Source organism: Shimia biformata, from assembly GCF_016888515.1.
Lineage (GTDB): Bacteria > Pseudomonadota > Alphaproteobacteria > Rhodobacterales > Rhodobacteraceae > Shimia_A > Shimia_A biformata.
This window is the reverse complement of the sequence record NZ_JAFEJK010000001.1, coordinates 2,491,909-2,605,973: the sequence shown is the minus strand read 5'-3', so window position 1 is coordinate 2,605,973 and position 114,065 is coordinate 2,491,909. Positions and strand designations below refer to the sequence as shown.

108 protein-coding genes, 2 tRNA genes and 3 pseudogenes (2 of these 113 only partly in view) are annotated in these 114,065 nt (G+C 60.6%); 66 read left to right on the top strand and 47 right to left on the bottom strand.

The window, feature by feature from the left end; translation table 11 throughout:
- A protein-coding gene (locus JQ863_RS12735) for an acyl-CoA dehydrogenase family protein (protein WP_204114565.1) crosses the window boundary here: on the bottom strand, positions 1-713 show its 5' portion. Its footprint begins 487 nt before the window's first position; 713 of the gene's 1,200 nt are visible here — the first part of the coding sequence; its start codon is at positions 711-713; its stop codon lies off the left edge, out of view.
- Between the two features lie 13 nt (positions 714-726).
- The gene (locus JQ863_RS12730; protein ID WP_204114564.1) at positions 727-1,941 is read right to left on the bottom strand and encodes an acyl-CoA dehydrogenase family protein; all 1,215 of its coding nucleotides are present in this window, start codon (positions 1,939-1,941) and stop codon (positions 727-729) included.
- A gap of 134 nt (positions 1,942-2,075) precedes the next feature.
- On the opposite strand from JQ863_RS12730, the gene JQ863_RS12725 reads away from it, so the two are divergent.
- From JQ863_RS12725 to JQ863_RS12705, 5 genes are read left to right on the top strand one after another with little or no spacing between them, the layout of a single operon-like run.
- Positions 2,076-2,861: an enoyl-CoA hydratase-related protein gene (locus JQ863_RS12725; protein ID WP_204114563.1), complete on the top strand. Its 786-nt coding sequence runs from the start codon at positions 2,076-2,078 to the stop codon at positions 2,859-2,861.
- A gap of 21 nt (positions 2,862-2,882) precedes the next feature.
- A complete protein-coding gene (locus tag JQ863_RS12720) occupies positions 2,883-4,682 on the top strand; it encodes an acyclic terpene utilization AtuA family protein (RefSeq protein WP_043753627.1) in 1,800 nt (599 codons plus the stop codon).
- 12 nt (positions 4,683-4,694) lie between these two features.
- Complete coding sequence (locus JQ863_RS12715; protein ID WP_043753624.1) at positions 4,695-6,164, top strand: acetyl-CoA carboxylase biotin carboxylase subunit; 1,470 nt, start codon at positions 4,695-4,697, stop codon at positions 6,162-6,164.
- On the top strand, positions 6,164-6,667 hold the full coding sequence (locus tag JQ863_RS12710; protein ID WP_233145717.1) for an acyl-CoA carboxylase biotin carboxyl carrier protein subunit: 504 nt from the start codon (positions 6,164-6,166) through the stop codon (positions 6,665-6,667). The genes JQ863_RS12715 and JQ863_RS12710 overlap by 1 nt, the downstream gene beginning before the upstream one ends.
- 2 nt (positions 6,668-6,669) lie before the next feature.
- Complete coding sequence (locus JQ863_RS12705) at positions 6,670-8,277, top strand: acyl-CoA carboxylase subunit beta (protein ID WP_138424259.1); 1,608 nt, start codon at positions 6,670-6,672, stop codon at positions 8,275-8,277.
- Between the two features lie 111 nt (positions 8,278-8,388).
- Here JQ863_RS12705 and JQ863_RS12700 read toward each other — a convergent pair whose 3' ends face one another.
- Positions 8,389-9,000 carry an acyltransferase gene (locus JQ863_RS12700; RefSeq protein ID WP_204114562.1) on the bottom strand — a complete coding sequence of 204 codons (612 nt, stop codon included), beginning with the start codon at positions 8,998-9,000 and terminating at the stop codon, positions 8,389-8,391.
- Between the two features lie 253 nt (positions 9,001-9,253).
- Between JQ863_RS12700 and JQ863_RS12695 the strand changes: the two genes are divergently transcribed.
- From JQ863_RS12695 to JQ863_RS12645, 11 genes are all read left to right on the top strand, one after another.
- Positions 9,254-10,438: a lipid-transfer protein gene (locus JQ863_RS12695; protein WP_204114561.1), complete on the top strand. Its 1,185-nt coding sequence runs from the start codon at positions 9,254-9,256 to the stop codon at positions 10,436-10,438.
- 24 nt (positions 10,439-10,462) lie between these two features.
- Complete coding sequence (locus JQ863_RS12690; protein ID WP_204114560.1) at positions 10,463-11,293, top strand: SDR family NAD(P)-dependent oxidoreductase; 831 nt, start codon at positions 10,463-10,465, stop codon at positions 11,291-11,293.
- Positions 11,294-11,472: 179 nt separating this feature from the next.
- Positions 11,473-12,102, top strand: coding sequence for a TetR/AcrR family transcriptional regulator (locus tag JQ863_RS12685; protein WP_057817049.1), 630 nt, complete (start codon positions 11,473-11,475; stop codon positions 12,100-12,102).
- Between the two features lie 4 nt (positions 12,103-12,106).
- On the top strand, positions 12,107-13,705 hold the full coding sequence (locus JQ863_RS12680) for an acyl-CoA carboxylase subunit beta (RefSeq protein ID WP_204114559.1): 1,599 nt from the start codon (positions 12,107-12,109) through the stop codon (positions 13,703-13,705).
- Between the two features lie 9 nt (positions 13,706-13,714).
- Positions 13,715-14,509 carry a crotonase/enoyl-CoA hydratase family protein gene (locus tag JQ863_RS12675; RefSeq protein WP_138424255.1) on the top strand — a complete coding sequence of 265 codons (795 nt, stop codon included), beginning with the start codon at positions 13,715-13,717 and terminating at the stop codon, positions 14,507-14,509.
- The gene (locus JQ863_RS12670) at positions 14,494-16,509 is read left to right on the top strand and encodes an acetyl/propionyl/methylcrotonyl-CoA carboxylase subunit alpha (RefSeq protein WP_204114558.1); all 2,016 of its coding nucleotides are present in this window, start codon (positions 14,494-14,496) and stop codon (positions 16,507-16,509) included. Before JQ863_RS12675 ends, JQ863_RS12670 begins: the two co-directional genes overlap by 16 nt.
- Positions 16,506-17,672 (top strand): acyl-CoA dehydrogenase family protein, encoded by a 1,167-nt coding sequence (locus tag JQ863_RS12665; RefSeq protein WP_036540250.1) that lies wholly within the window; start codon positions 16,506-16,508, stop codon positions 17,670-17,672. The genes JQ863_RS12670 and JQ863_RS12665 overlap by 4 nt, the downstream gene beginning before the upstream one ends.
- 48 nt (positions 17,673-17,720) lie before the next feature.
- Positions 17,721-18,287, top strand: coding sequence for a biotin transporter BioY (locus JQ863_RS12660; RefSeq protein WP_043753595.1), 567 nt, complete (start codon positions 17,721-17,723; stop codon positions 18,285-18,287).
- 201 nt (positions 18,288-18,488) lie between these two features.
- Positions 18,489-19,307: an MBL fold metallo-hydrolase gene (locus JQ863_RS12655; protein ID WP_028288548.1), complete on the top strand. Its 819-nt coding sequence runs from the start codon at positions 18,489-18,491 to the stop codon at positions 19,305-19,307.
- 208 nt (positions 19,308-19,515) lie between these two features.
- Complete coding sequence (locus tag JQ863_RS12650) at positions 19,516-19,770, top strand: hypothetical protein (RefSeq protein ID WP_141102078.1); 255 nt, start codon at positions 19,516-19,518, stop codon at positions 19,768-19,770.
- A gap of 107 nt (positions 19,771-19,877) precedes the next feature.
- Positions 19,878-20,624: a hypothetical protein gene (locus JQ863_RS12645; protein WP_088626515.1), complete on the top strand. Its 747-nt coding sequence runs from the start codon at positions 19,878-19,880 to the stop codon at positions 20,622-20,624.
- 140 nt (positions 20,625-20,764) lie between these two features.
- Here the strand turns inward: JQ863_RS12645 and JQ863_RS12640 are convergent, their stop codons facing one another.
- Together JQ863_RS12640 and JQ863_RS12635 are read right to left on the bottom strand one after the other, a co-directional pair.
- Positions 20,765-21,022: a helix-turn-helix domain-containing protein gene (locus JQ863_RS12640; RefSeq protein WP_043753586.1), complete on the bottom strand. Its 258-nt coding sequence runs from the start codon at positions 21,020-21,022 to the stop codon at positions 20,765-20,767.
- A gap of 156 nt (positions 21,023-21,178) precedes the next feature.
- Entirely contained in the window at positions 21,179-21,499 is a 321-nt protein-coding gene (locus JQ863_RS12635) for a hypothetical protein (protein ID WP_239113282.1), read from the bottom strand.
- A 144-nt stretch (positions 21,500-21,643) separates the two neighbouring features.
- On the opposite strand from JQ863_RS12635, the gene JQ863_RS12630 reads away from it, so the two are divergent.
- The 16 genes from JQ863_RS12630 (at position 21,644) to JQ863_RS12555 (ending at position 34,382) form a co-directional block, all read left to right on the top strand.
- Positions 21,644-22,000, top strand: coding sequence for a hypothetical protein (locus tag JQ863_RS12630; protein ID WP_028093938.1), 357 nt, complete (start codon positions 21,644-21,646; stop codon positions 21,998-22,000).
- A gap of 43 nt (positions 22,001-22,043) precedes the next feature.
- Entirely contained in the window at positions 22,044-22,664 is a 621-nt protein-coding gene (locus JQ863_RS12625; RefSeq protein ID WP_204114557.1) for a lytic transglycosylase domain-containing protein, read from the top strand.
- Positions 22,661-22,951, top strand: a complete 291-nt coding sequence (locus tag JQ863_RS12620) for a TrbC/VirB2 family type IV secretion system protein (protein WP_009803468.1) — start codon at positions 22,661-22,663, stop codon at positions 22,949-22,951. The genes JQ863_RS12625 and JQ863_RS12620 overlap by 4 nt, the downstream gene beginning before the upstream one ends.
- Positions 22,952-22,963: 12 nt before the next feature.
- The gene (locus JQ863_RS12615) at positions 22,964-23,242 is read left to right on the top strand and encodes a VirB3 family type IV secretion system protein (RefSeq protein WP_204114556.1); all 279 of its coding nucleotides are present in this window, start codon (positions 22,964-22,966) and stop codon (positions 23,240-23,242) included.
- The gene (locus tag JQ863_RS12610; RefSeq protein WP_204114555.1) at positions 23,232-25,607 is read left to right on the top strand and encodes a VirB4 family type IV secretion/conjugal transfer ATPase; all 2,376 of its coding nucleotides are present in this window, start codon (positions 23,232-23,234) and stop codon (positions 25,605-25,607) included. Before JQ863_RS12615 ends, JQ863_RS12610 begins: the two co-directional genes overlap by 11 nt.
- Entirely contained in the window at positions 25,604-25,771 is a 168-nt protein-coding gene (locus JQ863_RS12605) for a hypothetical protein (protein WP_204114554.1), read from the top strand. Before JQ863_RS12610 ends, JQ863_RS12605 begins: the two co-directional genes overlap by 4 nt.
- A 10-nt stretch (positions 25,772-25,781) precedes the next feature.
- A complete protein-coding gene (locus JQ863_RS12600; RefSeq protein WP_420826279.1) occupies positions 25,782-26,915 on the top strand; it encodes a transglycosylase SLT domain-containing protein in 1,134 nt (377 codons plus the stop codon).
- Positions 26,915-27,742: a type IV secretion system protein gene (locus tag JQ863_RS12595; protein WP_239113281.1), complete on the top strand. Its 828-nt coding sequence runs from the start codon at positions 26,915-26,917 to the stop codon at positions 27,740-27,742. The genes JQ863_RS12600 and JQ863_RS12595 overlap by 1 nt, the downstream gene beginning before the upstream one ends.
- Positions 27,743-27,753: 11 nt before the next feature.
- Complete coding sequence (locus JQ863_RS12590; RefSeq protein ID WP_088652949.1) at positions 27,754-28,410, top strand: VirB8 family type IV secretion system protein; 657 nt, start codon at positions 27,754-27,756, stop codon at positions 28,408-28,410.
- Between the two features lie 123 nt (positions 28,411-28,533).
- The gene (locus JQ863_RS12585; protein WP_204115153.1) at positions 28,534-29,202 is read left to right on the top strand and encodes a TrbG/VirB9 family P-type conjugative transfer protein; all 669 of its coding nucleotides are present in this window, start codon (positions 28,534-28,536) and stop codon (positions 29,200-29,202) included.
- Complete coding sequence (locus JQ863_RS12580) at positions 29,199-30,581, top strand: TrbI/VirB10 family protein (protein ID WP_204114552.1); 1,383 nt, start codon at positions 29,199-29,201, stop codon at positions 30,579-30,581. The genes JQ863_RS12585 and JQ863_RS12580 overlap by 4 nt, the downstream gene beginning before the upstream one ends.
- A 1-nt stretch (position 30,582) precedes the next feature.
- Positions 30,583-31,581, top strand: coding sequence for an ATPase, T2SS/T4P/T4SS family (locus JQ863_RS12575; RefSeq protein WP_204114551.1), 999 nt, complete (start codon positions 30,583-30,585; stop codon positions 31,579-31,581).
- Positions 31,568-31,762, top strand: coding sequence for a DUF4177 domain-containing protein (locus JQ863_RS12570; RefSeq protein ID WP_028093948.1), 195 nt, complete (start codon positions 31,568-31,570; stop codon positions 31,760-31,762). The genes JQ863_RS12575 and JQ863_RS12570 overlap by 14 nt, the downstream gene beginning before the upstream one ends.
- Complete coding sequence (locus JQ863_RS12565) at positions 31,759-32,157, top strand: hypothetical protein (protein WP_028093949.1); 399 nt, start codon at positions 31,759-31,761, stop codon at positions 32,155-32,157. Before JQ863_RS12570 ends, JQ863_RS12565 begins: the two co-directional genes overlap by 4 nt.
- A gap of 6 nt (positions 32,158-32,163) precedes the next feature.
- Entirely contained in the window at positions 32,164-33,243 is a 1,080-nt protein-coding gene (locus JQ863_RS12560; protein ID WP_028093950.1) for a TrbL/VirB6 family protein, read from the top strand.
- Between the two features lie 575 nt (positions 33,244-33,818).
- Positions 33,819-34,382 carry a hypothetical protein gene (locus JQ863_RS12555; RefSeq protein ID WP_048534205.1) on the top strand — a complete coding sequence of 188 codons (564 nt, stop codon included), beginning with the start codon at positions 33,819-33,821 and terminating at the stop codon, positions 34,380-34,382.
- A 70-nt stretch (positions 34,383-34,452) separates the two neighbouring features.
- Here JQ863_RS12555 and JQ863_RS12550 read toward each other — a convergent pair whose 3' ends face one another.
- The 6 genes from JQ863_RS12550 to JQ863_RS12525 form a co-directional block, all read right to left on the bottom strand.
- The gene (locus JQ863_RS12550) at positions 34,453-36,468 is read right to left on the bottom strand and encodes a type IV secretory system conjugative DNA transfer family protein (protein ID WP_204115152.1); all 2,016 of its coding nucleotides are present in this window, start codon (positions 36,466-36,468) and stop codon (positions 34,453-34,455) included.
- An 8-nt stretch (positions 36,469-36,476) separates the two neighbouring features.
- Positions 36,477-38,804: a relaxase/mobilization nuclease domain-containing protein gene (locus JQ863_RS12545; protein WP_204114550.1), complete on the bottom strand. Its 2,328-nt coding sequence runs from the start codon at positions 38,802-38,804 to the stop codon at positions 36,477-36,479.
- The gene (locus JQ863_RS12540; protein ID WP_043753561.1) at positions 38,791-39,384 is read right to left on the bottom strand and encodes a hypothetical protein; all 594 of its coding nucleotides are present in this window, start codon (positions 39,382-39,384) and stop codon (positions 38,791-38,793) included. Before JQ863_RS12540 ends, JQ863_RS12545 begins: the two co-directional genes overlap by 14 nt.
- Positions 39,385-39,951: 567 nt before the next feature.
- Positions 39,952-40,158, bottom strand: coding sequence for a hypothetical protein (locus JQ863_RS12535; RefSeq protein ID WP_028093953.1), 207 nt, complete (start codon positions 40,156-40,158; stop codon positions 39,952-39,954).
- Between the two features lie 662 nt (positions 40,159-40,820).
- The gene (locus JQ863_RS12530; protein ID WP_188479606.1) at positions 40,821-41,633 is read right to left on the bottom strand and encodes a hypothetical protein; all 813 of its coding nucleotides are present in this window, start codon (positions 41,631-41,633) and stop codon (positions 40,821-40,823) included.
- A 179-nt stretch (positions 41,634-41,812) separates the two neighbouring features.
- Positions 41,813-42,742 (bottom strand): DUF2493 domain-containing protein, encoded by a 930-nt coding sequence (locus JQ863_RS12525; RefSeq protein ID WP_043755221.1) that lies wholly within the window; start codon positions 42,740-42,742, stop codon positions 41,813-41,815.
- Between the two features lie 624 nt (positions 42,743-43,366).
- Between JQ863_RS12525 and JQ863_RS12520 the strand changes: the two genes are divergently transcribed.
- Positions 43,367-43,756: a thermonuclease family protein gene (locus JQ863_RS12520; RefSeq protein ID WP_043755224.1), complete on the top strand. Its 390-nt coding sequence runs from the start codon at positions 43,367-43,369 to the stop codon at positions 43,754-43,756.
- Between the two features lie 43 nt (positions 43,757-43,799).
- On the opposite strand, the gene JQ863_RS12515 is transcribed toward JQ863_RS12520, so the two are convergent.
- The 13 genes from JQ863_RS12515 to JQ863_RS12455 all read right to left on the bottom strand — a co-directional run bounded on the left by JQ863_RS12515 (position 43,800) and on the right by JQ863_RS12455 (position 56,448).
- The gene (locus JQ863_RS12515) at positions 43,800-44,306 is read right to left on the bottom strand and encodes a JAB domain-containing protein (RefSeq protein WP_081979737.1); all 507 of its coding nucleotides are present in this window, start codon (positions 44,304-44,306) and stop codon (positions 43,800-43,802) included.
- A gap of 40 nt (positions 44,307-44,346) precedes the next feature.
- Positions 44,347-44,577 carry a hypothetical protein gene (locus JQ863_RS12510; protein WP_043755226.1) on the bottom strand — a complete coding sequence of 77 codons (231 nt, stop codon included), beginning with the start codon at positions 44,575-44,577 and terminating at the stop codon, positions 44,347-44,349.
- Between the two features lie 215 nt (positions 44,578-44,792).
- A complete protein-coding gene (locus JQ863_RS12505) occupies positions 44,793-45,521 on the bottom strand; it encodes a DUF736 family protein (protein WP_048534142.1) in 729 nt (242 codons plus the stop codon).
- A 117-nt stretch (positions 45,522-45,638) separates the two neighbouring features.
- Entirely contained in the window at positions 45,639-45,917 is a 279-nt protein-coding gene (locus tag JQ863_RS12500) for a hypothetical protein (protein WP_048534140.1), read from the bottom strand.
- Between the two features lie 81 nt (positions 45,918-45,998).
- Entirely contained in the window at positions 45,999-46,178 is a 180-nt protein-coding gene (locus tag JQ863_RS12495) for a DUF5983 family protein (protein WP_043754053.1), read from the bottom strand.
- 98 nt (positions 46,179-46,276) lie between these two features.
- The gene (locus JQ863_RS12490; protein WP_043754051.1) at positions 46,277-46,717 is read right to left on the bottom strand and encodes a DUF6915 family protein; all 441 of its coding nucleotides are present in this window, start codon (positions 46,715-46,717) and stop codon (positions 46,277-46,279) included.
- A 1-nt stretch (position 46,718) separates the two neighbouring features.
- Positions 46,719-47,105: a DUF6878 family protein gene (locus JQ863_RS12485; RefSeq protein ID WP_009803668.1), complete on the bottom strand. Its 387-nt coding sequence runs from the start codon at positions 47,103-47,105 to the stop codon at positions 46,719-46,721.
- Positions 47,106-47,230: 125 nt separating this feature from the next.
- Positions 47,231-51,490 (bottom strand): strawberry notch-like NTP hydrolase domain-containing protein, encoded by a 4,260-nt coding sequence (locus JQ863_RS12480; protein ID WP_204114549.1) that lies wholly within the window; start codon positions 51,488-51,490, stop codon positions 47,231-47,233.
- A gap of 112 nt (positions 51,491-51,602) precedes the next feature.
- Positions 51,603-52,259, bottom strand: coding sequence for a DUF6927 domain-containing protein (locus JQ863_RS12475; RefSeq protein ID WP_043754045.1), 657 nt, complete (start codon positions 52,257-52,259; stop codon positions 51,603-51,605).
- On the bottom strand, positions 52,259-52,852 hold the full coding sequence (locus tag JQ863_RS12470; RefSeq protein WP_043754043.1) for a hypothetical protein: 594 nt from the start codon (positions 52,850-52,852) through the stop codon (positions 52,259-52,261). Before JQ863_RS12470 ends, JQ863_RS12475 begins: the two co-directional genes overlap by 1 nt.
- Before the next feature lie 70 nt (positions 52,853-52,922).
- Positions 52,923-54,896: a ParB/RepB/Spo0J family partition protein gene (locus tag JQ863_RS12465; protein ID WP_043754041.1), complete on the bottom strand. Its 1,974-nt coding sequence runs from the start codon at positions 54,894-54,896 to the stop codon at positions 52,923-52,925.
- A gap of 148 nt (positions 54,897-55,044) precedes the next feature.
- Complete coding sequence (locus JQ863_RS12460) at positions 55,045-55,434, bottom strand: DUF3768 domain-containing protein (RefSeq protein ID WP_204114548.1); 390 nt, start codon at positions 55,432-55,434, stop codon at positions 55,045-55,047.
- Positions 55,435-55,524: 90 nt separating this feature from the next.
- Complete coding sequence (locus JQ863_RS12455) at positions 55,525-56,448, bottom strand: ArdC family protein (protein WP_204114547.1); 924 nt, start codon at positions 56,446-56,448, stop codon at positions 55,525-55,527.
- 272 nt (positions 56,449-56,720) lie between these two features.
- On the opposite strand from JQ863_RS12455, the gene JQ863_RS12450 reads away from it, so the two are divergent.
- Positions 56,721-56,796: transfer RNA gene (locus JQ863_RS12450), tRNA-Ile, on the top strand.
- Between the two features lies 1 nt (position 56,797).
- Positions 56,798-56,883, top strand: a tRNA-Leu gene (locus tag JQ863_RS12445).
- Between the two features lie 163 nt (positions 56,884-57,046).
- Here the strand turns inward: JQ863_RS12445 and JQ863_RS12440 are convergent.
- From JQ863_RS12440 to JQ863_RS12420, 5 genes are all read right to left on the bottom strand, one after another.
- Positions 57,047-58,555 carry an argonaute/piwi family protein gene (locus JQ863_RS12440; protein WP_204114546.1) on the bottom strand — a complete coding sequence of 503 codons (1,509 nt, stop codon included), beginning with the start codon at positions 58,553-58,555 and terminating at the stop codon, positions 57,047-57,049.
- Positions 58,552-61,341 carry an SIR2 family protein gene (locus JQ863_RS12435; protein ID WP_204114545.1) on the bottom strand — a complete coding sequence of 930 codons (2,790 nt, stop codon included), beginning with the start codon at positions 61,339-61,341 and terminating at the stop codon, positions 58,552-58,554. Before JQ863_RS12435 ends, JQ863_RS12440 begins: the two co-directional genes overlap by 4 nt.
- 174 nt (positions 61,342-61,515) lie before the next feature.
- The gene (locus tag JQ863_RS12430) at positions 61,516-62,064 is read right to left on the bottom strand and encodes a GNAT family protein (protein WP_142494277.1); all 549 of its coding nucleotides are present in this window, start codon (positions 62,062-62,064) and stop codon (positions 61,516-61,518) included.
- Positions 62,054-62,368 (bottom strand): type II toxin-antitoxin system TacA family antitoxin, encoded by a 315-nt coding sequence (locus JQ863_RS12425; protein WP_142494278.1) that lies wholly within the window; start codon positions 62,366-62,368, stop codon positions 62,054-62,056. Before JQ863_RS12425 ends, JQ863_RS12430 begins: the two co-directional genes overlap by 11 nt.
- 152 nt (positions 62,369-62,520) lie before the next feature.
- Positions 62,521-62,736: a hypothetical protein gene (locus tag JQ863_RS12420; protein ID WP_142494279.1), complete on the bottom strand. Its 216-nt coding sequence runs from the start codon at positions 62,734-62,736 to the stop codon at positions 62,521-62,523.
- A gap of 1,018 nt (positions 62,737-63,754) precedes the next feature.
- Here JQ863_RS12420 and JQ863_RS19630 point away from each other — a divergent pair.
- Positions 63,755-64,111 (top strand): helix-turn-helix domain-containing protein, encoded by a 357-nt coding sequence (locus JQ863_RS19630; RefSeq protein WP_133357971.1) that lies wholly within the window; start codon positions 63,755-63,757, stop codon positions 64,109-64,111.
- Positions 64,111-64,674, top strand: a complete 564-nt coding sequence (locus tag JQ863_RS12410; protein ID WP_204114544.1) for an ImmA/IrrE family metallo-endopeptidase — start codon at positions 64,111-64,113, stop codon at positions 64,672-64,674. Before JQ863_RS19630 ends, JQ863_RS12410 begins: the two co-directional genes overlap by 1 nt.
- Before the next feature lie 31 nt (positions 64,675-64,705).
- On the opposite strand, the gene JQ863_RS12405 is transcribed toward JQ863_RS12410, so the two are convergent.
- The 9 genes from JQ863_RS12405 to JQ863_RS12365 form a co-directional block, all read right to left on the bottom strand.
- Entirely contained in the window at positions 64,706-65,647 is a 942-nt protein-coding gene (locus JQ863_RS12405) for a DUF2971 domain-containing protein (protein WP_204114543.1), read from the bottom strand.
- Complete coding sequence (scpB, locus tag JQ863_RS12400; RefSeq protein ID WP_204114542.1) at positions 65,644-66,249, bottom strand: SMC-Scp complex subunit ScpB; 606 nt, start codon at positions 66,247-66,249, stop codon at positions 65,644-65,646. The genes JQ863_RS12405 and scpB overlap by 4 nt, the downstream gene beginning before the upstream one ends.
- Positions 66,246-67,199, bottom strand: coding sequence for a DUF1403 family protein (locus JQ863_RS12395; RefSeq protein WP_204114541.1), 954 nt, complete (start codon positions 67,197-67,199; stop codon positions 66,246-66,248). The genes scpB and JQ863_RS12395 overlap by 4 nt, the downstream gene beginning before the upstream one ends.
- Positions 67,200-67,403: 204 nt before the next feature.
- On the bottom strand, positions 67,404-68,348 hold the full coding sequence (locus JQ863_RS12390; RefSeq protein ID WP_239113280.1) for a TniQ family protein: 945 nt from the start codon (positions 68,346-68,348) through the stop codon (positions 67,404-67,406).
- Between the two features lie 71 nt (positions 68,349-68,419).
- Positions 68,420-69,298 carry a TniB family NTP-binding protein gene (locus JQ863_RS12385; protein ID WP_204114539.1) on the bottom strand — a complete coding sequence of 293 codons (879 nt, stop codon included), beginning with the start codon at positions 69,296-69,298 and terminating at the stop codon, positions 68,420-68,422.
- A complete protein-coding gene (locus JQ863_RS12380) occupies positions 69,291-70,937 on the bottom strand; it encodes a Mu transposase C-terminal domain-containing protein (protein ID WP_204114538.1) in 1,647 nt (548 codons plus the stop codon). Before JQ863_RS12380 ends, JQ863_RS12385 begins: the two co-directional genes overlap by 8 nt.
- 157 nt (positions 70,938-71,094) lie before the next feature.
- A complete protein-coding gene (locus tag JQ863_RS12375; RefSeq protein ID WP_204115151.1) occupies positions 71,095-72,150 on the bottom strand; it encodes a TniQ family protein in 1,056 nt (351 codons plus the stop codon).
- On the bottom strand, positions 72,150-73,088 hold the full coding sequence (locus JQ863_RS12370; protein WP_204114537.1) for a TniB family NTP-binding protein: 939 nt from the start codon (positions 73,086-73,088) through the stop codon (positions 72,150-72,152). The genes JQ863_RS12375 and JQ863_RS12370 overlap by 1 nt, the downstream gene beginning before the upstream one ends.
- On the bottom strand, positions 73,079-74,722 hold the full coding sequence (locus JQ863_RS12365) for a Mu transposase C-terminal domain-containing protein (RefSeq protein WP_204114536.1): 1,644 nt from the start codon (positions 74,720-74,722) through the stop codon (positions 73,079-73,081). The genes JQ863_RS12370 and JQ863_RS12365 overlap by 10 nt, the downstream gene beginning before the upstream one ends.
- A gap of 123 nt (positions 74,723-74,845) precedes the next feature.
- Here JQ863_RS12365 and JQ863_RS12360 point away from each other — a divergent pair, with 123 nt between their 5' ends.
- Positions 74,846-75,985 (top strand): tyrosine-type recombinase/integrase, encoded by a 1,140-nt coding sequence (locus JQ863_RS12360; RefSeq protein ID WP_185959054.1) that lies wholly within the window; start codon positions 74,846-74,848, stop codon positions 75,983-75,985.
- A 12-nt stretch (positions 75,986-75,997) separates the two neighbouring features.
- Here the strand turns inward: JQ863_RS12360 and repC are convergent, their stop codons facing one another.
- From repC to JQ863_RS12335, 5 genes are all read right to left on the bottom strand, one after another.
- Positions 75,998-77,278, bottom strand: coding sequence for a plasmid replication protein RepC (repC, locus tag JQ863_RS12355; RefSeq protein WP_204114535.1), 1,281 nt, complete (start codon positions 77,276-77,278; stop codon positions 75,998-76,000).
- Between the two features lie 160 nt (positions 77,279-77,438).
- Positions 77,439-78,434 (bottom strand): plasmid partitioning protein RepB, encoded by a 996-nt coding sequence (gene repB / locus JQ863_RS12350; protein WP_043755191.1) that lies wholly within the window; start codon positions 78,432-78,434, stop codon positions 77,439-77,441.
- Positions 78,435-78,537: 103 nt separating this feature from the next.
- Entirely contained in the window at positions 78,538-79,749 is a 1,212-nt protein-coding gene (gene repA / locus JQ863_RS12345; RefSeq protein ID WP_142494387.1) for a plasmid partitioning protein RepA, read from the bottom strand.
- 493 nt (positions 79,750-80,242) lie between these two features.
- Entirely contained in the window at positions 80,243-80,581 is a 339-nt protein-coding gene (locus tag JQ863_RS12340; protein ID WP_142494386.1) for a DUF736 domain-containing protein, read from the bottom strand.
- A 592-nt stretch (positions 80,582-81,173) separates the two neighbouring features.
- Positions 81,174-82,559, bottom strand: coding sequence for a transposase (locus tag JQ863_RS12335; RefSeq protein WP_204114534.1), 1,386 nt, complete (start codon positions 82,557-82,559; stop codon positions 81,174-81,176).
- Positions 82,560-82,656: 97 nt separating this feature from the next.
- On the opposite strand from JQ863_RS12335, the gene JQ863_RS12330 reads away from it, so the two are divergent.
- Positions 82,657-83,825 (top strand): IS3 family transposase gene (locus JQ863_RS12330; RefSeq protein WP_204114533.1). Its coding sequence is split into 2 segments (ribosomal slippage): positions 82,657-82,921 and positions 82,921-83,825, totalling 1,170 coding nucleotides; the frame shifts between segments, so codons are not numbered across the junction.
- Between the two features lie 35 nt (positions 83,826-83,860).
- On the opposite strand, the pseudogene JQ863_RS12325 reads toward JQ863_RS12330, so the two are convergent.
- Positions 83,861-84,358: pseudogene (locus JQ863_RS12325) on the bottom strand (IS21 family transposase); the annotation flags it as partial.
- Between the two features lie 113 nt (positions 84,359-84,471).
- Here JQ863_RS12325 and JQ863_RS12320 point away from each other — a divergent pair.
- The 17 genes and pseudogenes from JQ863_RS12320 to JQ863_RS12240 all read left to right on the top strand — a co-directional run.
- A pseudogene (locus tag JQ863_RS12320) lies at positions 84,472-84,867 on the top strand (efflux RND transporter permease subunit); the annotation flags it as partial.
- 202 nt (positions 84,868-85,069) lie between these two features.
- Positions 85,070-85,492 (top strand): annotated as a pseudogene (locus JQ863_RS19460) (IS66 family transposase); the annotation flags it as partial.
- A 123-nt stretch (positions 85,493-85,615) separates the two neighbouring features.
- A complete protein-coding gene (locus tag JQ863_RS12310) occupies positions 85,616-86,827 on the top strand; it encodes a CaiB/BaiF CoA transferase family protein (protein ID WP_142494384.1) in 1,212 nt (403 codons plus the stop codon).
- Positions 86,824-87,990: an acyl-CoA dehydrogenase family protein gene (locus tag JQ863_RS12305; RefSeq protein ID WP_185959053.1), complete on the top strand. Its 1,167-nt coding sequence runs from the start codon at positions 86,824-86,826 to the stop codon at positions 87,988-87,990. The genes JQ863_RS12310 and JQ863_RS12305 overlap by 4 nt, the downstream gene beginning before the upstream one ends.
- A 104-nt stretch (positions 87,991-88,094) precedes the next feature.
- Positions 88,095-88,949 carry an SDR family oxidoreductase gene (locus JQ863_RS12300; RefSeq protein ID WP_028284935.1) on the top strand — a complete coding sequence of 285 codons (855 nt, stop codon included), beginning with the start codon at positions 88,095-88,097 and terminating at the stop codon, positions 88,947-88,949.
- 37 nt (positions 88,950-88,986) lie between these two features.
- On the top strand, positions 88,987-89,793 hold the full coding sequence (locus JQ863_RS12295; RefSeq protein ID WP_036538081.1) for an ABC transporter ATP-binding protein: 807 nt from the start codon (positions 88,987-88,989) through the stop codon (positions 89,791-89,793).
- Positions 89,786-91,705, top strand: a complete 1,920-nt coding sequence (locus JQ863_RS12290; RefSeq protein WP_204114532.1) for an AMP-dependent synthetase/ligase — start codon at positions 89,786-89,788, stop codon at positions 91,703-91,705. The genes JQ863_RS12295 and JQ863_RS12290 overlap by 8 nt, the downstream gene beginning before the upstream one ends.
- The gene (locus tag JQ863_RS12285) at positions 91,706-92,593 is read left to right on the top strand and encodes a branched-chain amino acid ABC transporter permease (protein WP_142494382.1); all 888 of its coding nucleotides are present in this window, start codon (positions 91,706-91,708) and stop codon (positions 92,591-92,593) included.
- 3 nt (positions 92,594-92,596) lie between these two features.
- Positions 92,597-93,670, top strand: coding sequence for a branched-chain amino acid ABC transporter permease (locus JQ863_RS12280; protein ID WP_028095207.1), 1,074 nt, complete (start codon positions 92,597-92,599; stop codon positions 93,668-93,670).
- Positions 93,671-93,680: 10 nt separating this feature from the next.
- Positions 93,681-94,490: an ABC transporter ATP-binding protein gene (locus tag JQ863_RS12275; protein WP_043753147.1), complete on the top strand. Its 810-nt coding sequence runs from the start codon at positions 93,681-93,683 to the stop codon at positions 94,488-94,490.
- A 33-nt stretch (positions 94,491-94,523) separates the two neighbouring features.
- Positions 94,524-95,762 (top strand): ABC transporter substrate-binding protein, encoded by a 1,239-nt coding sequence (locus tag JQ863_RS12270; protein ID WP_407496257.1) that lies wholly within the window; start codon positions 94,524-94,526, stop codon positions 95,760-95,762.
- A gap of 97 nt (positions 95,763-95,859) precedes the next feature.
- Positions 95,860-97,110 carry an ABC transporter substrate-binding protein gene (locus JQ863_RS12265; RefSeq protein ID WP_043753095.1) on the top strand — a complete coding sequence of 417 codons (1,251 nt, stop codon included), beginning with the start codon at positions 95,860-95,862 and terminating at the stop codon, positions 97,108-97,110.
- A 79-nt stretch (positions 97,111-97,189) separates the two neighbouring features.
- Positions 97,190-97,966 (top strand): enoyl-CoA hydratase/isomerase family protein, encoded by a 777-nt coding sequence (locus JQ863_RS12260; RefSeq protein ID WP_028284927.1) that lies wholly within the window; start codon positions 97,190-97,192, stop codon positions 97,964-97,966.
- An 11-nt stretch (positions 97,967-97,977) separates the two neighbouring features.
- Positions 97,978-98,760, top strand: coding sequence for an enoyl-CoA hydratase/isomerase family protein (locus tag JQ863_RS12255; RefSeq protein ID WP_142494381.1), 783 nt, complete (start codon positions 97,978-97,980; stop codon positions 98,758-98,760).
- Between the two features lie 42 nt (positions 98,761-98,802).
- Positions 98,803-99,561 (top strand): electron transfer flavoprotein subunit beta/FixA family protein, encoded by a 759-nt coding sequence (locus JQ863_RS12250; protein WP_028284925.1) that lies wholly within the window; start codon positions 98,803-98,805, stop codon positions 99,559-99,561.
- A complete protein-coding gene (locus JQ863_RS12245; RefSeq protein WP_142494380.1) occupies positions 99,561-100,487 on the top strand; it encodes an electron transfer flavoprotein subunit alpha/FixB family protein in 927 nt (308 codons plus the stop codon). Before JQ863_RS12250 ends, JQ863_RS12245 begins: the two co-directional genes overlap by 1 nt.
- 207 nt (positions 100,488-100,694) lie before the next feature.
- Positions 100,695-101,852 carry an acyl-CoA dehydrogenase family protein gene (locus tag JQ863_RS12240; RefSeq protein WP_081979662.1) on the top strand — a complete coding sequence of 386 codons (1,158 nt, stop codon included), beginning with the start codon at positions 100,695-100,697 and terminating at the stop codon, positions 101,850-101,852.
- A gap of 21 nt (positions 101,853-101,873) precedes the next feature.
- Here the strand turns inward: JQ863_RS12240 and JQ863_RS12235 are convergent, their stop codons facing one another.
- Entirely contained in the window at positions 101,874-103,040 is a 1,167-nt protein-coding gene (locus tag JQ863_RS12235; protein ID WP_142494379.1) for a CaiB/BaiF CoA transferase family protein, read from the bottom strand.
- Between the two features lie 30 nt (positions 103,041-103,070).
- Positions 103,071-104,216, bottom strand: coding sequence for a CaiB/BaiF CoA transferase family protein (locus JQ863_RS12230; RefSeq protein WP_142494378.1), 1,146 nt, complete (start codon positions 104,214-104,216; stop codon positions 103,071-103,073).
- Positions 104,217-104,320: 104 nt separating this feature from the next.
- Between JQ863_RS12230 and JQ863_RS12225 the strand changes: the two genes are divergently transcribed.
- From JQ863_RS12225 to JQ863_RS12180, 10 genes are all read left to right on the top strand, one after another.
- Complete coding sequence (locus JQ863_RS12225; protein WP_057796766.1) at positions 104,321-104,698, top strand: Zn-ribbon domain-containing OB-fold protein; 378 nt, start codon at positions 104,321-104,323, stop codon at positions 104,696-104,698.
- A 3-nt stretch (positions 104,699-104,701) separates the two neighbouring features.
- Entirely contained in the window at positions 104,702-105,853 is a 1,152-nt protein-coding gene (locus JQ863_RS12220) for a thiolase (RefSeq protein WP_142494377.1), read from the top strand.
- Positions 105,854-105,876: 23 nt separating this feature from the next.
- The gene (locus JQ863_RS12215; protein WP_185959052.1) at positions 105,877-106,734 is read left to right on the top strand and encodes a MaoC/PaaZ C-terminal domain-containing protein; all 858 of its coding nucleotides are present in this window, start codon (positions 105,877-105,879) and stop codon (positions 106,732-106,734) included.
- A gap of 10 nt (positions 106,735-106,744) precedes the next feature.
- On the top strand, positions 106,745-107,881 hold the full coding sequence (locus JQ863_RS12210; protein ID WP_142494376.1) for a CaiB/BaiF CoA transferase family protein: 1,137 nt from the start codon (positions 106,745-106,747) through the stop codon (positions 107,879-107,881).
- A 63-nt stretch (positions 107,882-107,944) separates the two neighbouring features.
- Positions 107,945-108,664 carry a transglutaminase-like domain-containing protein gene (locus JQ863_RS12205; RefSeq protein ID WP_028284916.1) on the top strand — a complete coding sequence of 240 codons (720 nt, stop codon included), beginning with the start codon at positions 107,945-107,947 and terminating at the stop codon, positions 108,662-108,664.
- Positions 108,661-109,110: a MaoC family dehydratase gene (locus tag JQ863_RS12200; protein WP_027264320.1), complete on the top strand. Its 450-nt coding sequence runs from the start codon at positions 108,661-108,663 to the stop codon at positions 109,108-109,110. The genes JQ863_RS12205 and JQ863_RS12200 overlap by 4 nt, the downstream gene beginning before the upstream one ends.
- Positions 109,097-110,221 (top strand): acyl-CoA dehydrogenase family protein, encoded by a 1,125-nt coding sequence (locus JQ863_RS12195; RefSeq protein WP_142494375.1) that lies wholly within the window; start codon positions 109,097-109,099, stop codon positions 110,219-110,221. The genes JQ863_RS12200 and JQ863_RS12195 overlap by 14 nt, the downstream gene beginning before the upstream one ends.
- The gene (locus JQ863_RS12190; protein ID WP_204114531.1) at positions 110,218-111,369 is read left to right on the top strand and encodes an acyl-CoA dehydrogenase family protein; all 1,152 of its coding nucleotides are present in this window, start codon (positions 110,218-110,220) and stop codon (positions 111,367-111,369) included. Before JQ863_RS12195 ends, JQ863_RS12190 begins: the two co-directional genes overlap by 4 nt.
- A 28-nt stretch (positions 111,370-111,397) precedes the next feature.
- Complete coding sequence (locus tag JQ863_RS12185; protein WP_028095226.1) at positions 111,398-112,207, top strand: enoyl-CoA hydratase/isomerase family protein; 810 nt, start codon at positions 111,398-111,400, stop codon at positions 112,205-112,207.
- Positions 112,208-112,234: 27 nt separating this feature from the next.
- Entirely contained in the window at positions 112,235-113,431 is a 1,197-nt protein-coding gene (locus tag JQ863_RS12180) for a phenylacetate--CoA ligase family protein (RefSeq protein WP_229669281.1), read from the top strand.
- 225 nt (positions 113,432-113,656) lie between these two features.
- Here JQ863_RS12180 and JQ863_RS12175 read toward each other — a convergent pair whose 3' ends face one another.
- Positions 113,657-114,065: the end of an FAD-binding oxidoreductase gene (locus JQ863_RS12175; protein ID WP_204114530.1), read on the bottom strand. It continues 569 nt past the right edge of the window; the window shows 409 of its 978 coding nt (coding positions 570-978); its start codon lies beyond the right edge, outside the window — the gene reads right to left on this strand; the stop codon is at positions 113,657-113,659.

The following is a 114,065-nucleotide window of genomic DNA, read 5'->3' as shown; positions in this document are numbered from 1 at the left end:
CCGACCATGTTTCTGGCCGGAACACGGCAATCTTCGAATACCAGTTCGCCCGTCGGCGAGCCGCGGAATCCCATCTTGTTGAGCTTCTGCGCCACCTTGAAACCGGGCGTGTCGGTTTCCACGATAAAGGCGGAAATGCCCTTGGCCCCTTTTTCGGGCGATGTCTTGGCATAGACCAGCACCAGATCGGCAATCGGCCCATTGGTGATGTAGATCTTGGCGCCGTTCAGGATGTAGTCGTCGGCATCCTTTTTGGCCGTGGTCCGCATCGAGCCAAGCGCATCAGACCCCGCGCCGGGTTCGGTCAGACCCAGGGCGCCGATCAGCGTTCCGTTGCACAGACCTGGCAGGTATTTTCGGCGCAGATCGTCATTGGCGTTGCGATAGATGTTGTTGACGCACAAATTGTCATGCGCCACATGAGTCAGCCCAATCGCGGCAGAGGCCCGCGACAGCTGTTCGGTGATGATGCAGGCCGAGGTGAAATCCAAACCAGCGCCGCCGAATTCCGGCGGCACGTTCAGTCCCAGATAGCCCATTTCGCCCAGCTTGGGGAAAACCGAAGACGGCAGGTCATCAGTATCGTCCATTTCCGCATTCAGATGGTGGAATTCGGACATGAAGAACTTGCCGGCCTGATCGGCCAGGGCCTGCTGTTCGTCCGTCATGAAATGTGTTGGCAGAGCGGTGTCGTTGCGCAGTTGCTTGTTCATTGTCTCGTCCCCCTCAGGCGCGCAAAAGTTCTTCGGCAATGATGATCTTGCGGACTTCGCTTGTTCCCGCGCCGATCTCCAACAATTTGTTGGCGCGGAACAGCCGGTTGATCTCGGTGTCCTGCATGTAGCCAGAGCCACCATGAATATGACAGGCTTCGGTCACCGCCTTGTTGAATGCCTCGCCTGCGTAAAGACAGGCCGCCGCGGTCAGTTTGTGGATTTCGCCACGGCCCCCGGCCCCTTTTGGTAGGCCCGTACAGGCGGCCAGTGCCCGATAACCGAATGCGCGCGCGGTTTCGACCTCGGTGTAGATCTCGGCCAGTTTCGACTGCATCATCTGGAAACTTGCAATCGGTTTGCCGAATTGTTCGCGAATCTTGGCGTATTCCAGCCCTAGTTCCAGGGCGCGTTCGGCCATGCCAACGCAGACTGAGGCAACCATAGCACGCTCCAGATCCAACCCGCTCATTACCACCGAAACGCCGGTGTTTTCCGGTCCAACCATGGCGGATGCGGGTACGCGGCAATCCTCAAACACCAGTTCTCCGGTTGGCGAGCCGCGAAAGCCCATTTTGTCAAGCTTTTGCGCCACCTTGAAACCGGGATTGTCCGTCTCGATGATGAAAGCAGAAATGCCCTTGGCGCCCTTCGACTTGTCGGTTTTGGCATAAAGCAGGATCACATCGGCAATGGGGCCGTTGGTGATGTAAATCTTCGAGCCGTTGATGACATAATCATCACCGTCGCGGCGGGCAGTGGTGGCCATGGATCCGAGCGCATCGGATCCCGCACCCGGTTCGGTCAGGCCCAAAGCACCGACGAGCTCGCCCGAGCAAAGGCCCGGCACGTATTTCTTCACCTGCTCTTCGGAGCCGTTGCGCAGCAGGTTATTCAGGCACAGGTTGTCATGCGCCCCGTGCGAGAGGCCCACAGCCGGGTTCCACTTCGAAATCACCTCGGACACCAGCGCCTGGGTGAACTCGTTCTGCCCCGATCCGCCCAGCTCCTCCGGCGCGGTAATCCCCAGCAGGCCCAGCTCGCCCATCTGCTTGAACAGATCATCGGGCCACCATTCCTCGTCATCCATGCGCGCCTGCAGCGGGTGCAGCACCTCGCGCGATACCCGATCCACGTGATCGACGATCTGGCTTTGCTCATCAGTCAAAGAATAGTTCGCCCTGATGGCTTCCAGATCAGCCGCGATAGCCTCACTTTGAGTGGTCATATCATCCTCCCGAAAAATGTCGTCCGCAGTGTTGACCAAAATCAAACATATGTTAGAAAATAGATCAAGCCAAGCTTTTGACGACCTGACGTAAGAAAGCGCGGTGTCCTGAATACAGGGGGGGAGCTTCGGAAATGACTGAGAGCGTTGTTCAATCGCAGGCGCTCGGCAAAGAAGTGCGTATCACGATTCGACGTCCTGACAATCGAAATGCCCTCAACCGTGAGGTCGCAGACGGGATCATGGCCGCCATATGTGCTGCCGAGACGGACAGCGATTGCCGCGTGATCGTTCTGACCGGCGAGGGCGAGCGCGCCTTCTGTGCCGGGGGCGACATCAAGGCGGGGGCGGATGGCGGCCCGTTTGTTCAGGATCCGGCGGACCCGGATCATTTTGCCGGAAGGTTGTTCGAGACGATACAGGCGTGCCGAAAGCCAACGATCGCGCGCATCAATGGCGTCGCGATGGGGGCGGGAGCGGGCATCATCTGTGCCTGCGATCTGGCTGTGATGGCGGATCATGCCCGCATCGGAACGCCGGAAGTGAAGGTAGGTCTGTTTCCCATGACGATCGTGCCACCCATGATGCGCGTGCTGCCCCGGCGGAGGCTGATGGAGATGTTCATCACCGGCGTTCCTCTGACGGCCGAGGAAGCCCTGCAGTTCAATCTGGTCAACTATGTGACCGATGCCGCGGGGCTGGACGACAAGGTTGCAGAACTGGTTGCCCAGATCGCCGCGCAGTCGCCGAGCGCGATCCGGCTGGGAAAATACGCCTGTCACGCGATGGAGGACATGACCTATCCGCAGCAGATGCGGTTTGCAGAAACACTGTTACCGCGTGTGGCGCAGACCGAAGACGCGCGCGAAGGCTTTGATGCCTTTATTGAGAAGCGCAAACCCGAATGGACGGGCCGCTGATCAAACGGGGAGGAGAGGAATATGTCGGAACGAAAGCTGCGCATCGGATGCGCGTCGGGCTTCTGGGGCGATACGCCGGAAGCGATCGGTCAACTGGTCTCAAAGGGCGAGATCGACTATCTGGTGTTTGACTATCTGGCAGAGGTGACAATGTCGCTGATGGCGCGGGCCCGCGCCAAAGCGCCCGAGTCGGGCTATGCGCCGGACTTCGTCAAGGCGCTGGCACCCTGGTTGTCGGATATCAAGGCAAAAGGGATCAAGGTCGTTGCCAATGCAGGGGGCGTGAACCCGCGTGGCTGCAGCGATGCGCTTGCCAAAGCCGCCGCCCAGGCCGGGATCGATCTGTCCATCGGAGTCGTGCTAGGCGATGACCTGTTGCCTAGGGCCGATGAAATTCGCAAAAACGGTCAGACGGAAATGTTCTCGGGTGTCGCATTTCCAGATGATATCTGGAGCATGAATGCCTATCTGGGTGCCCGCCCCATCGCTGCCGCGCTGGATGCCGGGGCCGACATCGTGATCACCGGACGCTGCGCCGACAGCGCGGTCGCGCTTGGTCCCCTGATGCATGAATACGGTTGGGGCGACGATGACTGGGACAAGCTCAGCCAGGGATCGCTGGCCGGCCACCTGATCGAATGCGGCCCCCAGGGAACCGGCGGCAACTTCACCGACTGGCAGGACGTGCCGGGTTGGGACAATATGGGCATGCCCATCGTCGAGGTGTCCGAAGACGGCAGTTTCATCATGACCAAGACGCCTGACACCGGCGGGCTGGTCGTGCCCGGGTCAGTCGGAGAGCAGATGCTCTATGAAATCGGGGACCCGCGCGCCTACCTGTTGCCCGACGTGATCTGCGACTGGTCCGGGGTCACCCTGGAACAGGTCGGACCCGACCGGGTGCTGGTCAAGGGCGGCAGGGGGCTTGGGCGCACCGACAGCTACAAGGTGTCGGCGACCCATGCCGATGGCTGGCGCGCGGTCTCTACCCTGACACTGGCCGCGATTGACGCACCCGCCAAGGCCGAACGTGTGGCCGAGGCGATCCTGACCCGCTGTCGCCGGATTTTCCGCGACCGCAACATGGGAGATTTCCGGCAGGTCAGCGTCGAGGTGCTGGGGGCCGAGGCGGCCTATGGCGCAAATGCGCGCGCCCGGACCCGCGAGGTGGTGCTCAAGATCGGCGCGGTCCATGACGATCGCGCCGCGCTGAACATCTTTGCCGGCGAAATCGCACCGATGGCGATTTCGACCGCGCAGGGTCTGACCGGGTTCTTCGCCGGACGGCCAAAGGTGCAGCCGGTGGTCCGTCTATTTTCCTTCCTTCAGAGCAAGGCCGAGACCCCCGTCGCGGTCGAGGTCGACGGCAAGGATGTGCCCGTGAGCGTGGCCGCCACGCCAGTCCACCTTGATCCGCCTGCCGCACCGCCCGCAGATAGCCGCGAGCCCGGTCCGGACGTTGTCAAGGTCCGCCTCGTCGATCTGGCCTGGGGCCGCTCGGGCGACAAGGGGGACATCGCCAATATCGGCATCCTCGCGCGCAAGCCGGACTACCTGCCATATATCCGCTCGGCTCTCAGCGAAGAGGTGGTGAAGGACTATTTCGCCCATGTCTGCGACGGCAGGGTAGAACGGTTCGACCTGCCCGGAAGCCATTCGCTGAATTTCCTGCTGCATGACTCGCTGGGCGGGGGGGGCATCGCTTCGGTCCGCATAGACCCGCAGGGCAAAGGGTTCGCGCAGATGCTGCTTGATATCGAAATTCCCGTGCCAGCCGATCTGGCCGCACGTGACGGACTGAATGCCGCGGCCCGGAACTAAGAGGACGACACCATGACCATTTCGAAACTCCTGGTCGCCAATCGGGGCGAGATCGCGGCGCGCGTGTTGCGCACCGCTAAGGCCCGCGGGCTTGCGACTGCCGTGTTGCGTCATGTCGCCGAGCAAGAGGGGCCGGCGCATCTGATTGCAGATGAGGTCGTGATGATCGACGGCCCGACGCCCGTGGCCGCCTATCTCGATATTCCTCAGATCGTCGAAGCCGCCAAAGGGATCGGCGCGGACGCGGTTCATCCCGGCTATGGCTTTCTGTCAGAGAATGCCGGTTTTGTCGCGGCGCTGGAAAAAGCCGGAGTGACCTTTGTCGGCCCGACGTCCGAGGTCATCGACCTGATGGGGGACAAGGTCCGCGCCCGCGCCTTCGTCGAGGAACGCGGGTTTCCCGTCGCCCCCTCGGCCATCGAGGATGATGATCCGGCGAGCTTTGTCGAACGCGCCCGCGCCGTTGGCTATCCGCTGCTCATCAAGCCCTCGGCCGGCGGTGGCGGCAAGGGCATGCGCGTCGTACGCGAGGACAGCACGCTGGAGACCGAAATCGAAACCGCGCGCCGCGAAGGCGAACGATATTTCGGCGACGGGCGGCTTTTCGTCGAACGCTATATCGAACGCCCGCGCCATATCGAGGTGCAGGTGATGGGCGACGGACAGGGCAACGTGGTCCATTTCTGGGAACGTGAATGTTCGATCCAGCGCCGGTTCCAGAAGATTATCGAGGAAACGCCGTCACCGGCGCTGACCCCCGAGCAACGGGATGAGATCTGCGAGACCGCTGCCGGAATTGCCCGCGCCGTCAAATACCGCGGGGCAGGGACTGTCGAATTCATCTATGCACAGGATGGGGCCTTTTATTTCCTGGAAATGAACACCCGCCTTCAGGTCGAACATCCGGTGACCGAGATGGTAACCGGCTTTGATCTGGTTGCCGAGCAGCTGCGTGTCGCGGCGGGCGACGGGCTGAGCGCCGTGCAGGCGGATATTCCCCAAACCGGACACTCGATCGAACTGCGCATCTGTGCCGAGGATGCGACCGCCGATTTTCGCCCCGCGATCGGCAATATCCTGCTGCTGGACGAACCCCAGGGCGAGGGGATCCGCGTAGACAGCGGCATTCTGGATGGCGGCAAGGTAACGACCGACTTCGACCCGATGTTGTCCAAGCTGATCGTGCATGGCCCGGATCGCGCGCAGGCCATCGCCCGTGCCCGGAGCGCGGTGCAAAGCTATGTGATTCTCGGGGTAACGACCAACACTGGTTACCTGGATGCAATCCTTGCACATCCGGATTTCGCCTCTGGTGACGTTTCAACTGGCTTCCTGGCTGAACAATCCGAAACGCTGACCGCGCCGGGCGAAGATGTCTCTGACTTGCTGATGGCGGCGGCGGCCCTATCGGACGAGCGCCTGGTGAGTGACGTAATGCAGATACCGGAAATGTACCGCAAGATGGGTGGGTGGAGAAACTGATGCAACGGATTTTTCAGATGGACGGAGAAGAGACTGATTGCTGGCTGGGTCATGATGGCAGCCGGTTCGTGCTCAATACCCCCACTGGCGCTGTTGCCTGCCAATTGGACCCGACGGGTCTGCCGGGCGGTTACAAGCTGAGGGCCAAGGGTGTTGTGCGCGAATTGCGACTGGCCGTGGGGCCGGAAGCAACTTTTGTGCACATGGACGGGCGAACCTACGAAGTCGGGCGGGTTGATCCCGCCGAACGCCTGGCCGGAAGCGACGGTGGCGCGAGCGACGACCGATTGGTGGCGCCCATGCCGGGTGTCGTGGTGTCGGTTGCGGTTAAACCCGGCGATGCGGTTGAAGAAGGCCAGCCGCTTCTGGTGATCGAAAGCATGAAGTTGGAAACCACACTGACGGCCCCGCGCGACGGGGTCGTTGCCGAAATGCCATTCGCCGAAGGCGACAGTTTTGGTCTGAAAGACATCCTGGCCCAATTGGCCCCGGAGGAGGAGTGACAATGCGCAGGATTGAAAGTCTGATCGACACCAATGCCGCCGACTACAAGGCAAACTATGCCGCCATGTCTGAACGGCTGAAGGAATTCCACGCCCGCCAGCACGCGGCGCGTTTCGAACGCCCGCAACGCGATATCGACCGCCTTGCCCGCCAGAACAAACTGGGCGTGCGCGAGCGGTTGAAACTGCTGCTGGACCCCGGCACTCCGTTTTTGGAGTTTTCCACACTTGCCGCCTGTCGCGAATACGATGGAACCGTGCCTGGCGCCGCTGTGGTGACGGGCATCGGTATTGTGCAGGGTCGCGAGGTCGCCATCCACGCCAACGACGCTAGCGTCAAGGGCGGGGCTTGGTATCCACATACGGTCAAAAAGGTCGTGCGTCTTCTGGATGTCGCGCTGGAAAACCGCCTGCCGGTCATCCATATCTGTGACAGCGCGGGCGGTTTCCTGCCGCTGCAGCACGGGGTGTTTCCCGACCGGTATCTGGGCGGGCGGGTGTTCCGCAACCAGGTCAAGCTGAGCCAGGCCAATATCCCGCAGATTGCCGTGGTCGGCGGTCACTGCACGGCTGGCGGCGCCTATGTGCCGACGCTGAGCGACTACAACATCATCATCGAAGGCACAGGGGCGATTTTCCTTGGCGGTCCCCCGCTGGTCAAGGCGGCTACCGGCGAAGAGGTCGGTGTTCAGGAGCTTGGCGGCGCGGTCATGCACACCTCGGTATCGGGCACCGGCGACTATCGCGCCGCGACCGAAAAACACGCCTTTTCACTGGCCCGCGAGATTGTCGGCCAGTGGAAGCGCACGCCGAAAACGATCATCGAAACCGCGGCCTATGAAGAGCCTTACTATGACCCCAAAGAACTCTACGGGATCATTCCAAAAGACCGGAAAACCCAGTTCGACATGCGCGAGGTTCTGGCCCGGATCGTGGACGGCTCACGCTTTCACGAATACCAGCCGGACTATGGCACCACGATGGTGTGCGGCTTTGCCCATATCTGGGGTTACAAGGTCGGCATCCTTGCCAACAACGGGGTGCTGTTCAACGACAGTTCGCTCAAGGCAGCGCATTTCATGCAGTTGTGCAACCAGAACCGCACGCCTCTGGTCTTTTTCCAGAACATCACCGGCTATATGGTGGGCCGCGAATACGAAGAACGAGGCATCGCCAAGGATGGCGCCAAGATGCTGATGGCGCAGGGCGGCTCGGTCGTGCCGAAGTTCACAGTAATCGCCAATGCGTCTTACGGGGCCGGCAACTACGGGATGTGCGGACGGGCCTGGGACGCGCGCACGCTGTTCATGTGGCCCCAGGCCGAGATCGGCGTGATGGGGGCGGATCAGGCCGCAAATACCATGGCGGACGTCAAGATTCGGCAGCTTCAGCGCGAAGGCAAAGAGCTGACCGAAGAAGAAATCGCCGCGATCCGCGAACCGGTGCTGGAAAAATACAAGCGCGATGTCGAGGCTTATACCTCGACCTCGGAATTGTGGGACGACGGCATCCTCGACCCGGCGGACACACGCAACGCGCTTGGCATGTCGATTTCTGCCTCGCTCAATGCACCGATCGACGATCCGCACTACGGGATCTTCCGTCTGTAAAGGCTTGAGGGACGGCACACCGGGTCGGGGGGTGCCGTTCCGCGTCAAGGCGCTTGCATCTGGCGCTTTCGGAATCTGAAGTAGTCCTGACCGGTCCGGTTCCCGGACAGGTCAGGACGATGTCCGCCGCGCCTCCTGAATGGAGACGACGTCAGAGGCCGCCATGCCGGGCCGGTCTGCCTCGACCGCCTTCAGCGGCTCGACCGGCCTCAATCCGGCCAGACAATCGCGCGCAAGTTGCTGGTATTCCGCGGTGCCGCGCGTTTTCCACGCGATTTCTTTCTCGCTGACCTCGCGGATCACCTTTGCCGGCGATCCCACCACCATCGAACGCGCCGGAATCACGGTTTCGCCACGCACAAACGCCTGCGCGCCGACAATCGATTCCGCCCCAAGCTCTACACCATCCATAATGACGGAATTCATTCCGACCAGAGCGTTCCGGCCCACTGTGCAACCGTGCAGGATCGCGCCATGGCCGATGTGGCCGTCGCTTTCCACCACGGCGTCGCGGCCGGGAAAGGAATGGATGATGCAATTGTCCTGAACATTGGCTCCATCCCCGATCACGATCCTGCCGAAATCGCCCCGCAAGCTTGCTCCGGGGCCGATGTAGCATCCATGACCCAAGATGACATTTCCGATCAGAACGGCCTGGGGGTGGACATATGTATCCTCGGGCACGACGGGTATAAAACCCTTGAACTCATAACAGTATGCCATTCCGACCACCTTTCGTAAGCTGAGTGCTAAACGCTTGTCAGCGGTTGCGCCGGGACCAGAATCCCTCAATTGTGCCGCCGATCAGGGCGTGTGGCCCGAAAACAAACACAAGTTAGAAAATAGCGCAAGCTCCCTACGTCACAGCTTGGCGATATTGACACTTCCCAAGGTTGGGATTTAAAATCTAACAAATGGTAGAAAATAGGCTGGCGGACCGATTAGGGTGGCCTGACCGAACTAGGGAGAGAGAGAAATGACAGACAAAGCCTATGTTGCAGGCGTTGGGATGGTCCCGTTCCAGAAGCCGGGAAAATCCGAAAGCTACGATGTGATGGCGACCGCTGCGACCCGGTCCGCTCTGGCAGACGCGGGGTTGGATTATGATAAAGTCCAACAGGCCTATGTGGGCTATGTCTATGGCGACAGCACCTGCGGTCAGCGCGCCTTGTACCATGTCGGAATGACAGGCATCCCGGTTCTGAATGTGAACAACAACTGCTCGACCGGATCGTCCGCCCTGTTCCTGGCCAGGCAGGCAGTTGAAAGCGGCGCGGTCGAATGTGCTCTGGCACTTGGGTTCGAACAGATGCAGCCTGGCGCAATCGGTGCGATGTTCCATGACCGGGTCAGCCCGTTTGCGGCATTCGACAATGAAACCGACGAACTGGTTGGCAGTGCCGAGATCCCGCTGGCGCTGCGGTACTTCGGCGGTGCCGGCAAGGCGCATATGGACGAGTTCGGCACCCCCCTAGAAACCTTCGCAAAAATCCGCGCCAAGGCCAGCCGACATGCTGCGAAGAATCCGGTTGCCCTGTTCCGGCAGAAGGTGACGGCGGAAGACGTCATGGCCGCCCAGGTCGTCTGGCCCGGCGTCATGACCAAGCTCATGGCCTGTCCGCCAACCTGTGGCGCGGCCGCCGCGATCATTTGTTCCAAGGAATTCGCCGACAAGCACGGACTGGACAGTTCGGTTCGGATCGCGGCGCAGGCCATGACGACCGACGGCCCGGAAACTTTCGAAGCCCATGACATGCGCGAAGTGGTCGGCTTTTCGATGGCCAAGCGCGCCGCCGATCAGGTTTACGAGGACGCGGGCATCGGGCCCGAGGACGTGGATGTGGTCGAACTGCACGACTGTTTCGCCCACAACGAGCTTATCACCTATGAGGCGCTTGGCCTTTGCGGTCGCGGCGAAGCGGCGAAATTCGTTGATGATGGCGACAACACCTACGGCGGAAAATACGTGACCAACCCGTCGGGCGGTCTTTTGTCCAAAGGCCATCCGCTTGGGGCGACCGGCCTAGCGCAATGTACCGAGCTCGTTCAGCAGCTTCGCGGCCAGGCAGATGCGCGCCAGGTTGATGGCGCACGTCTGGCGCTTCAGCACAATCTGGGCCTCGGCGGGGCCTGCGTCACCACGCTTTATGAAAAAGCCTGATAGCGCCTTTCGGGAGGAATCAATATGACTGGAAAACTCGACGGGCGCGTGGCGCTGGTCTCGGGCTCGGGCCGGGGCATTGGCCGCGAAATCGCTCTCAAACTGGCCTCGGAAGGGGCCCGGCTGGTGATCAACGATCTGGACGCCGGTCCGGCCAATGAAACCGCCGAGGCGGTGCGCGCAATGGGAGCTGAGGCCGTGGTCTGTGCCGGCAGCGTTACCGAAGTCGGTTTTGCCGAACGGTTCATCAAGACCGGCGTGGACAGCTTTGGCGGGTTAGACATCATCGTGAACAACGCAGGCTACACTTGGGATAGCGTCGTTCAGAAGATGTCCGACGAACAGTGGCAGGCGATCATCGACGTCCACCTGACGGCACCTTTCAAGATCCTGCGCGCTGCCCAGCCGGTGATCAGCGCCAAGGCCAAGGAAGAGGCCGCCGCCGGGCAAGAGGTGTTCCGCAAGGTAGTCAACATCTCGTCCATCGCAGGGACCGGCGGCAATGCTGGCCAGATCAACTATTCCGCCGCTAAGGCCGGTATCCTAGGGGTCACCCGGACGATGGCCAAGGAATGGGGCCGCTATAAGGTCAACGTCAACGCCGTCGCCTTCGGCCCGATTCGCACCCGCTTGACCGAAGGCAGCGCGGATGGCGACAGCACGATCAAGGTCGAAGAAAAAGAGATCAAGGTCGGCGTGAATCCCGATCTCCTGTCCCAGATGGAGCGCATGATCCCGCTGGGCCGGGTCGGCACTCCGGAAGAAGCTGCCGGTGCCGTCTATCTGTTCTGTGCGCCGGAATCGAACTTCATTTCAGGCCAGCACGTCATCTGCGGTGGCGGTTTCGTGATCTAAGGCAGTTGCCCGGACCCGATGACGTGGTCCGGGCAAGCACATTAATGTCTGGGCGGCCTCTTGGCGGTCGCCAATGCGGAATTTTCCGCAAACTCTAGTCTGGCACGATCACGACGATTGACTCACTTGAGTTATTAACCTAACAGGCGTTAGTTAGGCGTTGGGGGATACGAAAGTCTATGGCACAAAACACGGCAATCAAAGTCAACGAGACATCGCGCAGCGCGGTTGGACGGGACGGGGTGCTGGACATTGCCGCGCGGCTTTTCCGCGAACAAGGCTACGGGTCCGTTTCGCTCCGAAAAATTGCCGAGGCCGCCGGGATCAAGGCGGGTAGCATATACTATCATTTCGGTTCCAAGGACGAGATCGTCGCGGCCGTTCTTGATGCAGGGATTCGAGTCGTTCACGCGAGCATGAGAGACGCCATCACCGACCTGCGGGCCGATACCGACGGCGAAACGGTACTGCGCGCCGCGATCCGGGCGCATCTGCGCGCACTTCTTGATGTGAGCGATTATACATCGGCGAATGTGCGTATTTTCGGGCAGGTGCCGCAATCCGTCCGGGATGCCAACTTGCCTACGCGAAGGGCCTATGAGGCAGAGTGGGACAGTCTTCTGTCCCAGCTTAAGAAAGACGGCACGCTGAAGCAAGACGTCGATATCCGTCGCCTGCGCCTGATGCTGATCGGTACATTGAACGCCACGCTCGATTGGTTCGACCCGGACCGCGGTAGCGCCGATGCGTTGTCACGCACCTATGCCGATGTGTTCCTCAACGGGATACTCCAAAGACAGGATACCTGACTTCATGGCACGTCTTGAAACAGCGGTGCTGACCGCATCAGAGACCTACACCCGCAACCACGCCGCACTAAGCGAGCGCGTCGAAACGCTGCGCGCGCGGATCGCCGAAGCAACGGCTGGCGGCCGCCCCGATATGGTCGCGCGGCATCGCAAGCGCAGCAAGCTGTTGGTCCGCGAACGGATCGACCTGCTGGTGGATCCGGGCACTGCGTTTCTTGAGCTGTCGTCGCTTGCCGCCTACGGTCAATACGGGGGCGAGGTGCCCGGTGCGGGGATCGTGACCGGTATCGGGATCGTCCACGGGCTGCCCTGCGTTGTGATCGCCAACGATGCGACAGTGAAGGGTGGGTCTTTCTATCACGAAACCGTGCAGAAACACATCCGCGCCCAGGAAATCGCAGCCGAGAACCGGCTGCCCTGCCTCTATCTGGTGGATTGCGGCGGTGCCTATCTGCCAGAGCAGGACCGGGTTTTCCCCGATGCCCGCCATTTCGGCAATTCCTTTTATCGTCAAACCAACATGTCCGCGAGCGGCCTGCCGCAGATCTCGGCGGTCTTTGGAGGCTGCACGGCCGGTGGGGCCTATATCCCGGCCCTGTCGGACGAAGTCATCATGGTACGCGGCAACGCACGCATCCATCTGGGCGGCCCCTCGATCGTCAAGGTGGCGATCAACGAAGAGGTTGATGGAGAAACATTGGGGGGGGCCGAGATGCATTCGCGCTTCTCCGGTGTGTCTGACCATCTGGCCGAGGACGAGTATCATGCGCTTGCTCTGATGCGCGACATCGTATCCGAACTGGGCCTGTCGCGCCCGATGGGTCCCGATGCAACCTGCGCGCCGCCGGCGCGCAACCCAGAGGAACTGCTTGGCGTCATCAGCGCCGATCGCAAACAGCCCTATGACATGCGCGAGGTTCTGCTGCGCATGATCGACGCCGGCGAATTCCGCGAATTCAAGCCCGGATGGGGTGAGACGCTGGTCTGTGGCACCGCGCGGATTCACGGCTATCGAGTGGGCATTCTCGCAAATAATGGGGCGCTTGTGTCCGACAGTTCGCTCAAGGGCGCGCAATTCGTGTCGATGTGCGATCAACGCAACATCCCGCTTTTGTTCCTCCACAACATCTCGGGCTTCATGGTCGGCACCGAAGCCGAGCGCGGCGGCATTGCCAAAGACAGCGCCAAGCTGGTCTATGCCATGTCGGTTGCCAAGGTGCCGCGCCTGTCGGTCCTCTTGGGCGGCTCATACGGGGCAGGCAACTACGGCATGTGCGGACGTGGTTTCGCCCCGAATTTTCTCTTCGCCTGGCCCACGGCGGAACTGGCCACCATGTCTGCCGACATCGCCACAAATGTGATGCTGGAACTGCGCCGCCAGAAAGGGGGCGACCCGGGCAAGATGGAGGCCGACATGAAGCTAATCGAGGAGCAGGTTCGGGCCCAGTACGGTGAACAGTCCGATCCCTATTATGCCACCTCGCGGCTTTGGGATGACGGGCTGATCGAACCCGCGCAAACCCGCGATATCCTTGGCCTGTGTCTGGCCATCGTGACATCGGTGCCCGAAGCCGGTCGCCATACGCCTGTATTCAGAATGTGAGGCTTCAAGTTGACCAATACCTACAACACCATCCTTATCGAAACCGATGCGCGTGGCGTCGCCAGGCTGACGCTCAACCGCCCCGACAAACACAATGCGCTGAATGGCGAATTGATCGCAGAGCTATACGATGCCGCCGAAAAGCTGGCTGCAGATGACGATGTGCGTATTGTGGTCCTGACCGGCGCGGGCAAGAGCTTCTGCGCGGGCGGCGATTTCAACTGGTTCGCCTCTAATGTCGAGAAAACCCGTAGTGAAAGGGTCGCACAAAGCGCCACGCTGGCGCGGCTGTTGCGCCGCCTTGACACGCTGCCCAAGCCCTTGATCGGGCGGATCAACGGCCCGGCCTACGGTGGCGGTGTCGGCATGATCTCCGTCTGCGACTACACCATCGGCGCCGAAGGCGCGCGCTTCGGTCTGACCGAGGTCAAACTGGGCCTTCTGCCCGCGAATATATCGCCTTATGTGGTGGCCCGCATCGGCAAGGTGCATTCGCGTGAAACCATGCTGTCGGGGGCGTTGTTCGACACGGCCCGCGCCGAGCGGATCGGTCTGTTGACCGAGGTTGTCGCGCCGGGCGACTTGGACGCCACGGTGAACCGGGTGGTGCATGATCACCTTCAGGCCGCGCCGGGTGCCGTGGCCGATACCAAGGCGCTGATCGCCTATGTCGCGTCCCACGATCTGGAGACCAACATGATCTACACCGCCGACCGGCTGGCCGATGCGTGGGAGACGGAGGAAGGTATCGAAGGCATCAACAGCTTCATCAACAAGGGCGTTCCGTCATGGCGGGTGAAATGAGCTTCACCCGCGTTCTGATCGCCAACCGGGGCGAGATTGCCCGGCGCATCCAGCGCGGGTGCCGCAAACTGGGGCTGGAAAGCGTAGCGGTGTTTTCGGACGCGGACCGCGACGCGCCCTTCGTGGCCGAGGCCGATCATGCCGTCTGCATCGGTGGGGCCGCCCCGTCAGACAGTTATTTGAACGTCGAGGCCATCCTTGAGGCCGCGCGGGCGACGGGCGCGGGTGCGGTGCACCCGGGATATGGTTTTCTGTCTGAGAATGCCGGTTTCGCGGCGGCGGTCGAGGCGGCGGGCCTTGTGTTCATCGGGCCGGAACCCGACGCTATCGCGCGGATGGGCTCCAAGATCGAGGCCAAGGCTGCCGCCGAAGCCGCAGGCGTGCCCGTCCTGCCCGGCTATCGCGGCGAGGATCAGTCCGATGCGCGCCTGCTACAAGAGGCCGAGGCGCTTGGCACCCCCTTTCTGGTCAAGGCCAGCGCCGGCGGCGGCGGACGCGGGATGCGGCTTGTCTCCGATCTGGGCGACGCACCCGAAGCGATTGCATCTGCCCGGGCCGAAGCGCAGAGCGCCTTCGGCGATCCGGCGGTGTTCCTCGAACGCTATGCGCCCCGTGCCCGCCACGTCGAAGTGCAGGTTCTGGGCGACACTCACGGCACCGTGCTGCATCTGGGCGACCGCGATTGTTCGCTGCAACGCAACCACCAAAAGCTGATCGAAGAAGCCCCCGCCGCCGATCTTCCCGAGGCTGTGCGCGACCGCATGCGTGCGGCAGCGGTGCGGTTGGCGCAGGCGATCGGCTATCGCTCCGCCGGAACGGTGGAATACCTCTATGACCCCGGGCGCGGTGAATACTACTTTCTGGAAATGAATACCCGGTTGCAGGTGGAACACCCCGTGACCGAGGCGATCACCGGCATCGATCTGGTCGAATGGCAGTTGCGCATCGCGCGGGGCGAGCCGCTGGCGCTGACGCAAGGCGATGTGCAGTTTGACGGGCACGCCATTGAAATCCGCATCGCCGCCGAAAACCCGGCCGAGAATTTTCACCCCGAAACGGGCGAGATCACCCTTTGGGCGCCGCCTGCGGATGTGCGGCTGGACACTGGGGTAGAGTGCGGTTCGGTCGTCGGCCACCACTACGATTCCATGATTGCCAAGCTGATCGTCCACGCGCCGGATCGGACCGGGGCGATCCGCCGGGCGATCACCGCGATCGATGCTTTTGCCGTCGGCGGCGTCGGCCTGAACCTGGCCTATCAACGCGCGTTACTGGCACACCCGGATTTTGCGGCGTTCCGTCACCATACCTCGGGCCTGCCCGAGATGTTTCCAGGCGGCTGGACTGAACCGTCCGCTGATCCCCGGGACATGGCCTTTGCCGCGATGGCGCTGCATCTGCGTCTCGTGCCGGCGGGCGCGTCGCCCTGGGAAAGCCTAGGGTCATGGCGACTCACAGCCCCTGCGGGACAGTCCGGCGCGGCCTTCTATTGGGACACAACCAAAGACGAACCGATCCGCATGTACGGCTCCGGGTCGGGGTTGACTGCCATTCAACCGGACGGCCAGACCATCACGGTCGAGAGTGCCGTTTTAACAGGATGCCGTCTGAGCGGACGCATCGACGGGGTTCCGTTTTCGCGCATCGCTTACGTCGTGCGCGCGCCGAGTCACTGGCGAGTGCACCTGCAAACCCCTGCTGGAATGACCGCGACAGACCTGCGTACGCTGGAAGACCAGCATCTGCAACGTGCCACCGGCGGGTCTGGCGTCGCTGACCTGTTGTCCGCACCCATGCCCGGCGCCGTGGCCGAGGTGCGCGTCGCACTCGGCGACCGCGTCAAAGCCGGTGACACGCTGGTGGTGCTTGAGGCCATGAAGCTGTTGCAAAGCCTGCCCGCGCCGGTCGCGGGCGTGGTGACTGAAATCTATTGTGCACCCGGCGATACGGTCGCCGGGCACGCCCCACTTATCAAACTCGATCCAGAGGAAAACACATGACCAGACAAGACAGCATTACTCAGGTCACCGGCCCGTTCAACGAAGACCTCGAGATGATCCGCAACCAGTTGCGCCGGTTCATTGAAGCCGAGGTGACCGCCAAGGCCGAGCCTTGGGAGGAGGAGGGCAAGGTACCCCGCGACGTGCTGCGCCGGATGGGTGATCTCGGCGTGCTGGGGATGCGCTATGACGAACAGTATGGCGGCGCGGGGCTGGACGTGATGTCCAGCGTGGTTTTGGCCGAAGAGGTCGGGCGATCCACTTTCGGCGGGTTCTCGGCCACCGTTCTGGTCCACACCGACATGGCCTCGCCGCATCTGGAAAACGCCGGCACGCCCGAACAGAAGGCGCGCTGGATGCCGTCGATCGTCTCGGGCGAAATGATCACCGCCGTTGCTGTGACCGAACCGGGCGCGGGCTCGGACGTGGCGGGCATGCGCTCCCGCGCGGTGCGGGACGGGTCGGATTGGGTGCTGAACGGCACCAAGATGTTCATCACCAACGGCGTGCATGGCGATCTCTACTTTGTCGGTGCCAAGACCGATCCCGATGCCAAGGGGTCGCGCGGGATCACCATATTTGCGGTCGAAAAAGGCACGCCGGGCTTTTCGGTCGGACGGGCGTTGAACAAGACCGGCTGGCTGTGCTCGGACACTGCCGAACTGATCTTCGAAGATGTCCGTATCCCGGCCGAAAACGTCTTGGGCGAGGTCAACCGCGGTTTCTATTCGGTAATGAAGAACTTCCAGAACGAACGCATTGTGCTGGGTGCGATGGCCTGTGCCGAAGCGCAAACCGCGCTGGACATGACCGTGGATTATGTCAAGCAGCGCAGGGCCTTTGGCGGCGTTCTGTGGGACAAGCAGGCCGTGCGCCAACGGCTGGCCGACTGTCAGACGCGGATCGCTGCAGGACGTCAGCTGGTCTATCACGCCGCCGGTCTGGATGCCGCGGGCGGTGACTGCGTGAAAGAGGTCTCGATGGTCAAAGCCTATTGCGGCGAACTGGTGAACAGCGTGCTTTATGACTGCGTCCAGTTTCACGGCGGTATGGGTTATATGCGCGAAACACCGGTGGAACGCATGTCACGCGATGCCCGTGTGCAGGCCATCGGCGGCGGGGCGAGCGAAGTCATGTTGGAAGAAGTCGCCAAGCGCATGTGAGCTTACTATCCAAAAAATTAACAATCTACAGAAACAAGGACGAAAAAGATGAATCTGGAAACCACTCAAAGCCAAACACTCGCAAAACTTACCCAAGAGATCTCGATAATTCTCGTCGGCACAATTCTTCTGACACTATCCGCCAAAATCGTGGTGCCGTTCTACCCGGTTCCCATGTCTACACAAACCCTGGTTGTCTTGGGTCTGGGCCTTTTCCTGGGGCCGGTGCGCAGTAGTCTTGTTGTTGTGACCTACCTTTTTGAAGGTCTGCTTGGCCTGCCGGTCTTCGCAGGCACGCCTCCGGCTCTGGCCGGACCGGCGTATATTGCGGGTCCCACAGGCGGATACTTGGTAGGCTTCGCACTTGCGGCGGCCGCCGCCGGGTGGATTGTTCAAGCACTGCAAGGACTTCGGCCTGCGTTCAGAGCATCTGTCGCGGTCTTTTTGGGTTCGATAGTCATGTATTGCGCAGGGCTGCTCTGGTTGGGTGGCTTTGTCGGCTATGGCGAAAAGTTGCTGAACGCCGGTCTTTACCCGTTCCTTCTCGGGGATCTGACGAAGGCGACAATTGCTGTAGTTCTGTATACTGCTTACCATAATCGCCGCGCTGTGTGACTGCCAGCCCAAGACTGTATCAGACTGTTTCAGTCTCATACGGGCCTGGTCCAATGTAAGTTGAAATAGTCCGATGCCGGATTTGACAGGCATCGGACGCCAGCCTGAGGTTTCCGGCGCCATGCGAGAGCAATGCGCAAAACTGTGCGAACCAAATTGTTCGCAATCAATACCTGGTCGCACACAATGAAAAGAAGCAGCATGTTTTTCTCAGAGCCGGAGCCTTGCCGCGCGAAGGGAGTCGAATTGGCCCCTGGAATTCTGAGGATCGTCGCGAACAATCCCGGAAAGATGACCTACCACGGGACAAATAGCTACATCATTGATACGCCTGATGGTCGGTTCATAATCGACCCCGGCCCAGCAGAAGACAGTACACATTTCGGGGCAATCATCGAAAATTTGGGGGCCAAACCATCTGGGATTCTGCTCACACACCACCATTCTGATCATTTTGGAGTCGTCCCAGCCCTGCGAGCACGGACAGACGCACCTGTTTATGCCTCACGGGCATTCCCTGACGATGCATTTCGACCTGACCGGTTTCTGGAGGACGGACAGGTCATTGCCGGTCTTACCGTCCTGCACACACCTGGTCACGCGAGCGACCACCTTTGTTTCGCGAGACCTGACGGAGTGCTCTTCACGGGCGACCACGTTATGAGTTGGAACAGTTCGATCGTCAGCCCCCCTGACGGAAACATGCACGACTACTGCGCGCAGCTACAGCGGCTGATTGAGCGCGACGATAGGATCTACTTTCCGGGGCACGGACCTATACTCCGGGATCCGCAACCTTACGTCAAACGGTTGCTTTCCAACCGCATGCGTCGCGAGGCGGAGATCCTCGCCCACCTCTCAAACACCCCGGATTCGGTCCAGAATATCGCCGCTTCCGTCTACAAGAAAACCGACCCACAAATCGCAATGGCCGCAGGACGAAACGTTGCGGCGCATCTGGAGAAGCTGTTGTCTGAGTCGCGGGTGGTACAAGATGGCGGGGTCTGGAAATTAACATAAGAAGGATTATGCGCAACATGAAATTCCCCTATTTTCAATAGGTTTCGCCCTCTACCACCTCCCTGTGGGCGAACCTCTGGCGGCACCGACGCGGTCGGTGTCGCCCCTTTTTAACGAGCCAGGAATAAGTTCAACCGAGATCAGATCACGGGAACGTCCCAGCCGAATAGGACTGAAGAACCGAAGCAGAAAAGGCGGACACGAACCGGTGAGCATCGAAAAGGAAGAAGCGGTTCCGGTCGCGCGGCTTGTTGACGGTCGCAGTGATCGAACCGTTGGTTGGGTCTATCGCTGGAATACGTCAGAACTGTCCATCCTCTGGCTCGATCCCAAACGTACGGCACACCATATCGATCCCCCGTTAAGCCGGAACACGATTGCGAATGCAAAGACTGTCACCACCGATGAGGTTACTGACCTTTTGGAGGAGCTGTCGCTCAGGGGCTCAGCCGATCTGCTTTAGCATCAAGGCGCTCCAAGACAGTTACAAAAATTCGAATTTGACCGCTCGACGATAGTATATTATCGTAATCCTCAGATTCTGCATCACAGTCAATCGAGCTCTTGGATATGCGCAATTTCCTTCGTAATTTTTTTCTCGCTGTCGTCGCGGGAACGGCCTCGCTGAGCGGAGGTGGAAACAGCGCGTCGGCGCAGACCTACCCGATCGATTGCGCCATCCTGCTCTGCCTCTCCGGCGGCTGGCCGGCATCAGAGCCCTGTTCGCGGGCACGTGCAGAGTTCATACGACGGATCACGCCATGGCCTGTCGAGCCTCCCCTCCAGATCTGGCGTTGCCCCATGGGGGCCTCCTTCGAACCTGTAGACGACCCCGGTCGCACTCGGCGTGTCATTGACATCCTCTTCTCCAACGCTTCTACCCTGCCCCAGAACCTCGCGGAATCTGACCCCGAAAAAGCTGGCGCCCTCTTGCCTGCCGTCGTGCGGTCGAAAGGCGTCGAGCCACTACCTCACCCTGACGGGTTTGCGTTACATCTGATCCAGGACCGAGCCGACATCGACATCAGTGGACCGGAGTTCAACTTCATCCGCTCGATCCGTGTCTTCGATGTTCGGTATGCGCGCCAACACGAATCCCGCGACAGCGATTGCAGCCGTTTCGAAACAGTCCTTCTCGGTTCCTATGGAATCCAGGGCGATTTTTACTGGTCTCGTTCGTCCGTCGCCGCGTTGCCCGAGGCGCATGTCGGCTTGGAACGTTGGGGCGATCATTGCCCCTCCATCTATCACCGCTCGGTGTTCGTCGACTGGCGAGACTATGAGGGCAATTACGGGTTCGAGCAGGTGAACTACTAAGACGTTGTCCTCTGCACCAAACCTGCATTAGAGACCGTGGATCGCAGCGTCCCATAACAATCCGCTGTTATCATTGCCCTTCGGTCCCACCGAGGCTTGATTTCGTCATACCATCCGAGGCGACAGCCCTTCGCCTCGTCTTAAATCCGGTGATCGAGTTCCGTCGCCGCCTCGGCCGCTGCCAGTAGCGTAACCGCATCGATCTGCAGAGCACGCGCGAGTACGATCAACTCAACTACGTCGACCCTACGCTCTCCGCTCTCCAGTCGAGCGACGAAGGACTGGTGGCATCTGAGACGTAAAGCGAGCTCGGCCTGCGTTAAGCCAGCAGCCTTCCGCGCCGCAATCAAAGCGTCGCGAAGTGCCTCATGTCCCGAACTCCTGATCGTTTTCGCCACGTGTCACAAACCTCTTGTGACAGGGCTAATCTACTTTATAGATTATCTAAAAAGTGGATAATGAGCGTTTACATGATGATAGAGTCTCCGAATTGCACGCCGCCGATAGGGCCGGATATCACAAGACTGCGGCCCTTCGAAAAGGTCGCGGTCATTTCAATCGCCCATCAATTCCAGGAAACGACCGTAGTCCTGGCTCACCTCCCGAGCCTCTTCGAATGCTCGGGCACGCTCCTCCTCCAAGCACCGAAAGTAGCTTTGAATGTCCCGAATGTAGAGCTCAAAGTCGCTGCGGATGAGATCGGCATAGGCCCGCGCGGCTTCGGAATCGCTCGGCACGAACGGCCTGGGCGGCGGCAAACAGGACGCGGCGGAGGCTTCGCCCGCCAGGCACGTGACCAGAAGTATAGCTTGTGCCACGGCCATCATGCACAACCTGAGGGCGTCTAAACCCCTTATTTTCTTGATCAAATGCATGGGAACCGTCTATTCGTTAATTGAGCAAGAATCCGCTTGTCGCATCAAAAGTTTATCTTGTGCGTCGATACTATATCATCGTATGACTTGGTTTCAACACCTGAAGCCTGGTCATTCGCCCTATTGGAGAACGTGATCCGGGTGATGGACCTAGAAAAAGAAGCCCCGAATGTGGTCACCGAACCCAGATTCCGCGATCTGGTCGCCAGCGGCTATCGCGTCGAAGTTGTCTGTAAAGAAGACGCCTTCAAGAAAGGCCCCAACTGGCATGGGGTCTGGATTATGCGCGCTGTCAGCGACGACGGGATCGAGAAACTTCTGGTCACGGCCCGGACCCGAACCTCGCGCAACGACATCAAGATCCGCGAGATCAAGACCGTCACCGGCGTCATCTCCTTCCTGCAAGGGATCGGGTTCTCGCACGCCGATGTGCCTCTGGAAGAGGGCAAGCGGACGGTTCACAAGCTTTCCAGCGAAGAGATGGCTGCCAGCCGGGCTTAGCGCCCTTTTCTTTTCCTCCCTGGGCTTTCCGGCATCGGCAGACATGGTGCTGGTGATGGCGGGCGACGGTTCTCTTTCGCCCTCACGCCCCCAGGAACGGTTCGCGCGCAACTACAATGACGGGGTCGGCGTTGGCTCGGCTTCGGATGGGTTGCGCATTTTGGGCGAGGAGCGCCGCACTGAGCGACGTGAAGGGGTACGTGTCGCGGCGGTGACCCCTCGCGCGCCAAAGCCACACCCGGATATCCTCGCCGCGATTGAGGAGACCGGACTGCGCTACGCGAGCCACCCTGGGCTCCGAGCGGCGGATATCACCGTCACGGACTGGCTCCATCTCTATCGCGCCAATATCGAGATCGAGAGTGCGTACAATCCGCACGCCGTGTCCCATGTCGGGGCGGTCGGTCTCGGGCAGTTGATGCCCGATACGGCCCGCGCACTTAGCGTCGACCCTCATGATTGGAAGCAGAACCTCGACGGATCGGCCCGTTATCTCGCCTTGATGCTGGCCGAGTTCGGCGACGCGCGCCTCGCGCTCGCCGCCTACAATGCCGGGCCCGACGCCGTGCGCGAGCATTCCGGCATTCCACCGTTTCGAGAAACCCAAAACCACGTCCAGCGGGTGCTGGCCGTCTTCAACCGGCTGGAAGGAGCGTCCCCATGAAGCCATTGACGAAATCCCTGATCACCCTTGCCGCTCTCCTCATCGTTGCGGCAGAGCCGGCCCTGGCCCAGAGCATCGACCTCTCACCGATTCAGAGCTTATTACAGGGCATCGTGGACGCGCTGACCGGACCGCTTGGCGTCGTCATCGCCACCCTCGCGGTCCTCGGCGTGTTCCTCAGCTGGTTCTTCAACATCATCGATCTGCGCCAAGCCCTCTGGGTGCTGGTCGGCATCGCCGGCGTGGCCGCAGCTCCGACGATCGTTGCCGCAGTGTTTGGCTCGTAACCGGGGGCGAACGTGGCCGAACGATCGCCGCTATTCCTGGGCCTTGTCCGTCCGCCGAAGCTCCTCGGCCTGCCGATCATGTATGCCATGGTCTGGCTCTTTGGGTCGGTGCTGCTCTTCGTTTGGGTGCAGCATATGCTGGTGCTTGCGATCGCGGCGATCCTCTATCCGGTTCTCTGGAAAGCGGCTGATTGGGACCCCCGCTTCATCGATGTGATGATGACAGCGCTCCAGGAAACACCGCCGACGCGGAACCGGTCCATCCACGGGGGCGACAGCTATGCGCCATAGTGAAGCCCTAGGCGAGACCGTCGATGAACGCACCCTCATGCCGGACTGGTATGCCCGCGAGAAACGCCTCGCGCATATGCTGCCCTATGTCAGCCTCGTCGATGACCAGACAGTCCGCACGCGCGTCAACGAACTCTTCCAATGCATCCGCCTGAGTGGGGTGAACAGCTACACCACAGACGATGCCTACCTCGACAAGGTCACGGCGCTCTTCGCCCGGATCATCGCGCAGCTCGGGCCGGAGTTCAGCTACTACGTGCATAAGGTCTCGAAGTCGATCACCCCGGACCTGCTCCCGGTCCGGGGCGACGGCTTCGCGGCGGCGGTGGATGATGCCTGGCGCACAAAACTCGCCTCGGCCGGTCTCCGGGACAAGACCCTCACACTCACCATCATCCACCGCCCGCCGCCCAGGAGTTTCCTTGGTTTTGTGAACCGTTCCGCACCGGACCGTTTCAAGGAAGAGACCGCGAAACGGATTAGACGCCTCAAGGAGGCGGTCGGGGTCTTCACCTCTGGCCTCGCGGAAGTCAAGCCCCGCATCCTTTCGGCAGCTTCTGGCGAGTTGGCTGGGTTCCTCGGCGCACTCAACACCGGCCGCGAACTGCCGCTCTTTCCCGCAAACCGCTACGGGTTTTTGGCCTACAACGTTGCCAACACACGGGTGACGTTTCTGGAAGATCACTTCGAGCTCTCGGACGGCGTGGTCGGCCATCGCTTCGGCAAGAGCTTCACCATCGGCGAATATGCCGAAGGTACCACCTGCACCATGTTCGACATGCTGAACCTGCCGGTCGACATGATCGTCACCCATTCCTTCACACCGATCAATTCGAACCTGATGGCGGGCCGGATCAAACGCCAGAAGCGCCAGATGCAAGCCTCGCAAGACGCCGCTCTGTCGCTCCTAGAAGCACTCGACATCGCGCATGATGATCTTGAGGCCAAACGCCAGAGCTTCGGCGAGCACCACATGGTGGTGACCGTCTTCTGCGACAGCCTCGACGAGTTGCAAACCCTCGGGGCCGAGATCGTGAACGCCGCGGCCGCCGAGGGCGTGAAGATGATCGGCGAGCGGATGGCGGCAAAGTCGCATTATTTTAGCCAGCATCCCGGCAATCAGCCGAAACGGGTGCGCGCCAGTGCGGTCACCAACCGCAACTTTGCGGATTTCGCAGCACTTCATCGCACGCAGCGCGGGAAGGAAAAACACCAACTGCCCTGGGGCCAGGAGATCACGCTCCTCCCGACGCCGGAACAGAGCGCCTATCGTTTCTCCTATCACGAACAGGGCTCGCCAGAGAAAGAGCCGACCAGCGGGCATACCTTGATCTTGGGCCGACCCGGTTCCGGCAAATCCGTCCTCTCAGCCTTCCTGATGACTCAGGCCCGGCGCGTCGGCACACGCATCTTCGTCTTTGATTATCGGCTCGGGATGGAGATGGCCGTCCGCGCCAATGGTGGGCGCTACGCCTCGATCAAGGCGGGACAGACGACCGGTCTCAACCCGCTCTGGACCGAAATCGATGAGCGCGGCACCGCCTGGCTCTCGGATTGGCTCGCCTCGCTCCTCTATCGCTCTGACAAGCCCCTGACCCCGGCCCAGACCAACCGCATCCAGGAGGTGGTCCGCCAGAACGCCACAGCCACCAACCCGGCCTTGCGGAACTGGAAGGACTTCGCCTCGCTCTTTGTCTCGACCGACGACAATGGCGACCTGCATCAACGGCTCCTCGAATGGACGGAGGACGGCCGCTACGGCTGGATCTTCGGCCAGAGCCTCGAGGACACCTTCTCCCTTGATGGCGATGTCGTGGGGTTTGACCTGACCGGTATTCTCGACAGTGAAAGCGAGAAGGAACGGATGGCAGTCCTTTCCTATCTCTTCCGCCGCATCGAGCGCGAGATCGAGGACCGTCGCCCCACCATCATCGTGATCGACGAGGCATGGAAGGCGCTCGACAACCCGTACTTCGCCGAACGGCTCTCGAACTGGCTGGTGACCGCCCGGAAACAGAACACGGTCGCGGTGATGATGACACAATATGCGAGCCAGCTCGAACGCACGCGCACCGGCAAAACCATCGTCGAGGCGGTGCCGACGCAGATCCTGCTCCCCAACATCCGCGCTCATGCGTCCGACTACGCGATGCTCAACCTCTTCGAGAAGGAACTCGACGTGCTCCTGAACACCGGCAGCGACAGCCGCCTTGCCCTCATCCGCGACGACAGCGGCTCCGTGGTGGTCGATGCCGACCTCTCCGCCCTCGGTCCTCTCCTCACCATCCTCGGCGGCATGGAGAAGGGCGAAGCCCTCGTCGGCCCCGACTACCGCGACCGTCCTGATTTCTGGAGGCTCTCATGATCCGACCCCTCATCCTCCTCGCCGCACTCGGCGTTCTCTCTTCCTGCGCCGAATACCGCGAACCTCAGGCCAACTGTTTCGCCTTCCGCGCCTCGCTCGACCGGGAAGAGCCGGATTGCATCTTCACACCCATCGGAAACCCGGAAGACGGCGTTGAGGTCTAGGGTCGCACATATCCTCCTGGCGGCTCTCCTGCCGGCGGCCGCGCTCGCCCAGGGCGTTCCCACCAACGATTCCGGGCTGACGGCCCGCGATATCGTCGAGACGGGCGACCGGGACGCCGACCTCGCCGTCCAGCGTGAGAAGCTCGCCGTCGAAGAGTTGCTGACCGAGATCGAACGGGAACAGCTCGCCACGCTGCGCGCGATCCTCGACGCGCAGACGAGCTTCGGCGGCCAGGGACTGCCGGGCATGGTCGCAGACCTCGAGGGCGGCAGCGGCGATCCGGACCAGTCCGCAGCGGCGGTCTACGGCTCGGGCGACATCGATCCCAATCCGGGCGGCGCGGGTATGTTCGGAGATGCGGCAGAAAACATCGAGCAGCTGATCATCCGGGTCGCCCAGGAGACCCACGGGCGGCCCGGGGTCGGGCGGGCCGGTCTTTCCGTCGTGCAATGGCGCGCCCTCCTGCAGGCGCTCATCTGGCAGGAGAGCCGCTTCTCCATCGGCGCACGCTCGCCCGTGGGCGCCTTCGGCCTCACCCAGATCATGCCGGGCACCGCGAGCGATCTCGGGATCAACCCGGAATATTATGACAGCCCCTACCTGCAGGTCGAAGGCGGCGCGCGCTACCTCGCGGCCCAGCTCAACACCTTCGACGGCAACGTCGTCAACGCGCTCGCGGCCTATAACGCGGGTCCTGGCCGTGTGTTCGAATATGGAGGCGTACCGCCCTTCAAGGAGACCCAGCACTACGTCAGGGTCATCCCCGAACGCTACAATCTCTACCTCGCGCGGATCGGTGGCATCGAGGCGCTCGGCACGATCGACCCCGCGCTTCTCGCCAACGCCCATCTCTCGCTCAGCGGGTTCGGTGCCGCCTTCTACGGCAGCAATTCCCCCGCCGCCATCCGGCAGGCCGCCCTGCGCATCCAGGACATCGTCACCCGGATCGGCGCGACCCAGGACCTCCAGGAGAGCATGGCGCTCAACACCTATGCCCGCGCCGAACTCGTCCGGCTGATGGCCGCGCGCATTCGCCTGAAAGCCGCACGGACCCAACCGCTCAGCGCCGCCCAGCTGGCCCAGGCCGCGGCCCGTATGGCCGAGAACGAATTCATGGAGTTCACATTGGAGGATCTGGATTGATGCCCCGCAAAATGTTCATTTCAGCACCACTTCGCACGTTGACCCTGGCCAGCGTCTTGGCGCTTTGCTCGCCTTTCGTGGCCAGTCCCCCCGTCCTGGCCCAGGGCGTGCCGGTCGTGGATACCCAAAACATCGCCCAAAACATCCAGCAGCTCCGGCAGATGATCGAGGACGAGATCCTGCAAAACGAGCAACTCGTGCAGCTCCGCGAACAGCTTGCCACGCTTACGGAGCAGCTCGCCGAGCTACAACGAACGTATGAGGCGTTAACGCGTCTCGCAGAGTTGCCCGAGATCATCCGGACACAGATGGAGGACGAGCTGAACGGTCTCCTGGACCAGGAGTTCGGCGATATCATCGCCACCATTGAGGCGATCAAGACGGGGGATTTCTCCGGGCTCACCGGATCCGGTGCCAGCGAGATCGAAACCCAGATGGATAGAGTTCTGGCCGATCTCGGTTTCGACGAGGACACGCTCTCGGAAATGGCCCGCAGCGGCAATCCCGGGGCCGAGCGCGTGGCAACGCAAGCCACGACCGGCGCGCTGGTCTCGGCCGCGGCCCAGAACAGCTACGAGGATGCCGGGCAGTCGCTCGAACGCGTCGACCGGCTCGTCGGGCTCATCGACGACATGGACGAGATCAAGGAGAGCGTCGATCTCAACACGCGGGTGACGGCAGAGCTCGCCATCGCGCTCGTCGCCATGTGGCAGCTCGAAGCGATCCAGACCGTAGGGGATGGCACCGGCGGCGTGATTGATGCCGCCACCATCGCCGAAGAACAACGCTTCATGGAGTTCACGCTCCCGGAACTGAATGCGGATTGAGGACTGATTTTTTGGACGAAGAAACCGCCATCATCGAGGAGGAACTGGTCTACGGCGCGCTGAGACGGGAACGGCTCTGGCAGCGCCTGGGACTCTTCGGTCTTGGCTTTGGCATCCTGGGCTGCCTCAGCGCGGCCGCCGTGGCCATCCTCGATGTCGATCCGCCCCCTGTAGTGGTACCTTACGATCCCGCCACCGGCTTCGCCCTCCCCGAAGCCACCGTCGGTGCCACCACCGTCACCGAGAACCGCGCCATTATCGAGGCGGAGGTCTTCCGCTACGTGACCGACCGCGAGGTCTACAACCAGCTCGACAATGACGTGCGCATCCGCAGCGTGTTGCGCCGTTCGGACCGTGCAGCAGGGGCCTCACTGCGCCAGATCTGGAACTCGGCCAATGCCGACTATCCCCCGACCGTCTATGGACCCAACGCCCGCCTCGACGTCGAGATCCTCAGCATCAACCTGATCGGCAACAACCGAGCCACGGTGCGGCTTCGCAAGCGCCTGACTTCGATTCAGGGGGTTCAGGCGGGCCTCTTCACCGCGACGCTCCTCTTCGAGTTCCGCCCCGAGGAGAGCCGCTCCATCGACCAGGTTTGGACCAACCCGTTTGGCTTCACCGTCGTCGAATACGCGATCCGCTCGGACAGATTGGAGAACCAGTAAGTGCGTTTCCGGAACAATAAGTCAGAGAATTCCTTGCCAGCGCCCCAAATGCGCGAGACATGGCAGTGCAATAGCCATGCGAAACACACCGGACACGCCCGGGCGTTCCACGCGGCCATTTTGATGGTCTCACTGTTTGCGTCCCACGCGTCAGCCGAGGCGATCCCGCGCGGGGGACCCAACGACCACCGCGTGCGGGTCGCCTCCTATCAGGAAGGACAAGTCTACAGACTGAACGTTTCCCTGACCCATGTCACGACCATCGAGTTCGGCGACGGCGAGAGCATCCGCTCAATCATCGCCGGCGACACGGAAGGGTTTGAGATCGACGGCGTGCCCGGCGGGCGGGCCTTTGCGATTAAACCCGTCGCGCGCGGAGTCCATACCAACGTGACCGTCTACACCAACAGACGGAGCTACTATTTCAACGTGAACGAGGTCTCGAGTCCGACCTTCTATGTCGTGCAGTTCCGCTACCCCGAAGACAATCGCCGCCCTTCCAACGCCATCGCGCGCGCCGCACCGAACACCAATTTCGGGGCAAGCGCACGGACGGAGTTCACGCCGACCCGGGTCTGGGACGACGGCACCTTCACCTATTTCGCCTTCCCTCGAAACGCACCCGTCCCGGCGATCTTCCGTTACACGAACGGGCGCGAGCGCACGGTGAACACGGGCGCGGTCGAAGACGGTGTGATCCGTGTCTCGGGCGTGGGGCGCCAATGGGTGCTGCGTCTGGGCGAGGACGTGGTCTGTATCGAGGCGACGCCGCCCGCGGAGGCCGCCTCATGAGTGACAATAACACCGATCTCGAACAGCGCCTCGCCGCGCTCGAACGGGGCAATCCGCGCCACGGACCCGCCCCGAAACGCCGCTCACCGCTCCTCGCCCTCCTCCTCGCAGGGCTCATCCTGGCGGGCGGCTTGGTCCTCTTGCTGTTTTCGGGCCCGGAGGAAGAGGTCGCCCTGCCGACGGCCACCCCGGACGAGTTCCAAACCGAGGGTGACGGGTTCGGAGAGATCGAACCCTTCGTGCCGCCGCCCGCCCCGGAACCCGAGATCGTTCTCGTCGAACCAGAACCCAACGCCGAACTTCTGGCGCAGATCGCCGCACTCCAGGCCCAGATCGAGGAGCTGCGCGACGCGCCGGACACCGACGCCAGGGCGGATAGCGCGGCAGCCGAGGCGATCGATGCGCTGACCGCACGGATCGCCGCCCTACAGGACGCCTCCGAGAATGCTCAGGAACAATTTCAGGCCGAACTCGCCAAACGAGATCGGGAGCTGCAACAGCTGCGTATGGACCTGGACCTCGCGCGGTTGGAGGCCAACAAGCCGGCACCCGCCCCGCTCGGACCCACCGATGAGGAATTGCGTGCGCGCGAGTTGGAGCGCCTTGCCCGCGAGGAGGAAGCACGGCGGCTGGCCGAGCTGCAACGTCGGGCCGAGGAGGAGCGTGCCTTCCAGGAACGGCGGATTTCCTCCCCCGTCATCGCCTTCGGCGGAACGGGCGGCGCCAATGCGGGCGAGACAGAACTTACCGAGCGCACCTTCGGCGAGGTGACGGATTTCGTGCTGAACGGCGCGTTGCCGAGCGCCATCACACAAGCCGAGGTCATCGCCAACCCCTCGAACACCGTGATCCAGGGCACGATGATCCAGGCCGTGATGGAGACCGCACTCGACAGCTCGCTTCCCGGGCAGACCAGTGCCATCATCTCCGAAGACGTCTTCAGCTATGACGGCTCACGGCTCCTGATCCCGCGCGGCTCGCGCCTGGTCGGGCGCTACCGCTCTGGCATCGAGATCGCCCAGAAACGAGTCACCATCGCCTGGGACCGGATCATCCTGCCAAACAACCAGACCGTCCAGATAAGCGCCTTCGGGGGAGACGAGTTGGGCCGTTCGGGTGTCACTGGCTTCGTCGATACCCGCTTTGACGAGCGGTTCGGCTCCGCCGCACTGATCTCCATCATCACGGCCGCCCCGAGTGTGGCCGCCGCCCAGGTCGAGGATGAGACCACCGCGGACGTACTTGAAGATGTGGGCGATGACTTGGCGGACGCGACCGACAGTGTGATCGGCGACTACCTCTCCATCGGTCCCGTCATCTACGTCGATCAGGGCGCACGCGTCACCGTCATGGTCGACCGGGATTTGGAGATTTTCTGAGATGACCCTCTCCTACCTCCAGACCTCGCTCGATAAGCTCAAGGACGCCGCCCGCGATGACGTCATCGAGATATGCATCAACCCGGATGGCTCTTGCTGGGGTGAGTTCCAGGGGGATCACTTCATGCGGGCACTGGATCAGCGACTGTCGGTTACGGAGGTGCGCGATCTTGGCAACCAGATCGCCTCCTCAGCCAACACGACAATGAGCAAGGACAAGCCCATCGTCTCGGTCTCGATCACCTATCGCGACCGCCCCATCCGGGCCCAGGTCGTGACCCCGCCCGCAGTGCTCGAGGGCATGTCGATCTCGCTCCGCTTCTTCTCGAGCCTGCCGCTGGAACAGATCGAGCTTCGTTTCCTCTATGGCGAAGAGCGCAAGCTCGAGAAGTTGCGACAGGAGAAAAACCGCGCGCTGCGCGAGGTCGTTGCCGCCGGTGACATCTACGCGGCCATCCGCTTCTGCGTCGAGAACAAGCTCAACATGATCGTCTCCGGCGGCACCTCGACCGGTAAGACCGTCGCGGCCCGGAAGATCCTCTCCTACGTTCCCGATGAGGAACGGATCGTCACCATCGAGGAAGCCGCAGAGCTTCTCCCCGCTCAACCGAACGCGGTGACCCTGATCGCCAACCGGGACGCTGAGTTCCAATCCGCCGATGTGCTTCTGACCGCAACGCTGCGCATGCGGCCCGACCGGATCATCCTCGGCGAGGTCCGCGGTAAGGAGGCTATGACCTTCCTCGAAGCGATCAACACCGGCCATGGCGGTTCGATGACAACCCTCCATGCCGAAACTCCGCAGCTCGCCGTACAGCGTCTCGCCATCGCCGCGCTCAAGACCGAGATCCCGATGACCTACCAGGACATGGTCCAATACATCGAAAGCTCGATCGACGTGATCATCCAGGCGGGCCGCGAGGACGGCCAACGCGGCATCACCGAATTCTATCTCCCCGGAACCGATCTCAGCGGAGGCATGACCCATGAAGCGGTTTGAATACCAGATCATCACCTATCCGATGGACAAGAAAACCAGCCTGATCGCGATGCAGGACGATCTGAACGCACGTGGGAAAGAAGGCTGGGAAGTCGTATCGGTCAGCTCGTCAGAGTTCGCGCATCTTGGCCACACCGCGTTTCTGAAGCGCGAGATTGCCGAAGGAGCTGGCGCGAAATGAGAAACGCCTTGCTTTGCATCTCGATCACCGTTGTGGGGTTTCCGGCTGCCGCCGAACGCGACTTCGTCCCCTCTCTCGACAGCACGTCGGATGTCTGCATCGATCGGCCCGCTGAGCCTGAGTGGATGCAGAACATCACCGTGCGAGAGGCTTACAGACGTGTCCTGGTGCAAGACATTTACCGTGCTCAGAACCTTGAACGTATCGTCGAAACCGGATCCTGCACCTGCGACACACGCTTCCCGTCCTGGGAAGCGGCGGAAACGGAGTTTCGGGAGCGTTTCAACACAGCCGAACGATGGGAAATGCTGGAGGCCTCGGACACTTACAACCGGCGCGCCAACGCGTTGAGACCTGACGCGATGGCAATCTGCGAAGCCGAGGGCAACTGGTAGCAGATTATGAGCGTCGTCACCTACTTCGTCGAGACCTCCCAGGGCTACCTGGATTCTGCCGCAGAGACGCAGTTCGGCGCGGTGGCGGCGACAGTCGGCACGATGCTGGTTCTCGGAACGACGCTTGTGGTCATTCTGGTCTGCGTCAACATGATCTACCAGTACCGCTCCATGGATGGACGCACTGCGTTCTGGCTCGCGGTGAAAGTCGGCCTCATAGGGGTCTTCGCGACAAATTGGGTGCAGTTTAACGCCTTCTCCTCCGCTGTCCTAAACGGCATCGACAGCATCGCCGGATCGCTTGTCGCCTCGGTCGGCGGCGGCACGCCCGGACCGTCGGGGACCTTCGCCGAGGAATTCGACCGGCTGATCGCCGAACTGGGTGAATACCTGAATGCGGCCGGTTCTGAACTGAACTGGATGGCCGGGGCGTTGCTTGACGTTCTTGGCGTACTCCTGCTCTCGATCCTGGGCGGGCTCGCCGCATTCATTCTCGTGGCATCCCGGCTGATGATCGCACTCCTGATAGGCATCGCGCCGGTGATGATCTTCCTCACCCTCTTCGAGGTGACCAAGGACTATTTCGCGCGCTGGCTCTCGGCGCTGATCTCCTTCGCGCTCTATCCGATCGTCGTTGCAGGCGTTTTCGCGACAATCACCGGCGTCAGTTCGGCATTGATCGGCGAGCTCGGCGACCCTGAGGGCGCGTCCAACATCGGGGCCCTCATCCCATTTTTCATGATGGTGCTCATGGCCAAGGGGTTCATCATCGCGACGCCGTTCATTGTCCGCGCGATCTCGGGGAACATCATGATGCCAGCACTATCAGCAGGCCTTGGCGGTACATACGGGTTCGGTCGGGCGCTTGGCGGCAGTCAGCAGGCTTATAATCGGTATCTCATTGGAGGAGCGACTGGCGCTGAATATGCTGCGCTGCGTGCGCGGCAGTTCTTCGGGGTGCAGACAATGCCGCAGAGGCCGGGTGTTAGCCAAACCGTTCCGACGAACCCTGACACTGGTTCGGGCAGCTCAGGCGCGCGAATGCTGGCACAGTTGGCCCGCCTAAGCAGGCTGGGCCGAAGGTAGCATTGACCGTCAAAGGCTTCACCAGCGGGAACATGTTCTTTGCGAGCCTATACCTTTGCCTTCAGCAGAGCTCGCGGCAAACTGCCTGAACGGATTTACCTTGGCACCATCATGCCATGTCCGGGTGAAGTGGAACGGCATCGGCGCCGGTGTTGCTGTCTGGGACGTCTATCCTGTATCCCCTTCTTACATCAAAGCATTCGACGGCAAGCTTCCTTTGGGAAATTGCCGGTAGCGGGCAGTAAATTGCCGCGATGTTCTCGTTGAATTTTTAACTTGTCACTTGACAATTTAAGAGAGTGGAGTATCTAAGGTGCCAAGGAAGAAGCACACATCAAAGGAAATCGAGGCCGTCATCCAGGAGCTCGAAGAGCTGGGATGGGACCTTATTGAGGGCAAGGGGCACGCGTGGGGGATCCTCCGATGCCCGGCCAACGATAAGGATTGCCGCTGTGGCGAGTTTTGTCAGATGTCTGTCTGGTCGACCCCGAAGAATCCACAGCAGTTCGCGAAAAGGATCCGACAGAAGGCTCTGGCCTGCGTGAAGCTTCAGAAGAACGACGAAGGTAATGCCGATGGCTGAAGAATTCGAATTCGAACTGGTCTTTGCGCTCCCCGACGGAGAGCACGATGCGTTTGCGCTCTCTGACGCGGTCTTCGAGGCGGGTTTTGAAGATGCGCTCGTGGGCACCGGTCACGCCGGTCTCCTAGGTGTAGAACTGGAACTTGAAGGGGATGAGGCCGAGAGCGCGATCCTTGAAGCGGCGCGGGCGCTGATCAAGGCGTTGCCGCAGGGCACTGTCCTGCGCGAGGTCCGTCCCGACCTGGTGTCTCTCGCGGATGTCGCCGAGAAGCTCGAGGTGAAGCGACAGGCGCTCCAGCAGCGCAAGATGCCCCTCCCCGTTGCCGGTGGCCTCTACCGCATCGATGAAATGATCGAGGTTCTGATGGAGGCCTCAAAGCCGGCGAAGGGGCAGCGTCGTCCGCGCTTTAACCTGGCTTCCGCCGCGAAGTGGTTTCGTGCGGGCCCCGCGGCCCGCAGGGTGAACGCCCAGTTGACGATGCGTGAGATCGACCCTGCGACGATTGAGCGAGCCCCTCGACCAGAGCGCGACGATCCTGGTTTTCTTCACCCGTGACAATGGTCGATTCCGGGGCGCGGGCACAAGGCGCCATCGCGGCATGCTTTCGTGTCGCCCGCATGGCGGCTTAGCCAAGCCCGAATTTCTCGCCCGCCTCGCTGACTTTTGCTTCCGAACCGGACATCTCCGCCTCCAGCCGCTCCAGATCACTCACGGCGTCCTGCACCCGGACTACGTCGTCTTCTGTCGCAGCCTCCACCTCGAGATCTGCCTGCCGCCCGAACTCCATCTCGAACTGCCGCTGATCGTCCGCGAGGACTGCGGCACGACCGCACCGAAGCGCTTGAGCCGGGCCGGGCTCAATGGGTGCATTTCCTTCGGTTTTCGTAAGTCCCATCCTGGCCTCGAAATCGCGTTCCGTGAGACCAGACCCACGCGGAGCTGAAGGCATCGCCCGGACACTCAGGGGCAATTCCCCCATCGGAGGGACCGGCCCCTTCGGAAACGGCAGATCCCCCTCCTGCGCCGAGTGGATACCCTTGAAGAACGGATCCTCGTAGTAAACGACCCGCTTCGCCCGGACCGGCATCTGCGCGTCCACGACCACCACGATCTCATCAAGCGGCAGACGTCGCGCCTCGTCTTCCGGCAGGAGCGCGACTTCTTCCGTCCGCTCAGACTGGCTGCGACCCTCGAACGGGTTCTTCCCGACCGCGCGGGAACGGGTGACCACGGTCTTGGTGGTCTTGCCCACGGCCTTGCTCAACTCCTCGACGGTCTTTTCGTCCGAGGGCGTGAGGTAGAGCTTGATGCCTGCATTGCCCTGCAGCGCCCGCCGCGTGTTCTCGCCGTAGATCTCGTCGATGGCCGGGATGGTCTGGGTGACCACCGCGAGATGCCCGCGATAGGCGCGCAGCACTTCGATGCTCTCGGCCACGATCGGCATCTTTCCGAGCCGGTTGAACTCGTCGAGCATGATCATGACCGGCCAGGGCTCGTCGGCGCCCGGTTCCTTGTCCTGCAGGGCGGAGAGAAGATCAGAGAAGAACAGTCGGATCAACGGCGCCAGCGGTTTCACCATGAGGGGCTGCACGACGAGATAGACGCTGAAGGGTGTCTTGCGGATCGTCCGGAAGTCAAAATCCGATACCGCCGTCGCATCGTCGATCGCCGGGTTCTGCCACTGATCGAGGCCCGAGGTCATCAGGAGCGAGACATAGGAGGTCAGCGTGTCGTTGTTGGTCGAGGCCAGCCGCGTGAATATCAGCCGCGCCGCGGCGTTCTGGACCTCATGGGCGCGCGCGAGATACTCCTTCTGCTTCTGCCCGCCCGAGGCGGCGATGCGGTAGATCTCCCCGAGCGTCGGCCTGCGGCGTTGGAACGCGAGTAGCCCGGCCGCGACGAAGAGATCGATCCCGCCCTTCAGGAGGCCCTGCACGCGGTCGTTGTCGTTCTGAAGGAAGAGCGTGGCCAGGAGCTGCAGCTCCATCTGCTGGCGGGCCGGGTCTTTGAACTCGTAGATGCGCAGGAGCGGATTGTAGCGATGGGTGCGCCGGTCCTCCCAATCCGTGGGCGCGAACCGGAACACCTCGTCGCCCTGTGCCGCCCGGTGGCGGGCCGAGGCCTCGAAGCATTCGCCCTTCACGTCCAGCACGACCGCCGATCCCTGCCAGGTCAGCAGGTTCGGGATGACGAAGCCGGTGGTCTTGCCGCGCCCGGTCGGTGCCACGATGAGCGCGTGTGGGAAGGTCCGGGAGCAGAGAAAGGGCGCGCGGGAACCGGGCTTGCCCAACTTGCCGATCACGAAACCTGTGCCGGGCGCGCCGAAGAAGCCGTTCCGCTTCATCTCGCGGCGGGTCTGCCAATGGGTGTAGCCGAAGCGGGTGAGGGCCGAGCCCGACATCGCCAGGCTCATCATGAGGCCCGCCAGCCCGGCCCCGCCCATGATCAGGTTGATCAGGCGAAAATCATCGGGGCGGGCGGCACCGATCGCCCGGTAGTTCTGCGCGATGTAGAAGAAATCGATCTCGGCCTGGAAACCCAGGTCCCGGAACGTCACGACAGCCGAGGCGATGACGTAGCCGATCGCGATGGCGACGAGTGTGACCAGCACCACGCCGAGGGCGAGGCGGCCTTTCCCCATCCCTCCCATCAGTGGGTCTCCCCGCGCTCGGTCTCACCATCGACAAGATCGGCGCGGTGGATTTCGAACTCGCGGTCGGCGATCTCCTCGACCACGGCGCGGGTCGCCTCGCTGTTGGCGGTGGCCGGATCCGTCTGCAGGTAGGTCTTGGCGGCGTAGAGCCGGTCGAGACGGTCTTCGATCTGGGTCTTCAGCACGTCGACATCACCGTCCCGCAGCCGGTCGATCTGCGCCGCGTCCAGCTCGCGCTCGACCGCGGCGCGATAGGCCAGTCGCTGACCGTCATCCTGGAACGGCCCATGCAGATTGCCGGCCCGTTCATGGTCGACGACCCGCCGGATGTCCGGATCGGCAATCGGCGCGCCCTCGACAGCGTCCCCCTCGCGCACGTCCGAAAGCCGCCCGTCGCGCAGGTCGAGCGCCACCTCCTGCAATTCGTTTTCGCGGCGAACCTGGTCGATGGCCTCGGTGTCACGCAGTTCGGTGACGGCCGCATAGGTCGCGCCAAGCCCGCGGGCAAGATGCGACGGCATGTCGGGATAGCGCGCGCGGAACGCGTCCGTGACGGCCTCCGCAACGGGGGTCCGCGCGTCGCGACCCTCCATGATCCGGTCGACTTCGCGGGTGATCTCGCGGGCCCGATCCTCGTCGGTGATGTGCTCCCGGTAGGGTACGGACCGGTCGATCACGTCACCGGGGCGCGCGAGGAGTTCCGGATGCGCATCGAGGTACCTGCGTTGCTCTTCTTCGATACGCCGCTCCGCGCGGGAGACGATCTCCGACTCCCGCGCCTCGATCTGGTCTTCGGTCAGACCTTCCGAACGCATGTCCTGGCGGATGGCGCGCTCCATGTCCTCAGTGGCGTCCCGATGATAATGGACCCTCTCCGTCACGGTGCGATCTTCCACGACACCGTCCTCACGCAAGACCCCTGCCCGCTCCAGCGCGACGCCGAGCTGGACATGGGCCCGGTTGAGGGTCTCGCGCGCCGTCTCCAGATCCGCGCGGCGCTCGAGGTTGAGACCGTCCCTCTCGGCCACCCGCGCCAGATCGTCAGCGATCCATTGCCGCTCGAGCGCCGCGTTCTGCGCGCCCGTCTCCATCCGCGCGACCACCACGGACGAACTGATGCCGGTTCCGCGCAGCGCGGTGTCGACATGCGCCCGCACCTCGGGGTCGCGCAACCGGTCGAGCCGGGCCGCATCGATATTGGTCTCGGAATAGATCCCGCCGTCGGACGGCTTCTCGGTCAGTGTCACGGAGCGCAGCCCCAAGGGCTGCATATGCGCGAGCCGCGACTGGATCTCGTTGAGGCTGCGCTCGAGCCTCGGCCGTTCGGCCTCCGGCTTCGCATCAATCATGCCCTGCACGCGCGCGACCTGATCGGCATAGCGGGTCCTCAGGTCGTCGAACGATTGCTCCTCAGCCATGTAGACCCCTCCTTCCGATGTGAGTTTGCCGCCCTTCGCCAGCAGTTCTCCGGACCGGAACAGGGCATCGGCGATATCTTCGCGGTTGTCCGCGGAGGCCTCGGCTGCGAGCGAGTGATAGATGATCCGTGTATTGGCGATCTCTTCGAGAGCGCGATCCAAGTCTGCCCCGACCCGTGGCCGTGGTTCCGCGGCCCGCCCCTCAACCTTGGCCGCATAGACCTCGCGGGTGCGCGGCGGGTAGTGCACGACACCTCGGTCGAGCCGCCGCGTGGCCTCCAGACGCACGCCGAATTTCTCGGCCTCCTCGACCATGGCGAGGCGGAAGTCGTCATAGTTGAACCTGTGATCGCGACCCAGGAAGAAGAACTCGCCCTCCTGGGACCGGCGGTTCAATACTATATGCGCGTGGGGATGATCGCGATCCTCATGCACTGCGATGATGTAGTCGAAATGCCCCTCGTCGGACTGAAAGAACCGCTCCGCGACATTGGCGGTGATGTCGCGCACGTCCTCGCCCCGGGTGCCGATCGGGTAGGACATGAGCATATGCGTCGTCTGCCCGAGCTTGGGCTTGAACCCCGCGCTCCAGCGCTTGGCGAACCGCTCCGTCAGGTCCTTGATCTCGGATGCCTCGAGCTTCGTCTTCCCGTCCAGGAAGCCGCTGCTGTCCACGAGATGCGAGGACTTCGTCGTCAGGTAATCGAGCTGGTTCATCAGCTGCGATTTGGTATGCGTGCCCCCGCCCCGGATCGCCTTGAAGACCGCTGCACGGTGACCGGCGGCGGCCCGCACGAGCTGCCTCTGCCGGGACGCCTGCAGCCCCTGCATCGAGCCCCGAATGCGGCTCCAACCGTCCCGGAAGATTTCACCGGTGACGTCATGGACGGCATCATTCAGCCGCATGGGCAAACTCCCTCAGAGCGGCAGTGGCGGCGAGCTGCATGGCATCCCGACGACGGCGCAGCAGCAGATCGATCTCGTCAGCGGAATCAAGGATGAACCGCGCCAGACCACGCATCTGCGCGAGGCGCAGTTCGGACAACTCTGCGTTCGGTGCGGAGCCTTCCCCCTGCCCCGCCCGGCTGGCTTTCATCATCTGCTTGGCGACCTGTACGACGCCGTTACCGACCTCGTGCAGGGAGGCCCGGTAACGTGCCATCTCAGCCGCCAGCTGCGCGTCCGGAACGAAGGTTCCCCCCGCCGCCTGGATCAGCCGCCGGACCCCCTCCGTGCGGGTCTCGATCCCCGCCGCGGCCAGGACCTCATCCAGCGCACTAAGCTCTTCGGGGGTCAGTTTCACGGTCACGGCGGCCGTGGCCACGGCCGCATCCTTCTGGCGATCTTCGTCCGCCTTCAACGTGTACTGGATGGCCCGCGGCGTGACCCCGAACCGCTCCGCGAGCTCAGACGTCCCCACACCTTCTCCGGCCTCACGGATAATCTCCGCCCGCTCCGTCTGTGTCAGTCTCCTGGTCCGGCTCATACGAAGAAAGCCCCCCTATTTCCTGCCACCTTCATTCAAGGTCGCCCTCATCATACGAACCTATATGTTGCGGTCAATACAATATTATTGTAGATTGCCCCCAGGCGACCTTGAATTCCGCTTCAAGCCGAGCACCGCAGGTGCGAGGCCCGGCCCGAAGGGCCCAGCAACACCGACCATCTCCAACCGCACCTCGGCCACCTGTTGTCATGCCCGCGCCCGAGGGTCTGGCCGAACACGGACCCGTGTTCGGACGGAAGCGAGGGGCGGCGCATCTCTTCACCGACGGGGCTGACGGACAGGGTCAAGGGCGGCCAGATTTGGCTTGGCCCAAATCTCTGCCGGAAAAACCGGCGGGCTTCAGCCCGACTGTTATTCCGGATGGCCCCCTTGAGGCTGGCCGGCAGACCTGTTCCAGGCGATCTCTGAAATCCCCCGTCAGGACCGTGCACGGTCCTGACACCTTATCGGGGACACCGGCCGAAAGCAGGGGTCCCCGGTCTTGGCGCAGCCTTCCCTGAGACAGGGAAAGGGCCGCCTCTAGGGCGGCCCATCCTCCTGGGAGGATTACTCCTGCGGTTCCTTGGAGCTCGGCGGGAACATCACCAGCTCCTGGACCGCGACGGGGAAGTCGAGCTTGAGGCTGAAGAACTCCGAGCCGTCCCCGTTGCGGGTGTTGCGGAACATCGCGCCGACGCGCTGGAAGCGGGTGCGCTCCTGACCTTCGTTGTCGGTGAACTTGACGGGAACGGTGGCGACGTAGTGGTTGGTCATTTGGGTCTCTCCTTTTTGCGATGGGGATCACCCGGCACGGGGGGCAAGGGAGGTCCGCAAACACAAATGCGGAGGGTCCGCGCGCCCCGCGCGTGGAAACCGTATTTGTGTTTGCCGGAGCGTGAGCGGAGGGCACGGACCGCCCGACCCCGTGCGATCCACATCTATGAGCAAAGAGGGGAGACCCGGATGTGCACCCCGCCCCTCAGCCGTTTTCGGTCCTGTCGAGTTATGTCAGACATGACCATGTCCGCGCCGCTCTCATCCAACGCGGCGGCGGGATGGTTCGCCCAAGCCCGATCGGCACGACCGCGATCGTCTGCCTCAAACTCGACTTCCCCGTCGCAGTCTCGCGATCCGGGGAGGTGATGCATCCGCGGGCCTGGCAGCAGCGTTGCCCGCCCGGACGGGTCGCCGCCATCGGGCGGCGCAGTCGATGCGCTGCGCCCGCCCCAGCGATCTGCACCCGCACGGCCGGATCGCGGGGTTTCAGGCGCGCATGAGGGCAACCCCGCCGGCAGGGGCCCGTCTTGACCGAACCAGTCACGGATCATCGTGTGATCAGACCGCAGTATTTTGTCCAGTTGGAAGGGCGAGCTGTCCAGCCGGGCCTCGGTTTGGCGGGGCTGACGAGATCATCTTATCGACTTGTTGCTCGACACTCATTTTGCGTCCAACTCGCCGAACTTTTCCAAATCGATGATCCGTTCGGGCGGAGTGGCGACCCGTTGCATCATGCAACAGTCAGTTCGCAGCTTGGCAATATCGAAGCTGGGGTTCGCTACCTTGAATGCCCAGCTGTTCAGGAAGACGCGTGCAATCCCAGGAATTTCGCCCATGCCGGTGATGTCAGAATAGCTGAAGTGCGGATGAGCACCTCGCACGAGTTCTTCGCCACCAATGCGGACATGTACGATGATGGGAACGGTTTCCGAGTGGAGCAGGTGAAGGCCCGATTGATCGCCGAACAACCGCTGCACGACATGCTGATCAAACTCAGAGCCGTGACTCAAATAGTGGTCGAAACCATTCGCGAGACCCGATCGAGATAGACTGAAATGAACTTGTCCTTCCCGTCGGCCTTGCTTGTTTTTCGGGCCGACATCTTCAAGTACCTCGGCAAGTTGGTGTTCTAGATGATGCCACTGAGGATGGGTCTTGAGAATTTCTGTGAGTCTTTGCCTGCGGTCTGCGGCCACCAATGGACGCAGACCAAGTTGCTGCACAGATAGGATTTCGTCCGGCAGCAAACGTGTACCATGGAAGACGCAGAATTCATGTGCTTGCAGCCAATCGTAAATCGCGTCTGACGCCGTTTCGATGTCCGTATGCCGAACCACGGAGTCGCCCGCATCCTCGATGAATTCAAAATTCGATGAAGCGAGGGTTTCGATCGCTTCCTTGCCTACCAGATCAACTGCCAGTTCGCGGAAAGACCCCTCCCAGGTCTCAAACTGATCGTAGTAAATAGTCATTTCTCTGGGGACCTGTGACAGTTGCCAACTGGCTTACCCGTCTAGCGTCTCAGGGGAATCTTGCAAACGGTGTCATCGGCGAAAAGCTGCATCTAGTGAGTTCGATACGTCCGCTTGGTCGCATTTAGAGGCCGACGTGAAAACGACAAAAGGGCCGCCCAAAGGCGACCCTCTCTCATTCACGCGTCTGCCGACTTCTTCGCCGGATCGGCGACCCGCATGACGGTGAGCCCCTTCGCCTCGGCCTTCTGCCCGAGGTTCAGCGCGACCCCGTTGCCACCGAAGAGCACAACTCCCGTCGCAGCAAACTTGTCGTCCAGCATCTCATCGTTGCATTTGAAGGGTGCCGCCCGCCCATGCGCGGACCAGCGCGGATCGAAGCGCGCCTGCGCGACGCCGCGCGCCCGAGCCCACCGGGCGGCGATCATCTCGGCCCCGTGCTTGCCACCCTTATGGCAGAGGAAGATCTCCTGGTTGCGGTTCTGCCGGATGCGTTCGCGAACCTTGTCGAGTGTCGAGAAGATGACGTCGATATCGGTCCAGTCGGTCGCCCCCGACACGATCAGGGGAACCCCCTCGACCTTCGACTTCGCGGCCGTTTCGCGATCATGCTGTTCCAGCAACTGCCGGGCCTCGAAGACCGCTCCGGTCTCCTGAGCGCGAGCGCTGGCGCGCGATCCCGCGGCCGGGATGAAGGCATGGCCGGTCTCGACCTCGTAGCATTCCGCCGCCGCCTCGCTCATCACCTCGATGGCCGCGACAATCTCGCGGACCTGCAGGAAGCGGGCCTGCGCCTCTTCGAGCGCGGTCTCGGCGATCTCCGATCCGTCGTGGGATTTTGCCAGGGCGCCGATCTTGTCGGCGGTGCGGTCGAGCTCCTTGCCGAGAGCGATCTTGCGGCGCTGCAGGATTGTGGCGAGCCCGTGCGCGAGCGGTTCGATCTCGGTCTCGAGACCGGTGCCGCGCAGCTGGCCGAGCAGGGCCTCGAAAGTCTCGCGGACGACGCTGTCGGTCAGGATGTGATCCTCGGGGATGGGCAGCTCCGCGTCTTTCTCCGTCAGGCCGAAAAGTTCGATGGTCTCGTAGGCGTTCGCGTTCTCGTAAGTCATGTTGGTGTCTCCAGATGTTCGGGGAACCACCACGGGAGTGTGGTGGCATGGCCGTACGTCTGGTTCACCGAATCTGTCCGGGTCAGGGACGGCGAAGCCGCCGGCGTGCCGGGCGCAAAAGTTTTCCGGGCGCATCGCCCACCACGGGCGCGTCATCGAAAACTGGACCGCCCTTTCGACCCGCGCCGCCTTCGCCGAAAAGTTTTGCGATCCTTGACGCGGGCTGATTTGGGGGCCATCCGGAGGATATGCTTCCGCACTCATGTGTGTGTTGTTGACGGTAGGTTTGCCCGACGCGAGCAGGCAAAGGGCGCGACCGGACGCGGGAGACGGATGGAGCGGCGGGATCGTTTTGCCCCGCAAAACAGACCGGAGCGCAATCCGGCGGAGCGGCCGGGGCGCGGCCTGCTCGCGAGACGGGCAAACCGGGATGCCAAGTGCTGCGCCGCGGTGAGGCCGCATGGCCGAATGCGCGACGGACCGCAGGGCCGTTCTCGCCTGCGACACGCGAAGCCGAGCGGGGGAGGCCGTCAGGCAGTGGGCGCTTCGGGCCAATTAATGCGATAAGGGTCTGAGAGTGTTACGCCCGGAAGAATGTGAACCCACCTGCAGAGGAGGCGGAAGTTGAAATATCTGATCCCGATCGTCGTGATCCTGCTGACATCACCAGCCATCGCGCAGGTGCAGATCCGGGACGCCGACACCATCGTCGTCTCCGGCACACCTGTGCGTCTGAATGGCGTCGATGCTCCCGAGCTCCGAACGCGGGCGGGCCGGGATGCCCGGCGCTGGATGGTGAACTACCTCGATGGCCGTTCGATAGAATGCGAGCTCAACGGCGAGCGGACCCATGACCGATGGGTGGGCATTTGTTACGCCGATGGTGAGGACATAGGCGCCGCGCTGATCGCGGCCGGTCACGCGCTCGATTGTCGGAGATATTCCGGAGGTCGGTATGCCCATCTGGAGACGCCGGCGGCGCGGTCGCGGATCAGGCGGGCGAGATACTGCTAGCGATACGACTGCCAGGGAGCTGCGCGACGTTCAGTGCGCGAATTTAATCCGACAACATCCCTGCCGCCCGCATGCTGAAGGCGTTCTTCTCCCGCCCGAAGCCGACGATGATGTGATCGTGGACCACGATCTCCATCACCTTGCAGGCCTCCACGATCTTGCGGGTGAGCTCGATGTCGGTCTGGCTCGGATGCGGATCGCCGGAGGGGTGGTTGTGGCAGAGGATGAGGGCAGAGGCATCGAGAACGAGGGCGGCGCGGAGCACCTCGCTGACATAGACCGGGACGTGATCGATGCTGCCGCGAGTCATGACCCTGTCGCGGATCAGCCTGTTCTTCCGGTCCAGAAGCAGCACCCGAAACACCTCGACCCGTTCATGAACGGCGTTCAGAGCCAGGTAGTCGGTCAGCATGGTCCAGGACTGCAGTGCGGAGGTCGAGCGGGCATGCCTGCGCAGGATGATGCGGGCGGCGTCGATGGTCGCGATCTCGGCTTCGGAGAAACCGGATGCGCCTCGTTCGGCGATCTTTTTGGGATCGTGCTGTATCATGTCGTTTCCAATCTTTTGAGAGGATCGCGGCCAGCGCCGCTCAGTTCATGCCTGCGATGACGAGGCCGGATTTCATGGTGGGGCGGCCACAGGCCTCGCAGAAGCCGGCGCGCTGGTCGGGTTCGAGATCGGCGGTGTGGTCGCAATCGGGTGCCATGCAGATCGCGGGCACGATGCTGCCCTGCGCATAGTCCTCCAGGAAGTCCACGACCTCTGCGTAGCCTTCGGCCTCGGCGAGCGTGACCAGCTTGGGATGGGTGAGATTGAACATGCGTCTAGTCCTACTGATGAGGTGATACGAAAAGAGGGGAGCCGCGTCACTGCGGCTCCCCTCGCGGGACCTGCCTCTTGGGGACAGGAGGCGCGGGCCGGTCGGAGACAGGACCGGCACCACCCCGTCAGGCCGTTTTGGGAGGAGGATCAGGCCTGCACGGGCGAAAGCGCCCCGGTTGCCCGGGGCGCCAGTTCTGTAGCAGTCGCTGCCTGTCAGCCGACCAGGGCGAGCCCGGCGTTGTCCGACCGGTCCTGGCCTGCACTCTCGACGAAGGGAATGATCGAGAAGGTCTGGCCGCCGCGCTGCTCCTCGTTCTGCACGGCGTTCACCCGCAGATCGCCATCGGGCGTGTTGATGAGGAGCGAGACATAGTCGTTGCCGGTCCGGTTGCTCTTCGCCATCCAGGCCGAGCCGACGCGGATCGGGTGGCCCTTGGGCGAGCTGACCTCGATCCGGTAGTCGGGATGGGTCTCCTCGGTCTTGAACTCGTTCTCGATGAGCATGAAGTCGAGGTCAAACATCATGTTGGCGATGTAACCGGCAAAGGCGTTGTCTGCATCCATCGCCGTCAACTCGCCCGAGATCGAACCGGACTTCATCGCACCGTTCGAGACCAGCGGGATGATCTCGAATTCACCGGTCATCGCTTCGCGTGCTTCCTTGGTCTGCACGGCGTTGACCCGGAAGGGCCCGAGGCCGACATCGATCTGCATCGAGATGTAATGGTTACCGGTGGTGTTGCCGGTCTCGTTCCAGGCCGTGCCGATGCGCACCTTGCGGCCCGACTTGTTCACCGCCGTCACATCATAGTCCGGGCTTCGCTCGGACATCTTCGTCCGAGTCTCGAGCTGGATGGCGATGTCAAACCGGGTCGAATGGATCATGCCGGAATAGGCGGTGGCTGCGGTTTCGGCATTCTTGGTCAGGGTTCCTGCGAACATAGGTCTTCTCCTTGGGTTTGCCGCTGCCCGGCACTTGGCCAGAGCACGCGGGATTGCTTTTCGACCCCTCATGGGATCGCAAAACCACAAAGCCCTCTTTCCTTTCTCTCCTGCCCGTCAGCCCGGCCCGGCGGTAGACGAGGTGTCCGACGTCGCCCCGCGCACCACCCTCCCCTGCGCTGTCGCGCCATCATGGCCCGGCTCCGATATGAAGAAGTCGGCCTCGGCTCCGTTCAGCCTACGGCCGCTCCGGTCGGTCAACCCGATCGTGCTGCCGTTCGGCACAAAGGTTATGAGGTATTGGCCAAGGCCGTCCCGATGCACCCGATACCCCTCATTCGCCCAGTGGACGGATTTGCCGGCATCCACGGCGAGCTTTATCTCCGCGACGTTCATCCGGATCTCCATTTCAGTATTGGTGTTGGAAACAAGAGAGGCCCGATCCGTGGATCGGGCCTCTGTGCAACCGCGATTGACCTACCAGTCGAAGACCTCGAGATAGGGGGCTGGCGGGACGTCTCGATCGAAGAGGACGTAGTCACACCCGGCATCCATCGCCAACGCCATGACCGCCTTGAAGGCGTCGCAGTCGACGCCTTCCGGCATGTCGGCGAGGGTTACAGGGACGGAGAACAGCCAGCCATACTCATTCTGCATGCTCGGCGATTTGGCAAAGAGCCCGTTCTCGATAGCCTGGACGGTTTATTCAGGCAGATGTGCGGTGCTGCAATCGTAGAACCTGCGAACGTTGCGCATCATGATCCCCTCGCCTCCATCCAGTCCTTGAGGCCGAGGATCGTCTTGCCCCCAGCCACCTCGGCCAGCCATTTCGTGCGCGGATCGCCGACGGGCTCATGCGCTTGCCGGTCGATCTGCCCGTTGGCCATCCAGGGCTCGGGCTGGATCCGTCCGAGCCAGTCGGCGAGGCTCGGAATGCGGCCCTGACAGTCTTCGCGGACATGCTGCTCGCCGATCCAGCGGATGGGAATCTCGCGCCCCGCCCCGTTGGTGAGGGAGAGCCCGAAGACACGTTCGGCCTCGAAGATGCCTTGCGTGTGATGGCGCAGAGCACGGTGGGTGAAGATGGCGAGATGCTCCTTTGAGGCATCGAACCAGTCGTGAACGGCCTGATAGTCGGATGGCGTTCCGCCATACTTCCGGGCGGAACTTTCGGCATGATGGAGGGGATGGGCCATGTCACAGGCCCTCATCGAAACTGTGGGAGCATTCAACGTAGCGGTCGGCATGATCGAGGGTGATGCTGTCGGCGATGACATCCCAGGTCAGCGTGCCGTAGCCGCCCTCGTTGTTCTCGAAGCCGGGATGCTGGTGATAGGCGACGGACCAGGCGAAGTCGCCAACCTTCGTGCAGAGTTCGTCAGGGAGCGCAATGCCTGCGGGCTGCACCGTTACGTCTTCGATATTGCCGGAATCGCCGTAGCCTTCGTATTCGGCGGTGACCTCGGTGATGCCGAGGCCTCGCAATTGCGGGAGCAGCTCGTTTCGGGTGGCCTTGTTGGCGGCTTCGCGCTCGGCCTGCCACTTTGCCATCGTCTCGGCAAAGGTGGTCTCGGAGTTGGTCATGGGTCTCGTCCTCTTGTCTGGGATTGGGGAAGGCGCCGAGGGGTCTGGAGACACGCCACGGCGGCGGAACGCGAGGGGGCAAAGCACCCTTCCGCGTTCCCCCGACCCAAGGCCCGCTTTTCCTTTCAGGCGGCGCGATCAGCCCTGGAGGCTGATCCGTCCGCCACGATCCGGCCGAGGATCGCAGCGGTATCGACGCCCTCCCCGTGGGGCACGAAGACCCGAAGCTGGAAGGCGATGATCTCGGTGAAACACCCCAGGGCCTTCAACCCGTCGATCGTGCCCCGGTCGGCCCCGTCGATCTCGAGACGGGCCGCGCCCGCGACCCGGCGGCGGGTGAGCGTGAGGCCGCGTCCCAGATCGACCGGCGCGGTGGATCCGAGCGCGGCCGTCAGCATGTCCCGCGGGGTTTTCGGGGTGCCGACCATGAACCGCGCACGCAGGGCCGCGGCGCCGTCCTCGCTGACGGTCCGGCCGATCATCGCTGTCTGTGCCTCAGGTGTGACGCGGTAGATGCGTTCGTTGCCCGAGGGGATATCCTTCCAGATCGGCAACAGCAGCCCGGTCAGCAGGTATAGCTTCGTCGTGGTCACCTTCGGCAGGCTGTTGGCCTCCTCGTCCCAGAGGCGGCGGAACTCGGGCTTTTCGATCTCTTCCCAGGCGGAGGCCTGGAACTTCCCTTCCTCGACATAGGTGGACCCGCTTGGCCGGGTCACCTTGCGCATGAGCGTGACGATCTCTTCGTCATACATCTGCATCGGACGCGAGGAGATCAGCGCCGCACGTCCCGAGGCACTGTTGATCATTGGCAGCTTGTCGGGGTTCCGGTCCAAAGCTTCTTCTGCGGAGAGGATATGGACGGGGTCCGTCACCTCCAGTCCGATGATCCGTGTCACCGCTCCGGAGCGCGGACAGGTCCAGAGATCCTCGGTCGAGACCTGCTCGATCCTCTCGCCGCGCAATGTCTCGACGCCGAGATCGAGTGTGCCTGCAGCCCGCGCCCGCTCGGTCTGATCGGCAATCCGGCTCATGAACTCGACAAAAAGTGCATTCTGCATGTGGATCGGCAGCGCCAGGACACGGTTGAGGAAGCGCTGGATCGGCGGCAACTCTTCCAGGAGCACGCCGTCCTGGTCGATCAGTCGAAGAGCTGTCCAATCGCTGAACTGTTCGTAGCTCATGGCCGCCGCGCGCCCGGCGGCGAGATCGGCGTAATAGCCTCGCAGCGCACCCCTTGCGATCGGGCTTTCGAGATTGTCCTCCTCGCGGAACATGCCCTGGGAGCCGGTCTCGCGCTGGCCCTTGGTGAGGGCGCCCAGCTGATCAAGCCGTCGGGCGATCGTGGAGGTGAAGCGTTTCTCGCCGTGCACATCCGAGGTGCAGACCCGGAAGAAAGGCGCGCTGACCTGAGCCGAACGATGCGTGCGGCCGAGCCCCTGGATCGCGGCATCGGCCCGCCAACCGGGCTCCAGCAGGTAGTGCCGTCGCCGTTTCTGGTTCTTGGCCGTTTGAGCGGCATGATAGGACCGGCCCGTCCCGCCGGCATCGGAGAAGATCAGGATGTCCTTCTCGCCATCCATGAAGGCCCGGGTTTCAGAAGAATTACTGCTGGCGGACCGCTTCTCGATGAAGAGGGCACCTTCGCTGGCTTTCAGGGGGCGGATGGAGCGCCCTGTCACCTCGGCCACGACCTCATCCCCGAAGGCCCAGAGGATCTGGTCCAGCGCCGAAGGGATCGGCGCCAGGGACATCAGCTCTATCATTGCCTCATCGCGCAAGGCCTCGGCCTCGCGGGAGACAACCAGGGCGCCATTCGCATCCCGCAGCGGCTCCGCGACCATGTTCCCGTCGATCTCCACGATCTTCTGGGCATGGATCGGGAAGGCCTGTTCGAGGTAGGAGAGCACATAATCCCGAGGCGTCAACGCCCCCTCGACCAGCTCGTCTTCGGGGTCCATCGCCTCGAGCCGTCGCTTCAACAGGCTCTCGCCCGTCGAGACCACCTGGATGACGCAGGCAAATCCCTCGGCCAAATCATCTTCAATGGCACGGATGACGGTCGGGGCTTTCATGCCCATCAGAAGGTGGTTGAAGAAGCGCTGCTTGGTGCTCTCGAAGCGGGATTTGGCCGAGGCCTTCGCGGCAGAGGCGTTCGTCTGACCGGAGGCATCATTGACCCCGGTCGCGGTCAGCGCCGCCTCGAGATTATGGTGGATCGTCCGGAATGCCCCGGCATAGGCGTCATAGATCTCGATCTGCGCCGGTGTCAGCGCATGTTCGAGCACGTCATATTCCACACCATCGAAGCTGAGCGCCCGCGCGGTGTAGAATCCGAGCGTTTTGAGGTCGCGCGCCACGACTTCCATCGCGGCAACGCCTCCGGCCTCCATTGCCGAGACAAAGCTCTCCCGGCTCGGGAAGGGATAGTCCGGACCCTGACCCCAGAGTCCGAGGCGGGAGGCATAGGCCAGGTTCTGCACGCTGGTGGCCCCGGTCGCCGAGACATAAAAGACCCGCGCCCGGGGCGTGGCGAGCTGCAGACGCAGCCCGGCGAGACCCTGCTGGGAGGGTTTGACCCCCCTGCCCGCGTCGGACCCCGCGGCGTTCTGCATGGCGTGGGCCTCATCAAAAGCCAGCACGCCGTCGAACCCGTCGCCCATCCAGCCCAGAACCTGGCTCAACCGGGTCATCCCGCATTTGCCTGCGGACCGGAGTGTCGCGTAGGTCACAAAAAGGATGCCATCGCCCATGGAGATAGGCTGGTCAGGCTTCCATTTGGAGAGCGGCTGGATGTCGGCGGGCGAGCCGCCGAGGTCGGTCCAGTCGCGGACTGCGTCCTCGATGAGCGTGGCGGATTTGGAGATCCAGACCGCCTTGCGCCGACCCGCGAGCCAGTTCGCCAGGATGAGCCCGGCGCATTCGCGGCCCTTGCCGCAGCCGGTGCCGTCGCCGAGGAAGTAACCGAGCCGATAGGCGTACGCCTCTGGATTATCATCGGCGCGGGTCATCCGGGACTGGTCTTCGTCGATCGTGAACCTGCCCGGCAGGTCGCGCCCGTGGGCGTCGTTTGCCATCAGGATGGTCTCGAGCTGGGCCTCGGAAAGATGACCCCCCTCGATCAGATGGCCAGGCAGCCGCAGGTCCGAGGCGGCTTCATTCGACGGAACCGGGGGCGCGACCGAGGCCATGGCAATACTCTCGACGAGCGGCGTGGGATGTTCCTGAGCCCCCGTGATCTCAATCCGCTGCGGGCGGTAGCGAGCGTAGATGTCCGAGACCGGGGTGTTTTCGCGGGGTGTGTCGAGGCAGGTGAAGGCCAGCGGGATGGCGGCATGCGATTTGGGTTTGGCAGACGCCGCTTGGGCGATTGGGCGCTGACGTGCAACAGGGACACCGACCCGGCGCGACCCAGTCCGAAACTGCGCACCGGTTTGGATCGAGGGAGTGGCAGTGCGGGTTGCGGCGATGTCATCGATGATTTGGCGCGCCGCGTCCAGATCGTCGACCATGGCACGGACGATCTCGATCTCCTCCTGCACCTTGTCGAAGACCATGAGCTGGGTTTCCACCGTGGTGCCGAGTTTGCGGTAAACGTGGACAGGGATCGTGAGCGCTAGGCGCGGCTTTGCGATGGCCGAGGCCCGTGACCAATGGGCCGCGTCCCGTTCCGGCGAAAATCCCATCGGCATGATTGCCACGAGACGCCCGCCCGGCGCGAGGCGCTTAGCCGCGGAGATCAGATGTTTCGCCGCGATGTGCCTGTCCCGCGAGCGATCGACCGAAGAGGCGAAGGGTGGGTTCATCACGATGACACCGGGAAGGTCGGGCACCGTCAGGAGATCATCAATATGTTCCGCGTCGAAGCCGGTCACCTGCGTGTCAATGGTCGCCTCGAGAAGCGCCCTGCGGAAGGGATCGATCTCGTTCAGCATCGGTTTGCCACCCGCGCGCACGGCAAAACCAGCCAGCGCGCCGGTCCCGGCGGAAGGTTCGAGGACGGTTTCGCCGGGGCGAATGGCGGCTGCGCGTATTACCAGTGCCGCAAAGGGCAGCGGCGTCGAGAACTGTTGCAGACGGATTTGCTGCTCGGAGCGCCGGGTCTCCGTCAGGAGCCGTGAGGCGAGCAATCTGGCCGTCGCGAGCACGTCCGAACCGCTGTCCTGCATGATCGTCGTCACCGTGGCGGCCTGCATCAGGTCATAGGCCATGCGCCAGGACCACGCGCCGCCGGCATCGCTGCCACCGAAAGTCTCGCGCATGATCCGAGCGAGCGATGAGCTCTTGAGCGGTTGCTTCTCAATCTCGCTGCCGATCAGGCGAATGGCCTGCAGAAGGTGAGGTTTCGATGGGAAATCGCGTGCGAGTGCCAGGCTTCGGTTGTCCATATCGTCTGTCCTTTGAGTCAGGTTGTGGGTCCGACAGGACAGAAAGCCGCCTCTGCGCTTTCAAACGCGCGGAGGCGGCTCAAGGCCGGACAGATGACGTCGCTGCCGGCGGTCAGGACCCCTTCCCGGCGAAAAATTCGGCCAGAACCGGACTCGCCGCACTCTTCGCCGAGCTGAGGAGTTCGGACCCGGCGAGCGAGGCTTTCGACAGACGCACGAGGTCGCCTGTCTCCTCGATGCGGTAGCAGCGACGCTTTTGCCCTCCGCGCCGGTAATGGGTGGCGGTCACGATCTGGCAGGTGCTGCCATCGGTCAGCGTTACCGGTGAGGCCAGTTTGATCTTGTCACCCTCGTCGTAGTCCGGGATTGCCGCCCAATCGCGGCAGCGCTGACGCCAAGCATGGGCATAGCTGTCGGGATCCTTCAACTCGGAGAGCAACACCAGAAGGCTGAGCGGCGCGCGGGACTCGACCGGGCCGACGCTCTCCTCCATGTCCTTGTAGCCCCAGCAGCCCTCGTCATAGCGGGTGAGGAAGACGGCGCCGAAGGTGATCGACCCGTCGGCATCGGTCACGTAGGTTCTGTCTTCAACCGGTCCGCCATCGATGTTGGTGAGCCTCAAAGCTGCATACCAGGTCGAGCCGACCTTGCAGGCCTTGAGCAACAATGTCTTGCGGGTATCCGTCTCGAAGGTGCAGAGCCGGGCGATTTCTGCCTTCTCCTCCGCGTAGGTTTTGACGCGGCGGTCGGTGTAGAAGAGCCAACCCACTATGCCGCCCTCCGGTCATCGATTTCGATGAGCGCATCGAGCGGCACGCGGTAAGGCAGCATATCGTCGAAATCCTCGCAATTGCCGCTATTCTGCACGAGGGCGTGGGTGTCGGTGGCGTCCTTCAGGATCACCCGGAACGTCCCGCCGAGACCGGAGGGCACGTCGTAGGTGCCGCCGATCAGGTAGTCAGCGGCGCGGCGCAGGAAAACGCAGATCGTGTGGCCATCGGTTGCCAGCCGGATAGTGTCGTGACCGCGGTCGATCAGCATCTGCACGTCATCGAGAATGTCGGTGTAGAACTGGCCCGTCAAATCGCGAAACGCCGCCTGCCGCGCCGCCATCCAATCCGGATCGCGGAACGGGTTGATGCCCTTGGCGAAGGCATATGTGGGATCGGCGCGTTCGGTGGTGACGATCCGCGTGGTCGAACCGTCGATGCCATTGGAGCGCAGATGCACACCAGTGCCGACGATCAGGATCAGGGCGGGTTTGCCCACCGGCCCGTTCCAGTTGGGAAGGAAGGTGGAGCAGCCGCGCGCATGCGCGATCTGCGCCGCGACGCTCGCGGCAGTGAAGCTAAGAAGGGACATGGGATTTACCTGTAAGATGGAGGGAAGGGTGCGACCCGCGCCGGACATGCCGAGCGGGCCGCCTGCTCGATCAGGCCGCTTTGGCGACCCCGGTTGCGTCTACGGGTGTCTCGGACTCGCCAGCATCAACCGGCTCGACACCTGCCGTCTGCATCATCGGAGGACACCAGGCCGCGACCGCCGCGCGCTGCGCCTCCGTCAGCGTGGCGAAAGGCTCCGCAAAGAGCTTTTCGCAGAATTCGACGACTTGCTTCTTGGTCGAAGAGGCCAATGTCACCGCCTCTTGTGCGAGCCCCAGCTCCTCGCCGAGAATCTTCAGAAGCCAGGCCTTCTTGAAGCGGTTGAAAAGCGCCGCATTCGGCGTCCAATGCGCCCGTATGTCCGGCATGATCTCGACTTCGAAGTCATGCATCAAGCTGTCGCGCTGCCTGTCCCGTGCGAAACAGGATTGCGTGGTCGCGGCCGTAGCGTAGGCGACGAGTTTCGCCTTCTCGCCCGCGTCAAGGGCCCGGAAGAGCGCAAACTGGTCGGCAGGGGACTTCGCGTCATCGGCCCAGGAGAGGTTGAGCGCGTCATGCGCTGCCGCCACCTGTTCGAGCGATGTGCCGTCGATCTCGTCCATCTTCGCGTGGGTGCGATACTCCTGTCGCGCGTCGACCTTGATCGCCTGGGTGACGCCCAAACCGCTGGTAAGCACATCCGTAACCAGCTTGAAGAGCGTGAGATCAAGCGTCGCCTCCGGGTGCTTGGCCATGGCCGCGCCGAGCGCCATTGCCCGTTCGGTCTTGAGATCCTCGGTGAGCGAGGCGGGATAGGTGATCTCATCGCCGTCTGCGGCGCCCTTGTCACTCGGTGCGCCGGTGCCTTTGCCAGACCGCTCTGTCTTGTCTTCAGGGCGCACCATCCCGACATGCAGGGAGATCTTGCCATGCGACCAGGACGCGATCACGCCGGAGCTGGCAAGATCCTCGGTGCTATAGGCCTCCCGGAGGTCCCGCGCCTCGGCTTCCAGCGCGTCCACGCGTTCGTAGAGTTCATTGTACGCCTCGTCCTCGAGTTCTTCGTTCTCCATCTCGTGTTCGAGTTTCTCAAGCTCGGCGGTGATCTCGTCGACGCGCCTCGAACCCTTCTCGTCGGGCTCGACCGGACCCGGATAGACCCGACCATAATCCGCCATGGCGGCATAGTCGTACTGAATGACCGCGTCGGCCCAGGCAAAGCCGATCTCTGCCCGAGCCTCTTCGGCGGCGGCGGCGAGTTTTTCCAGCAGGATCGTTTCGACCAGCGCGGAATCCTCGAGCACGGAATGCTCGTCCAGCAGATCGGCCGCGATGGCACCGCCGCGCGCCTCGTAGTCTTTACGCACGAAGGCCCCGATATCGTCGCTGACCTGGACACCGCGGGACTTCAGCGCGTTCCGCACGGTGTAGGCCTGGACATGGTTGTCCTCCTTGGTGAGCGCCTCGAAGACCTCGCGTTGCACCTCCTGGCTGGGATGATCGGCGAAAGCCTTCATCGTATCGAGCGTGATCGATTTGGCGCGGGCCGCGGCGCGGATGTCGGGATGGATGAGCCCATAGCGCAGACGGCCTTTGACAGCGGCGACCGTGGTACCGAAGGTCTTGGCGATGGTTTCCGGCGTCTGACCATCGACCTCCATCATCCGGGCGAAGGCCTCGAACTCGTCGATCGCGTTCATCGGGGCCTGGGTGATGTTTTCGGCGAGCGAGAGCGCGGTGGTCACATCACAATCTTCGGAGACCAGTCGGCAATCGATCTTCGTGCTGTTGGTGAAGCCCTTGGCGGCCTTGTCCGCAGCAAGTTCCAGCAGGGCCGCGTGTCGACGGCCACCGGCGAGCACCCCGAACTTGCCGTCGATCTTCTGGACGAGCAGCGGTTGCAGGAGGCCCAATACGGCGATGCTGGCCTTGAGATGCGCGATATTCTCGGAGGCGTAGGTCTCGGGGGAATTGGTCCGTACGTTTGCGGGATGGGCGACAAGATCGCCGATGGCGACGGTGGTGGGTTTGAACGACTGAGTCATGGCATGTCCTTCTCGACGTGATTGAGAGGGCCGCGAGTTTCCGTGCGACCGATCCCCGGATCCGGGAACCAACAGGACAAGAGGCCCACTTTCCCTTTCGGAGGGTCAGCGGGCCTGTCGGTGATGTAAGGTTGGGGTGCGGCCTGCCCTACCAGTCGCGCGCCATCATGATGGTAAGAACGCGCATGGTGGTTTCTGGATTGTCGGGAGCCTCGGCGCCGTAGCGGAAGTCGGAACCGGCCTCGTAGAGGTCAATTTTCCAGAACACAGTCTCGCCGCGGATCGTCACCGCCCCGAAATCGTGCCAGCCGTCAGGGTCATTGTCGGGGTCGAATGTATCGAACGCACCGGTGGCCTTCACGGCTTCCGTCACGAAACCATCGCCGGCCTCGATCAGGGACTGGGTCACGACGAGGCGGCCCTGGATCGCCTGATCCGGGGCGATGCCCAGACAGGCAAACCTGCGGAAGGCATCGTTATGGGCGGCGATGACGGTGGCGTTCGGTCGGGGATACTCTGCGGGTTCGGCATGGCTCATGGGGCTGTCCTTTCGGGATGTGTTGAAACCACCAGACCCAAAGCCAGCTTTTCCTTTCACACGCCCTACCAGCCCGGACAGCCTCGGACGTCATGCGGCCTGTTCCCCCTGCCCCGCCTCCGACACGGCGACGAGATAGTCGCAGGCGCGCTGCGCGTCCGCCGCATGTTTGAAGATCGCCCGCTTGTCTGAGCGGAGCACCCGGACCCAGTTGCTGAGATAGGCCGCATTCAGCTCCAGCGTATGCGCCGAAAACCCCAGCTTCTGACCCAAAAACACCGTACAGAGCTCGGCCACAATCTCTTCGCGGGCATATGCCGTGTTCCCGAACCGAGCGTCGCCATAGCTTCGGTTCAACCGATGCCGGGGTTTCGTCCAGTGACCCAGCTCATGACCCCAGACGGCGTAGAAATTCCGCGGGTTCTCGAAGAGCTCGATCGGGGGCATGTAAATCTTGTCGAGGTTCGGGACATAACATGCTTCCCGACCAGAGAAGCTGACATTGGCACCGATTGCCTCGAAGAAGCTCTGCATATGCGGGATCGGTGCGCGTTCGGGATGAACTTCCGGTTCGGCCGCAGCGGGATGGAAGCGAGGGTCCAACCCCTCGATCTGATCGGCGTTGAAGACGCGGTAGGATTTCATGAAGGGGATGGTTTTGGGGTCTTCGGTTTCCGCCTCCCCGCCGTGGGCGCTTTCGACCTGTTCGCGCTCGGCCGTTCCGTAGTAGACGACCACCGACGATTTCGAGCCCTTGATGACTTTCGCATCGAGCTCGTTCGCCTGCCTCAACGTCATCCAGTAAGGCGAGGCGTATCCGGCCATCATGGTGCGCATGGTCAGCAGGAAGTTGTTGACGCCCTGATAGGGTTCGCCGTTCTGACGGAGCGGCACGGAACTGCCGCCGACGGTCCAGGGCTTGCGCCAGGGCAGCACGCCCCGGTCGATGATCTTAATGAGTTCGTTGGTGATCGATGCCGCGGCGTCGAACTTTGGCTTGCTGGATTTGGCCATGATGATCTCCGATGTCTGGTAAGTGTGCAGACCCGGAGGTACCGTTGGGGAAACACCCTTGGTGGGGACGGCAGGGTCCGTCCAGAACCCTGCCAGACCCCCACCCCGTGACTCTGGATCCGGCAAAACCCAAAGCTTGCTTTTACTTTTTTCATATCACTGACACGAAGTGCCTTTCGGCATCCGTCCAGCGGAAGCCCAGAAATCTCGCCAAGCTGACGCTAAGACCCTTGAGCAAGACACCGAATTCGCTCATTCAGTGATCCCCACGTGCCTCGGTAGCTCAGCGGTTAGAGCTGACCGCTCATAACGGTTAGGTCGCAGGTTCGAATCCTGCCCGAGGCACCACGCGGACATGGTGGAATGGTAGACACCGGAGACTTAAAATCTCCTGCACAATCGAGCGTGCGGGTTTGAGTCCCGCTGTCCGCACCAGAATCGGCCCCGCAACGCTGCAGCACTTTTCGAACCCTCAAAAAGGCTGGCCAACAGGCGGCCTGCAAAGACGTTCAGGTCAATAGGAGGAGCCATTTTCGTTACCGTGCTCGGAGTAGTCCACGAGCATTGAGACTAAGGAAAGCAAGTATCCGTCGGGCTCTCAGACGAAGTAGCGAAATGAGGTCTCGCCCGGCTCAGCGTCTCCGAACTCGTCAAGGATGCCGCCGACTCGACGCGCGAACGACAAAGTCACGGGCCACTTCCCACGAATATCAGCCGTATTCCAATTCATGCGAGTGAGATTCAATACGTCTTGAGCAGCCTCAGTCTTACTACCACCTGACTGCATTCGGATTTCAAACGGCTGCGGAACATGAGGGCCAGGATACGTACCCAACTCGGGCATGAAGCCTGACGTGAATAAGAAGGAGGTACCAGAATTGATAGTGCAAAGTGTTCCGACATTCGGAGGATAGACCCCCAGCCTCAACAGACGCAAACTGCTCGGAACCAGCGTCACGAGATCAACAATGGGGATGTCAGTTAGTGCCGCCTTAATACCCGCAAGTTCGGCGGCATCGAAATATGTGGTCTTGTGCATTACCACTCGTACCGGTGGACCACCCGCACGCGTTGCATATTCCGCCACGATATCTTTTGAGAGATCGTATGCTTGCTCTTCGGAAAGGTGAACATTGCGGCTCTGATCGGGTGTGGCTGGTACGCCATCACCCCGGATTGCAAATCCTTCTCCCTCGCTCGAAAAAGCCTGCGCCAAACTGGATTGAACAATGTGGCGCTTGGTTGTTCTCAGGTGATGGAAAGATATTCCAACAAAGCACGTCTCAGGCCCCGTTTGGGGCAATCGCCATGGAACTCCACCCGCTTTGTAGTAGACACCAACTGAAAAGTTCCATGCTCTGGTTGCAGCATCTTGACCACGAGGCGTGTCCTCAAGAAGGTTCCGGGTGACCATTTGTATCGGAAGCTTGGCTCTGAGCGCACGCGCTTTAAGTGCATGGCGCAAGTCTCTCTTCAGAAAGTCCTCATCCGTCTGCTCGACTTCTTCAAATAGATCAAACAAATCAAGTTGACCATTGGCCCGAGACTTTCGAATTATAGCTGCAGCTTTCTTTTCCTCGGTTGTCGCGCTTCGCTCTACAGAGTGGGACTTCTTTAGAACCTCGTCTGGCATCGCCATTATGACCAAGTCAGGTCGATTGGAGTCGCGAGCGGCAAGGCTATCCAATGCATCAGCGTAAGCGTCCAGCACCTGCTCGAAGCGGCGGAATGGATCACTGATTGCGAGCGCAGTGCCGAGTTTGTCGCCTACCCCGCCCTCGTCTAGCCGAACAGTCCAACTGTCTTTAGTCACCAGTGCGCTGTGGAACGTCTCTTCGAAACCAGGAAACATCCGTCTCAGTTGTGTTTCGCCTTCCAAAACTGGGATCGGGTTCATGCAGCGCTCTAACCAAGCCCTAGTGAGATCGATCATCCATTGCGGGCCAATTATTCCGACGCCAATCTTCTGCTTCCTTGAAGCCGACCCAAAATGGAGGTCGAATGGCCCCGCCTGTGCCAGTCCTACCTTGGGATCCGAAACCGAAAGAGCACCACCAAATTGAAGGTTTGGGGGCGCCAACTCTTTGACTGACAGCTCTAGCGTCATTGGCCATCGTCCCCACTATCATCATCGGGAACATCTTGTGCTGCATCAACGTCGTCAATCGCTGCAAGATCTTCCAACTCTTGATCAGCCTCCAAAACCCTCCGTTCCAGTTCGTCCTCAAGGGTTCGACCATCACCAAATGCTGTCGACTTATAAGCAATTCCGGGGAACGCACTGTTGAGTAGTACTGTTGGCGCATAATCCGAAAGCGTGTTCCTCGTATCAGGTTTCAAGGCAAACACACCTTCAGCCTCCTCGGACAAACATGCCATCCAGAAAGTCACATCGTGCATCACACTTGGATTAAAGTCTCGGGCAGCCCTTTTTGTCGAAAGAATATTTATTCTATCTCTTCCTAAGTACCGGCGATTGCCGTCGCGAGTGAAGACGTAACCCGGGTTGATAAAGAGACCCCAGTCAATCCCAAAGGCCATCAAGGAGTATGTGAAGGCCTTATGTTCGTAGTAGAGAAGATCGTCAGAATCTCGCCTTGTACGAGCCTTCACAATGGTTCTCGTAGCGCGCTTCACGCGTCCCTGATAAGTGATTTTTCTTTCAGGCTCGTCGGTTTTGGGGAAGTGCGCCCTGCGACGATCCTCGTCAACAACCAGGCCGATTGCCCTTAGGTGTTCGTTCAACAGCTCATGCAGTAGCCTACGCATGATGTTCAAACCATTTCCCTGCTCAAAGAGCTCTGGGATTGTCAGTTCTTCGATGTCTCCATCGTCAAATGGCGTTACATAGTCACTTGTGATCCGCTCCAGATCGTAAAAACTAAAGAAGCGCCCATCTTGGACATATCCTGGAGGAACTGGAAGATCTCCGGCGCTTTTCCGAAGCCCTGATGCTGATCGCGCGGATGTACCGGCGTGCCAAATCTTTTCCGGCAAACCAACAAATTCCAAAAGATTTGTCGTGAACCGTACTGTTTCAGACTGATCTGCTACCGCCGTGCGAGTAATTTCATCTACTGCTTCTGGTCGGGCAAAAATCAGTACCTTAAACGCAGAATTCTGCTCCATCGGATAGAAATGCACATCACCATTATTGTCGATTGTGTATTGAAGCATGTCGGCTAGGCCTGAGCCGCGCCTTTCCATTTCGTTGCTACCGTAAAAGAAACTCGAAATGACTGGGTTTCGATAGCCCTTCAAAACACCCCGCGAACCTCCGCGTACAAGGCTCTCAATCGACTCTGCGCCGGTCCGTAGCGCGACTTCATCTATGAGACCCCCTGGACTTACCGTTTCAATCTCAGTCGGTGAAATCCTGATTTCTATTGGCGCTTCAACCGCATAATCCCGATGCACTAGTGCATTCACAATCATTTCATGGATAGCCAACGGATGATAGGGAGTTACTTGGCGGGATTTTCCATCTTTCAAGAGAAACGGCGAATTGAGGAGAGCGATCGTCTCCTCAAGTGTGTTTAGCTGGTTCCAAAGAGTACCACCAATTTCTCGCTCAACCAAAAAAACGTCAGCCTCGCCGGTGTCGATGAGATCAGCGTCATCGCCGAAGGCTCCGCGCAGCCATGATTCCGGACCTACAATGGTTAATTTGACCATTGCCTGGGCGAGGCGCTTGTTAGGAGTTCGAGCGAACATGACCCAAGCAGCGAGCGTAGGCGCCGAACTTTCCGGATCACCTTCAGTTTGATGCAGGAGCTTCTTAACAACCGCGCGTTCTTTGACCCAATCAGAGTTAAAGCGCTCAGGATAAGGTTCGTAGTGCTTGTCGGCGTACTGCTTCAACCGCTGGAAAAGAACCTGTTCATCCAGATCTTCGAACCGCCCGGATTGAAAAGGGCGCATGTCCAAAGGAAGAGAACTCGGGGCGCTGACCGGCCCAAGTTGTTTCAAGGGAGTCTGCCGAGCAACGAGTTGCTCCAGCAGGTCCGTCTTCAATAGTTGATCGAAGCCATCAATTGGAACCCGATTGAAGTTTGAACCAATCTTGTCCGCAAAAGATTGTACCAGAGGCGAGAGGGATTCGCCTATGCTGCGCTTCATATCGCACCAGAAGACCCCGTTTTTGAACCCATTTGCATAGTCAATTTGGTTTTCAAGAAGGTCTTTCATGACCGATGGCTCCATTCCGCGATACCCAACTACAATCAATGGGTGATCACGCAAAAGAGGCTTGATATGCTCGACGGTCTCTTGGTCCAACTTCAATACATCTTCGGCCAAATTCTTGTCGGAGTAGTGCTCAACCGATCCATGGATGTGGATTAACTGCGGGTTTGCTGGCGACGTTTTGAACTGGACCCAATCCGACGCAGTGCGGATCTTGACCAAGAAGGGCGGCACTGCTTCAAGAACGGCCGCTCGATCAATGCAATGATCAAAGTTTGTCGTTAGAACCGTTGCAACCCAACCGTTGTCTAAAATCCGTGCTAGCGCCCGATACCCCTGTCCGGGCTTCACACCACGGCTGATAAGTTGCTCGAAGAACTCTCTTCGATCCTGTCCAATTCCCAAAAGGTTGTCGATCGCAACAGGGTATTGGTCGGGGAGACCAACCCCCCGTTTGAACCAAGACTGCTGTTCAAGCCAAGGTATCCAATCAGAATCAACGACGCCTGGGTCCATCGGAGACCGACCATGCGACTTACAGTATGCCCACTTCGCTGCGCGGTTCACTGTTTCACCGGCCGCTGGCACACCGGATGTAACGGAAGCCCCTGCTCCTAGCAACAGAACCGGCTGGCGGTGCTCGGCGAGCAGTGTTTGCAGGCGTCCAACCTCTGCATGTCTAATTGATGATAGAACCTTGCTGTCCATCTGCTCGAATCGTGTTGTTTTGGTTTTGTTAGTTTATTATGCGGAACAAATTCAGAACATGCTAGACTGTTCACTGTCGCAAACCATAGGGTCAGAATGTCTTAGTCACTTTCCTTTGAGTTCAGATTTTTTGCATTCGCGTCATGCACATGACTTTCGGCGCCCAATGAGCGATCAACCGGACAGCGCCCGCACTGTCTGGATCGGCATGAACAGGCGCAACGGCTGATCTGGCAACGGGGTAAAACCGAACGCCTCGTAGTATGCTTTTCGGCGCGCCACGATTTCGGGGTTTCCGCAGTCGAACACATCGAGAAGGACGGCACAGGTTCCAATTTCGTCTGAGACGCGCCCAATCCGGTTGAGCGCATCGGCAAGCAATGCGCTGCCCAAGCCCTTTACCTGCATCGTTTGATCGACGCCGATCATGGAAATGAATGCAGCTGGCAGCATGCCATGCCTTGGCGCCTTCCTGGCCAGCTCATCAGGCATGTCTTCCGCAACAACCGCATGCATGTTGATCCCGTAGAACCCAAGGGTTCTACGGTCATCGTCTAGCACGACCCAGATCCGGACGACATCAGCCTTGGACCCCTTCTTGGCCGTCAACTTCAGGTAATTGTCGATCTGGGGGACACCACAGGAAAAAGCCGTTCGATCCTGGCTCTTGGCATCGAACGGCTCGATTGTGAACTTGGCGTCTACGGCGGCGTCAGTCGGCATTCGCGATCAGCGTCTCGCGCAATGCAAAAGCCTGCTTCAGCCGATTATTCGGCTTCGGAGGATTTTCGAGCGCGCCAAAGAACGCAGCACGATCCGCCTCGCTCTCCAACGCCGTCAACTTATGAGCTTCAATCGTCGTCTGCGCGGCCTTGTATGCAGCGCTCACAACAAAGGAGCTTACCTCAACACCGCTCAAGGTTGCTGCGCGACTGATCGCATCCTTCACCGAAGGCTGTGTACGCGCTTCCAGCCGAGCGCTCTTGGGCTCGTCGACAGCGACAGTGCTATCCTCAAACGCCAACATGGTTGCCTCCTTGATCCGAAACGACGTCAAGCGGCAAGATGCCACTCACACGCAGCTATGTACGGCATATCGTCGTACATGTCAAGTGTACGGCGAATTTCCGTACGCTAAAACAAAGCCTGACTAACACGTTCTCTGGGCGAGAGGCAAACTCACTTTTCTCGAACGGTCGTACCCGGGTTCGCCTTGCCATGCTTTGCCGTCACGAAGCGCCCGGAAATTGCGCTCCGATAGCTGCCACCGGTAGAACCACTCTTGCCAGGCGCTTCTTTTACCGTCGTGCGCGGATGTGACTTCCCATAAGCCTTTGTCACGTACCGCCCCGATTTCGCGCCGCGATAGCTCCCGCCGTTGCCTTTGCCTGCCATCTGAATTCTCCTTCTCAAGTCTGGCGTGTTATTGGGTCCCTCCGAGGCGGAGGGCTGGTTGGGTTCCAAACAAACTGAAGAACCTCCGCTGGAGGCCTGCGGGTCTTCATTGCAAAATCCAGTAGCTCAGAACCGGAGGTGTTCTTCTGGTCAGATGACCGACAGCACTGGGCGTATTTCCCGAATGGATGTTCGCATCCGCAAAACTCATCGTCACCGAGTTCGAGCAGTCTCTCAGCTGCAATCGGCACAGATTGCCGACCGGGCCATTTTCCGTATTTCTCGAGGTAGAGATGCCGCACGGCCCAGAGGCTATATAGGTCGAGCAGTCCGGTCACCGAACCGCCGGGAAGCCATGTCTTGTCTCGCGGCTCGAATGCGCAAATCGAGCCATCGGGAAAATTCGTATGCCTCGGCCCGATCCATGTTTTACTGACAGCAGTGGTCCAAAAGCCCCAGGCTTGAACCGGCCTTCTGGTGGTATAGGGAAGTTGAATGGCAAATGCGGCTCTTCTACCTAGGCCTTCGATCAGATCGCTCTCAGCGAAGAGCCACATCTGCCTTTCTTGAGGAAACGCGAGCAGACCCGGGTACGCGTCCCGGCATTCCCCTATGCCTTCCGCATAGCGAGACCGTAGTCCTGGCTGGACGAACGGTGCTCCGGAATCGGGCGCCCGGGATTGTCCGGTCGTCCCTTGCCCTCCGGCGGTCCGTTCCCACGGTCGGGTTGCGGATCGTGTCGATTGGTGCCGTGCATCAGCTATCTCCTGGCCCGAAGGTTTCAAGACAACCGAGGAGCTGTCGGGCCGAATGACCCCCCGATTGAACACGGTCGGCAGGATGCCAGCGTCGAGGCCCAAGCCGATGGCCTTCAGGTCGTCCTCGATGCTCTTCCTCATATTGAACCGCCCCATTTGCCGCAGTGTCTGTGCTTTACGGATTCGCAACAGCGTTGCTATAATGAAATCCTGAAACAACACATACGGGGCCAAAATGAAAATTGCAAGAGTCGAACACCATGCCTAGTGTGCAATTCGACGGGAACGGCTTCTACGCCGCGTTGGACGCGGTACGGGAGGAACGGAAGCTCACCTGGAGAAAGGTTGCAGAACAGTCGGGGGTGAGCGCTTCATCGCTCACGCGGATCTCGCAAGGGAAGAGACCGGATGTAGACAGCCTAGCATCTCTGTGCTCATGGGCGAAACTGAGCGCCGACGATTTCATGCGCGCGCACGACAGCAGTCAGAATGGCGAGCCCTCGTCGTTGACCAAAGCACTGATGTTGTTCCGCGCAGACCCAAACTTAGGAAAAGAACAGGCAGACGCTCTCGAGCGCATCATTCAATCCGCATATGAGGGCCTGAGGACGCACTGATGGCACTAAGGCGGGGCTTCAAGACCGATGCGGAATGGTACGCTCAGGATGTTCGACGCGAACTCGGCATCCCTGAAACCGGAAAACTGTGCCCATGGAGCCTCGCAAAACACCTTGAGCACATCGTTGTTGATCTTTCGTCATTCCAGAAAGAGCACCCACTCGACGTCGCACGCCTTCGGCAATGCACAGGCGCAAAGGGATTTTCTGCAGTCACCATTCACAAGGGTACTGCACGGCTTGTGATCTTGAACGATGGCCACGAGAAGCCACGTCAAACGGCGGATCTTGCTCACGAACTGGCACACGGACTCCTTCATCACGTCCCGCTGCCTTTGAGTGATGAAACTGGTGTACGCATGTTCAATGCCCGAGATGAAGAGGAGGCGCATTGGCTGGGACCAACCCTGTTGGTTCCAGGTCCCTCCGCCCACGCGATTGCGAGACAACGCCTTTCGATTGAAATGGCGGCAGCGCAGTATGGTGTGAGTAAGGAGTTAATGCGTATGCGGTTGAACATATCTGGCGCGTTTAAGCGTGCTAAAGCGGCAGGCTGGCGTTGACGTCTTATCACGTCCTCGCATAAACCTCCGCCTAGCTCGAGCTGTCTCGATCGAGGCTTTCAAATGCCTCGTATAAGGATAGGGATCGCCTGGGCAGGGTAGCCAACATCTCATCGACATCGAGCGCATATCGGTTCAGTAGGAAGGTGTCAGGTTTTCGGCGGATCTCGTAAAATTTCACCGTCGTGGGCCGATCTTCCAACGCCCTAACGACAGCATATTTGACTGCCAGCGGGCACCTCATCCCGAAGACAACCTCCTCCAATTCGATCGGAGAGTCCTGTGCACCACGTCGACCGATAAGCCGCCATTCTTTCTCGTAGCGCCAGTCCTGAGCTTTCTTCAGAAGCACAGCGTCGTCGACGACCTGGCGGGCGCCGCGATCACCATCTAACATCGCGAGAACCATACTGGCCGCGACCATACTGCTGCCACCGTACTTGATCTTGAAGACCTTGTTGGCGGCTTGTTCGGGCAGCGAGTACCCTATGGCGAGGCCTCGGTGCTGATCGCCGTAGTGGCTCCACATCAATGGACAATTATTGCGTTCGGCAAGGGACACGATGCCACCATCGTATCGACGGAGCAGTTCTTGCTGGATGGCTTGACCGAGAAGGAAGGCAACCGGGTTCTCCAATCGCAGATCGGGATCTGTCGCGTTGTACCGGATATTAGAAATGATCTGCTCCGCCTGACGCCGGCTAAGCTTTAAGATGTGATCACGTGTCTTCGGCCCCCTGTATCGTATCGTCGAAGCTGCCGCACTCAACTCGCCGTGCACGCGATGCTCGATCAGTTTGATCAGCATGGTTTCCAACTGATCTTCAGCCAAATCGATCTCGATGCTTGGCTTCGTGTCCAAAGGATCGTTGAAGGTACTGGGGTCAGCGAAATAGAGTTGGTCTTCGACCAAGCCGCTGAGCGTTCTGTCCGAAAACGCCCGATACTTGTAGAGTCGACGGGGGGTTTTCAACTACTTTCACCTCCTAGTTCGAGCTCCGGCAGGTCCCGTAAACTCTGCAGGTCGAACGTCACCAGAAACGTTTCGGTCGTCACGAAGGTATGCGGCGCTCCGGGACGCGGCGACCTGGGTCCGCTCGTAATCAGATCCTTGTAGCGCAGCCGGGCCAGCAGATCGCGGCTCACCTCCTTGCCGAAGATATCCGCCAGGCCCGCCCGGTCGATCGGCTGGTGATAGGCGATGGCGCAGAGCACCCCCATTTCCATCTCGGTGAAGGCCAGCGACTGCTCGCCGAGATCGGCCGCCGCCTTGATCGCCTCGGCGAACTGCGGTCGCGTCCGGAACATCCAGCCACCGGCTACCTGCGTGAGTTCATAGGGGCGGCCTCCCAACTCGGCCTGAATATCCTCGATCAACAACTCGACCGAGGCCCCCTGCCCCACCACGCGCGCCAGATCCTCGCGCCCGACCGGCGACGCACTTGCGAACAGAACCGCCTCGATCCGCCCCATCCATTCGCGCCAGCGCAACTCCGGCGGCAAGTCGTCCAGCTCCCGGTCAAAGGCAGCGCCGCCCTCATCCGCCGGTTTCCGTTTCCTGGTCGCTGTCGTCATGATGCGATCCCGTAGAGTCGGAAACTCGGCCGTCCGGTCAATTCCCGGGCCACGCCCAGCTCGACCAGCCGGTCGCAAAACCGCCGCGCGGCGCGATCGGTCATCGGAATCGAGGTCCCGCGAATTCTTGGAGACAGCACCGACGCCGGGGCCACGGCATCCTCGGTCAGGAACAGGTCAACCGCTGCATCTGACCCTTTCGCCCGCAGCTTCGGCGCAACGGTGCGAAGCGTGTACGCACGACGGGCAAGGTCCCGCGCCAACCGGATCGACTCTTCGATAGCCTCGAGGATTCGCACCTCGACTGCCAGATCGGCCCCCTGCCCTTCTGCAACTAGGTCTCGCAGCGCCGCCTTTGTCATCCGCTGCGCTAACACCGGCAGCAGGGTTCTCCGGTTTAGCGCCCGCGCCAGTACCAAATCCGACAGAAGGCAGGCGGTCCGTTCAGCCCGGTCGTCGACCTCGAGCACGGCGCGCAGAGTTGCGACGCAACCCGACAACGGACCATGGGTCCGTGCGCGTTCCAATCCCACGTCAAGCCATGCACCCACCTCGCCCGCGAAGTCCAGACCAACTAGGTCGACGATCTCACCAGTCCCGCTCACCCGAAGCCGCACGGCCTCGCGCCAGAAGGCCAGCAGATCGCCATCCGGGCCCCGCGCCTCGCCTGGCGGTGCTAGGTGATAGGCATCGCGGATGTCCGCCTCCCTCGCCAGCCGCCCTTCCAGTTTCGAGGTGACCGTCGCCGCACTCAGTGCCAGCCGGTTGGCGAGCAGTTTCACGGGCACACCATGCCTGGGATCACTGATCAGCTGATCGAGCACCGTCAGCGCCGCCCCCGACCGAAAGGCCACAGTTTCAAGGGTTTCGGCACGCCTGGAGGTGACCCAGCCCGGCAGCTGCGGTAGGGTGTTCAGGTCGTCAGAGATGGTGGCGGGCTGATATGTCATGCCACAACACTAGTCTCTCGCGGCGCTTTCGTCCACAATATGATGCGCAAACCGCCCCGCTATGTCGCGCGCAATTACGTCCAATAAGTTTGCATTATCGTACTTTTCTGCGCTAGGCTCTGGATTATGAGCAAATCCCGCGAAAATTGTCGGATAGCCGGAATTCATGAGATTCAAGCACTTCCCTGAAAAGCGAGTCGGGGTTCATGAGATTCTGTACCGGTATTTATGAGACTGGATGAGTCGGTATTTGTGAGACTGGCGCTGTCTCGCGGCTTTTTCGGCAGTCTGGCGTGCTCTCTCGTCGCGCTCAGCGCGCCAGAACCGGGCCGAGATGCTGCGCCTCAACGAGAGAGGCCATGGGCTAATCGCCTGCCGGACCCGTCCATGCCCCTCCGCATCGCTCTCGAGCATGACTGAGATCGCCCATTTGACCGGATCCTCAATGATCCGCCCGACGCCGACCGTCAGCGCGAAACACTGCAAGAGCGAGCCCTGCGCCAGGGCGTGGAGACCCGGTCGCACCGGCTTGGCAAGCACTGGCGCCACCTGATCGTATTCGGGGACAACGACCGTCAGCGCCTGTCGGAGGATCGGCGTGGTCAAAAAATCATGATAGTCCCGGCGGTCTTTCAGAGACATTCGTGGCTGCTCGTCGACGTTCGGTGGCGAGGCGCGGCGATGCCGTGCGGTCAGAACCGTAAGCACCTCTGGCGCCGCCAAGGTCTCCTGCCCCGCGCCGCGCGCCCAGGCATCGAGATGCGCGGCACCGGCCTCGGCATGCCCTTCAAGTTTCTTGAAGCAATCCGCACCGAACCGGTCGGACAGGGTCTCGCCGGTGGCGTCCCGAAACTCCACACCATGCACCTTGCAGCGAAATCGCCACGGTAGCGCGGCGGCTTTGCGATGCAGGTCTTCGGGACAGTGCGGGCACGGAGACCGGTTCTTCCGCGCGATCATCAAGCGCGCCGCAGACCCCAACTCCCGGAAAGTCATGGCCTGCATCGCTTCGGGCGAAAGGCCGGTCCGAGCCGCGATCAGAGCCCCCTGCCCTTCCGAAAGACGCCATTCCAGGTCGAACACGTCGTGCCCCTTCAGGCCAAGCGCGGCGACGAACTCCGAAACCGTCATGGCATAGAACGGGGCCATGCGCGCGGCCCAGGAAGACAGCCGTTCGTCGGCCTCTGGGGCGTATACGACCGGCAGGCGCCCGCACCCCGTCACACCGGCTCTCCCAGGACCGCCTGCAACCGGTCGCCGCCCAGAATATCGCGCGAGAGGATGCGTTCCTCGCCACTTTCGATGGCGGCGATCGCCAGCTGCGACAAGATCGAAAAGATGCCCGAGGTGATGCCGCCAGTCACCTTGATCATCCGCGTGAGTGCCTTCTCGTCGATCTGGCTTTGGCGCCGAAGCGGCAGCGTGCGCGTGAGCGTGCTCATCAGTCCGTTCAGATCCTCGCCCTCGCGCCAAGGCGGCAACGCGAAGGCCTCGAAACGGCGCACCAGCTGATCATCAGTGCGCAGCGCGTTGCGAGCCTGCGCTGTACCAACACAGACCAGCGGGATGCGCAGCTCGTTGCCCAGAAAGCGCAGCATGTTCAGGAATCGTGCCTGTTCGCGGATCGTCCCCGCCTGCAGGCTGTGAATCTCGTCGATGACCAGCATCCCCGGACGCAATTCGGCGAGCAGACGCAAGGCCAGGCTTTCCAGCACAGACAGTGTCGCCCGCGGCGGCTCCGGGGCACCGATCGCCGCCAGGATCCGGCGGTAGAAGCGCGATTCATCAGGCCCAGACACCATCTGCACGGCGACAACCGGCATATGTAGCCGTCCGCTGGTCTCGTCGAAGCTCGATGCGTGATCGCGGGTGAACTTCTCGATGATCATCGTCTTGCCCATGCCGCTGTCACCAACAATGAGCAGGTTCGGCATGCGGGCGCGCTCGGGAAACGACATCAGCGTTTCCAGCTTCTCCAAGGCAGCCTCGGCCCTGGGATAGGAGATCCAGCGGTCGGCGCGAATCCGGTGAATGCGCTCCTCGGCGCTGAGCGCCGCGATCTTGCCGGCTCCTGGATAGAGATGCGGGAACTCAGTCATCGTCGTACCACTCCTCGACCTTGAAGCCGGGATGGCTGAGGAACGGGCTCCCCTCCCCTTCCGGCGCAGGCAGGGCATCTCGCGCGGCGGCATCCGGTGTCACATCGATCATCGGCAGAGGGGCCAGATGCGCCCGCCGCGCCTGGTGGCGCCGTATCGCCTTCGTCTGCCGCTCGGCGCTGTCGACGAGTTCGCGCTGCGCCTCGATCGTCCTGAAAATCAGTTCCTCATCTACCGACCGGCGCCCGGCCTCGCGCAAAGCGCGTCGCGCCGCGCGGTGTTCCCAGAGCGTGATCGCAGGCCGGGTCAGATCCGCCGGTCGGGCCTCGATGATCCCGTTCTCTGTCAGCACGAAGATGCGCGAAAGATCACGCGGGTCGTATTTGAGCGTGAACTTGCGGCTTTCCCGGCCCATCAGCCAGCGCAGCTCGTCCGCCCAGTAGCGGATGTGGAAGAGATGCAGACCGTCGCGCTGCAAAACCCGCTGCTCGGAGGGCAGAAAATCGACCAGGAACTGCCGTAGATCGACCGGCATGCGGGGCTTGGTCTCATCCGCCTGCGCCCCCCAAGCTGCTGACGGCGACTTTTCCAGCGCGCTGTGGACCCGGGGATGGTAGGAGCCGGTGATCTCGAGAGTGAGCCAGGTTTCCAGCTCTCCGAGAGTCATCACCGCCTCGGCCTCGGCGTCGAGATCGCCTCGCTCGAAAATGTTAGAGAAATGCGAGCCCGGCAGCAGGTGAATCGCGCCCATCATCGTGCCGATAAGGCGCTCGATATGGCCGCCATAGCGCGGCGTTCCCGGTGGTCTGTGCCGCAGGTCGATCTGATATTCGGAACAGGCCCGCTCGAAGGCCCGCGCGTGGAACTCCGCGCCATTATCCACGTAAATCGCGTTCGGGATACCCTGCGCAGCCCAATCCGTGCTGATACCTCGTGCAGTGAGCCAATGCGACTTGTCCATCACCGCATGGGTCAGGCACAGCGCAACAGCCAGAAGCGATGGCGGCTCCAGCGACAGATGAAACCCCAAAACCATGCGGGTGTTCACATCGATTGCCACGGTCAGCGTCGGACGACCGAGCGGGCGACGCGTCACCGGGTCGACCACTGTCACATCGGCCTTAGTATGGTCGATCTGGACGATATCGAGAGGGCTGTCTGCAGTAAGGCCTCCCGGCGTGGCCAGATGGCGTCGCTCGGCCTTGTCCTTGCCTTCACGCCGGGCCATCAGCTTTGCCTGATCGTGCCCCTCCAGCCAGCGGCCCAAACGCCGGATCGAGGGTGGAGCCAACCCTTGCGCCTGACAATCGGCAGCGATCTCCCGCCAGAACCGCGTCCTGGTGGGCTTGCGGCGGGTGGCATAGAAAACCCTGAAATGGTGGGACACGATCGCTTCCACCGCCGGGTCCAAGGGCTGCATGCCCGGTTTGGGCCCCCGGGTATCCCGTAGCAGTGCACTGGTCCGCCCGTCTTCGCGAAACTGCTTCACCAGACGAAAGAGCGTGGATCGGCTGACATTCAACTGGCGCATGGCCCAGTCGACATTGCCCTGAGTGAGCCGGACCGGCAGCTCCGCGATCACTTGCGCGCGGCGCTCGGCCTCTTCCCAATCCTTGTCAGCTGGAAATTTATCGGACATAACTTATTCAGTGCATGGATGCCGGATAGTCTCACCAATGGTGACTCAAATCGGCGTCCAGTATCATATACCCTGAATCAGTCTCAGAAATGCGACACAGGTAAGTCATTGAAAACAAATGGACCGCAGTCTCAGAAACTCCGGCAGACCGACAGTTTCATGGGTGGATTCGGCCGAAATCGCCTCTCACGTCGAGGAAATTTCCATCTAACCGGTGGACAGGCCTCTTGCTCAACCTGTGGACTCGTTCCGCCCCAGCGCCAATACCACGCTTTCCTTTGCCGCCCCGTAGGTTTCGCCCATCCGTGAGCCACGGCAATGGGGCGGCACGCCGGAACAGGACGAGGGCAGCCTCCGGCAGGACCGCGCCGGGCACCAGATCTGCTCCAAAGAGATCATGCAACATCACCAGCGTCAGAGCCCGCCAGCGCACTGATAGGTGCTGAAGAGGCGCAGGCCGACCGACGGCCGCACGGGCCTCGTAGGGACAATTCCAACCCGGTTCATCGTACCAGAGTGCGAGGACGGGTCGGGCCGCCCCGTCGCGATCGAGCGGCGCCCAAATAGTGCGAATTGCATATTCGAGTCGATCGAGACGGCCTGCGTCCCCTCTGACGATTTCGCTGATCTGGCGTTGGAGCTCAAGAACTCCCGCAGCGAAATCAGCCTTCCAAGGGTCCTCTGTCTCCCCTCCCCCGCCGCTCAGAACGGCATGGCACTTGCGACAGAAGGGGCGCAGCATGCCATTCAGCATGTGAAGGGAAAGCTTCAGGCGGCCGAGACAGGCATGGCAGCGGTCCAGGAGCATCGTTCGGTGCGACTGGCAAACCACCTGCTCCGCCAATCGCCAATGCCCCCGCAGATAGGCATCGCGACCGGCAGCGACATCCGCATCGAAACAGGCAAGACAGACCGGCACTGTCTCGGTCAGAGACCAGTCCAGAGGCCGAGCAGGATATCGGGAAGCCAGTGACCTGCGAAGAAGCCGTTCCGGATCGATCCTGCAGGCCTTCGCCCAAAGCCTGAGCAGCCCCAAATCCGGCGCCACATCGTCAACCTGCCGCGCGCCTGCGTCCCTACCCCCCTGCCCCGCCAGGTATACCATCAGCTCAAGGGGCTCCGCCCCGTAGCGCGCGGCAACCCGCGCCACCCAGGACGAAAGCAGTTCGTCGCGGAACGGACGCGGCGCGACGGGCAGTCTGGCCGGCACCATCATGCGACGACCCGTTGCTGCACGGGCTTCCCCCGCCGCCGAGCGGTCTGGGTCATCGAGACCAGCGGCAGCACCAGATTGTCGTCAAAACTATCCGCGTCGAGGCGCTCCTTACCCGACTGGACCGCATCTTCCGCCGCCGTCTCTATCAGGCGGAAGATGCGCGCCGTCACACCGGAGGTCAGCTTGTGAATCCGTTCTCTGGCCTCCCCGCTGATCAGATCGGATGCCTCACGCAAGGGCAGGATGCGTTCGAAACTTTTCAGGAGCCCGGCGAAGGCGGCATCGTTCTGCCAGGGCTTGAGATAGAACGCCTCAAAGCGCTCGGCCAGTTGTGCATCGGTCAACAGTGCCTGCCGAGCCAGGTCCGTTCCGGCACAAACCAGTGGAATCCGAAGGTCATTGGCCAGAAATCGGATCGCATTGAGAAAGATGCGTTGCTGCCGGAAGGTACCGGCAAGCATCCCGTTCACCTCGTCGAGAATGATCATCTTCGCCCCCACGGTCCGCAGCAGCGACCGGCAGATATCCTTCTCGCGGGCGAGCGTGCCACCTGTCATCGCCGGTACGCCCATGCTGGCCAGAAGTTCGCGGTAAAGATCGCGTTCGATGGGTTCGGATGGCACCTGCGCAACAACCACCGGGCGGTGGTCAACGCCGGTGATCTGGTTGAACTTCGGCGGGTGGTTGCGTTCAAACTTGCGGACGATCTTGGTCTTACCCATGCCGGTGTCACCGTAGATCAGCAGGCATGGCATCCGGTCACGCGGTGGATAGGTCAGCAGGTTCTCCAGACGTGCCAGAGCAGCCCCTGACTGATCGAAACCGATCCAGCGGTCGGCCCGGATCCAGGCGATGCGCTCATCATCCGGCAGCGCCGCGAACCGGCGGTAGGCCGGATCGAGATGAGCAATTTCGCGGCCTTCGGTCACGACCATTCCTCAACCTCGAAGCCCGGGTGGTCCCTGAGCACGTTCTCGCTTTCCTGGGGCACCGGGTCGGAATCCTCAGCCTCGTAGGCCCCTACCCCATCAAGCGCTCGGTCCCGTCGCTCGGAAAACCGCCTGGCTTCCCGTGTCCTTAAGCTGGCCGCATCAACAAGGGCGCGCTGTTCCTCGATCACCGCGAATATGAGGTCTTCGTCCTCGAGCGCGCGCCCACGCTCGCGCAAAATCGCCTGCGCACGACGATGCTCCGCAAGGGTGATCGACGGATGGCGCAGGTCCGCAAACCGCACAGCATAGCGCTGACCCTCAGGGCTCCGGACAAAGACCGTGGAGAGGTCGCGAGGATCGTAGGACACGCGCAATTGCCGGTCCTGCCGACCCGCCCAGAGGCTCAGGACATCGTCCCAATACCGCAGGCCGAAGAGATGGATGCCATCGCGGCGTACCATGCGTTCCGTGCTCGGCAGGAAGTCGATCCGGAACCCTTCGGGATCGTAAGGCTGGCGCAATGGTGCCTCGCGCCGCCCATAGGCCTCGTTCCAGGCCGCGACTGGCGGAATGCCGAGCGAGCGGTGCCGTTCGGCATGATAACGGGTGATTTCCAGCGCCAACCAGTGCTCCAGCTCGTCGAGCGTCATCGCCGACTTGCCCACGGAATCATAGTCGCCGCGGTCCTTGATGCTGCTGAAGGTCGATCCCGGCAGCAGGTGGACCGCCCCCATCATCGTGCCGATCAGCCGCTCGATGTGACCGCCGTAATGTGGCGCCCCGATCGGCCGATACTGCAACGAAATCCCGTGCTCCTCGGCGCCCCGCTTCATCGCTTTTGAGCGGAACTCCTTGGCATTGTCGACGTGAATGGTCTCCGGCAATCCCTCGGCGGGCCAGTCTGCGTCGATCCCCAAGCTCTCCAGCCAGTCGAATTTGGGCTGCACCAAGTGCTGAATGGCCAGTGCAACCGACAAGGCTGATGGCGGCTCCAGCGTCAGATAGAACCCTGCCACCATGCGGCTGGCGACGTCGATAGCAAGGGTCAGCCAGGGCCGTTGCAAAGGCTTCCGATGAACCCGGTCCACGACGATGACGTCCACCAACGTGTGGTCGATCTGAACCACCTCATAGGCCCGTTCGACCTGATAGCTGCCTGACACCGGGTGATGGCGCTGGCGAGAGGCCTTAGCGCCCTCACGCGCCGCCATGAGTTCCGCCGGATCTATCGCCGCCACACGGTCCCGCAGCGTGGTCCAGCACGGGGGACGCAAACCCCTCTGACTGCACCGCCTGCGCACCTCCTTTTGCAGGGCGTTGATGCTCGGCTTCTGGAGGGACTTGTAGAACTCCTCGATCGCCCCCGAAATCACCGCTTCGATCTCGTCAGGCAGCCGGCGGCTGCCCGTCGGTGTCCCAACCTGAGCCGCCAGCAACGAACTGGCGACCGGGCGCGCCTTGTACGCTGAGATCAATTCGTACAGGCGAGAGCGCTTGAGACCAAGATCGCGGCAGGCCTTCAGGAATTCGGCACGGTTCGGTGACGCGTTGCTTGCAAGGCGGCGGATCACAGCTTCTCGCGCGACCGCCTGTTCCCATGCTGCATCGTCGACGGCGTTGATGTCTGATCGATCCACCGTGGCCAAACCCGGAAAATAAGTGTCTTATGTCCGATAATGAAACTATAGTCCGGGAATGAAACAAGAACATGAACGCAATGATATCAATACGTTAGTGTCCACTCATGGAACAAGAACGACATGAATAGTCTCACAAATAGCAGCACCAAAATCGAGAAATCTGACACGCCTGAGGCTGAGACTTCGAGCTCGGCGTCCCATGATGCGCCTAACGGGAACGAGCGAGACGAGAAAGTCACTCTGGACGGGGCCTCAATCGCCCTGCCCTCTCATGTTGCCGGGTCCGGCACCCTCGATCGCTTGGTTGAGAACGCCCGCGACTATGCCAAGGCCTCGACCGCCGAGAACACCAACAAGGCCTATGCCGCCGACTGGAAGCATTTTGCGCGCTGGTGCAGGCTGAAAGGAACGGACCCGCTGCCTCCATCACCGGAAATGATCGGCCTCTACCTGACTGACTTGGCCGCGCCGACAGGCCCCTCCCCTGCTCTTTCCGTCAGTACGATAGACCGCCGCCTGTCCGGACTTGCCTGGAACTACGCGCAGCGTGGGTTCCCTTTGGATCGAAAAGACCGCCACATCGCCACCGTCCTGGCTGGGATCAAGCGCAAACATGCCCGCCCCCCGGTTCAGAAGGAAGCGATCCTGCCCGAAGACATTCTCGCCATGGTGGCTACTTTGGGCTTCGATCTACGCGGGCTGCGCGACCGGGCCATCTTGCTCCTAGGATACGCGGGGGGTCTCAGACGCTCCGAAATCGTCAGCCTCGATCACGGCAAAGATGTCACCCCCGACAGCGGCGGCTGGGTCGAGATCCTCGAGGACGGAGCGGTCCTGACGCTGAACGCCAAGACCGGCTGGCGCGAGGTTGAGATTGGCCGCGGGTCAACGGACCAGACCTGCCCCGTCCACGCGCTCGAGCGATGGTTGCACTTCGCAAAGATCGACTTCGGTCCGGTCTTCGTCGGCACCTCCCGTGATGGTAAGAAGGCTCTGGAGACGCGACTGAACGACAAACACGTCGCCCGTCTGATCAAGCGCACGGTCCTGGACGCAGGCATTCGATCCGAGCTACCCGAGAAAGAGCGCCTAGCGCTGTTCTCCGGACACTCGCTGCGCGCCGGCCTCGCCAGCTCAGCCGAAGTTGATGAACGCTACGTCCAGAAACAGCTCGGACACGCCTCGGCCGAGATGACCCGGCGCTACCAGCGCCGTCGCGACCGGTTCCGGGTGAACCTGACCAAAGCCGCCGGTCTCTGACCCCCTGCCCTATCACGCCGCCTGCCCGCTGAGCCTGCCATAGAAGCTGCGCTCGAGGTGCAACTCCCCTGCCCCGGCTTTCTCGACCATGCCGCGCAGATATCCGCCCGGCGAGGAAACCTCCCCTGTGCTGTGTTTCTCGAAGACAAGCGCAAATGCTGCCGTTGCCACTTGAGTGCCCATTCTGTCCTGCGCCGCGTTCCAGGCATGCTCCGAGATCCCGATCATTGGCCTAAGTTGCCCCGCAACCCGATGCAGATCGCCCCAATCCTTCAGGAATCCACCTAGATTGCGCGCCCAGGATGCGAATTCCGGACAGGCCTGCATGATTGTCGGAAGATCGAGCGCCGTCCGTTTCTTGCGCACTTCGGCCACCCAGTCTTCCAGCTCCTTATCAACCCGATCCTCGGTGTGAGCATTGGGTACCACGGCCGCCGCTTCCTCTTTTTCAGAGGAATTACGAGTTACAGGATCAAGTTGGTTTGTAATTAGTATATGAGGGTCAGAAATGGCCTCCCTGGGGTTCATTTTTTGAGTCTTTTCGAAGACTTGTGCCTTGGTTTCAGGCGTGTTTTCCACAGGCTGGACACCCTCCGTTGCCTTGAGATAGGCCGCCTCGACACGCTCCTGGAGCTCCTTGAACCATGTTAGCAGCCGCACAAGCTGTTCTGAGGTTTCATGGCGGCGCGGAAGCCGGTCCAGAAGCTCCTCGAAGAGACCCGTGAATTGAGTCCAGGGCCCTCGTAGCGCGCTGCTGACGGCCGCCTCGATCCGCGCGCGGATCATACGGCGTGCAACCGTGATCTGGCGCTTCAGGCGCTGACAGAGCTCGCGCTCGGCCTGCAAATCGGTATGAAGCTCCTCGAACTCCTCGACTCGCGCCGACAGCGGCGACAAATCAAAGCCATAGGCCTCGACGATGCGCCCCTCGGCGTCCCTGCGGCCCCATCGCTTGCCGTTTGGGCTGTCCTGGAAGGAGATCACGCCGATCTCGGCCAGCCGTCGCGCATGGCGTTTCAGCGCGGACAGCGAGAACCCGGTCTGCTCCATCAGATAGGCGTTTGACGCCCAGACGATCGGGCGCTGCCCCTCCTCCCAGTCCTGGGCTTGGGTAAACGCTCCGAGCGTGTCGAGGAGCATCATGTCTCCGGCCTTGAGGCCAATGTAGGCCCCCACCCGCTTCACTGCCACGAAGGCTCGTGTTTTGGGTACAGCTACCTGTTCACCGGCTTGGGCAAGTTGCTCTGCAATGCCAAGACCCGGTGTCGGCTTGCGCCAACCTGTATGTTCCATGCCTGTTTCTCACCTCCAGTTATGTGGAGGCAAAAGAAAGCCGTTCGCCGAAGTGGCGTTCTTGTTGACAGTGATTCGCGGGAGAGATATCTTCTAAGCGACCAAACTTTTCAGATTAGCTCTCAGGCCACGCTGCTTGGGGGCTTTTCTTTTGCCTAGATCATTGTTCTGACTGCTCCTCTTTCGTCGCGAGGAATTCACTGTACAGCTGATCGAGCCGGCCCGAGAGAAAGTCCCCGAACTCGGTCGAGTCTTGCGCCGTGAGTGAAATGCTGAATGCCTTTCCGGATCGGCCGATGACGCCTTTGATGCGGCCTTTGCCGGCGGTCCAAGTACGTTTCTTGGGCGTGGCACGCGTTTTTCGGCTTTTCGGCGCCCTGCCCGCTTCTGCTAGCTTGCTGTGCAGGAACTCGAAGCGTGCATCGCTATCGAGACCCTGAAAACCGTCGAACTCCAAAGCTCCTTTGAGGATCTTCTCATTCTTGGGCTCCGAGGCCAACTTCTTGAAATCCTCCCAACGATCACGCCCGATCTGCTTGGCTGGGCCAATCTGTTCGATGACGTTCCGCGGGACGTTCTGCGCCACTGAAAGCATGCGCGAAAGCAAAGTACCGTCAATGGTCAGGGCGGACTGGATCACGTCCTTTGCTTGCCCCATATCCAAAAGGCTCTTCGCAAATAGGGCCTTCTCAATAAATGAGAGATCTGCGCGCGCAGTGTTCTCCTGCCCTTGAGCAAGAATGTGGGCCACGTCGTCCATCGGCTTTACAACTGCGCGAACCTTACGGCCGAGCGCCGATGCAACTCGCACACGGCGATGCCCGAAGACGATCATGTAGCGACCATCTGCTTCTGGATGCGGTCGAAGCAATACCGGTGTGTCCTGGCGACCGGCCGCGATCGATGCTTTCAGTTCGTTGAACGCAATATCGTCATCACTAAGCCGATCCGAGACGAATGACACATCGATCAATTGCGGATCGATCTCGACAATGGTCTCGCCTTCAAGAAGACGCTTCGAGTTCTCCGCAAGGCTATCAATCGAAACCTTCATCGATTTCGAAGCACCGCGCATTGCGTATCCAGAGCGACCGGAATCCTTGGGCTGCTCCGGCGAGCCGGCCATGACGCTCTTCAGGAGGTCTTTGCGCGCCATCAAGCCATCTCCTTTTCGTCAGAATCCAACCTACGCGCTGCGCGCATTTCGACAGTTGCACGGCTGTCAAAACTGGCTCTCTGCACGGCTGTCAAAACCTCATTCATTCACGCCCCCAAGCCTTGTGGATCAGTTCGGCGATCTCGTCGTTCACATCATTCAACGAAGTCACTGCACGGTCGTAAGTAGTCCGCACGAACTGAGACCGCTCAACTTCGTAAAGCGTCTGTTTGGTGATCCCAGCGTCGGAGATCGCCGTAGATTTTAGCACAGGAGCCGACAGCATCTGATTTGGAAACATCGCCTGGAGGAACCCAACCATCTGCTTCTGGGGGCCGTCCGTTGGTTCAAATCGCGTTACAAGGTAACGGAACCACTTCAGGCGCATGTTCGCTCCAGCGTCACGGATCGTCTTCATGATCCCGCCCAGCATCAGGAGAAATTGGCTCATCGACATGACGTCCAGCATCTGAGGATGGACCGTCACAATGACCGAGGAAGAAGCCGTGAGAGCAGTGAGTGTGAGGTAGCCCAGCTGAGGAGGGCAATCGATCACAACCACGTCATAGCGGTCATCAACCTCGCTAAGCGCCTTCGATATACGAGTGAAGAAGGTACGGCCCTCATGGGGATCGCTACTCGTCAAAGCAACAGGGGTATCGTATTCGTACTCTTGAAGCTCGAGACTTGCCGGAACGATATCTAGGTTGGGAAAATTTGTTGGCCGGATCACCTCTGTGATCGGCTTGCGCTCGTCATCATACCGAAGTGTCTCGTAGAGCGAAGGCACGTTGTCGAGTTCAGGCTGAATGCCGTGCAAAGCTGTGAACGACGCTTGAGGGTCCAAGTCGATCGCAAGAACTCGATGCCCTTTCAACGCCAAGTGCTGCGCGAGGTGAGCGGAGGTAGTGGTCTTTCCCGAGCCCCCTTTGAAGTTCACGACAGACACGACGTGCAGTTCTTCGCCAGGTTGCCGATAGGGGACATAACGGCGTTTTCCGGGGCGGCCATGCTTGTCGAGATAAGCTCTCAGTTCCAGCATCTGCTCGGCCGAGTAGCTGCGCCTCCCGGACGACGATGTTTCAGGTTCAGGACCTTTGCCTTCGAGATGAAGCTTCTTAATGGTCGACTGCGTCACGCCGAGATAGTAGGCAACCTCGGCCAATGAAAACTGACGTAGACCTTTTTGAGCGTCGGGAGGATACTGTTCCTGACGCAACATATTGAGGCGGTCGGAAATCAACTCTCCTTGCTGTAGGATGATCTCGTCGAAGGATTGATCCTTCGTATCAGCCGTAAAAGACCGTTCTCGCATCTGCCTGCCCTCTAAATATCGCTTTTTCGGCGATTTCGCTCTTTAAACTGTCATCTACACGGAAAAATGAGTCTTAACAACGATTTTCACCCGATGGCTCGAACTCCACCGAGACACCTGCCGGCATAGATGTTCCGACAAATTGTAGTGATCGCGGAAGATGGCCGCCCAATATATGGGAACTTTTTCGACATCAGCAGATCAGAAGTTGACCTAGACTTCGCGTCTCTCCCGTCGCAATTATTTGTTTTTATTGCCTTTTCTATCTTTGCACGGCTGTCAAAACGGAACCAACTCGAGGCATAGACGCGCCTGTGCAAGCCGGAAAACCAAGACAAGGAAGCAGTATGTGTCAGCACGAACTTGGATCCGATCTGCAATCATTTACTTCGGCCAAGCGTATCCACCAGGGTACTCTAAAACATAAGCAAGTCTTACCAGAGGGAAGATAAACAGCGGGAATCGGCTGGGTAGCCCCAGCCGATTCTATGCTTCACGCTGCGTCTTTGGGACCCCAGGGGATGACGGCCTGCAGGGACAGATCGTCCTGGTTCGCGGCCTTGCCGAGGTTGGCGTTGAAGCCGTGGTCGCGGATGGTCAGCGTGAAGTAGTCGGCGCCGGTCTCCTTGTTCTGCTTCTTCCAGATGCCGCCGCACTCAACCAGCTTGCCGCGCGGGGAGCGGCCGAGGACGCGGTGCGCGGGGGCCAAAGGGTTCGTGCTCGCGACGGGTTCGACCGTGATGTCGAGATCGAAGGTCAGGGTCGAGATGGAGCCGACGCCCTTTGCGGTTTCGATGTCGGCGCTGGTGAATTTGATGCAGCTCGTGGTCATAGCTCTTCTCCTTGTTTGTGTAGCAATGATGGTCACCTGGCAGCTGGCCAAGGCCCGGCCAGACCGAAGGCGAAGCGTGAGCGGAGAGGGGCAGGCGCCGGTCTTTTTGGTCCGTGAGGAATGGCCCACCCCTGTTCTTTGGCGGGTTAGGGGGAAAAGATCGGCGGCGACCTTTGTGGACGGGACGACAGCTGCGACCAGCATGTCATGCAACTCAGACAAAGGGAGAAGAGCGGTAGCCGCGAAGGAAGGTAGGTGAACTGCCGAGGGAGATGCCGCCGATTGGCGATCTGGTGAAAAGCTGAGATATTAGCCCTGAGGTGCCGACAGGTCACACTCTCGGAAACACGAAAACCAACCTCAGCGCAGCGCCCCGGGCTAAATGACCGAAGATGTGGGGCTATTAGCAATCGGGAAGAAGCCATAGGGCAGGGTACCGGTCAGGAGAAAATGCCCGTTGAAGACCCTCAGCTCCGAAACGGCCATTAAGTTACCGTGCAGCTAATGGCGGCAACGAGCCGATTCTGTGGAAAAACAACTGTTTGCCTGCGCAGAAAGTGGCGGCCTGAAGAGCGCACAAAGACCTTTCCTTTCAGGCTGTGCGCGTTTTCTGCGGTGCAGGAAAGATCTTTGCCAGTTTCCGGAGGTTCTGGGCGGTTGCGGCGAGCAGGAATTCGTCATTTGCGCCGCATGGGCCACGTAGTCGGAGCCGTCCCAGGCCGAGGATGCGCTTGAGGTGCGCGAAGAGCATCTCGACCTTTTTGCGCAGCTTCATGGAGATGTCGTATTGCTTGGTCTTCGCGATGTCTCGGGCAATCTGACGGGCGTCTTCGTGTTCTTCGCGGGTGATCGATCTGGCATCTGCCTGCGGGCAGCATTTCGCCTTGGAGGGGCAGGCTTGGCAGGTCAGTTTCAGGGCACGGTATTTGGTTCTGCCCTTTCCGGTCGGCACCCGGTTCGGGTCGGAGTAGTTCCGACGGAATTGCTTCAACTCGTGGCCCTCGGGGCAGATGTATTGGTCGTTCTCGGCGTCCCACTCGAAGTCCGCCCGGCTCCATGTGCCGTCGGTACGTCCGGACTTGTCGAAGACCGGGATGTGCGGTGCGATCTTGCGCTCGACCAGCCAGCCCAGCATTGGCCCGGTGCCATACGCGGTGTCGGCGATCAGGCGTTCGGGATGCAGGTCGAACTTGGCCTTTACCCGATCCAGCATGGTCTTGGTCGAGCCGACCTCGGCTTGGCGGATAGATCTGGTGGCCTCCACATCCACGATCACGCCGTGATCCGTGTCGATTAGGTAGTTGTCGGAATAGCTGAAGAATGCCGGCCCTTTGCGCGCCGCCGTCCACTGGCTGGCCGGGTCGGAATGCGACGTGAACTTGGGCGTGACCTCGGTGGCCGCGCCGAAGGCGGCCTCATCCAGCGTGTCGAGATACTCGCGAACCGCGCGGGGCGCATCGACTGGGTTGATCCGCGCCGCGTCCCAGTCCTCCTTCGGTGTCGAGTTCTGCTTGTTCGCGTCTGCTTCAATGAGACTGGCATCTACCGCCATGCGCTGGCCGCTGACCAGGCCCTCTTCGATGCACCGCGCGACGGTCGTCTCGAACAGGTGGCGCAGCAGTTCGCTGTCACGGAACCGGCCATGGCGGTTCTTGGAGAAGGTGGAGTGGTCCGGGACCCGGTCACTCAGATCAAGGCGGCAGAACCAGCGGTATGCCAAGTTTAGATGCACCTCATCGCACAGCCGCCGTTCCGACCGGATGCCGAAGCAATAGCCAACCAGCAGCATCCGGATCAGCAGTTCGGGATCGACGGAAGGACGGCCGGTGTGGCTGTAGAAATCAGCGAGGTAAGCACGGATCGCGGACAGATCCACGAACCGGTCGATGGATCGAAGCAGGTGGTCTCGCGGGACGTGATCATCAAGCGAGAACTCGTAGAACAGCGCCGGTTGCGCCTCCTGCCTTGGTCCCATCATCGCCAATCCTCCCACCCATTGGCAGAATTGAATGGCCTGCCCCCTGAAAAGTGGTCCTCCCTGAAGTAGGCTTTCGAGCCAGATGGAGGATCAAGGAATGCCCCAGAAGAAGCATAAGCCCGAGGAGATTGTCGTGAAGCTCCGGCAGGTCGATGTGTTGGTATCGCAGGGCCGGTCGGTGGCCGAGGCGGTGCGATCGATTGGAGTGACGCAGTTCACCTACTATCGGTGGCGCAAGGAGTTTGGCGGCTTGAAGACCGACCAGGTGAAGCGGCTGAAGGTGCTTGAGAAGGAGAACGAGCGTCTCCGGAAGGCGGTCTCTGACCTGACGCTCGAGAAGCTGATCTTGGCTGAGGCTGCCAGGGGAAACTTCTGAGCCCCGCCCGCCGCCGTGCTTGCATTGAGCATATCAGGAAGAAGTTCCGGGTCTCGGAACGCCTCGCCTGCCGCGTGCTCGGGCAACATCGCTCGACCCAGAGAAAGGTGCCGCAAGGTCGGGCCGATGAAGAAGTCCTGACGGCGGACATCATCGCGCTCGCGTCGCAATACGGGCGCTACGGATACCGCCGGATCACAGCCCTGCTGCGTGAAGCCGGTTGGGCGGTAAACGTGAAGCGGGTCGAGCGGATATGGCGGCGGGAGGGGCTGAAGGTTCCCCAGAAGCAACCGAAGAAGTCGCGGCTCTGGCTCAACGACGGGTCCTGCATCCGTCTGCGGCCCGAGCGCCCTAACCACGTCTGGTCCTACGACTTCGTCGAGAGCCGGACCCACGATGGAAGGAAGTTCCGGATGCTCAACCTGATCGACGAGTTCACCCGGGAGTGCCTGGCGATCCGGATCGATCGGAAGCTCCGATCGACCGACGTCATCGACATGCTGTCAGACCTGTTCATCCTGCGGGGCGTGCCCGATCACATACGATCCGACAACGGCCCAGAGTTCGTGGCGAAGGCAGTGCGGGACTGGATCGCCGCCGTCGGCGCGAAGACCGCCTACATCGAGCCCGGCAGCCCTTGGGAGAACGGCTACTGCGAGAGCTTCAACGCAAGGCTCCGCGACGAGCTGCTCAACGGCGAGATCTTCTACAGCTTGGCCGAGGCGAAGATCATCATCGAGAGCTGGCGCCGGCATTACAACACAAGGCGCCCACACTCATCTCTGGGCTACAAACCGCCAGCTCCTGTGGTCGTCTTGTGGCCGGCTTCGCCACCCGGAACCGCTTCGCCGGCCACGCCAGCCCTAGCACCAAGACCCGTTATGCACTAAGACTGAAACCGGACCACTCGATCGGGGCAGGCCACCCGCACGAACAGAATCCGGCTGTGGCAGAGGCGAACGTGGGCGACCTTCACGGTGATTGTCACGCCGTCGATCACCACGATCTCGTGGCTCCAGTCAAACTGGTAGGCTTCCCCCGGATCGAAGCTTAGCGGCACATAGGCCGCGGCAGATGCCACCTCTTCCTCCTTGGACCAGGAGGCCGCGTATCGCCGGACGGCATCATAGCCGCCATCATAACCTCGGGCCCGAAGTTCTTCCAAGATCCGAATGCGGGTCAGTCGCTCGCGCTTGGGCTTCCGCGCATTCACCGCCAGCATCTCGTCCAGCATGTCTTTCCAGGGCCCGATCTTCGGCTGCGGCTGAATGGTTCGCTCATAGGTGAGCTCCGTCGCACCCGACCGGATCACCTTGCGCACCGTGTTCCGAGATACCCGCAGCTCACGGCAGATCTGCTTGATCGACTTCTTGTCCTGAAAATACGCCCGCCGGATCTTCGCTATCGTCTCCACGACCAACATCCCACACTGCGCTCCCCGATGACCTCGGGGGCATCATCCACATCATTGTAAGGGGGTCATTTTTGGACGCCGATCACCCCTCTACAGGGTCAATTTTGCATGCCGGTTCACAGATGGTTCTCGGTCTGCTGTTCACTGGGCTACCGTTCACGTTCACGGCGCTTCTCGGCTTCTTGTCCCTTTCCGGGATGCTGATGAAGAATGCCATTGTGCTGGTGGAAGAAATCGATCAGCAACGCGCCGAAGGTGTCGAGGACTATCAGGCGGTGATCGATGGCTCGGTCAGCCGTTTGAGGCCCGTCGTGCTGGCTGCGGGCACAACGATTTTCGGTATGATTCCGCTCTTACCAGACGCCTTCTTCGCATCGATGGCCGCGACGATCATGGGTGGCCTCGCGTTCGCCTCGATCCTGACGCTGGTCGCGGTTCCGGTATTTTATGCACTGTTCTTCCGGATCAAGCCGCCCAAAAAAGAAAACGCTACTTCAGGTTCCCCAGCGACAGCCTGAACGCAGATGCAGTTATAAGCGCTTCTCTGAGCGCCCTCGACCCATCTTAAGGACGGTGTAGGCATATTCCGCCGCCTCAAGCGCGCCTTCGAGAAAACCGCCGAATGTCGGAGCCACTTCGGTGCCGCCAAAGACGAGCGCTTCGTCCCGCAGGCCTGAAAGAACGCACGGCTGGCCATAATTCGTGAGGGCACGAAATACAGCGGAACTGCGGCTGGCAGCAGGCCAGGCGCACTCCCGCTCCATGGTCTAGGCCTTCAAGGCATGGACCGAGGCCCAACTGCTACGCATTCCCGGCAAGGGCGATCTCGCGAAGGCCTTCCGCTATGGTCTCAGCTGCTGGCCGTCATTCGAGCTCTTCCTTGGAGATGGCCGCGTCGGCATCGACGACAACACCGCCGAGCGCGTCATGCGCCCGATCAGCATCGGGCGAAAAAACTGGCTTTTTGCAGGCTCCGACAGCGGTGGCGAAACGCTGTCCCGGGCGATGTCTCTTGTCGAGACAGCCAAGATGAACGGCCTCGATCGGCAAGCCTGGCTGGCCGAAATCCTCGACCGCATCCACAATCACATGACCAACCCGCTCAACGAACCGCTTCCATGGAACTGGACGCCAATGAACTGATCCATGGTAACAACCGGGCGGTTACGTTTTCGGGGAGGTGATTACATTTGAATCTTGAGATCCGACTTCGCCTTTGCTAGGAATCGAACAACCATTAGAAAATTAGCAAAGTCGAAAGTGCAGATGTCTGGACCCCTTGATCAACTGAAGATTATAGAACTTGGTCACGTAATTGCCGGACCACTTGCGGCAGCTTTACTCTCGGATTTTGGTGCAGATGTCATCAAGATCGAAGCCCCCAACCGGACGGATATGATGCGCGACCTTGGACCCAAGGCAGAGGATGGGGTGGGCGTCTGGTGGAAGACTTTGGGCCGTAACAAGAAAACACTAGGTCTGGACTGGAAGTCCGACGAGGGCCGGGACATCCTGCGAAAGTTGGTCGAAGATGCCGACGTGCTGATCGAGAATTTCCGACCGGGTGTGCTGGAACGTGCCGGTGTTGGGCCAGACGTCTTGCACGATTGGAACCCGGACTTGGTTGTCTTGCGGGTTTCAGGTTACGGACAGGACGGTCCGATGCGCGACCTGCCAGCGTTTGGGCGTGCTGCGGAGGCCATGAGTGGATTAGCGCATCTGACCGGTTTTCCCGACGGGCCGCCGATGCACCCCGGCTTTCCGGCGGCTGACAGCACGACAGGGCTAATGGGCGCTTTGGGAATCATGATCGCGCTATTTGCTCGCGAAAAGGGGATAGCACGCGGTCAGGTCGTCGATATTGCAGTATTCGAGGCCCTGCTTCGGTTGATGGATTATCCTGTTCCCGCATTGACTGGCGCGAACCTCTCGCCGCGACGCAATGGGCTGCGCCAGCCGATGGACTTTGCTCCGGGGGGGATGTTCCGAACGTCCGATGGGGTGTGGCTGAGCGTTTCGGCAGGGAGCGCGGAAACCGCGCAGCGCCTGTTGCGGGCGGTCGGAGGCGATGCCCTCGCCGATGACCCGCGGTTCGCGACATTGGGCGAGATGTCGCGGCACATGACGGTGGTCTTTGACGCGATCAATGATTTCGTCACGCAGCACACGGCTAAGGAAGTGGAAGCGGTATTCGCCCGCCATGATGCGGTTGCCTCGCGTGTGTTGAGCGTCGAAGAGATCATGACGAACGAGCAGATACGCCATCGTGGGGACATCGTGTCGGTCGACGGCGAACAGACCCAGGTCATTGGTCCGGTCCCTCATCTCAGCGCGACGCCCGGTCAGCTTCGTTGGCTGGGACGACCGCCTAGCGCAGACAGCCAAAGCATTCTGCGTGATCTTGGTTTTAACGATGAGCGGATCGCTGCCCTATGTGAGGCTGGGCTCGTAAGATTGGAGGGAGGGCGCGCGCTATGACATTTCGATTGACCGCCGACCAACAAGAGATTCGCGACCAGATTCTGCGGATTTGCGCAGGGTTCGACGACGACTATTGGCTGGATCGGGATCGCAACGGTGGTTTTCCCCATGATCTGCACAGGGCAATGGCCGATGGCGGCTGGCTAGGTATCGCCATGCCAGAAGCTGTCGGCGGCGCGGGTCTGGGGATCACCGAGGCGACCATAATGATGCAGGCAATTGCCGAGTCGGGGGCCGGCGCAAGCGGAGCCTCGGCCATCCACATGAACATTTTCGGGCTCAACCCGGTGGTGAAGTTTGGGACCGATGAGCAGCGCGCGCGTATGCTTGGCCCTCTAATAGCAGGCGATGAAAAGGCCTGTTTCGCCGTAACCGAACCGACGACCGGGTTAGACACCACAAAGCTGAAGACCATGGCGGTGCGGCAGGGGGACAGATATGTCGTGCACGGACAAAAAGTCTGGATTTCTACCGCGCAGGTGGCGGACAAGATGTTGCTTCTGGCCAGAACAACGCGGCTAGAGGATGTGAGCAGCCCGACCGAAGGGCTGAGCCTGTTCTATACAGATCTCGACCGAAATTTCGTTGACGTGCGAGAGATCGAAAAGATGGGTCGAAAGGCTGTCGATTCGAACGAAGTCTTCATCGATGGATTGCCGATTCCGGCTGAGGACCTGATCGGGGAGGAGGGCAAAGGCTTTAGGCAAATTTTGCACGGGTTGAATCCCGAACGCATCCTGGTGGCCGGTGAATGCATCGGTATTGCGCGCAACGCACTGGCGCGAGCGGCGCATTATGCAAACGAACGTGTGATTTTTGACCGCCCGATCGGCCAAAATCAGGGTGTTCAGCATCCACTCGCCAAAGCCTGGGCGCGAGTGGAATCTGCCAATCTCATGGTGATGCACGCTGCAGCCCTCTACGATGCGGGAGAACCCTGCGGCGTCGAGGCGAACGCCGCCAAGCTTTTGGCCGCCGACGCCGCGGTCGAGGCGACCGAAGCCGCGCAAATTACGTTTGGCGGATTCGGATATGCTAAGGAATATCACGTGGAGCGACTGGTACGTGAAGCTCTGCTGTTCCGCATCGTACCGGTGACACCGCAGATGCTTCTGTCGTTCATAGCAGAAAAAGCCCTTGGACTTCCAAAGTCTTACTGATCGGAGATAACGGGCGGGGCTGGTGGGAAAAGTTGTCTTGACCAATTTTCTAACACCCGTTAGATTACTGGCAGCTGCCCCTAATGGGAATGGGAGGAGGCGTCATGAATAAGACGCAGTTTGGGTCTTCGAGGGAGGACCTATCAAAACGTGCAACCGTTTACGCAAGCGGTTTATTCACCGGCAAAGTCGTTGTGGTGACCGGGGCCGGAGGCGGATTGGGGCTGGCAATTGCGACCTTGTTCGCAAGGCTCGGGGCCAATCTGGCGATCAATGGACGCAACGAAGAGAAACTGGCTTTGGCCAAGGAGTTCCTTGAAAGTTTCGGGGGCGAAGTTTTCGCTGTGCCTATGACCATCCGGGAGCCTGAGCAGGTCGAGGATTTTGTCGCCAAGACGAACCAGGAGTTCGGGGCGATTGACGTATTGGTGAACAATGCTGGGGGTCAGTTTCCGCAAGCAGCGTTGGAGTTTAGTCCAAAGGGCTGGAATGCGGTCATAGACACCAACCTGAACGGCACGTGGTGGATGATGCAATCCACGGCGCGCCACTGGGTTGCCAACAAGCAATCGGGCTCCATCGTCAACATCGTGGCCGATATCTGGCGCGGCATGCCCGGCATCGCGCATACCTGTGCGGCCCGGGCAGGGGTAGTTTACCTGTCCAAGTCGGTTGCGGTGGAGTGGGCCCCGCACGGTATCCGAGTGAACTGCGTGGCGCCGGGTTGCTGCGAAAGCAACGGTTTCGGGAACTACCCTCCGGAGGGTTCTGCGACCTTTCAGGACTCCAACCCGATGCGGCACGCCGGGGACGAATGGGATGTCGCTGAAGGGGTTGTCTATATGGCGGCGAATTCAGGGAAATTCGTAACCGGAGAAGTTCTGAACATCGACGGTGGGCAGCAATTGTGGGGGGATCCATGGCCAACGGGGCGGCCGGACTACTTCCGGATTACCTGATGTTGGCCGTGAACCTTAGGGGGACAATGATATCTAGATGACGACTAAGATTAAAACAGCAATCGGAGCCGATGATGGGGCGATACTGGAGTGCAGCGGGGTCGAGCGACGGTTCGGCGGCATCGTCGCTGTCACCGGTGTGGACCTCGTCATTCGGCAGGGGGAAATCTTTGGACTTGTCGGCCCGAACGGCAGCGGCAAGACAACACTGACGAACGCAATTACCGGGTTCTACCCACCGAATGTGGGGACTGTCCGGTTGGCAGGAAAGGAAATCACGGGTACGGCACCTCACAAGGTTGCCAAGCTCGGCGTCGCCCGGACGTTCCAGAATCTTGCCTTGTTCAACGGGATGAGCGTTCTGGACAACATCCTGCTGGGGCGGCACATCCACATGAAACCGGGCGTTCTGCGCACCGCGCTTTACTGGTGGGCAGCACAGCGTGAAGAAATCGAAAACCGCAAGATCGTCGAAGAGGTGATCGAGTTTCTACAACTCGAGAGCATCCGGCATGAGTTGGTCGATGGCCTTCCGATCGGGTTGAAAAAACGGGTCGAGCTGGCGCGGGCATTGGTGGCCGAGCCACAGATGCTGATTCTCGATGAACCGATGGCCGGCATGAACCAGGAAGAGAAAGGGTATATGTCCCGTTTCATTCTGGATGCCCGTGCCGAACGCGGCGTCAGCGTTCTGCTGATCGAACACCATATGGATGTCATCACCGGCATTTGTGATCGGATGCTGGCCCTGAATTATGGTGAAATGATCGCCAGTGGCATCCCCAAGGAGGTTGTGAAGGACCCGCGGGTCATCGAGGCATATATCGGAGGGTCGCATGACTGATTTGACGAAGAAACAGTCTTCGGGCGGCGACACGATCGGCGCAATTCTGGCGCGGAACGCCTCGAAACACGGTTCGGAAATCGCGCTTCGCGAAAAAGAGCGTGGGATCTGGAAGGAAACCACATGGGCGGAATACGCCGAAGAGGTGCTGGCCTGCGCGGCCGGGCTTGAGAAAATCGGCGTAACACCGGGCAAGGCGGTGCTTATCCTGGGCGACAACCGGGCGCGGCTGTATGGCGGAATGCTGGCTATTTCGTTGCTGGGTGCCTATGCAATGCCTGCCTATCCCGGCGCGACGCTCGAAGAACTCCGGCACTTTCTTGGCGAAGTCGAAATCGTCGCGGCCATCGCCGAAGATCAGGAACAGGTTGACAAGATCCTGGAACTGAAGGACGCGGGCGCCGAGGGCATCGACCACATCATTTATGATGAAGCGCGCGGTCTTGGCTTCTACGAGGTTGAAGGACTGTTGTCCTGGGATCACCTGATCGAAGTTGGTCAGCACGATCTGAACGAAACCCCGGGCCTGCGTGAGGAACTGCTTAGTCGTGCGAAGCCGGAAGATCCGGCCATTTTTCTGCACTCCTCCGGAACGACGGGCGCGCCGAAGGGCATCGTACTGAGTCAGAAGAACGTTCTTGCTGCTGCTCGGAATGGACATGCGGCGGGTGCCTTCGACGAAAATGAGGAGATCCTCGCGTACTTGCCGATGGCCTGGGTGGGAGACTACGCCATAACCGTTGCCGCGGCACTCCTTTGGCGTTTCACCGTGAATGTGCCTGAGCGCCAGGAAACGGTCGTGCGCGACATGCGCGAGATCGCTCCGACATTCTATCTGGCGGCGCCAAGAAGCTGGGACCAGATGCTGACGACAATCCAGGTTGGTATCGAAAATTCGACCCCTTTAAAGAAGTGGCTGTACCATTTTTTCATGGATCGGGCCATCGCGGCGGAAACGCGCAAGCTGAATGGCAAAAGCGGCGGTGTTCTTGAGCCATTGGGCCGGCTTCTGGGCGAGGCGATTGTTTTCGGTCCGATCAAGGACCAGTTCGGGATGAGCCGCCTCAAGAATGCGTTCACCGGCGGTGAAGCGATCGGGGAAGACACCTTTGTGTTCTACCGCGCCCTGGGGATCAAGTTGCGTCAGCTCTACGGCCAGACCGAGAACAGCGCGATCAACGCGATTCAGGCTCCGGGCGAGGTCCGTCTTCATACGGTTGGCAAACCCGCGCCTGGCGTCGAGGTCAGCATTGCCGAAGACGGTGAGATCCTGGTGCGCTCGGACAGCGTGTTTAAAGGGTACTTCAACAAACCCGAAGCGACCGCCGAAGCCCTTGACGGCGGGTGGCTGCATACAGGTGATGCCGGCTATCTGGAGGACGACGGACACCTGGTTGTTCTGGGGCGTGTATCCGAGGTCATGCACACCGCCGACGGTGAACGTTACGTTCCAAACTACATCGAGAACCGGTTGAAATTCAGCCCGTATATCAAGGATGCGGCCGTGATTGGCGCCGGGCTGAAGGAACTGACGGCGATGGTCTGCGTGGATTTCGAGGCCGTGGGGCACTGGGCCGAAGTGAACGGCGTACCTTACGTGTCATATGCCGATCTTTCTCAGCGTGAAGAGGTCGCGACGTTGCTTCGCGAGGCCTTCCAACGGGTCAACAAGGCCGTCACCGAACCATTGCGCCTGCAACGCTTTGTCAGTCTGCCGAAAGAATTCGACCCGGACGATGGTGAAATCACGCGAACCCGAAAACTGCGGAGGAAGGTCGTTCAGGAACGCTATGCTGACGTGATCGCGGCGCTCTACGACGGTTCAAAAGAGGTCCATGTAAGCGCGCAGGTGACTTACGAGACCGGGGAAGTAGGGAAGGTCGAAAGAAGCCTTCCCATCAGGGAGGTATAAATGGACTGGGTCTTTCTATCAGAGCTTGCGATCAACGGAGCCTTGACGGGTCTGCTGTACTCGCTATTCGCCATCGGCCTCGTGCTGATTTACAAGGCATCTTCGGTGCCCAATCTGGCGCAGGGCGGGTTGACCATGGTCGGGGCCTATGTGGTCCTGGCGCTGGCACGCGACGTGGGTTTACCCTTGTGGCTGGCCATCCCTCTGGCTGCGGTTGTAATGTTAGGCCTTGGGTTCGGCATTGAGCGTGTTGCCCTGCGCCGTCTCGCAGGTCGGCCGGTTGTCATGATCTTGATGCTGACACTCGGCCTCGACATTTTCCTGCGGGGTACAACGCTTGCGATCTGGGGCGGGACGTCGCGTTCGATGGAACTGGGCGTCAGCTATGATCCGCTGTTCCTGGGCGACATCTTCATCAGCCGCATCCATCTGGTTGGTGCCGGTGTTGCGCTCGCCTTGTTTGTCGCATTCATGCTGTTTTTCCGAACCCGGACCGGGATCAAGTTGCGGGCGATCGCGGATGATTACATGGCTTCGTGGTCGGTCGGTATCGCGGTTGAGCGCGGCGTTGGGTTGTCCTGGGCATTGGCATCCGTTGTTGCCGTCGCCGCTGGCGTTATCTGGGGCGAGATTCAGGGTGTCGATCAGGCGCTGTCGCTGTTGCTTCTCAAAGGTCTGACGGTTGCCGTTCTCGGTGGTCTCGACAGTATCCTTGGCGCCGTGATCGCAGGCATCATCCTGGGCGTCGTCGAAAACGTTGGCGCTGATTTCCTCGATCCGCTTGTCGGAGGCGGAAGCCGTGAGCTTATCGTCGCTGCCGTGCTCATTCTTACCGTCATGATCCGTCCGCACGGGCTGTTCGGTCGTCACGACATCGAAAGGGTGTAAGGCATGTTTTACAGACTTTCTGGCGTCCATCACGCCAACTACGTTTCGGACAGCCGAATCTTCAAGGTGCCTGCTGACCGGAATCTGACAGCATTCATCTTCTTGATTGGCCTTGCCGCGCCATTCATCATCCCGTCGCTTTATCTGAACAGCTACATGCTTCCTTGGCTGATCTGGACGGCCGCCGCGCTTGGATTGAATCTGGTGACAGGTTGGGCAGGCCAACTTCACTTGGGTTATGCTGCAGTCATGGCCGTTGGAGCGTATTCGTCGATCCATGCCGCGCGTTTCGGGGTGCCGTGGGAATTCGCCCTTATCATCGGCGGATTGACGTCATCCGTGATCGGCAGCCTGTTCGCTTTTGCCGCTTTGCGGGTCAAGGGCCTCTATCTCGCTCTCACTACTCTCGCTATGCAATTCGTGATGGACTGGGTTCTGACCCACTCTCCGGCGATCTCGGGGGGCTCACACGCGTCGCTCCAGTCACCGACATTGGCGCTGCTCGGGCAAGAGATTACCACTGATACTGGCTTCTACTATGTCGCCTTCGGCTGGTGTGTGTTGGTGACGATCTTCATGCTTAATCTCAAGCGGACTGGACTCGGTCGCGCCTTGGTCGCTGTCCGGGAAAAAGACTTTGCGGCCGCGATCCTGGGTGTGAACAGTTTCTACTACAAAATCCTCGCATTCGCGACTTCTTCGTTCATCGCAGGCGTCAGCGGTGCGTTGCTTGTTGCCACCTTTTTCTTTCTCGCCGCACCCGAGCAATTCTCGGTTGCCGTTTCGATCCAGGTTCTTGCGATGGTGATTGTTGGCGGCCTTGGCAGCATTATCGGTTCCTATTTCGGTGTTGCCCTGATCCTTCTTGTTCCGGGTATCGTGAACGGTCTCGTCGTCACGTTGAGTGACGGGCTTGGCATGCAGATCGATGTTGAAACACTCGCTCACATCCCGAACGCAGTCTATGGCGCACTGATCGTCATTATCCTTCTGATCGAACCACTCGGTTTGGGAAAACTCTACGGCAACATCAGAGACTATCTGATGGTCTGGCCCTTCGATCAGTTCAAGAAATAGGGGAATGCCGATGCAAGAAAAAGTTGAAGCCCAGAACATTCTGTCCATGAACAGTGTCGAGGTGCTGTACGACAATGTAATGCTGGCGATCAAAGGTGTTTCGGTTCAGGTTCCAAAGGGCGAGATGATCGCACTTTTGGGTTCTAACGGAGCGGGAAAAAGCACCACGTTGAAAGCGATCAGCGGTCTTTTGAAAGCCGAGCGCGGACGCATCAGCCGAGGTGAGATAACGTTCCAGGGAACGGACATTACCGAAGCGCTCGCGCAAAAACGCGTCGAGATGGGCATCTGTCATGTCATCGAAGGGCGGCGGGTCTTCGAACACCTGACCCCCGACGAGAACCTGACCGCCGCCGCGCCACGCGGAATGTCCCGATCAACGCTGAATGCGGAAAAGGAAAAGATCTACGGATATTTTCCGCGGCTTGCCGAACGCAAAAATTCGCAAGCAGGCTATTTGTCGGGTGGTGAGCAACAGATGCTTGCCATTGGGCGGGCCCTCGTGACCCAGCCGAAGCTGTTGATGCTTGATGAACCAAGTCTCGGGCTTGCTCCGTTCCTGGTCGAGGAAATCTTCGGCATCCTGCAAAAGATCAATAAGGATGAGGGCCTGTCCGTCCTGCTGGTGGAACAGAACGCCTTGGCGGCTCTGGAAATCGTTTCGCAAGGGTACCTTATCGAAAACGGCCGCGTTGTTATGCACGGCACCGCCGAGGCGCTCAAATCTAACTCCGACATTCAGGAGTTCTATCTAGGCGGCGGAGAGACCGATTTTCACAACGTCAAGCACTACAGCCGACGCAAACGTTGGTTGAGTTGAGGTACTAATCAGAAGCTGTTCAGGGAGGAACAAATGAAGAAACTTACCAAAGCGTTGGCCGTATTATCAATGTTCGGCGGAGCAATGTTTGGCACCCAGGCGCTGGCCGAGCCATTCAAGATCGGCATCTGCTACGATCTCAGCAAAGCCTATACCTTTGCCACGCCGCAGGTTTCGCAGGCCGCGATGGACCTTGCCAAGCTCATCAACATGAAGGGCGGCATCGGTGGGGAACCGGTCGAAGTCATCGTGCGTGACCACGGGAACGAACCGCAGCGCGGAATCGAGTGCTACTCGAAACTCAGCCGCGAGGGCGTCTTTGTTTTCGATACCCTGTCCACTCCGGTGTCTCTGGCTATCCTGCCGCGGGCCATGGAAGACGGGCGTATCCTGATGCAGTCTCTTGTCGGGCGCGGCGATGCCGTTGATGGCACCGTCTTCGATTGGGTCTATCCGATCGGGCCGACCTATTGGGGACAGGCCGCCAACGATGTCGCCTACATCAAGCAATTGCATGACGGCGATCTGTCAGATGTGAAGGTCGGGTTTGTTTACTTCGATTATCCCTTCGGGCAGGAGCCGATCGAGATCCTGGAAACCCTGTCCGAGAAAGAGGGTTTCGAGCTTGAACTGTACCCCGTGCCACTGCCTGGCAGCGACCAGGCCGGCGTGTGGTCCAAGGTGCGCCGCGACAAGCCCGATCATGTGATCGTCTGGATGCTGGGCGGTGCCCATGTGGTTGCCTCGAAAGAGATGAAGCGCAATCGCATTCCGATGGACAAATACATCTCGGTCAACTGGCTGAACGAAGTCGATATCGCCAACATCGGTAAAGAGGCCGCCAAAGGTATCAAGCGCGGGACCAATGTCGTGGGCGGTCAGGATATTGCCCTGTATCAGGAAATCATGGCCGAGCTTTATGACAAGGGCGAGGGATCCGGCCCGATCGAGAAGACGCAGGACGTTTTCTACAACACCGGGCTGGCCATGTATTCGATCATGTTCGAAGCCGCGCGCAAGGCGGCGGAAGCCGAGGGGCTGCCGATCACTCCGACATCCTACAAGGCCGGACTGGAGTCGCTTGAGGGCTATGACGCGAACGGGCTGATGGCCCCCATTACGGTGACGGCCGAAGATCATGGCGGCGGGGGCAAGACCCGTATCGAAATGTGGGACGGAGAGACTTGGGTGCCGCAAACCGACTGGATCTCTGAGTACACGGACGTTGTGTGGGGTGTGGTTAAAGAGAGTTCCGCGAAATACGAGCAGTGAATGACTGATTGCAGGAAGTGTGACGCTACGCGGGGCGGCAGTGGCGCTTACGGAACGGTATCACCGCCCTACACTAAACCAACGGGAGATAGATAACATGAAAGTCAAACAGCACATTAAGGCAGTGGCCGTTGCTACTGCACTGGCAGCAAGCGCGACTGTTGCCTCAGCGCAGGACAAGGAGCCTATCCGCTTCGGACTCTGCTTCGACCTTAGTAAATCCTACACGTTCATTTCACCGCAGGTGGCCCAGGCCGCGCAGGACCTGGCGATGTACACCAACGAAAATGGCGGTATCGAAGGTCATCCGGTTGAAGTCATCATTCGCGATCACGGCAACGAACCGCAGCGCGGTGTGGAATGCTACGAGCAGCTCAAGCGCGAAGGCGTGTTCCTGTTCAACTTTCTGTCCACGCCGGTCACGAACGCGGTTTTGCCGCGTGCCATGAAGGACGGTAACGTACTGATGCAGTCTTTCGTTGGCCGCGGTGACGCGGTGGACGGCGAAGTGTTCGAATGGGTTTTCCCGGTCGGTCCGACGTACTGGCAGCAGGCGGCAAATGACGTTGCCTTCATCAAGGGTCAGATGGGCGGTGACTTGAGCAAGGCGAAGATCGGGTTCATCTATCTGGATTATCCCTTTGGCCAGGAACCGATCGAGATCCTGAAAACGCTTTCCGAAAAGGAAGGGTTCGAGTTGGAGCTGTATCCCGTACCCCTTCCCGGGTCGGATCAGGCCGGCGCATGGAGCAAAATCCGCCGCGACAAGCCTGACTACGTGATCAGCTGGCTGCTGGCGGGCGGGCATGTGGTCGCCTCGAAGGAAATGCGCCGCAACCGTTTCCCGATCGACCGCTATCTGTCGGTGAACTGGCTGAACGAAGTCGATATCGCCAATATCGGCGCACAAGAGGCGAAAGGCATCCTGCGCGGGACCAACGTGGCCGGTGGCCAGGAAGTTCCGATCGTCAAGACGATGCTGGACACCTACTATGCCAATGGCAAGGGCAGCGGTCCCGAGAGCCTGGTGCGCGACGTGTACTACAACACGGGCATGGCGATCTACTCGGCCGGTTTCGAAGCCGCGCGGATCGCAATTACTGAAAACGGTTGGCCGATCACACCGGAAAGCATGAAGAATGCCTATGAATCGATCGAGAACTTCGATGGAAACGGCATCATGGCCCCGGTTACAGTGACCGACAAAGACCACGGTGGTGGCGGCAAGACCCGGGTCGAGCAGTGGAATGGCGAAACCTGGGTTCCGCTGACCGACTGGAGCGCCGACTATCTTGACGTTGTTTGGGATGTCATCAAGCACAGCTCCGCGACGTTCACCGTCGAATAAGACAGAGCTTCCCCGCGGCAGACATGTCGCGGGGAAGCTTTCCGCAGTTAGATTGTCCCGAGAAAGCGAAGCAGGTATCATGAGCCCCATTGACGTGAAGATCGAAGACGGAATTGCGACCGTCTGTATCAACCGGCCCGAACGTAAAAACGCGCTTTCCGTGGCGGCGACGAACGGGCTGACCGACGCTTGGGAGAAGATCGAGGCGGATGACAGCGTTCGTGTGGCCATTCTGACTTCTGCCGATTGCGGCGTTTTCAGCGCCGGACTGGATCTGAAGGAAGCCACACAAATCGCACGCGACGAGGGTGTCGATATTCTGACCAAGATGCGCGACCCGTTTCACGAGACCATGCGCGCCTGCAAGAAACCGATCATCGCGGCGATGACAGGGTCGCTGATGGCGGGCGGCATGATGCTGACCTTGAATTGCGATCTGCGGGTCGGTCTCAAGGGGACCAAGGTCGGTATCACCGAAGTAAAGATCGGTCGTGGATCGCCCTGGGCATCGCCGGCACTGTCCATGCTACCGCAGCCCATCCTTATGGAAATCGTTCTGACCGGCGACTTGATGCCGATCGAGCGCCTGCACGAATACGGGTTCACCAACTATATCGAAGACACTCCCGATGCTGTCCGCGCAAGGGCATTTGACCTTGCCAAACGCATTGCCAGCGCGGCCCCGCTGTCGGTTGTTGCCGCGAAAGGCGGCGTTCGCGCGACCATGGACCTGGGCTGTGCGGGTGGCCTGAAAGAGGGCAAGCGCCTTCACGAGGTGGTTTACGCCAGCAACGACGCGATTGAAGGCCCAAAGGCCTTTGCTGAAAAGCGAGCACCCGTCTGGACCGGGACCTGATGGAGACTTGAATGACTGAGCTTATTCGCCTGGACAGGGAAGGCCCTGTCGGAATCCTGCGTTTTCTTCAGCCGACAAAACGCAACCCTTACAGCATCGGGTTCGTCGAAGAACTGGTGGCGCTTCTGCGCGAAGCCGAACGGGACGCTACGATCCGTGTCGTTGTTATGACCGGTGGCAATCATTTCAGCAGCGGCGGCGATCTTGTCGGGTTTCAGTCCGAGATCGCCAAAGGCGCGCGGGCGACGTCGGAAATGGTGGACCTGGTTCACGATGGCGGACGCGCGGCCTATCTGTTTCGCAAACCTCTGATTTCCGCGGTATGCGGCGTGGCTTTTGGCGCGGGCCTCAGCCTGGCCTTGTCGGCGGACATTGTCGTTGCCGCCGAAGATGCCCGGCTGTGCGAAGTATTTGCACGCGTCGGCGGTTGTCCCGACACGGGATCAAGCTGGCTGCTTCACCAGCGCGCCGGTGCGGGCGTTGCCCGGATGCTTGTGCTCACGGGCCGTGAAATCGACGGGCGCACCGCCAGGGACCTGCGCGTTGTCGAAGAATGCGTGCCGGCCAACCAGGTCGAGGTACGGGCGCTGGAAATTGCCCGCGAGATTGCAACGCACCCGATGTTTGGCGTTCAGACCGCCAAGCGTGTGATGCGCGCCGCAGCCGAGTGCAGCTATCTCGAGGCGCTGGATATCGAGCGCGATGCCCAAAGCGTTTTGCTGTGCGCGCATGACTTTCCCGAGGCCATGAAAGCGTTTTCGGAAAAAAGAACTCCAGAATTCAAAGACCGTTAGCTCGGTTGAAACCTTATCGCAAAACTCAAGGAGACCACGCCAATGAAGGTACTCGTGCCTGTGAAACGCGTGATCGACTACAACGTGAAGGTTCGTGTCAAAGCGGACGGAAGCGGTGTCGATCTGGCCAACGTTAAGATGTCGATGAACCCTTTCGACGAAATCGCCGTCGAAGAGGCGATACGCCTGAAAGAGGCCGGCAAGGCCGAAGAGGTGGTCGCGGTATCCATCGGCGTCAAACAGGCGCAGGAAACCCTGCGCACCGCACTGGCCATGGGTGCCGACCGCGCCATCCTGGTCGTTGCAGCGGATGACGTGCACCATGATATCGAGCCGCTGGCAGTGGCCAAAATCCTTGCCAAGGTCGTGGAAGAGGAACAGCCTGGTCTGATTCTCTGCGGCAAGCAGGCGATCGACAACGACATGAATGCCACCGGCCAGATGCTGTCAGCCCTGCTGGGCTGGTCGCAGGGTACCTTTGCCTCGGAACTGGACATCGACGGTGACAGTGCCGTCGTGACCCGCGAAGTTGACGGCGGCCTGCAGACCATCAAGGTCAAGATGCCCGCGATCGTCACCGTGGACCTGCGCCTGAACGAGCCGCGCTATGCGTCGCTGCCCAACATTATGAAGGCCAAGAAAAAGCCGCTGGATGAGAAGACCGCCGATGATTACGGCGTTGATGTCACGCCGCGTCTGGAAATCGTCAAAACCTCCGAGCCCGTGGCACGCGCGGCCGGTATCATGGTCGGCTCGGTGGACGAGCTGGTCGCAAAACTCAAAGAAGCGGGGGCTGTATAATGGCTGTTCTTCTTCTCGCAGAAGTGACCGATGGTGAACTGGCAATCGACGCAACCGCCAAGGCCGTGACCGCGGCCAAGGCCCTAGGCGATGTGACCGTTCTGTGCGCGGGCGCCTCTGCTGCTGCCGCAGGCGACGCCGCCGCCAAGATCGACGGTGTGACCAAGGTTCTGGTCGCCGAAGACGCATCGCTGGGTCACCGCCTGGCCGAACCGACCGCCGCGCTGATCGCATCGCTGGCCGGTGATTATGAACATATCGTCGCCCCGGCCACCACGGACGCCAAGAACGTCATGCCGCGCGTTGCCGCGCTGCTGGACGTGATGGTCCTGTCGGACGTGTCCGGCGTTGTCGATGGCAAAACGTTCGAGCGCCCGATCTATGCCGGGAACGCGATTCAAACCGTCAAATCGTCGGATGCGAAAAAGGTCATCACCTTCCGCACCTCGACCTTTGATGCCGCTGGCGAAGGCGGGTCTGCCTCGGTCGAAAGCATCGGTGCCGGGGACAACCCCGGCCTGTCGGAATGGGTCGAGGACAAGGTCGCCGCATCGGATCGTCCCGAACTGACCTCGGCCGGTGTGGTCGTGTCCGGTGGGCGCGGCGTCGGCTCCGAAGAGAACTTTGCCCTGATCGAGAAACTGGCCGACAAGCTGGGCGCCGCCGTTGGCGCATCCCGCGCCGCCGTCGACTCGGGCTTTGCACCGAACGACTGGCAGGTTGGCCAGACCGGCAAGGTGGTCGCGCCTGACCTGTATATCGCTGTTGGCATCTCGGGTGCGATCCAACACCTGGCCGGCATGAAGGACAGCAAGATCATCGTTGCGATCAACAAGGACGAAGAAGCCCCGATCTTCCAGGTTGCCGATTACGGTCTGGTTGCCGACCTGTTCGACGCCGTGCCCGAACTGACCGACAGGCTGTAAGTCATTGCGAAAAAATTACAAAAAGGCCCGCCTGTTTTGGCGGGCCTTTTTTGTACGAGCCGAATGGGCGGCGCGTGATTAGATAAATCCGGATGCGCACGGTCCGAAGCCTTGTGACGCCCCGTCAGAACGCCTCGGGTTCATTGCCAGGAAATAAAACACTTGTTAGATTTCTTCAATGCAAGCATGAACCGATAGGAATAAAACATGTCTCTGATCAAGAACTCCCCGAGTTGGGCAGTGGATGAACACAAGATGTTCGCCGATAGTACACGCAGGCTTTTCGATGCAGAGATGGCTCCGAAGATTGAAAAATGGGCGGAGCAGGGAATTGTTGACCGCGACTTCTGGAAAACAGTCGGTCAGCAGGGTGTCATGGGTGGCTCGATTGCCGAAGAATATGGTGGGTTCGGTGGCGGCATCGGGTTCGACGCGATTACCGTCTACGAGCAGGGGCGCACCGGTGATACGGGTTGGGGCTATGGGATTCAGTCCATCGTAATCCATTATCTCAACGCATATGGCAGTGAGGAACAGAAGAAAAAGTGGTTGCCGAAACTGGTCAGCGGCGACAGCGTTGCGGCGATTGCCATGACCGAGCCTGGAACGGGCTCTGACCTCCAGAACGTACAAACCTATGCGGAAAAGGATGGCAACCACTACAAGATCAACGGTTCGAAGATCTTTATCACAAACGGGCACACGGCGGATCTCGTTGTTATCGTGGCAAAGACCGATCGCAACGCCGGCGCCAAGGGCGTTTCGTTGATCGTTCTGGAAACCGAGGGCGCCGAGGGCTTTCGCCGGGGACGGAACCTGAAGAAACTGGGTATGAAAGGTTCGGATACTGCTGAGCTGTTCTTCGAGGATGTGCGCGTGCCCACGGCGAACCTGCTTGGTCCGGAAGAGGGGCAGGGGTTCTACCAGCTGATGAAGCAGCTGCCTTGGGAGCGGCTGATGATCGGCATTACCGCGCTCGGTTTTATTGATTTTGCGATCGATGAAACGGTGAAATATGTTCAGGACCGCAAGGCATTTGGAAGCCGGATCATGGACTTCCAGAATACACGCTTCAAACTGGCGGAATGCAAAACCAAGGCCGAATTGCTACGCTCCTTCGTAAATGACGGGCTCGCGCGTCTTGAAGCGGGCGAACTTGATGCGGCCACGGCTTCGATGGCGAAATGGTGGGGCAGCCAGACGCAGAACGAGGTCATGCATGAATGCCTGCAACTGCACGGCGGTTACGGTTTCATGATGGAATACCCCATCGCGCGACTTTATGCCGACAGCAGGGTCCAGATGATCTATGGCGGCACCAACGAGATCATGAAGGAACTGATCGCACGCTCGATGGATGTTTGATCCGTCCGGTGCCGGGTGGGGCTACTCCCTGCCCGGCCCCAGAATTTCGTCGCTGTGTTCCCCAAGTCGCGGGGCCGGGCGATGATCATGTCGCGCAGGGGTCGCCGAAAAGCGAACCGGCGGGCGTGTCGTCCAGATCGCACCTTCGGTCGGGTGATCAATCCGTTGAAAGAACCCGGTTGCGGCAAGATGGGGATCGTTCGGTAAATCTGACAGGTTGCGCACTGGCATGGCGGGTATGTCGGCCTGCTCCATGAGGTCAAGCCACTCATCTGTGGTCCGGGTCAGCGCAATGTGCGCCACCATATCGTATACTGCGCCGATGTTGCGGCTACGGGCGTCCATGTCCGTGACCCAGACATGGTCGATCATGTCATTGCGCCCAACCGTCTTGAAAAACCGCGCCCATTGTACGTTGGTGTAAGGCAGAATTGTGATGTAGCCATCTGCGGTCTGAACCGGACGCCGGTGCGGAACCAGCATGCGGGCATAGCCGAAATCCTGCGGAGCCTCCTCGAAGGTGGCGCCATCCATATGTTCGGCCAGCAGGAAGGCGGCCAGCGTCTCAAACATCGGAACTTCGACATGCTGGGCCTGTCCCGTACGCTCGCGGTGGAACAGGGCGCCCATCACGGCATAGGCGGCGGTGACCCCGCCAAGCTTGTCGGCCAGAATTGTCGGGGCATAAGCGGGCGGTGCCTCGGGGTCGCGCAAGGTTGCCAGGCTGGCCAATCCCGACACCGACTGGACGGAATCGTCGAATGCTGGCTTGGCGGCATAGGGCCCGTCCTGTCCGAAACCGGTGGCGGATACCGTGATCAGGTTCGGGTTTTCCTGGCGCAGGGTTTCGGGTTCCAAAGACAATCTGGCAAGCGCCGCAGGCCGGATGCTCGAAATCATCACATCGGCATCGATGAGCAGTTTGCGCAACTGATCGAGACCGGTTTGTGTTTTGAGGTCGAGTACGACACTGCGCTTGTTACGGTTGGCCCCCAGAAAAGCGGCACCCATCAGCTTGTTGCGCGATGGCTGGACCTGGCGAAGAAGATCGCCCTCGGGGCCTTCCACCTTGATCACATCGGCCCCCAGATCGCCCAGCATCTGCGTCGCCAAAGGTCCGAAAACTACAGAAGTCAGATCGACGATCTTCACGTCTTGAAGGATCGCCGGATTGTTCTCATCGGTCATTTGATTGTCCACTTAGTTGCCTACCGTTTTTTATGAACGACGGCCGAACTCGGCGCGAAGGGCCTTGCCTTGCGCATCGAAGGCCGGGCAGGGGCCCAGTGCCGTTTCGCCGAGGCTGCGCCGGATCGGGGGGGTCGGGACGTTGATTTCACCGGAAGGCGTGCGAATTACGGACCGGTCGAGCTGGGGGTGACCGGACAGGGTCGCCACGTCGTTCACCGCGCCCGAGGCAATGCCCGCAGCGTCAAGCCGCTTCAGCATCTCGGCGCGGTCATGCGAGGCGAACACGGCCTTGATGAGAACTTCGAGCGCGGGTTTGTTTTCAATTCGCGACGTGTTGTCATGGAACCGGGGGTCGGTTGCCAAAGCCGCATCGCCCAGTATGTGTTCACAGAACCGTTGCCATTCGCCGTTGTGTTGCACGGTAATGACGACAAGCTGACCGTCCTTGCATTCATAGGCCCCGTACGGGCAAATGACCGTGTGGTTCAGTCCGACACGAGGTGTCGGCTTGCCAAGGTAATCGTGATACAGCAGTGGAACCGACATCCAGTCGGCCATCACATCAAACATTGCCACGGAAACGCCGCTGCCCTTGCCGGTGCGATCACGCCCGACAAGTGCTTCGCAGATTCCAGCATGGGCTGTCATACCGGTGGCGATATCGCAGACCGACACGCCCACCCGTCCTGGTCCGTCGGGTGTACCGGTCACTGATGCCAGACCGCTCTCGCATTGCACCAGAAGGTCATAGGCCTTGGCGTTGCGCATCGGGCCGTCTTCGCCATATCCGGTGATGTCGCAGGTCACTAGACGCGGGAAGCTCTCTCGCAGACTCGCGGAATCGAGCCCCAGCTTGGCCAGCGCGCCCGGCAGCAGGTTCTGAATAAACACATCTGCGTTTTCCAGCATCCTGAGCAGGATTTCACGGTCTTCGTCGGCTTTAATGTCCAAGGCGACCGATTCTTTGCCTCGGTTCAGCCATGTGAAATAGGCGCTTTCACCGTTGGCGGCGGTATCGTAGGCGCGGGCGAAATCGCCTGCGCCCTTGCGTTCGATCTTGATCACGCGCGCGCCGGCGTCGGCCAGCCGCGAGGAGCAAAAAGGCGCGGCGACTGCCTGTTCCAACGCAACGACGAGTTTGCCGGAAAGGGGGGCTAAGTCTGAACCTGACATGAGTTTCTCTCAATTGATCCTGAAAGGTTGACTAAATCTAACAATTGTTAGAAAGATTATCAATACGCTTAAACAAAGACTGGGTCGCTTGAAGGAGAACGCCAATGCAGGATGCCAAAGGACCAGACCAGCTTTTCCAACGCGCGCTGGCAGAGGGAGAGATCCTGCTGCCCAAGTGCGACGACTGCGGGGCCTATCACTTTTTCCCGCGAGTCCTGTGTCCACATTGTCATGGCACCGCGATTTCGTGGAAGCAGGCCGGCGGCAAGGGACGGGTCCACACCACAACAGTCGTGCGCCGAAAGCCCGAACGGGGCGGCGACTACAACGTATGCGTCGTCGAGCTGGACGAGGGTGTCCGGATGATGAGCCGGGTCGAGGGCATTGCCCCGGGTGAGGTCGTCATCGACATGCCTGTAACCGCATTCGTGGGCGAGGCCGAGGGTGTTCCGGCCGTGCTTTTCAAACCGTCGGAGGGATAGGCCATGACCACTGAACTTCGGGGGAAATCCGCCATCGTGGGAACCGGTCATGCCGGTCTCGGAGAAGCCCATGGCCTGACGGCCTATGATGTCATGGCGCAATCTGCGCTTGCGGCGCTTGGCGATGCCGGGCTGAAACTGTCCGACGTCGACGGGCTGTTTTGCACCATGATGGAAGACAGCATGCCGGCGCTTATGGCGGCGGAGTATCTGGGCATCCAGCCCCGTTTCATTGATGGCACGATGTCGGGCGGTTCGTCCTTCGTAAACTACCTGACGTCCGCGACCATGGCGCTGGACGCCGGTCTGTGTGATGTCGCGCTGATTGTTTATGGCTCCAACCAGCGCACCGCGTCGGGCAGACTGGTGACCGCTTCACGTCCGCCGGCCTACGAGGCGCCGTATAATCCGCGCTATCCGATCTCGGCCTATGCGATGGCGGCGGCGCGGCACATGCATGAATATGGTACCACCCGCGAACAGCTGGCCGACGTGGCCGTTGCCGCGCGGGCCTGGGCGCAGCGCAACCCCGAAGCGTTCGAGCGCGGCCCGCTGACCCGCGAGGACGTGTTGGGTTCGCGCATGGTGGGCGATCCATTGACCGTGCGCGACTGTTGTCTTGTCACCGACGGTGGCGGCGCGATCGTAATGGTCCGCGCGGACCGCGCCCGGGATTTCCCGAAGGCACCTGCCTATGTGCTGGGCAGTGCTGCGGCAAGCTCGCACCGGCAGATTTCCCAGATGAAGGATTTCACCGTGACCGCGGCCCGCGACTCGGGCGCGCGCGCCTTTGCGGCGGCCGGAGTGACCCCTGCGGATATCCAGGCGGTCGAGCTCTATGATGCCTTCACCATCAACACGATTTTGTTTCTCGAAGATCTTGGGTTCTGCGCGAAGGGCGAGGGAGGGGCCTTTGTCGAGGGCGGACGCATCGCGCCTGGCGGCGTGTTGCCGGTGAACACGAATGGCGGCGGCCTGTCCTGCGTGCACCCCGGGATGTACGGCATCTTCACAGTGATCGAGGCTGCCCGTCAGATCCGTGGCGACGCGCCGGGCATTCAGTTGAAGGATATTGATCTGGCGCTGGCGCATGGCAATGGCGGTGTGCTGTCCAGCCAGGTCACGGCAATACTGGGGTCACGAAACACGCTCTGACGGCGATCAAGGGAGGAAAGATCATGCCACTGGATTTCGAAGCACTTTCGAATTGGGATTTCGAAGAGATCAAGCAGACTCTGACCGAGCGGGATACCATCCTTTACGCACTCGGGCTGGGGTTCGGCGAAGATCCGACAGACAAGAAAGAACTGGCCTTTGTCTATGAGGACGGTCTGAAGGCGGTTCCCTCTATGGCCGTTACCCTGGGGTATCCGGGCTTCTGGCTGCGCAATCCGAAAACCGGCGTGAACTGGCAGAAAGTGCTGCACGGAGAACAGTGGCTCGACATCTACAAGCCGCTGCCGACACATGGCCGAATTGTCGGCCGCAGCAAGATCGACTTTATCGCCGACAAGGGCGAGGGCAAGGGAGCCGTCATTTACCAAAGCCGCGATATTATCGACGCGGACAGCGGCGAAAAACTGGCGCGCGTGGCGATGTCGGCTTTCTGTCGCGGTGATGGGGGGTTCGGCGGTGAAAACCAGGCGGGTCCGGCACCCGCAGTGCTGCCTGATCGGGCGCCTGATCATGTATGTGATATCAATACCCTGCCGCGCCAAGCCCTTATTTATCGTCTCAGCGGTGATTTCAATCCGCTTCATGCTGACCCGGATGTTGCCCGTTCTGTCGGGTTCGACCGCCCGATCCTGCATGGTCTGGCGACCTATGGGCTGGCGGCCCGGGCGATTCTCAAGACGTTGCTGGACTATGATTCTGCCCGGCTTGTCGGTCTGGATGTTCGGTTCTCGGCGCCGGTCTATCCCGGCGAAACCGTGCGGTTCGAAATCTGGGAAGAGGACGGCGAGGCCCGGTTTCGAGCATCTATTCCGGCACGCGACGTGGTTGTTCTGAACAACGGCGCGGCGCGCTTCGCCTGAGGCAGTGAAGATGGCTCAACCGCTCAAGGATATCCTGGTGCTGGATTTCAGCACACTTCTTCCCGGTCCGATGGCGACGCTCATGTTGTCCGAGGTCGGCGCCGAAGTGATCAAGTTCGAGCGTCCCGGAGTCGGCGAGGACGCGCGCCAAACCGAGCCCAAGATCGACGGAGAGAGCATCGGATTTGCCGTGTTGAACCACGGCAAGCGATCGGTGGCCATCGACCTCAAGTCAAGGGGCGCAGTGGAACGTCTGCGCCCCTTGATCGAGAGGGCCGATGTTCTGGTCGAGCAGTTCCGTCCCGGCGTGATGGACCGGTTGGGGCTTGGTTATGAAGCGGTGCGCAAGATCAATCCCGGTCTCATCTATTGTTCGATCACCGGCTATGGCCAGACCGGACCAAAGGCCAGCGCCGCCGGCCACGACCTCAACTACGTCGGTGATGCGGGTATCCTGTCGCTCAGTCGTGGACCGGATGACCAGCCAACGGCCCCGTTCGGGCTGGTCGCCGATATCGGAGGCGGAACCTATCCTGCGGTGATGAATATCCTGCTGGCCCTGATTGCGCGGCAGGCAAGCGGGCAGGGAACGCATCTGGATATCGCAATGGCCGAGGGGGCGTTCGCCTTTGCCTATTGGGCCCATGCCGAAGGTGTGATTGCCGGGCAGAACATCGAAAGCGGTGGCAGCCGTCTGACGGGTGGCCTGGCCCGATATCGGCTTTATTCGGCTGCGGACGGGCGTCAGATCGCCGTCGGCGCGTTGGAAGAAAAGTTCTGGCAGTCGTTCTGCGATGTTATTGGTTTGCCGGTGGCCCTTCGCGATGACTGGTCCGATCCCAATGCCTGCGCCGCAGAGGTTGCACGTCGTCTGAGGGAACACCCCTCGACCCATTGGGAGCCTTTGCTGGCAGCGGCAGATTGCTGCTGTTCGGTCGTGAAAACGCCCGCCGAGGCGGCGCGCGACCCGCATTTCAAAGCGCGTGACGTGTTCGGGCGGACAGTAAAAATCTCCGGCCGGGACGCGCCTGCTTTGCCGCTGCCAATTGCGCCGGAGTTCCGTTCTTCCGGAAATTCGGTCGGAGTTGCAGCCACTCTGGGCGAAGACAATACGCGTTATGGCTTGGACCAACCAAAGACAGAGTAAATCCCGTTGACGGGCAGGTTTTGAATCGGTAATCTAACATTTGTTAGAAAAAAGGAGGGGCCAATGGACAAGTCTGACGATGACCTGCCGACTGAAGCTGAGCGTTATGTCATGCCATCGCGCTTTGTGGAAAGCGATAGCTTGGAAGTGCAGGGTTTCGTGACATCGGCTTTGCGTGATCTCCCTGTGGGCGCAACCAATCGCGACAAGGCGATCCGCCTGTTCGAAGCGGTGCGCGACGATATTCGCTATGATCCCTATTGTTTTGCGCTGGATGAGGACTCTTACCGTGCCAGCCGTATCGCTGGGGCGGAAGCGGCGTTTTGCGTTCCCAAGGCAATTCTTCTGGCGGCTTGTTTGCGTGCTGTGGGTATCCCCGCCGCTCTGGGGTTCGCGGATGTGCGCAACCACCTGAATACACCCAAGTTGCAGGAGTTGATGGGGACCGATCTCTTTATCTACCACGGCTATGTTCAGCTGTGGTTGGGGAATGAGGCCTACAAGGTGACACCTGCATTCAACATGGAACTGTGTGAAAGATTCGGGGTCAAACCCCTGGTCTTCGACGGCTATCACGACGCGCTCTTTCATGAGTTCGACGAACAGAATCACCGGCACATGGAATATGTGAACGACCGTGGTCTCTATTTCGACGCGCCGATGGGTGAGTTCCTGGTGGCGTTCAAGGAAACCTATCCGAAGCTGGAAGAATTCAACCGCATCCGGATATCCAAGGATGCGAGCGGATACGATGACGGTTTCGCAAAGGAGGGTGCCTCTTGAGGTATCTGGAAGACTTCTCGCCGGGCCAAGTCTATCGCTTTCGCAGCGCTCCGATGAGCGCGGATTCAATAAAGGCCTTTGCCAAGGAATGGGATCCGCAGCGGCTGCACACCGATGAAGACTATGCAACCGCCATACATGGCAGCCTGATCGCCTCGGGCTTTCAGACCATGCTTGAGGTGTTCAAGCCGGTCATGACCGAGATGATGGTCGATGTTGCCAATATCGGCGGCATGGGCTTTGACAATTTGCGCTGGCTGCGGCCTGTGCACCCGAACGAACCCCTTGATGTCGAACTGACGGTCAACTCGGTCACACCGTCAAAAAGCAAGCCCGACAGAGGTGTTTTGCACTATACGCTCAGCGCCAAAAACCCCGAGGGCGAGGTCGTTTTTTCGACCGACACCCCCGTGATGATCCAGCGAAAACAAAATGACACAAACTGATATCCTTTCCAGCGAACAAGAAGACCTTCGCCTGTTGCGCGAGAGCGTGCGCACGTTGTTTGAACGGGCGGGCGGAAGTGACAGAGCCCGACAACTCCGTGATGCCGGGGGCGGTTTCGATCCGGAGATGGTCCGGGAACTGGCCGAGGCCGGTGTTTTCGGCGTGGCGGTGCCCGAAGATCAGGGCGGGCTTGGCATGGGCCTAGCCGCCGGGGGTGTCATCGCCGAGGAAGTCGGCCGTGTGATTGCCCCGGAACCGGTCGTGTCGACGATCGGTCTGAGCCTCGGCCTTCTGCGCCGCCTTTGTCCGGATCATCCGAAGATGGCACAGCTCATCGGCGGCGAAATTTCATTGGCGGTTGCCTGGCAGGAACGCGGCCCCGACGGGGCGCCTGCCGATGCGACCTGCCGATACGCGGACGGAAAGCTGACCGGTGGCAAGGCCTGGGTCGTCGGTGCGATCGGTTCGCACGGGTTCCTTGTCGTGGCCGAACAGGATGATGGTCCGGTTCTGGTTCTGGCTGAGGCAGACGCGCAGGGGCTTGTCATCGACAAGCGGACGCAGGCGGATGGCAGCTCTCTGGGCGAGCTTTCGTTTTCGGGAACTCCGGCCGCGGAATTGGCCAGCAGCGGTGCGGTTCTCACTGCACTGGCCGAAGCTGTCGCCGATGCAACGGCGCTTGCCGCGGCCGAGCTTGTCGGCCTGAGCGAGCGCGCCTTCGAGATCACGCTCGACTACATCAAGACGCGGGAGCAGTTCGACAAGCCGATCGGATCATTCCAGGTCATCCAGCACCGTGCCGTCGACCTCAACGTGATGTGCGAGGTCGCGCAGGCCGGAGTGCGGGAGGCGCTTGCGCAGATGGACAGCGAAACCGATCCGAAGGTTCGGGCCCCGATTGCCAGCCGCGCCAAAGCGCGCGCCGTCACGGCCGCCAAGAAAATCACCCGCGACGCCATCCAGCTGCACGGGGCCGTCGGGTACACGGATGAGTTCGATATCGGGCTCTACCTGAACCGGGCGCTGGTGCTGTCGGCCTGGTTGGGCGACGATGCCTATCACAGGCGGATATGGTTCGAGGCACGCGAAGCAGAGGGGGCAGCACAATGACCGACTGGAACGCTATGACCGATGCAGAGTTCCGCAAAGAAGTGCGCCAGTTCTTCGAGGCGGAATATCCCGAGGAGCTGCGTCACCTGCCGCACCGACCGAAGTTCGCCGAGATCGAACATTGGCACCGCAAGCTTCACGCCAAGGGCTGGGTCGCGCCAGCCTGGCCCGCTGAATTCGGCGGTATGGGGCTGAACGCCGCCAAGTTGCTGATCTTTTACGAAGAGCAGCAGCGCTGGGGCGTCAATCGCGGCCGCGACATGGGCGTGCAGATGGTCGGGCCGCTGATCATCAAATTCGGCACCCAGGAACAAAAAGATTACTGGCTGCCGCGTATCCTGAGTTGCGAAGATATCTGGTGTCAGGGCTATTCGGAACCCGGCGCCGGGTCCGATCTGGCGAACCTGCGCACACGCGCAGAGATTGACGGCGACGACTTTGTCATCAACGGACAGAAGATCTGGACCACGATGGCGCATGACGCCACGCATATTTTCATGCTGGTGCGCACCGATCCCGATGCGCCGAAGAAACAGCAGGGCATCAGTTTCCTGCTCGCTCCGATGGATCAACCCGGAGTCGAGGTGCGCACCATCACGACCCTGTCGGGCGAGACCGAGTTTTGCGAGGTCTTCTTTGACAATGCACGGACGTCCCGCGAGAACCTCGTGGGCGAGCTGAACAAGGGTTGGACGATGGCCAAGGCTCTCTTGAGCTTCGAACGCATTTTCATCGGTTCGCCAAGTCTGGCCCAGAACGCTCTGGGACAGCTTGAAAGTTTTGCCCGTGGCCGTGGCGCGTTTGACGATCCGGTGTTCCGTGACCGCTTTGCCCAGGCGGCACTGGATGTGGAAGATCATGCCGCGCTTTATGCCCGTTTTGCAGATCAGCTCAAACGTGGCGAGACGCTCGGTGCGGATGTGTCCATGCTGAAGATTTGGGTGACTGAATGCTTCCAGCGCATCACCGAGCTGATGATCGAAGCAGCCGGTCCCGATGGCGGCTCCATCGGGCCGCTTCAGGTCGGCAACGTAAGTGTCGATGTTCTGGCGAGTTTCTACAAGGCCAGACCTACCACGATCTACGGTGGATCGAACGAAATCCAAAGAAACATCCTGTCCAAGGCCGTCCTGGGACTGCCTGGCTGAATCAATACCCCACGGAGGAAATAGAACCATGTCGGATCGTTATGCAAAATACGATAAACTGAAATTTGACTACCCGGCGGATCGCGTCCTGCGCATCACGTTCGACCGGCCCGAGACATTCAACTCGGTCGATGCCGAAACCCACACCCAGATGACGGACATGTGGATCGATATCGACCGTGACCCAGACATCAATTCGGTCATCGTGACCGGTGCGGGCAAGGCATTTTCCGCCGGGGGTGATTTCAGCCTGATCGAAAACATGATTGGCAATTCGCACGAGATCATGAAGACGTGGAAAGAAGCCAAGGATCTCGTCTATAACATCATCAACTGCAACAAGCCGATCATTTCCGCGATCAATGGCCCTGCGGCCGGCGCAGGCCTTGTGGTTGCCATCCTGGCCGACATCTCGATCGCCGGAAAGAAGGCCAAGATTGTCGATGGTCATCCCCGCCTTGGTGTTGCCGCCGGTGACGTCGCGGCGATTATCTGGCCGCTGCTGACCTCGATGGCCAAGGCGAAATACTATCTGATGACCTGCAAGCCGGTGTCGGGCGAAGAGGCCGAGCGTATCGGTCTGGTATCAATGTGCGTCGAGGATGACGAGCTGCAGCAGATCGCGCTGGATACAGCCGTCGAACTGGCCAACGGCTCGCAAAGCGCGATTCGCTGGACCAAGTATTCGCTGAACAACTGGCTGCGCCAGGCCGGGCCGATCTTTGATGCGTCGACCGCGCTGGAGATGCTTGGCTTCATGAGCGAGGACGTCAAGGAAGGTGTGTTGTCGCACCGCGAGAAGCGCGCGCCGAACTTCCGTAAGGACTGCCCGCTTTAACACCAGATTGGACGAGGAGGCATGGAAATGTCTGATGATATCTACAAAGATATAGCTCAAGCCTATGCCGCTGCGGCCGAAAAAGCTCCTGGCCTGAAATCGCGATTTACGGCTGCCGGATTCGATCCGGCAGCTGTCACATCGGTGGCGGACCTCTCGCGTCTTCCAGTGATGAAAAAAGAAGAGCTTCTGAAGATCCAGCGCGAGAACCCGCCCTTTGGCGGGTTCCTGGCCTCGGATCTGAAGGATGTCGGGCGGATCTACGTGTCCCCCGGCCCGATTTTCGAACCGGCCCTTTCGGACGGTGGCGGCCACGGCCTTGACCGGCTGTTCAAGGCGGCAGGCGTGGGGCCGGGGGATATCATCCTGAACACCTGGATGTATCATCTGGTGCCCGCGGGGCTTTTGTTCGACGAAGCGGCACAGGCCGCAGGCGCCACGGTGATCCCCGGAGGCGTCGGCAATACGGAGCTTCAGGCACAGATCATCGCCGAAACCGGCGTGACTTCGATCTGCGCTTCGACCGCGTTTTTCCTGACGCTGGCGGACAAGGTGATCGAAACCTATGGCCGCGACGCATGGAAGGTGAAGACAGCCTTCCTCGGCGGTGAGATGGGCGACTGGATGGCCAAGCGCCGCCGGATCGAGGCCGAATACGGCGTGTCCACCTGGGCCGCCTATGCCACCGCCGATCTGGGCCTTGTCGCCTATGAGGATGGCGGCGAAGGCTACCTGGTTCATCCCGACCGCGTGGTGCAGATCTGCGATCCGGTCAGCGGCGAACAGGTCGCTCATGGCGATCCTGGCGAGGTTGTCGTGACCGCGCGCGATTCCACCTGGCCGATGATCCGGTTCGGCACCGGCGACAGCGCCTTTGCCCTGGAAAGCAACGCGGATGGCACCGTCAGCCGGATTTCAGCATTGCAGGGACGGGTCGGGGCAGCGGTCAAAGTGCGCGAGATTTTCGTTTATCCGCGCGTGGTTGAAGAAGTTGTCATCGGCACGCCGGGCGCAAAGGCCGCGCAGGCCGTGGTAACGCGCGAGAACGATCGCGACATGATCCGCCTCTCGCTTGTGCTGGAAGACGGTGCCGACGCTTCCGCCGCAGAAGCAGCCGCCGCTGATACCTTCAAACTGCATGCACGAATTCGTGCTGACGAGGTGAACATTGTTTCGGAACTACCCGAAAATGCAGAACTGATCGTCAACCAAAAAGACCGCTGAGATCGGGTTCTGTGCGCTTTGCCTGAATCCGACCTTTTAGCCGACACTGGCACGCGGGTTTTCGTGGACCCAAGACTTTCAACTTGGCGAAGGTCTTGGGGATCCCGGCCCCGCGCGCCCGTGGGGTGTCGCGGAAAGCGGCACAGGTCAAACGTGGTCGAAATCGACTGTCAGTTTTTTGGTTTTCGGACGGGCCTGGCAGGTCAGGACAAAGTTCTCCTTCAACTACCGAGGCTCCAAAGCATAGTTCAGCGTCATCTCTGCCTCGCCTTCGATAACTTTGACGCGGCAGGTGGAACACATTGCGCCCTTGCAGCAATAGGGTAGTTCGATACCTGCTGCGGCGGCGGAGACCACGCTTTCCTGATCAGGTGTCATCACAAAGCTGCGGGCGGTGCCATCAAGGATCGCCGTGACCTGAACTCCTTCTCCAGTGGCGGCTTCCGCCGTAAGCGGCGCAAGCGTGACGGTGGCGGTATTGTCAGCATCGGCGGGAGCGAACAGCTCGTCATGAAAACGGTTCTCTTCAACGCCGAGGTCGCGGAGCGCGGTCTTGAGTTCCTGAATCATCTCGGCGGGGCCGCAAAGAAAAGCATCTTCTATTTCTGCCGGAGCGAACAGGGCACCGGAGAAC

Coding starts and splice junctions, on each gene's coding strand:
- JQ863_RS12730 (WP_204114564.1), bottom strand. CDS start 1,941: ATGACCACTCAAAGTGAGGCTATCGCGGCTGATCTGGAAGCCATCAGG.
- JQ863_RS12725 (WP_204114563.1), top strand. CDS start 2,076: ATGACTGAGAGCGTTGTTCAATCGCAGGCGCTCGGCAAAGAAGTGCGT.
- JQ863_RS12720 (WP_043753627.1), top strand. CDS start 2,883: ATGTCGGAACGAAAGCTGCGCATCGGATGCGCGTCGGGCTTCTGGGGC.
- JQ863_RS12715 (WP_043753624.1), top strand. CDS start 4,695: ATGACCATTTCGAAACTCCTGGTCGCCAATCGGGGCGAGATCGCGGCG.
- JQ863_RS12710 (WP_233145717.1), top strand. CDS start 6,164: ATGCAACGGATTTTTCAGATGGACGGAGAAGAGACTGATTGCTGGCTG.
- JQ863_RS12705 (WP_138424259.1), top strand. CDS start 6,670: ATGCGCAGGATTGAAAGTCTGATCGACACCAATGCCGCCGACTACAAG.
- JQ863_RS12700 (WP_204114562.1), bottom strand. CDS start 9,000: ATGGCATACTGTTATGAGTTCAAGGGTTTTATACCCGTCGTGCCCGAG.
- JQ863_RS12695 (WP_204114561.1), top strand. CDS start 9,254: ATGACAGACAAAGCCTATGTTGCAGGCGTTGGGATGGTCCCGTTCCAG.
- JQ863_RS12690 (WP_204114560.1), top strand. CDS start 10,463: ATGACTGGAAAACTCGACGGGCGCGTGGCGCTGGTCTCGGGCTCGGGC.
- JQ863_RS12685 (WP_057817049.1), top strand. CDS start 11,473: ATGGCACAAAACACGGCAATCAAAGTCAACGAGACATCGCGCAGCGCG.
- JQ863_RS12680 (WP_204114559.1), top strand. CDS start 12,107: ATGGCACGTCTTGAAACAGCGGTGCTGACCGCATCAGAGACCTACACC.
- JQ863_RS12670 (WP_204114558.1), top strand. CDS start 14,494: ATGGCGGGTGAAATGAGCTTCACCCGCGTTCTGATCGCCAACCGGGGC.
- JQ863_RS12665 (WP_036540250.1), top strand. CDS start 16,506: ATGACCAGACAAGACAGCATTACTCAGGTCACCGGCCCGTTCAACGAA.
- JQ863_RS12660 (WP_043753595.1), top strand. CDS start 17,721: ATGAATCTGGAAACCACTCAAAGCCAAACACTCGCAAAACTTACCCAA.
- JQ863_RS12655 (WP_028288548.1), top strand. CDS start 18,489: ATGTTTTTCTCAGAGCCGGAGCCTTGCCGCGCGAAGGGAGTCGAATTG.
- JQ863_RS12645 (WP_088626515.1), top strand. CDS start 19,878: ATGCGCAATTTCCTTCGTAATTTTTTTCTCGCTGTCGTCGCGGGAACG.
- JQ863_RS12635 (WP_239113282.1), bottom strand. CDS start 21,499: ATGCATTTGATCAAGAAAATAAGGGGTTTAGACGCCCTCAGGTTGTGC.
- JQ863_RS12630 (WP_028093938.1), top strand. CDS start 21,644: ATGGACCTAGAAAAAGAAGCCCCGAATGTGGTCACCGAACCCAGATTC.
- JQ863_RS12625 (WP_204114557.1), top strand. CDS start 22,044: ATGGTGCTGGTGATGGCGGGCGACGGTTCTCTTTCGCCCTCACGCCCC.
- JQ863_RS12620 (WP_009803468.1), top strand. CDS start 22,661: ATGAAGCCATTGACGAAATCCCTGATCACCCTTGCCGCTCTCCTCATC.
- JQ863_RS12610 (WP_204114555.1), top strand. CDS start 23,232: ATGCGCCATAGTGAAGCCCTAGGCGAGACCGTCGATGAACGCACCCTC.
- JQ863_RS12605 (WP_204114554.1), top strand. CDS start 25,604: ATGATCCGACCCCTCATCCTCCTCGCCGCACTCGGCGTTCTCTCTTCC.
- JQ863_RS12595 (WP_239113281.1), top strand. CDS start 26,915: ATGCCCCGCAAAATGTTCATTTCAGCACCACTTCGCACGTTGACCCTG.
- JQ863_RS12585 (WP_204115153.1), top strand. CDS start 28,534: ATGGTCTCACTGTTTGCGTCCCACGCGTCAGCCGAGGCGATCCCGCGC.
- JQ863_RS12580 (WP_204114552.1), top strand. CDS start 29,199: ATGAGTGACAATAACACCGATCTCGAACAGCGCCTCGCCGCGCTCGAA.
- JQ863_RS12575 (WP_204114551.1), top strand. CDS start 30,583: ATGACCCTCTCCTACCTCCAGACCTCGCTCGATAAGCTCAAGGACGCC.
- JQ863_RS12570 (WP_028093948.1), top strand. CDS start 31,568: ATGAAGCGGTTTGAATACCAGATCATCACCTATCCGATGGACAAGAAA.
- JQ863_RS12565 (WP_028093949.1), top strand. CDS start 31,759: ATGAGAAACGCCTTGCTTTGCATCTCGATCACCGTTGTGGGGTTTCCG.
- JQ863_RS12560 (WP_028093950.1), top strand. CDS start 32,164: ATGAGCGTCGTCACCTACTTCGTCGAGACCTCCCAGGGCTACCTGGAT.
- JQ863_RS12555 (WP_048534205.1), top strand. CDS start 33,819: ATGGCTGAAGAATTCGAATTCGAACTGGTCTTTGCGCTCCCCGACGGA.
- JQ863_RS12550 (WP_204115152.1), bottom strand. CDS start 36,468: ATGGGGAAAGGCCGCCTCGCCCTCGGCGTGGTGCTGGTCACACTCGTC.
- JQ863_RS12545 (WP_204114550.1), bottom strand. CDS start 38,804: ATGCGGCTGAATGATGCCGTCCATGACGTCACCGGTGAAATCTTCCGG.
- JQ863_RS12540 (WP_043753561.1), bottom strand. CDS start 39,384: ATGAGCCGGACCAGGAGACTGACACAGACGGAGCGGGCGGAGATTATC.
- JQ863_RS12535 (WP_028093953.1), bottom strand. CDS start 40,158: ATGACCAACCACTACGTCGCCACCGTTCCCGTCAAGTTCACCGACAAC.
- JQ863_RS12530 (WP_188479606.1), bottom strand. CDS start 41,633: ATGACTATTTACTACGATCAGTTTGAGACCTGGGAGGGGTCTTTCCGC.
- JQ863_RS12525 (WP_043755221.1), bottom strand. CDS start 42,742: ATGACTTACGAGAACGCGAACGCCTACGAGACCATCGAACTTTTCGGC.
- JQ863_RS12515 (WP_081979737.1), bottom strand. CDS start 44,306: ATGATACAGCACGATCCCAAAAAGATCGCCGAACGAGGCGCATCCGGT.
- JQ863_RS12510 (WP_043755226.1), bottom strand. CDS start 44,577: ATGTTCAATCTCACCCATCCCAAGCTGGTCACGCTCGCCGAGGCCGAA.
- JQ863_RS12505 (WP_048534142.1), bottom strand. CDS start 45,521: ATGTTCGCAGGAACCCTGACCAAGAATGCCGAAACCGCAGCCACCGCC.
- JQ863_RS12500 (WP_048534140.1), bottom strand. CDS start 45,917: ATGAACGTCGCGGAGATAAAGCTCGCCGTGGATGCCGGCAAATCCGTC.
- JQ863_RS12495 (WP_043754053.1), bottom strand. CDS start 46,178: ATGCAGAATGAGTATGGCTGGCTGTTCTCCGTCCCTGTAACCCTCGCC.
- JQ863_RS12490 (WP_043754051.1), bottom strand. CDS start 46,717: ATGGCCCATCCCCTCCATCATGCCGAAAGTTCCGCCCGGAAGTATGGC.
- JQ863_RS12485 (WP_009803668.1), bottom strand. CDS start 47,105: ATGACCAACTCCGAGACCACCTTTGCCGAGACGATGGCAAAGTGGCAG.
- JQ863_RS12480 (WP_204114549.1), bottom strand. CDS start 51,490: ATGGACAACCGAAGCCTGGCACTCGCACGCGATTTCCCATCGAAACCT.
- JQ863_RS12470 (WP_043754043.1), bottom strand. CDS start 52,852: ATGTCCCTTCTTAGCTTCACTGCCGCGAGCGTCGCGGCGCAGATCGCG.
- JQ863_RS12465 (WP_043754041.1), bottom strand. CDS start 54,896: ATGACTCAGTCGTTCAAACCCACCACCGTCGCCATCGGCGATCTTGTC.
- JQ863_RS12460 (WP_204114548.1), bottom strand. CDS start 55,434: ATGAGCCATGCCGAACCCGCAGAGTATCCCCGACCGAACGCCACCGTC.
- JQ863_RS12455 (WP_204114547.1), bottom strand. CDS start 56,448: ATGGCCAAATCCAGCAAGCCAAAGTTCGACGCCGCGGCATCGATCACC.
- JQ863_RS12440 (WP_204114546.1), bottom strand. CDS start 58,555: ATGACGCTAGAGCTGTCAGTCAAAGAGTTGGCGCCCCCAAACCTTCAA.
- JQ863_RS12435 (WP_204114545.1), bottom strand. CDS start 61,341: ATGGACAGCAAGGTTCTATCATCAATTAGACATGCAGAGGTTGGACGC.
- JQ863_RS12430 (WP_142494277.1), bottom strand. CDS start 62,064: ATGCCGACTGACGCCGCCGTAGACGCCAAGTTCACAATCGAGCCGTTC.
- JQ863_RS12425 (WP_142494278.1), bottom strand. CDS start 62,368: ATGTTGGCGTTTGAGGATAGCACTGTCGCTGTCGACGAGCCCAAGAGC.
- JQ863_RS12420 (WP_142494279.1), bottom strand. CDS start 62,736: ATGGCAGGCAAAGGCAACGGCGGGAGCTATCGCGGCGCGAAATCGGGG.
- JQ863_RS19630 (WP_133357971.1), top strand. CDS start 63,755: ATGCCTAGTGTGCAATTCGACGGGAACGGCTTCTACGCCGCGTTGGAC.
- JQ863_RS12410 (WP_204114544.1), top strand. CDS start 64,111: ATGGCACTAAGGCGGGGCTTCAAGACCGATGCGGAATGGTACGCTCAG.
- scpB (WP_204114542.1), bottom strand. CDS start 66,249: ATGACGACAGCGACCAGGAAACGGAAACCGGCGGATGAGGGCGGCGCT.
- JQ863_RS12395 (WP_204114541.1), bottom strand. CDS start 67,199: ATGACATATCAGCCCGCCACCATCTCTGACGACCTGAACACCCTACCG.
- JQ863_RS12390 (WP_239113280.1), bottom strand. CDS start 68,348: ATGGCCCCGTTCTATGCCATGACGGTTTCGGAGTTCGTCGCCGCGCTT.
- JQ863_RS12385 (WP_204114539.1), bottom strand. CDS start 69,298: ATGACTGAGTTCCCGCATCTCTATCCAGGAGCCGGCAAGATCGCGGCG.
- JQ863_RS12380 (WP_204114538.1), bottom strand. CDS start 70,937: ATGTCCGATAAATTTCCAGCTGACAAGGATTGGGAAGAGGCCGAGCGC.
- JQ863_RS12375 (WP_204115151.1), bottom strand. CDS start 72,150: ATGGTGCCGGCCAGACTGCCCGTCGCGCCGCGTCCGTTCCGCGACGAA.
- JQ863_RS12370 (WP_204114537.1), bottom strand. CDS start 73,088: ATGGTCGTGACCGAAGGCCGCGAAATTGCTCATCTCGATCCGGCCTAC.
- JQ863_RS12360 (WP_185959054.1), top strand. CDS start 74,846: ATGAATAGTCTCACAAATAGCAGCACCAAAATCGAGAAATCTGACACG.
- repC (WP_204114535.1), bottom strand. CDS start 77,278: ATGGAACATACAGGTTGGCGCAAGCCGACACCGGGTCTTGGCATTGCA.
- repB (WP_043755191.1), bottom strand. CDS start 78,434: ATGGCGCGCAAAGACCTCCTGAAGAGCGTCATGGCCGGCTCGCCGGAG.
- repA (WP_142494387.1), bottom strand. CDS start 79,749: ATGCGAGAACGGTCTTTTACGGCTGATACGAAGGATCAATCCTTCGAC.
- JQ863_RS12340 (WP_142494386.1), bottom strand. CDS start 80,581: ATGACCACGAGCTGCATCAAATTCACCAGCGCCGACATCGAAACCGCA.
- JQ863_RS12335 (WP_204114534.1), bottom strand. CDS start 82,559: ATGATGGGACCAAGGCAGGAGGCGCAACCGGCGCTGTTCTACGAGTTC.
- JQ863_RS12310 (WP_142494384.1), top strand. CDS start 85,616: ATGTCTGGACCCCTTGATCAACTGAAGATTATAGAACTTGGTCACGTA.
- JQ863_RS12305 (WP_185959053.1), top strand. CDS start 86,824: ATGACATTTCGATTGACCGCCGACCAACAAGAGATTCGCGACCAGATT.
- JQ863_RS12300 (WP_028284935.1), top strand. CDS start 88,095: ATGAATAAGACGCAGTTTGGGTCTTCGAGGGAGGACCTATCAAAACGT.
- JQ863_RS12295 (WP_036538081.1), top strand. CDS start 88,987: ATGACGACTAAGATTAAAACAGCAATCGGAGCCGATGATGGGGCGATA.
- JQ863_RS12290 (WP_204114532.1), top strand. CDS start 89,786: ATGACTGATTTGACGAAGAAACAGTCTTCGGGCGGCGACACGATCGGC.
- JQ863_RS12285 (WP_142494382.1), top strand. CDS start 91,706: ATGGACTGGGTCTTTCTATCAGAGCTTGCGATCAACGGAGCCTTGACG.
- JQ863_RS12280 (WP_028095207.1), top strand. CDS start 92,597: ATGTTTTACAGACTTTCTGGCGTCCATCACGCCAACTACGTTTCGGAC.
- JQ863_RS12275 (WP_043753147.1), top strand. CDS start 93,681: ATGCAAGAAAAAGTTGAAGCCCAGAACATTCTGTCCATGAACAGTGTC.
- JQ863_RS12270 (WP_407496257.1), top strand. CDS start 94,524: ATGAAGAAACTTACCAAAGCGTTGGCCGTATTATCAATGTTCGGCGGA.
- JQ863_RS12265 (WP_043753095.1), top strand. CDS start 95,860: ATGAAAGTCAAACAGCACATTAAGGCAGTGGCCGTTGCTACTGCACTG.
- JQ863_RS12260 (WP_028284927.1), top strand. CDS start 97,190: ATGAGCCCCATTGACGTGAAGATCGAAGACGGAATTGCGACCGTCTGT.
- JQ863_RS12255 (WP_142494381.1), top strand. CDS start 97,978: ATGACTGAGCTTATTCGCCTGGACAGGGAAGGCCCTGTCGGAATCCTG.
- JQ863_RS12250 (WP_028284925.1), top strand. CDS start 98,803: ATGAAGGTACTCGTGCCTGTGAAACGCGTGATCGACTACAACGTGAAG.
- JQ863_RS12245 (WP_142494380.1), top strand. CDS start 99,561: ATGGCTGTTCTTCTTCTCGCAGAAGTGACCGATGGTGAACTGGCAATC.
- JQ863_RS12240 (WP_081979662.1), top strand. CDS start 100,695: ATGTCTCTGATCAAGAACTCCCCGAGTTGGGCAGTGGATGAACACAAG.
- JQ863_RS12235 (WP_142494379.1), bottom strand. CDS start 103,040: ATGACCGATGAGAACAATCCGGCGATCCTTCAAGACGTGAAGATCGTC.
- JQ863_RS12230 (WP_142494378.1), bottom strand. CDS start 104,216: ATGTCAGGTTCAGACTTAGCCCCCCTTTCCGGCAAACTCGTCGTTGCG.
- JQ863_RS12225 (WP_057796766.1), top strand. CDS start 104,321: ATGCAGGATGCCAAAGGACCAGACCAGCTTTTCCAACGCGCGCTGGCA.
- JQ863_RS12220 (WP_142494377.1), top strand. CDS start 104,702: ATGACCACTGAACTTCGGGGGAAATCCGCCATCGTGGGAACCGGTCAT.
- JQ863_RS12215 (WP_185959052.1), top strand. CDS start 105,877: ATGCCACTGGATTTCGAAGCACTTTCGAATTGGGATTTCGAAGAGATC.
- JQ863_RS12210 (WP_142494376.1), top strand. CDS start 106,745: ATGGCTCAACCGCTCAAGGATATCCTGGTGCTGGATTTCAGCACACTT.
- JQ863_RS12205 (WP_028284916.1), top strand. CDS start 107,945: ATGGACAAGTCTGACGATGACCTGCCGACTGAAGCTGAGCGTTATGTC.
- JQ863_RS12195 (WP_142494375.1), top strand. CDS start 109,097: ATGACACAAACTGATATCCTTTCCAGCGAACAAGAAGACCTTCGCCTG.
- JQ863_RS12190 (WP_204114531.1), top strand. CDS start 110,218: ATGACCGACTGGAACGCTATGACCGATGCAGAGTTCCGCAAAGAAGTG.
- JQ863_RS12185 (WP_028095226.1), top strand. CDS start 111,398: ATGTCGGATCGTTATGCAAAATACGATAAACTGAAATTTGACTACCCG.
- JQ863_RS12180 (WP_229669281.1), top strand. CDS start 112,235: ATGTCTGATGATATCTACAAAGATATAGCTCAAGCCTATGCCGCTGCG.